Origin of the sequence: Cronobacter sp. EKM101R (assembly GCF_963888145.1) — a bacterium.
GTDB lineage: Bacteria > Pseudomonadota > Gammaproteobacteria > Enterobacterales > Enterobacteriaceae > Cronobacter > Cronobacter turicensis.
The window spans coordinates 113,442-226,009 of record NZ_CAWPHW010000033.1 but is presented as its reverse complement, the minus strand read 5'-3'; the positions used below and the strand labels follow the sequence as shown (position 1 = coordinate 226,009).

Genomic DNA, 112,568 nt, shown 5'->3' with positions numbered 1-112,568 from the left:
ACGCCGATGATAAATTCGTTACGGCGCACCGGTTCGCGCGAGAAGTTGATAATGTTGCCCGCGATGATTTTCCCGTTCGGCACCACGACAATACGGCCATCCGGCGTGCGCAGCGTGGTGGAGAAGATCTGGACATGTAGCACGGAACCGGCGACGCCGCCGAGATCAACATATTCGCCGGCGCGGAACGGACGGAAAGTGACCAGCAGTACGCCTGCCGCGAGGTTTGAGAGCGACCCCTGCAGAGCCAGACCGACGGCCAGACCGGCGGCACCGAGTACCGCGATGACGGACGCCGTCTGCACGCCGACGCGGCCCAGCGCGGCAATCAGCGTAAAGGCGATGATCCCGTAGCGCACCAGGGCTGAGAGGAAATCGGCCACGGTGGCGTCGATATGGCGGGCGATCATGACGCGGTTTAGCGCATTGGAGATGGCGCGCGCCACAATCATCCCGACGATAATGATGGCGATGGCCGCCACAATATTGACGGCATAGCTGATAAGCAGCGCCTGGTTACGCACCAGCCAGCCGCCGGCGTTATTGATGCTGTCTATTACGTGTAAATCATCCATTCGACATCCTTTCCCCTGGTCGGGTGATTAATAAACTGCCCGGTTTATGGCAGCGCCAGTTGTTAAAGGGTAAACAAAACCCCGCCGCTCTGCCAGTCGACCACCCGCGAATCAGATTCCGGTATGTTGCTATTCCCAAAAAGAAAAGCCCACCAAAAGGTGGGCTTTTTCAGGCGATACTGTAAAAAAGCTTACAGTACGTCTACCGCGTTCAGCTCTTTGAACGCCTGCTCCAGACGAGTCACCATGCTCGCCTGCGCAGCGCGCAGCCATACGCGCGGATCGTAGTATTTCTTGTTCGGCTGATCTTCGCCTTTCGGGTTGCCCAGCTGACCCTGCAGGTAAGCTTCGTTTTCTTTGTAGTACTTCAGGATACCTTCCCAGGTTGCCCACTGGGTGTCGGTATCGATGTTCATTTTGATAACGCCATAGCTGACGGAATCTTTGATTTCCTGAGCGGAAGAACCGGAACCGCCGTGGAACACGAAGTTCAGGCTGTTGTGCGGCAGGTTATGTTTCTTACAAACATATTCCTGAGAGTCGCGCAGGATGGTCGGGGTCAGTTTCACGTTACCCGGCTTGTAAACGCCGTGTACGTTACCGAAGGACGCCGCGATGGTGAAACGGTGGCTGATCGCGTTCAGTTTGGTGTACGCGTAGTCAACGTCTTCCGGCTGGGTGTAGAGTGCGGAAGCGTCCATATGGCTGTTGTCCACGCCATCCTCTTCACCGCCGGTGCAGCCCAGTTCGATTTCCAGAGTCATGCCCATTTTGGACATGCGCTCCAGGTATTTGGAGCAGATTTCGATGTTCTCTTCCAGAGACTCTTCAGACAGGTCGATCATGTGAGAAGAGAACAGCGGTTTGCCGGTAGCGGCAAAGTGTTTTTCACCGGCGTCCAGCAGACCGTCGATCCACGGCAGCAGTTTCTTCGCGCAGTGGTCGGTATGCAGAATAACCGGCACGCCGTAGTGTTCAGCCATCTGGTGAACGTGATGCGCGCCGGAGATAGCGCCCAGAATGGCTGCCTGCTGGCCTTCGCCTTTGAAGCCTTTGCCTGCGATAAACGCGGCGCCGCCGTTAGAGAACTGAACGATAACCGGCGCTTTTACTTTCGCAGCGGTTTCCAGAACGGCGTTAATGGAATCGGTACCCACGCAGTTAACTGCCGGCAGCGCAAAGTTGTTCTCTTTAGCTACCTGGAATACTTTCTGTACGTCGTCGCCAGTGATGACGCCCGGTTTTACGAAATCAAAAATTTTAGACATATTAACGTTGTCCTGTATGTGTATCTTCGACCGTTGGAAAGGGTAAGCGAGCTGTCAGGCGCGCTGAAAAACAGGCGGGATGCCCCGCCTGCTTACATTATTTCTTCGCGCGCTCTTCGAGCATCGCAACTGCCGGCAGAACTTTGCCTTCCACGAATTCGAGGAATGCGCCGCCGCCAGTGGAGATGTAGGAGATTTTGTCGGCGATGCCGAACATATCGATAGCCGCCAGGGTGTCGCCGCCGCCTGCGATGGAGAACGCGTCGCTTTCTGCGATTGCGCGAGCCACGATTTCGGTGCCTTTACGGAAGTTCGGGAACTCGAACACGCCCACCGGGCCGTTCCACAGAATCGTTTTGGCGTTTTTCAGGATTTCAGCCAGTTTCTCAGCGGAAACGTCGCCCATATCCAGAATCTGCTCTTCATCTTTGATGTCAGTAACAGATTTCAGGGTAGCCGGCGCGGTTTCAGAGAACTCGGTCGCTACGCGAACGTCAGTCGGGACCGGGATATCGCAAGTCGTCAGCAGACGTTTCGCTTCATCAACCAGATCGGCTTCGTACAGGGATTTACCAACGTTGTGGCCCTGGGCTGCAACGAAGGTGTTGGCGATGCCGCCGCCGACGATCAGCTGGTCAGCGATTTTAGACAGGGAATCCAGTACGGTCAGTTTGGTAGAGACTTTTGAACCACCGACGATAGCGACCATCGGGCGAGCCGGCTCTTTCAGCGCTTTACCCAGCGCGTCCAGTTCTTCTGCCAGCAGCGGGCCTGCGCACGCCACGTCAGCGAATTTCGCGACGCCATGGGTGGAAGCCTGCGCGCGGTGCGCGGTGCCAAACGCGTCCATGACAAACACGTCGCACAGAGAAGCGTATTTTTTCGCCAGCGTCTCGTCGTCTTTCTTTTCGCCTTTGTTAAAGCGAACGTTTTCCAGCACCACCAGCTCGCCTTCAGCCACTTCGACGCCGTCGAGGTAGTCTTTCGCCAAGCGAACCGGCGAGTTCAGTTTGTCTTTCAGGTAGTTAACTACCGGCAGCAGAGAGAATTCTTCGTTGTATTCGCCTTCGGTCGGGCGGCCCAGGTGGGACGTCACCATCACTTTAGCGCCCTGTTTCAGAGCCAGTTCGATGGTCGGCAGGGAGGCGCGGATACGCGCGTCAGAGGTGACTTTCCCCTCTTTTACCGGAACGTTGAGATCGGCGCGGATCAGAACGCGTTTACCTGCCAGATCCAGATCGGTCATCTTAATTACAGACATGGTGAATCCTCTCGTTGATTCTTAAAGTTTTGCAGACCCCATACACCGTGGCCTAAAAGCCGTAATGCATGAAATCTTACCTGAAACCAATAGCTGCCATCGCTAACGTGGTGTCGAGCATCCGGTTAGCGAAGCCCCATTCGTTATCGCACCAGACCAGTGTTTTAATCAGGTGCGCACCACTCACCCGTGTCTGGGTGCCGTCTACAATGGCGCTGTGCGGATCGTGGTTAAAATCTGTTGAGACCAACGGTAATTCCGTATAGTCAACTATACCATGAAATGCACCCTGTGCCGCTTTTTGCAGCAACAGGTTGACTTCATGGGCTTTTACCGGTTTCTGTACCGTCACGCTTAAATCAATGGCCGTCACGTTAATGGTAGGCACGCGTACTGCAATTGCCTCAAAGCGATCATGAAATTTAGGAAAAATACGCGTTATACCCGCGGCAAGCTTGGTATCGACCGGAATGATGGACTGACTGGCCGCGCGCGTGCGCCGCAGGTCCGGATGATAGGCGTCGATAACCTGTTGATCGTGCATGGCGGAATGGATAGTCGTCACGGTGCCGGATTCAATTCCGAACGCGTCGTCCATCAGCTTGATAATGGGGATAATGCAGTTGGTGGTGCAGGAGGCGTTAGACACAATGCGATGCTCAGCGCGCAGTGCCGCTTCATTGACGCCATACACAACGGTAGCGTCGAGATCGTTGCCGCCTGGATGTGAGAACAGGACTTTGCGCGCGCCCGCTTCCAGATGGGCGACGCCATCGGCGCGGCTGCCGTAAACGCCGGTGCAGTCGAGCACCATGTCTACATCCAGCGCTTTCCAGGGCAGTGCGACAATATCGCGCTCATGCAGCAGACGAATGACATCATTGCCAACCCAGAGCTGCTCGCCTTCCTGACGGACATCCCATGCGAAGCGGCCGTGGCTGGTGTCATATTTCAGCAAATGCGCCATGCCCGCGGCGTCGGCCAGCTCATTGATGGCGACCACACTGATTTCCGCGCGACGGCCGGACTCATACAACGCACGAACTACGTTGCGCCCGATGCGACCGAAGCCATTAATCGCTACGCGTAAGGTCATATATCTCCTGCCAGAATCCCGGATGTGAAGAGGCTGACAGAGTAATGCAGCCATCTTCGAAGGGGAATCCTCGCCCGTCACAAACTACAACCGTTTGATGAATTGTCGAACAATCAGCCGACTGAAACGCTTCAGCAAGAATAAGCGAATCATGGAATAAAAGGAATGATTCCGCGGCGAAATGACACTAACTTCTGACCTGCGTCACATTTTTTCTGGAATAAATTCCACCATTGCACGAGCTGTGATGAATAACGGCTGCATAAATCCCGTCAGGCAGGCCATTATCGACGTTACGCGCCTGCCGCCGCGCTCTACAATGGGGGCGACTCCACAGTAACAAAGGGACAGTGATGGCGTATCCAGAAGAGTACGAAAACGGTGCCGGCCTGGCTCCTTTGCGGGCGCGCTTTCGCGGCTGCCTGCTTGGCGGCGCGGTGGGCGACGCGCTCGGCGCCCCGGTGGAATTTTTAAGCCGGGCGGAAATCACCGCACGCTATGGTGCGCAGGGCATCACGGATTACGAGCGCGCCTGGGGCGGCGCCGGGAAAATCACGGACGATACGCAGATGACGCTCTTTACCGCCGAAGGCCTGCTGCGGGCCTGGATGCGTGCGGCGATGCGCGGCATCGGCCCGTCATTTACCTCCGTGACCGCGCATGCTTATCTGCGCTGGCTGCTGACGCAGGGCGAACGCAACCGCCACGGTCTGCTTGATACCACTGAGCTTTCCGGCTGGCTTATCCGGCATAAGGCGCTGTTCCATGCCCGCGCGCCGGGCAACACCTGCCTCACGGCGCTGCGCGAGATGCGCGCCTGCGGCGAACCGGCCCGAAATAACAGCAAGGGCTGCGGCGGCGTCATGCGCGTGGCCCCGGTGGGGCTTTTTTACGTGCAATACCCGGGCGGTGATGTATTAAAAGCGGCGTTCGACACGGGCTGCCAGCTCGCCGCGCTGACGCACGGTCACCCGACGGGCGCTCTTACCGGCGGCGTGCTGGCGGCGCTGGTCTTACAACTCGTTCAGGGGGCATCCCTTCACGCCGCGCTGGCGCGTTCTCTGGATTTACTGAAAAGCGCGCCCGATCGCGATGAAACAGAACGCGCGCTGGAGCATGCGCGCTTACTCGCCGCTTCGCCGCTTGCCCCGCAGGAGGCGATCCAGAAACTGGGTGAAGGCTGGGTCGCCGAAGAGGCGCTCGCCATCGCCCTTTATTGCGCGCTGCGCGCCCGCTCGTTTGAAGAAGGCGTGCTGATGGCGGTCAATCACGACGGCGATTCCGACTCCACCGGCGCGATCGCCGGTCACCTTCTCGGGGCGATACACGGGGTGGCGGCCATACCGCAAACGTGGCGGGCGCGGCTTGAGCTTAACGCCGTGATTCAGGAGATGGCGGACGACTTGCTGGACTACCGCGACTGGCCAATATCAGACTATGACAACTCACCGTTTGCCATCGCGATGCGTGAGAAATATCCGGGCGACTGAGCCCAAAAAAAACGGGAGGCGCATGGCCTCCCGTTCGTTTTATTACGCGTGATGTGCGGTTACAGCAGCGCTTTCGCCTTGCTGACCACGTTATCCACGGTAAAGCCGAACTCTTCAAACAGCTGCTCTGCCGGGGCGGATTCGCCGAACGTGGTCATGCCCACGATAGCGCCGTTCAGGCCAACATATTTGAACCAGTAGTCGGCGATGCCAGCTTCGATAGCCACGCGCGCGCTGACAGCTTTCGGCAGCACGGCTTCGCGGTAAGCGGCATCCTGTTTGTCAAAGACGTCGGTAGACGGCATGGAAACGACACGCGCTTTCACGCCTTCCGCAGCCAGTTTATCGGCGGCGGCGACAGCCAGTTCAACTTCAGAGCCGGTGGCGATGAAGATGATCTGCGGCTGACCGTCGCAGTCTTTCAGGATGTAGGCGCCGCGGGCGATATCCGCCAGCTGCTGCTCGCTACGTTCCTGCTGCGCCAGGTTCTGACGAGAGAAAATCAGCGCCGTCGGGCCATCATGGCGCTCGACCGCGTATTTCCACGCGACTGCTGATTCCACCTGGTCGCACGGACGCCATGTGCTCATGTTCGGGGTCACGCGCAGCGCCGCCAGCTGTTCAACCGGCTGGTGGGTCGGGCCGTCTTCGCCAAGACCGATAGAGTCGTGGGTATAAACCATCACCTGACGCTGTTTCATCAGCGCGGCCATACGCACCGCGTTGCGGGCATATTCCACAAACATCAGGAAGGTCGAGGTGTACGGCAGGAAACCGCCGTGCAGCGCGATGCCGTTCGCGATAGCGGTCATGCCGAACTCGCGCACGCCGTAGTGAATGTAGTTGCCTGCGGCATCTTCATTAATCGCTTTAGAGCCAGACCAGATGGTCAGGTTGCTCGGCGCGAGATCCGCAGAGCCGCCCAGGAATTCCGGCAGCAGTTTGCCGAAGGCTTCAATGGCGTTTTGAGACGCTTTGCGGCTGGCGATTTTCGCCGGGTTCGCCTGCAGGTTCGCGATGAATTCCTGCGCTTTCGCGGCGAAATCCGCTGGCATTTCGCCTTTCATACGGCGGGTAAATTCAGCGGCTTCCTGCGGGAATGCTTTCGAGTAGGCGGCGAATTTTTCGTTCCAGGCGCTTTCTTTCACCTGGCCCATCTCTTTGGCATCCCACTGCGCGTAGATTTCTTGCGGGATCACAAACGGCTCATATTTCCAGCCCAGCTGTTCGCGGGTGGCGGCCACTTCGGCTTCGCCCAGCGGCGCGCCGTGGGAATCATGGGTGCCTGCTTTGTTCGGCGAGCCAAAACCGATAACGGTTTTGCACATCAGCAGAGACGGTTTGTCGGTGACTGCGCGCGCTTCTTCAATCGCGCGTTTGATGGCGTCGGCGTCATGACCGTCCACGCCGCGCACCACGTGCCAGCCGTAAGCTTCAAAGCGTTTTGCGGTATCGTCAGTGAACCAGCCTTCAACGTGGCCGTCGATGGAGATGCCGTTGTCGTCGTAGAACGCCACCAGCTTGCCGAGGCCCAGCGTGCCTGCCAGCGAGCAAACTTCGTGGGAGATGCCTTCCATCATGCAGCCGTCACCCAGGAAGGTGTAGGTGTAGTGGTCGACAATGTCATGCCCTGGGCGGTTGAACTGCGCCGCCAGCGTGCGCTCTGCGATAGCCATACCCACAGCGTTCGCAATCCCCTGCCCCAGCGGACCGGTGGTAGTTTCCACGCCCGGCGTATAACCGACTTCCGGGTGACCCGGCGTTCTGGAATGCAGCTGACGGAAGTTTTTCAGTTCTTCTATCGGCAGATCGTAACCGGTGAGGTGCAGGAGGCTGTAAATCAGCATGGAGCCGTGACCATTGGACAGCACGAAGCGGTCGCGGTCGGCCCAGGACGGGTTCTGCGGGTTATGGTTCAGGAAATCACGCCACAGGACTTCGGCAATGTCAGCCATGCCCATCGGGGCACCCGGATGGCCGGATTTGGCTTTTTGTACTGCGTCCATGCTGAGCGCACGAATAGCATTGGCAAGCTCTTTACGAGAGGACATTTTGACTCCAGATCGGATAGTTGAAGGCCACGCCTTGTTAACGGCTTGACTACTACGCGTTATGGGCTACGCCCGAAAAATTGTCCCACAATGTAACCCAAGCGGCTGGGCATGTACATGGAGCATCCTTTTGTCCGCTAAGAAATCTCTGGAAGCCGCTCGCAGTTTGCGCAACCCGCTCGCCGGACGTGCGCAAACCTCTTTATACTTAGCCGCACGTCAACGAAGCCGCGTTGCGGCGACAACAATGAAAACCTCAATGGAGCGTGGAAGCATAACGATGAAAATGCGCGCGATAGTACTGAGCGTGACCGCGGCAGCCCTGCTGAGCGGTTGCCAAAACATGAATTCCAACGGCCTGCTGAGCTCAGGCGCCGAAGCATTCCAGGCCTACACCTTAAGCGACGCGCAGGTTAAAGCGCTGAGCGACGAAGCCTGTAAGTCGCAGGACAGCAAAGCGAAAATCGCCCCTGCGAACAGCCAGTATACGCAGCGCCTGAACAAAATCGCCGCGGCGCTCGGCGATAACATCAACGGCCAGCCGGTGAACTACAAGGTGTATGAAGAGAAGGACGTTAACGCCTTCGCGATGGCCAACGGCTGCATCCGCGTTTACAGCGGGCTGATGGATATGATGAGCGATAACGAAGTGGAAGCGGTGATTGGCCATGAAATGGGCCACGTCGCGCTGGGCCACGTGAAACGCGGAATGCAGGTGGCGCTTGGCACCAACGCCGTGCGTGGCGCGGCCGCTTCCGCTGGCGGTATCGTCGGCAGCCTGTCGCAGTCCGATTTAGGGGAGCTTGGCGAAAAACTGGTTAACGCGCAGTTCTCGCAGCGTCAGGAATCCGAAGCGGATGACTACTCCTACGATCTGCTGCGTAAACGCGGCATCAACCCATCTGGCCTTGCCACCAGCTTTGAGAAACTGGCGAAGCTTGAGAAAGGCCGTCAAAGCTCCATGTTTGACGATCACCCGGCCTCTGAAGCGCGCGCGCAGCATATTCGCGATCGCATGAAAGCCGATGGCATTAAATAAACGTAGCCAGTAATAAAAAATGCCGGACAGGGCTTCACCTTGTCCGGCATTTTGAGTTCCGCCGTCAGGCCCGGTAAGCATCGCACTACCGGGCCGCGCGCAAATTACTCGCCTTTTTTCGCGGCCTGGATGTAGAGCATTTCCAGCGCCAGCGTCGCCGCCGCCAGCGCGGTGATGTCCGACTGGTCGTAAGCCGGCGCCACTTCCACAATATCCATACCGACGATATTCAGGTCCTGAATGCCGCGCAGCAGCTTCAGCGCGCGATCGGAGGTCAGGCCGCCAATCACCGGCGTACCGGTGCCCGGTGCGAATGCCGGATCCAGGCAATCGATATCAAACGTCAGATACACCGGCATATCGCCGACAATCTGTTTCACCTGCGCGACCACGTCGTCAACGGTGCGGTCGTTCACCTGCGGCGCGTCCAGCACGGTAAAGCCGTTATCTTTGTCAAACTCGGTACGGATGCCTATCTGCACAGAGCGGGTCGGATCGATGAGGCCTTCGTTCGGCGCGGTGTAGAACATGGTGCCGTGGTCAAATTCACAGCCGTTCGCGTAGGTGTCGGTATGCGCGTCGAAATGCACCAGCGCCATTTTGCCGAAGTGCTTCGCGTGGGCGCGCAGCAGCGGCAGCGTCACGAAGTGGTCGCCGCCGAAAGAGAGCATACGCTTACCGGCCGCCAGCAGTCGTTCTGCGTGAGCCTGCAGCTTCTCGCTCATCTCGCGGGCATCGCCGAACGCGTAAACCAGATCGCCGCAGTCCACGACGTTCAGGCGTTTACGCATATCGAAGTTCCACGGGAAGCGGCTGCCTTCCCACGCGAGGTTGGTGGACACCTGGCGGATAGCGGCAGGTCCGAAGCGGCTGCCTGCGCGGCCGGAGGTCGCCATGTCGAACGGAATACCGGTGATCACCCACTCGGCGTCGCTGTCATACGGCATGAAATTCAACGGCAGGCGTAAAAAACCAAAGGCGTTGGAAACCAGGGAGTTGTCGTACTGATGGCCTAAGGTGTTCATGAATCTGACCTCTTATTGAAGGTTGAGATGTGAGATAAAAAAAATCCCCTCCGCGTCGTTAAACCCGACGAGGAAGGGATGGATTCGTGTACAGCTTGTTGGCGCGGATTATCGCCGTAATTCCACTCGTGTTCAATAGCATACCGAGCAGTATAGAACACGTTCGATTAGCCTTCCCGTTACAGGAACATAACGGGAAGCCGCATAAAGCGTGGAGCCGCTCGTTACAGGCCTTTCTCCTTTAGCCGTTCCAGATGTTCGGTATAGAGATCAACCGTATTCAGAGTGTTGGTTCTTATTCCCGCAAGCTGATTGATGGCATCCAGATGATCCATTGAGTAATCCGAGCGAATGACTTTACCCAGATGGGAACTGTACCGTCCGACCAGACCGTCATTTTGCCCGGCTTCCTTAACAAAAATTTTCGCACTGAGCTTCATAAACCTGTGCAGCGGATCGAGTTCATTCAGGCCTTGCTCCAGGAGACCATCTTTAATAATGCCACTCCAGGAATAGTAATAAATGCCGTTAACGATTTCAGCGCCCTCGCCTCCCCAGACTTCGGGCAATGCCTGCGGATATTTGGCGTTAAACGCCTGCACCCCCTCGGTGGTCAGCGCATCCAGCGCCGCTACCGCATCTTCGGGCTCGAAAGGATGCCCACTGACAAACGCAACGGCTTTCTCAAAGGCTTCAAAAGCCAGGGCGATCGCCCCCTCCGCGCAGCTTCCTGGTTCAAGCACTGCGCGTAAGGCGTCCGCCACTTCAGAGCCGTGATTGACGCCGTTGACCGACGTAACGGAGGCGATACTCTCAGGATAATGCGCGGCGACATACCGGCAATCCAGCGCGCCCTGGCTATGCCCGATAAGATTGACTTTATCTTTACGCGTCCTGCGTTTGACATCTTTAATAAAATCCCAAAGCTGACCACCTCTGACTTCATCAGAATTAAGCGCGGACAGTGACACCGTAAAGACATCAGCCCCTTTACGTTTCATTGCCTCTTTAACGCCGAAGAAATAGGGATAACCGAGAATATCATCAAAGCCCATTAAACCATGCACCAGCACGACGGGATATTTCACACACATATTATATTCCTTTACAGTATCGATAATAGATTGCCTTGTGCAATCCATGATGATGTTACCGATGAAATCAGCCGTGATTGCCTATAAAGGAACGCCACACTGGGCGTTTTATAAACTTTTCCTTCATCCACAATTAAAGTAAAAAAGCCTGTGACTGGCCCTTAGACATTGCCATTAACAGAGGGCGATTTTCTTATCTCGTCAGGATAAAGAAGGAGAAGTAATGAGTTTTTTATTATCAAGGAAAATGAAGTGCTTTATTATGGTCATGGAAGAGGGGTGCATAAACGCAGCCGCAGACAAACTCTTTATCACTCGCTCTCCGCTTAGCAAAACAATTAATGAGATAGAGGAACTGTTTCACACCAGACTGTTTGAAAGAAAATATAATGAATTAATACCCACCAGCACAGCCACTCAATTTTATAACGCGATTAAACCCCTCTATGACTCGCTTGAGTCTATTGAACAGCGGTTTCTGGCACGCGGCAACGCAAGGACGTTTGAAATTGTCTTCGATATCTCTGTCCCCTGTTGTTTTTATAAATATCTGGTGTACACCCTACAAACGGAAAACATTCACTTTACCCCTTCGCGTACGCTCGTGACGCAGGATATCCTGGAAAGGCTAAACCATAGCGAAAGAGTCATTATTTTCTCAATGAGAGATTTAAACGTCAGCAGCAATATTACCAAATACTGTCTTAAAGAGGATGTGCTGGAATTACTTATGGCGTCGTCAGTGACCCAGGAAAACTTAAACGATATCGACTTCATGCGAACATTGCCACTTTTCATCCGGCCGAACGATTATATAAAGGAGATCAAAACACGCATTACTGGCGCGCTAAACATGATGCTTCCCTATATTTTCTATCAGGAAGTTGATTTTGATCTGACCACAACCATTTACTCCGTCATTCATAAAAAAGGCATGCTACTGCTGCCTGCAAGAATTGCTGCGCTGTACGCATCGCCGGGATTATCCAGAGTGAGAGTCAAAGGAGTGACTTATAAAAACATTATGCTCTGTAATGCACATTTAAAAAATAGCAGCGAGATAACTAAAATCAGGAAAATGATCCGGGATGCTTACTGAGAAATCACATTCGCCGGGAACGTAATGCATTAAAAAGGCTACCTGTCTTTCGACAGGTAGCCTGAGGTAGCTTACAGAAATTATTCGTCTTCGAGATAGGTGTAGCCGTACAGGCCGCTCTCAAACTCTTCCAGGAATTGCTGTTGCAGCGCGGCATCCAGATCGGTCTGTTTGACCTGATCGCGGAAATGCGTCAGCAGCGTATCCGGGTCGAGCTGGACGTAGCGCAGCATATCCGCCACGGTATCGCCTTCATCGGAAAGCTCTACTTCCACGCTGCCATCCGGGAACACAAATACGTCTACCGCTTCGGTATCGCCGAAGAGGTTATGCATGTTGCCCAGGATCTCCTGGTACGCGCCGACCATAAAGAAGCCCAGCGGCGGCGGGTTTTCGGGATCGTATTCCGGCAGCGGCATGGTGGTCGCGATGCCGTCGCCATCGACGTAGTGATCGATAGTGCCATCGGAATCACAGGTGATGTCGAGCAGTACGCCACGGCGCGTCGGCGCGTGGTTCAGACCTTCCAGCGGCAGCACCGGGAAGAGCTGATCGATACCCCAGGCGTCCGGCATCGACTGGAACAGGGAGAAGTTGACGTAAATCTTATCCGCCATGCGCTCCTGCAGTTCGTCGATAATCGGACGATGCGCGCGGTTCTGCGGATCGAGCTGCTTCTGCACTTCCTGGCACAGGCTCAGGTAGAGCTGCTCAGCCCAGGCGCGGTCCTGCAGCGTGTAGGAGCCTGAGGAGTAGCCGATATGAATATCGTGCAGGTCCATCTGGCTGTCGTGCAGCCACTCGCGCAGCGAACGGCGCGTGCCCGGCTCATGCATCTCCTGCCAGGTTTCCCACATGCTCTGCAGCGGGCGCGGCGCGTCTTCAGACGGCGCGGTCGGCTCGGTGTATTCGTTACGCTCAACGCCGATGATATTGGAGACCAGTACGGTGTGGTGCGCGGTTACGGCGCGGCCCGATTCGGTGATCACCGTCGGATGCGGCAGACCGTTCTCTTCGCATGCGTCGCCGATAGCCCAGATAATGTTGTTCGCGTATTCATTCAGGCCATAGTTGACCGAGCAGTCAGACTGCGAACGCGTCCCTTCATAATCCACGCCGAGGCCGCCGCCCACGTCGAAGCACTCGATATTCACGCCAAGCTTGTGCAGCTCCACATAGAAGCGGGCGGATTCGCGCACGCCGGTGGCGATATCGCGGATGTTCGCCATCTGGGAGCCCAGGTGGAAGTGCAGCAGTTGCAGACTGTCGAGACGATCCGCCTCGCGCAGCATCTCAACCAGTTGCAGCACCTGCGTCGCCGCCAGGCCGAATTTGGATTTTTCACCGCCGGAAGACTGCCATTTGCCGGAGCCCTGCGAAGCGAGACGCGCACGCACGCCGAGGCGCGGGATCACGTTCAGGCGTTCCGCTTCTTCCAGCACAATTTTGATTTCCGACATCTTTTCGATGACCAGATAGACCTTGTGGCCCATCTTCTCGCCGATCAACGCCAGACGAATGTATTCACGGTCTTTATAACCGTTACAGACGATAACGCTACGGGTCATACCCGCGTGCGCCAGCACCGCCATCAGCTCCGCTTTGGAGCCCGCTTCCAGACCCAGCGGTTCGCCGGAGTGGATCAGCGATTCGATGACGCGACGATGCTGGTTCACCTTAATCGGGTAAACCAGGAAGTAGTCGCCGTTATAGCCGTAGGACTCGCGGGCGCGCTTAAACGCCGCGTTGATGGAACGCAGGCGATGTTGCAGGATCTGCGGGAAGCAGAACAATGCAGGCAGGCGCTGGCCCTGAGCTTCACGCTCCTTCACCAGCCTCGCGAGATCGACGCGCGCTTCGGGGACATCCGGATCGGGGCATACGCTGATATGGCCCAGTTCGTTGACGTCGTAGTAGTTATTGCCCCACCAGGCAATATTGTAAGTGCGCAGCATCTTGCTGGCTTCCTGGGAGCTCATTGCAACCTCCTGCATGGAACGTAGTACACCCTGTTCGCCCGCTGACGAAGGCGAAGATGAAAAGATGTCGTCAGACATAGCGAACCTCAAATTTTGTCGAAAGTGTAAAACAGTTAACTACTATCGCAGCGTTACACTGTGATAACAACCCATAAACAGCAGAGTTATCCAGCACATAGTGCTGACCACCCTGCCGTGCGACCGGTTTCTTATTCATATCATTGTAAAACACGTAACCGAACTCCGTGTGACGGGTCGGCGAAACCACGAGAAAACTCCTGACGTCAGGAGAGCCCTTGTTCAGTTATCGCAAGCCTTGACCGGCCCGGGAATCCTGAGAAGCGCCGAGATGGGTAGAACATCGGCAGGTTTGCAAAAAAGAGATGCAGGTTGCGGGGGAAAAGCGCACGCCAGAACGGCATGGCAGATTAAGCGAATAACGGCGGTTCATTATCTGGTATCACCTCCACGCCAGCCCTTGTAGACCGGCGATAAGCCAAAGCTAAAAATCACTCTCAGCCCGGCTGGAAGTGGCGACACGGAGATGGTTTCCGTGCGCTTTTTTGCAGGAGCCGCGCGCGCCGTTTTATACCGGGAACAGGGGTAAAAAGCAAAACAAAAAAGCGCCGTTTGCCGTCCTTGTCAGGAATTCTTGCCAGCGCTGCGTTAAACGCATTATTCGACGCCTCAAAAACTGCTGGAAATCGGCTTAAGATTTAACCTAGAATAGCCATCCAGATGTTAATCCATCTATACCGATTAACACTTAGCCTTCCTGTGTGTTTACCTGCATGGCCGCAGAATTTTCTTCTAAGATGGCACCAACACACGGTATGCTGAGCTAATTGATTTATCCAGGGTGATACAAAACATGGCAAAACACCTTTTTACTTCTGAATCTGTTTCAGAAGGACATCCCGATAAAATTGCGGACCAGATCTCCGATGCAGTGCTGGACGCCATTCTTGAGCAGGATCCGAAAGCACGCGTGGCCTGCGAAACTTACGTGAAAACCGGCATGGTGCTGGTCGGTGGTGAAATCACTACCAGCGCGTGGGTGGATATCGAAGAGATTACCCGCAACACCGTACGCGAAATTGGCTACGTTCATTCCGATATGGGCTTTGACGCCAACTCCTGCGCCGTACTGAGCGCTATCGGCAAACAGTCCCCGGATATCAACCAGGGCGTTGACCGCACCGATCCGCTTGAGCAAGGCGCGGGCGACCAGGGCCTGATGTTCGGCTACGCCACCAACGAAACCGACGTGCTGATGCCAGCCCCGGTGACCTACGCGCACCGTCTGGTGCAGCGTCAGGCTGAAGTGCGTAAAAACGGCACCCTGCCGTGGCTGCGCCCGGATGCGAAAAGCCAGGTCACGTTCCAGTATGACGCCGGCAAAATCGTGGGTATCGATGCCGTCGTGCTCTCCACGCAGCATGCGGAAGACATCGAGCAGAGCGTCCTGCACGACGCCGTGATGGAAGAGATAATCAAGCCGGTCCTGCCTGCGGAATGGCTGAATGAATCCACCAAATATTTCATCAACCCGACTGGCCGTTTCGTTATCGGCGGCCCGATGGGCGACTGCGGTCTGACGGGCCGTAAGATTATCGTCGACACCTACGGCGGCATGGCGCGTCACGGCGGCGGCGCGTTCTCGGGTAAGGACCCGTCTAAAGTTGACCGTTCCGCTGCCTACGCGGCGCGTTACGTGGCGAAAAACATCGTGGCCGCAGGCCTGGCCGACCGTTGTGAAATCCAGGTTTCTTACGCCATCGGCGTCGCAGAGCCAACCTCCATCATGGTTGAAACGTTCGGCACCGAGAAAATTGCGACCGAGCAGCTCACCCTGCTGGTGCGTGAGTTCTTCGATCTGCGTCCGTACGGCCTGATCCAGATGCTGGATCTGCTGCACCCGATCTACAAAGAAACCGCCGCTTACGGTCACTTTGGTCGTGAACACTTCCCGTGGGAAAAAACCGACAAAGCGCAGCTGCTGCGCGATGCTGCCGGTCTGAAATAATCCCCTGCGTAGTTATCCCTAAAGGCCAGCCTCGTGCTGGCCTTTTGCTTTTCAGGCGCGCAATGCGCCCTGCCCCTTTCTCTTTACTACCAGCAGCTATACTTTCTGCCAGCGCGACGGGCAAGATTCTACTGAAAGCGATTACATGAACAGGAAAGGCGGCATTTTTTCAGAATTGTCTTTACGCAAATCCCCCTTCTGCACTCTGTTACATTCCGTTTCGGTTTAGTCTGAATTCCTCTCCGCCGCTTCGTTTCTGGCTACACTAATTAGCTGATATAAAAAAGGATAAGCGCTTTACGCAAGCTGACACTAGTGTAACCGATTACACGCACGTGACTGATATCACATATTTTTACGTTACGCTAACTTACCCTTTACCACGATAAAACTAATAACCCAACTGGAGGGCAGTATGCCTGACAATAAAAAACAAGGGCGTTCGCACAAGGCCATGACGTTCTTCGTCTGTTTCCTTGCGGCCCTGGCAGGACTTCTTTTCGGCCTCGACATCGGCGTTATCGCGGGCGCGCTGCCCTTCATCGCCAAAGACTTTAATATCACCCCGCACCAGCAGGAGTGGGTGGTCAGCTCGATGATGTTCGGCGCCGCCGTCGGCGCTATCGGCAGCGGCTGGCTCTCTTCACGTCTCGGGCGTAAATACAGCCTGATGATTGGCTCTGTGCTGTTCGTCATCGGTTCGCTCTGCTCGGCGTTCGCGCCGAATGTAGAAGTGCTGATTATCTCCCGCGTGCTGTTGGGCCTTGCGGTCGGTATCGCCTCTTACACCGCGCCGCTCTATCTGTCTGAAATCGCGCCGGAGAAAATCCGCGGCAGTATGATTTCCATGTATCAGCTGATGATCACCATCGGTATTCTGGGCGCCTATCTCTCCGATACCGCGTTCAGCTACAGCGGCGCCTGGCGCTGGATGCTGGGCGTCATCACCATCCCGGCGATTCTTCTGCTGATTGGCGTCTTCTTCCTGCCGGACAGCCCGCGCTGGTTCGCCGCGAAACGTCGCTTCCACGACGCCGAGCGTGTTCTGCTGCGCCTGCGTGACTCCAGCGCCGAAGCAAAACGCGAGCTGGAAGAAATCCGCGAAAGCCTGAAGGTGAAACAGGGCGGCTGGTCGCTGTTTAAAGACAACAGCAACTTCCGCCGCGCGGTATTCCTCGGCATCCTGTTGCAGGTGATGCAGCAGTTCACCGGGATGAACGTCATCATGTATTACGCGCCGAAAATCTTTGAACTGGCGGGTTACTCCAATACCACCGAGCAGATGTGGGGCACCGTGATTGTCGGGCTGACCAACGTGCTGGCGACCTTTATCGCCATCGGTCTGGTCGACCGCTGGGGCCGTAAACCAACGCTGATCCTGGGCTTTATCGTCATGGCGGCTGGTATGGGCATTCTCGGCACCATGCTGCATATGGGCATCGACAGCCCGGCAGGTCAGTACTTTGCCGTCGCGATGCTGCTGATGTTCATCATTGGTTTCGCCATGAGCGCCGGTCCGCTGATTTGGGTGCTGTGCTCTGAGATCCAGCCGCTGAAAGGCCGCGATTTCGGCATCACGCTCTCCACGACCACCAACTGGATTGCGAACATGATAGTCGGGGCGACCTTCCTCACCATGCTCAACACGCTGGGCAACGCGCCGACCTTCTGGGTCTACGCCGGTCTCAACCTGTTCTTCATCGTGCTGACCATCTGGCTGGTGCCGGAAACCAAGCACGTGTCGCTGGAGCATATCGAACGTAACCTGATGCAGGGCCGTAAACTGCGCGATATCGGTTCGAACGACTAAGCCTTACCTTGCCGCCCGTTCACGCAGGTGGCGGGCGCAGGGGGCCGCCGCCTCTTGCGCCCATCCCGTCTTCGGCTCTATCCTCTCGCTATGAAAACCCCACGTCTTCCCATCGCCATTCAACAGGCCGTTATGCGCAGCCTGCGCGAGGCGCTCGCGCGCGCCAATCTCAAACTGGAGAGTCACTACCCGGAGCCGAAACTGGTCTATCAGCAGCGCGGCACCGCAGCGGGCACCGCCTGGCTCGAAAGCTATGAAATCCGCTTAAACCCGGTACTGCTGATGGAAAACCAGCAGGCATTCATTAATGAAGTGGTGCCGCACGAGCTGGCGCACCTGCTGGTGTGGAAACACTTCGGACGCGTGCCGCCGCACGGCAAAGAGTGGAAATGGATGATGGAAAGCGTGCTCGGCGTCCCGGCGCGCCGCACGCATCAGTTTGAGCTCGATTCAGTGCGCGCCAATACCTTCCCCTACCGCTGTCGCTGCCAGCAGCATCAGCTCACCGTCCGCCGTCATAACCGCGTCGTGCGCGGCGAAACCCAGTACCGCTGCGTGCGCTGCGGCGACACGCTGGTCGCGGAAAACTGACGCCTTCAGGAAATTTCTGGCAATAACCGATTGCTTCCGGCGCCCGCCTTCGTTACGTTGCGAACACCTTCGGACAAGGAGCTGGAAGATGTCTCGCAAAATTACACTGGCGGCGGCGCTGTGCGTCGCCTTTGCCGCGCCCGCCGCGCTGGCGTCCGGCATTCATAGTTTCAGCCAGGCCAAAGCGGCTGGCGTGAAAATCAACGCCGACGCGCCCGGCGATTTCTACTGCGGCTGCCCGATTACCTGGCAGGGCAAAAAAGGTATCCCCGATCTCAAAGCCTGCGGCTATCAGGTACGTAAAAACGAAAACCGCGCCTCGCGCATCGAATGGGAACATGTGGTGCCCGCATGGCAGTTCGGCCACCAGCGCCAGTGCTGGCAGGATGGCGGACGGAAAAACTGCGATAAAGACCCGGTCTATCGCGAAATGGAAACCGACCTTCATAATCTGCAACCCGCCGTTGGCGAGGTAAACGGCGATCGCGGCAATTTCCTCTACAGCCAGTGGCGCGGCGGCGAAGGCCAGTACGGCCAGTGCGAAATGAAAGTCGACTTCAAAAATAAACAGGCCGAGCCGCCTGCCCGCGCCCGCGGCGCTATCGCGCGTACCTATTTCTATATGCGCGATAAATATCAGCTCAACCTGTCGCGCGCCCAGACGCAGCTTTTCGAGGCCTGGAACAAGCTCTACCCGGTGAGCGCGTGGGAATGTACGCGCGATGAACGCATCGCGAAGGTGCAGGGCAACCATAACCCTTACGTACAGCAGGCTTGCCAGGGGCAAAACCGCTAACCTACACTACCGGGCAATTGTTAACGCAGGGCTTGCCGCGCGATGCCGCAAGCCCGTTTACCGGAAAATGCCCATGCGAATTCCCCGCATCTATCACCCCGAGCCGTTAGTCGTCGGGCGTGAAATCGCTCTTGATGAAGACGCCGCGAATCACGTAGGCCGGGTGCTGCGCATGAGCGCAGGCCAGGTGCTGCAACTGTTCGACGGCAGCAACCAGGTGTTTGCCGCTGAAATCACCCAGGCGAGTAAAAAAAGCGTGCTGGTCAATGTGGTGAGCGCCGAAGAGGCGAACCGTGAATCGCCGCTCTTTTTACATCTCGGCCAGGTGATGTCGCGCGGCGAAAAGATGGAGTTCACCATCCAGAAGTCGATTGAACTTGGCGTCAGCGTGATCACCCCGCTCTTCTCCGAGCGCTGCGGCGTTAAGCTTGATGAAGAACGTCTTAATAAAAAGCTGCAGCAGTGGCAGAAAATCGCGATCGCCGCCTGCGAGCAGTGCGGACGCAACGTGGTGCCGGAAATCCGCCCGGCGATGGATCTGGAAGCCTGGTGCGCCGAGCCGGATACCGGCCTGAAGCTCAATCTCCACCCGCGCGCCGCGCACAGCATCAACACGCTGCCGCAGCCCGTTGAGCGCGTGCGCCTGCTGATTGGCCCGGAAGGCGGCCTGTCGGCCGACGAAATTGCCATGACCGCACGTTATCAATTTACTGATATCCTGTTAGGACCACGCGTTTTGCGCACAGAGACCACTGCGCTCACCGCCATCACCGCACTGCAGGTGCGCTTTGGCGATCTGGGCTAAAGGAGAAAAATAATGATCAAGCTCGGCATCGTGATGGACCCCATCGCAAGCATCAATATTAAAAAAGATTCCAGCTTCGCCATGCTGCTGGAAGCCCAGCGCCGCGGCTATGAACTCCACTATATGGAGATGGCGGATCTGTACCTCAATAACGGCGAAGGCCGCGCCCGCACGCGTCTGGTAAGCGTCGAACAGAATTACGACAAATGGTATGAGTTCGGCACCGAGCAGGATATTGCGCTGGCCGATCTCGACGTCGTGCTGATGCGTAAAGATCCGCCGTTCGACACCGAATTCATCTACGCCACGTACATTCTTGAGCGCGCCGAAGAGAAAGGCACGCTTATCGTCAACAAGCCCCAGAGCTTGCGCGACTGCAACGAGAAGCTCTTCACCGCGTGGTTTGCCGATCTCACCCCGCATACGCTGGTGACGCGCAACAAAGCGCAGCTGAAAGCCTTCTGGGAAAAACATGGCGATATCATCTTAAAACCGCTGGACGGCATGGGCGGCGCGTCGATTTTCCGCGTGAAAGAGGGCGACCCGAACCTTTCCGTGATCGCGGAAACCCTGACCGTGCTTGGCAGCCGCTACTGCATGGCGCAGAACTACCTGCCGGCGATTAAAGACGGCGACAAGCGCGTACTGGTCGTGGACGGCGAGCCGGTGCCTTACTGCCTTGCGCGCATTCCGCAGGGCGGTGAAACCCGCGGCAACCTGGCGGCCGGCGGCCGTGGCGAACCGCGTCCACTGACGGACAGCGACTGGGAAATCGCCCGTCGCGTCGGGCCGACGCTGAAAGCGAAAGGCCTGATTTTTGTGGGTCTCGATATCATCGGCGACAAGCTGACGGAAATTAACGTCACCAGCCCTACCTGCGTGCGCGAAATCGAAGCGCAGTACCCGGTTTCCATTACCGGTATGCTGATGGACGCCATTGAAAAACGCCTCGCTAAGTAAGCCTTTCGGGCGGGGTCGCTCCCGCCCGCATCCCCACCGGGGGTGACAGCTCGCCACTTTCCCCGCATACTGAATCTGCCGATTTTCCAACCAGGACTACAGAACTTTTGACGATGAATTTACAGCATCATTTCCTCATTGCCATGCCGGCCCTTCAGGACCCGCTGTTCCGCCGTTCCGTGGTGTATATCTGCGAATACAATAATGAAGGCGCGATGGGCCTTATCATTAACAAACCTCTGGAAAATCTGCAGGTTGAAGGTGTTCTTCAGAAACTGAAAATCACGCCGGAGCCGCGCGACCCGGCGATCCGTCTCGACAAGCCGGTGTTTCTCGGCGGTCCGCTGGCCGAAGATCGCGGTTTTATTCTGCATACGCCGCCGGATGCGTTCTCCTCCAGCATCCGTATCTCCGATAATACGGTCATCACCACCTCGCGCGACGTGCTGGAAACGCTCGGCACCGCCGAACAGCCCGATGATGTGCTGGTGGCGCTCGGCTATTCTTCGTGGGAGAAAGGCCAGCTTGAAGAAGAGATCCTGGAAAACGCCTGGCTCACGGCACCGGCGGATCTCAATATCCTGTTCCGCACGCCCATCGCCGACCGCTGGCGCGAGGCTGCGAAGCTTATCGGCATCGACATCCACACCATGCCAGGCGAAGCGGGGCACGCGTAATGAGCGGCACCTTGCTGGCCTTCGATTTTGGCACGAAAAGTATCGGCGTGGCGATTGGACAGCGTGTGACCGCCACCGCCCGCCCGCTGAATGCGATTAAAGCGCAAAACGGCAATCCGGACTGGACCATCATTGAGCGGCTGCTGAAAGAGTGGCAGCCGGACGATGTCATCGTCGGCCTGCCGCTGAACATGGACGGCACCGAACAACCGCTGACGGCGCGCGCGCGTACATTCGCCAACCGGCTGCATGGTCGCTTCGGCATAAAAGTCACGCTGCACGACGAACGCCTCAGCACCGTTGAGGCCCGCGCCGGGCTTTTTGAGCACGGCGGTTTTCGCGCGCTGAACAAAGGTAGCGTGGACTCCGCCTCCGCGGTCGTCATTCTGGAAAGCTACTTCGAGCAACACGGCTAATACATGACTCGCAGCGTCGCCTGATGCTGCGTTTATTCTTCTCTTACCCGCCCGAATTCATTTATTTCCGCTTATGAATCCGCCCCGGATCACACTTCTCAGGCGCCGCCTTTGCTCGCCCCGCTAAACGTTTCTATAAAAGAAACATAACCAGTGAGCATCAGGCCGGTTTCATCAGCCGCGCGGCCAGATCGTTGAGCTGCTCAAGGCGAGAGTGGATTTCAGGATTGCTGATGTTCCACATGCCAGCCAGCGCCACGGCGGCGTTGTGCATGCCAAGCGGTTTCGCCATCGACACTTCGCCGTCGTCGTGGCGCCAGATAACCAGACCACGTTCGCGCTGTTGCGCCACGTGAGGCGCCAGTTGGGCCCACTGTTCAGGTGTAAAGCGCGCTTCCAGCGCCTCGTCGGTTTCCGCCGCCAGCAGCGACATGCCGATGACCGACTGCCAGGCGGGCAGCATACGGAAACCCGCCAGCGCCTGGCTCATCTGGCTGCCGGGCGTGGAGTGGTAGATGTAGATGATTTGATCTTCCCAGAGCACGCCCAGCGCCACTACCACGTCTTTTGGGGCGTGTCGCTCAAGCAGCGGCAGAGCATGGGAGAAGAGCGCGGAGCCGCGAATGGCCTGCGCCGCCAGAGCGTGAATACCAGGGCCGGGCAGATAACGCCGCTGCTCATCCTGCATGGTGAGGCCGATAGAGGCCATTGTCATCAGCAGGCGGTTGACGCGTGTGGTGTTGATGCCCATCAGTCGGGCCAGTTCACGACAACCGATGGCCCGATCGCTGGAGACCAGGTACTGCAGGCAGCGGATCCCATCAATCAGGCTCTGGTTGGGTTGTGAAGACATAGCGAAGTCCCGTTGCATGACAATGTCATGAGTGTAATGCCAGTTAAGAAGGATACAAGTTTATGAATGTCTTTCCCCGCAGCGTTGACCGGACCTTCCCTGAAGAACATCTCCACGCCGATCTGCTGGTGGCAGGCGGCGGGATCGCTGGCTTGTGTGCCGCGCTGGCGGCCGCCCGCGACGGATTGCAGGCTATCCTGGTACAGGACAGGCCGGTGCTGGGCGGCAACGCCTCCAGCGAAGTGCGGCTGTGGGCCAACGGCGCGACATCGCATATGGGTAACAACAACCGCTGGGCGCGTGAAGGCGGCATTATGGGCGAAATCCTGGAAGAAAACCTCTGGCGCAACAAAGAGGGCAACCCGGTGATGTTCGATCTGGTGCTGCTGGATCTCGCCCGCTCGCAGCCAGGACTGACGCTGTTGCTCAACACCGCGATCTTTGAGGTCGCCTGTCACGGTCAGCGGATTGCGCGCGTTCGCGGCTTTAACGCGATCAACGAAACCTTCTACACCCTTAGCGCCACACAGTTTTGCGACGCCACCGGCGACGGCGTACTGGGTTATCTTGCCGGCGCCGAGTTTCGCGTCGGCGCGGAAGAGGCGGACGAACTCGGCGAAAAAATGGCACCCGGCGACAGCTTCGGGCACAAGCTCGGGCACTCGATTTACTTCTACACCAAACAGACCCGCGAGCCGGTGCGCTTCGTCCCGCCGTCGTTTGCGCTGAAAGAGATAACCGATATTCCGCGCTACCAGCGCCTCACCTCCACACTTAACGGCTGCGATCTCTGGTGGCTCGAATGGGGCGGTCGCCTTGATACCGTCCACCAGAGCGAGGAGATTAAATGGGAGCTGTGGAAAATTGTCTGGGGCGTCTGGGACCATATTAAAAACTCCGGGCAGTTCCCGGATGCGGAAAACCTGACGATCGAGTGGGTCGGCACCATTCCCGGCAAGCGCGAAAGCCGCCGGTTTATGGGCGATCATCTGCTCTGTCAGCAGGATATTATCGAGCAGCGCGACCATTACGACGCCGTGGCTTACGGCGGCTGGTCTATCGACCTGCACCCGGCGGATGGCGTCTACAGCACTCACGACGGCTGCCGTCAGTTTCACAGTAAAGGCACCTATACCATCCCCTGGCGCAGCCTCTACAGCCGCTCGCTGGATAACCTGTTCCTGACCGGGCGGCTTATCTCGGCGTCGCACGTCGCCTTCGGCAGCGCCCGCGTGATGTGCACCTGCGGGCTGCTGGGTGAAGTGGTCGGCCGGGCGGCGGCGCTCTGCCATCAGCAAGCGCTTACTCCACGCCAGCTGGCGGCGCGTGAACGCATCGCTGAGCTGCAACAGCATTTGCAGGCGACAGGCTGTTACATTCCCCGCCAGCGTCTGGACGATCCGGCGTGCGGCGCGCGGCTTCGCGTCAGCAGTGAATATCAGCTTACCGAGCTTGCGCCGAACGGCGAATGGGAGTCGCTGTCGGCGCGCACTGCGCTGCTGCTGCCGCTGCGGGCCGGGCAGTCGCTGCCGACGCTGCACTTCACGTTGCGGACGGGCGCCCCACAGCGCCTGCGCGTTCAGCTTCTCACCAGCCACAAACCCGGCAACTATACGCCGGAGCGCTGGCTCGACGAGTGCGAGCTGGAGGTTCACGACGCCGCGCCGTACCGGGTGGCGCTGCGCCATACCGCCGAGCAGGACAGCTATGTATTTATTGTCTTCGATCGGTGCGAGGCCATCGAGATGGCGCTCAGCGCGCAGCCTCTGCCGGGCGTTATGATGGTCTTTAACAGCCTTAACGCGCGCGTCGCCAAACGCTCGCACCAGGTCGCAGAAGGCGATTTCGGCGTGGACGAGTTCGACTTCTGGCTGCCGCGACGTCGTCCGCATCAAATCATGCCTGCGCTGCGCCTCGACGCGCCGTTGCGCTGTTATCCGCCGGAAAACCTGCTTAACGGTCGTCTGCGGCCCGAACAGCAAGCCAACGCCTGGGTGCCCGCCGCGGACGACAGTCAACCCACCGTTGAGTGGCACTGGACGCAGCCGCACGCGTTCGGGGCATTGACGCTGATTTTCGATAACGATTTTGATAATGCGATGGAAACCGTCCAGATGGGGCACGACTGCGCCGTCACGCCCCACTGCGTCACGCATTACCGGCTCTGGGCCGATGAGACGCTGCTGGCGGAGGTGACGGAGAACCACCATGCCGTCTGCGAACACCGCCTCGACGCGCCCCGTAAGGCGAGCGTAATACGTCTTGAGATCGTCAGCACCGCAGGCGCCCTGCCCGCGCTTTACGCGCTCCATGTACGTTAACACCAGTGCCCGGCGCTGGCATCTTTTCGCAGCGCCAGTTTGCCTTCGTTCAGCCGCATCGCCACGCTTTGCGCGAAGGTTTGCATCCCCTGCTGCTGGCCGGTTTCCATCAGGCCCGGCAGCTGGTGCGTTTTCCCCTCGCGGATAAGATTCGCCACGGCGGGCGTATTGATGAGAAGTTCATGCAGCGCCGTTCTGCCGCCCTGAACGTCCGCCACCAGTTTTTGCGCCAGCACCGCTTTCAGGCTGCCCGCCAGCTGGCTGCGGACTTTATTCTGTTCATCGGCAGGAAAGACATCCACCAGCCGCTCGACGGCCTGCGCCGCGCCGCGCGTATGCAGCGTCGCCATTACCAGATGGCCGGTCTCCGCCGCCGTCAGCGCCAGCCGGATGGTTTCGCTGTCGCGCAGCTCTCCCAGCAAAATGACATCTGGATCTTCACGCAGCGCGCCGCGCAGGCCGTCGCTGAAGCTTTGGCAGTGCGTGCCGATTTCACGCTGCTGGATAAGACAGCGCGCCGGTTGATGACAAAACTCGACCGGATCTTCAAGCGTTAGAATATGGCCGTCGAGCGTCTCATTCAGGTAGCCGACCATCGCGGCGAGCGTCGTCGATTTGCCGCTGCCGGTCGCCCCTGTGACCAGCATCAGGCCATCCGGCATCGTTAATAATTCTGGCACCGCTGCGGGCACGCCGAGCGCTTCAAGCCTGGGGCAGCCGCGCGGCAGCAGGCGCAACACCAGCGACACCCCCTGCATCTGGCGAAACGCGTTGCCGCGCAGCCGCACGCCGCCTGCAAGACTGACCGCGAAATCGGTCTGCCCGCGTTCGGCAAGCTCGCGCTGATGGGCGTCGTCAAGCCAGCGCGCCAGCAGGTTTTCCGGCTTCGGGACGGCATCCGGCAGCGGCTCCAGCCGTCCCTGCCTGCGCCAGCGCGCCGGTAGCTCGCTACACAGGTGTAGATCCGAAACGTTATGCTTTACACTAAGCGCCACTAATTCATCCATTTCCATATAGCTTCCCTACCATGAGTGAGACAGAACGCAACTTAACGCAGGTTCGGCAAAAGATCTCAGCGGCTGCACAACGCTGCGGCCGGGCTCCAGAAGAAGTTACGCTGCTTGCAGTGAGTAAAACAAAATCTGCGAGCGCGATAGCAGAAGCGATCGCCGCCGGGCAGCGTGAATTCGGTGAAAACTATGTGCAGGAGGGTGTGGAAAAGATCCTCCATTTCCGCGACGCGGGCGTGGACGGACTGACGTGGCACTTTATCGGTCCGTTGCAGTCCAACAAAAGCCGTCTGGTGGCGGAGCATTTCGACTGGTGCCATACGGTCGACAGGCTGCGCATCGCCACTCGCCTGAATGAACAGCGCCCCGACGAAATGACGCCGCTTAACGTGCTGATTCAGGTTAATATCAGCGACGAACAGAGCAAATCCGGCATCGCCTTAAGCGAGCTGGATGCGCTGGCAGAGCAGATAGCGGCGCTGCCGCGTCTGCGGCTGCGCGGGCTGATGGCCATTCCGGCGCCGGAAAAAGAGTATGCGCGCCAGTTTGCCGTCGCGCGTGAGATGGCGGCGGCCTTCACGGCGCTTAAAGCGCGCTACCCGACGGTAGACACGCTTTCGCTCGGCATGAGCGATGATATGGAAGCCGCCATCGCCGCTGGCAGCACGATGGTGCGCATTGGTACCGCGATTTTCGGCGCGCGCGATTACGCCCGCGCCGCTCAACATTAACTTCTGAGGAATGCCATGCTGACGTTGACTTTCCTGGTCAAAACCCTGATCGAACTGTATGTGATGGTGCTGCTGCTGCGCATCTGGATGCAGTGGTCGCGCTGCGATTTTTATAACCCGCTCGCCCAGACGGTAGTGAAATTTACCCAGCCGGTGATAGGCCCGCTGCGTCGTGTCATTCCGTCAATAGGGCCGATCGACACCTCGTCGCTGCTGGTGGCGTTTATTCTCTCGACGCTGAAATTCCCGCTGCTGCTGCTGATTCAGTCGGGCGGACTGTCGCTTGATCCGTTTAACCTGGTGGTGGGCCTGCTGTCGCTGCTGAAATCCGCAGGTCTGCTGGTCTTCTGGGTGATTATTATCCGCTCGCTGATGAGCTGGGTAAGCCAGGGCCGCAGCCCGATTGAGTTTGTGCTGATTCAGCTCACCGAGCCGCTGATGGCGCCGATCCGCCGTATTCTTCCGGCCATGGGCGGCATCGATTTTTCCGCCATGGGCGTGATCATTCTGCTCTATCTGCTGAACTACCTCGGCATGGATCTCTTCCCGAGGCTGTGGTATTTGCTGTGAGTGCCGTAAGTAAAACCGTCGACGGGCTGGTGTTACGGCTCTATATCCAGCCGAAGGCCAGCCGCGACAGCATTATCGGTTTACATGGCGACGAGCTAAAAGTCGCCATCACCGCCCCGCCGGTTGACGGCCAGGCGAACGCCCACCTGGTGAAGTATCTCGCTAAACAATTCCGCGTGGCCAAAAGCCAGGTGGTGATTGAAAAAGGCGAACTCGGCCGTCATAAGCAAGTCAAAATCATCGAACCCCAACAGATCCCAACGGAAGTTGCGGCTGTCACCGACTAATACAGGATTACGCTATGCAGAAAGTTGTCCTCGCGACCGGCAACGCCGGTAAAGTGCGCGAACTCGCCTCATTGCTGCAGGAGTTTGGGCTGGATGTCGTGGCGCAGACCGAGCTTGGCGTCGAGTCTGCCGAAGAAACCGGCCTGACGTTTATCGAAAACGCGATCCTGAAAGCGCGTCATGCCGCTCAGGTCACCGGCTTTGCGGCAATCGCCGACGATTCCGGCCTCTCTGTGGATGCGCTTGGCGGCGCGCCGGGGATCTACTCCGCGCGTTACGCGGGCAGTGATGCCAGCGATCAGGAGAACCTGGAAAAGCTGCTGGTGGCGTTACACGACGTGCCGGACGAACAGCGTCAGGCGCAGTTCCACTGTGTGCTGGTCTATATGCGCCATGCCGAAGATCCGACGCCGCTGGTTTTCCACGGCGTCTGGTCTGGCGTTATCACCCGCGCGCCTGCAGGCCAGGGCGGTTTTGGCTACGACCCGATTTTCTTTGTCCCTTCTCTTGGCAAAACCGCCGCCGAGCTGACGCGTGAAGAGAAAAGCGCGATTTCCCACCGCGGGCAGGCGCTGCAATTATTACTGGAAGCAATGCGTAATGGCTGATTTGCCACCCTTAAGTCTTTATATCCATATCCCCTGGTGCGTGCAGAAGTGCCCTTATTGCGACTTCAACTCCCACGCGCTCAAGGGCGAAGTGCCGCACGACGATTATGTCCAGCATCTGTTAAGCGATCTGGATAACGACGCCCCCTGGGCGCAGGGCCGCGAGGTGAAGACGATTTTCATCGGCGGCGGCACGCCGAGCCTGCTGTCCGGCCCGGCGATGCAGACGTTGCTGGATGGCGTGCGGGCGCGGCTTGCGCTCGCGCCGGATGCCGAAATCACGATGGAAGCCAACCCCGGCACCGTGGAGGCTGACCGCTTTGTGGAGTATCAGCGCGCGGGCGTGAACCGCATCTCCATCGGCGTGCAGAGCTTCAGCGAGCCGAAACTCATGCGTCTTGGCCGTATTCACGGGCCGGAAGAGGCGAAGCGCGCGGCGCGTCTCGCCAGCGGTCTCGGGCTTCGCAGCTTTAACCTCGATCTAATGCACGGCTTGCCGGATCAGTCGCTGGAAGAGGCGCTTGATGATTTGCGCCAGGCGATCGCGCTGAACCCGCCGCATCTGTCCTGGTATCAGTTGACCATCGAACCGAATACGCTGTTTGGCTCACGCCCGCCGGTGCTGCCTGACGACGACGCGCTGTGGGATATTTTCGAGCAGGGTCATCAGTTGCTGACCGCCGCCGGGTATGAGCAGTATGAAACGTCGGCCTACGCGAAACCGGGTTATCAGTGCCAGCACAACCTGAATTACTGGCGCTTCGGGGATTATCTGGGGATCGGCTGCGGCGCGCACGGTAAAGTAACGCTGGCGGACGGGCGTATTTTGCGTACCGCGAAAACCCGTCACCCGCGCGGCTATATGACCGGTAATTACCTGGATAAACAGCATGAGGTTGAGCCGCAGGATAAGCCGTTCGAGTTTTTCATGAACCGTTTTCGCCTGCTGGAGCCAGCGCCGCGCGCCGAGTTTGCACGTTATACGGGGCTTAGTGAAGCCGCGATTCGCCCGCAGATTGACGAGGCGATTACGCTGAATTATCTGGCGGAAACGCCGGAGAGCTGGCAGATAACCGAGCACGGTAAGCTGTTTCTTAACTCGCTGCTGGAGTTGTTCCTGGCGGAATAGCGGGCTCTGGCGTGGCTGCATATGGCGGGTGCGCTGCGCTTACCCGCCCTACATGGTTACGATTGAACGTTGGCGCCCATGGCGGGTGCGCTGCGCTTACCCGCCCTACGTGGTTACGATTGAACGGTGGCGCCCATGGCGGGTGCGCTGCGCTTACCCGCCCTACAAGCCTGGAAAGGGTGTTGTAGGGTGGATAAGCGCAGCGCATCCACCGTTTACCACCCACTGGCGTCACGCCCCCGGACACAAAAAAGCCGCTTCGCAGCGGCTTTTTTACATCCATCGGACGGCTTACGGCGCCGGGTTCACAACCATCTGCCCCACCGAACCGCGATCGGCCATCTCCAGCGTCTGGCTCGAATAGAGGAACGGGAAATGCTCCCACGAGGGCTGGCTGAAATACACCAGCAGCTCCACCTGCCCATCCACCCACACCGTATCCTTCCATCCGCGATCTTCCGGGAACGGCGCGGCGCCATTCACGCTGCGGATAAGAAAACTCACGCCTTCCATATGGAACGACTGCGGCATATCGGAACGTACCGTCCAGCGCTCCCACGCGCCCTGCTGGGTCTGCACGTCGGTACGCTTCATATCCCACAGCTGACCGTTAATGCCCGGATCGTCGCTCAGCGTAATCTCGCGGCTACGCACCGGCGCGCCGTTGATAATCTCATCCGGCAGCAGACGCATCGGCAGCGTATCCGTCACCAGCGGCAACAGGCCGGTGGGCCGCAGCGTCAGCACCAGCGTGGAGATGAGAATGCTGGAGGGCTCGAAAATGCCGCGAATACGATCCATGATCGACGCCGCTTCGCCGCAGGTCATCGAGACCTCATCGCCGTTGGTCATATCAATGAGCACTTCGCGGCGCTCGCCGGGCGCCAGCGCCAGCTGTTGGACTGAAACCGGCGCGGGCAGAAACCCCTGATCGCCTGCGATCACATGCAGCGGGCGGCCATCGCTCATCTGCAGCAGATAGCGGCGCGCGTTAGAGGCGTTCAGCAACCGCAGACGCACCCAGCCGCGCGAGACTTCCACATACGGGCTCTGCGCGCCGTTCACCAGCAGCGTATCGCCGACAAAACCGCCGCTGCCCGGCTCGCTGTATTCCGGCGTGCCGAAATTGTCGAGGCGCTTGTCCTGAATAATGACCGGGAAATCGTCCACGCCGTAATGGTTCGGCACCGGCAGCGCTTTGCTCACGGCGTCTTCCACCAGCCACATGCCCGCAAGGCCGTTATAGACCTGCTGACCGGTGCGGTTGGGCGTATTGGCGTGATACCAGAGCGTCGCGGAGGCCTGGCGTACCGGCAGCACCGGCGCCCAGTCGGCGCCTGGCGACATCATGCGCGCCGCGCCGCCCATCAGCGGCCCCGGCACTTGCAGCCCGCTCACCGTCATGGCGACATTTTCCTGCAGACGATTGCTGTAGATAAGCTTGACGTCGTCGCCGCTCCAGACGCGGATAGTCGGGCCCATGTAGCGGCCGTTGAAACCCCAGACCTGCGCGCGGGTGCCCGGCACGAAAGACCAGTGGGCGCGAGAGAGCGTCAGAAACAGCGGCTGGCCGCGGCGCGACTCCAGCAGCGGCGGCACCGGCAGCGCCTGTTGCTGGCCTGCGGCATGCGCCCTCAGCGGCACCGCGCCCGCGCAAAGCGCAGCGCCCGATGCCTGAATAAACTGACGCCGACTGAGTGACATAGTTGCTCCATGAAAACGGGTAATGAATGACGGTCTGCCCGTCAGTCTCAGATCTTGCCAGCGGCTTCGCGCTCGGCCACTTCTTTATCCAGCTGGGCGATTTTCTCTTCCATCAGCTGGCGGCAGTGGGCGGCAAGTTCCCGTACCTGTTCTTTTCCCCAACCCTGGGTGTCAACAGGCGGTAACATTTCGACGATGACCAGACCGTTGTTCCAACGGTTGAGCTTGATTTTACCATGGGTATTGGAAACACAGACCGGAATAATCGGCACGCCAGCGGCAATCGCGGCATGAAACGCGCCGGTTTTAAACGGCATCAGGCCGCGCCCGCGGCTACGGGTGCCTTCCGGAAACATCCAGATGGAGATATCGCGCTTGCGGAACTGCTCCACCACTTCGGCGATGGTGCTGTGCGCCTTGCTGCGGTTATTACGGTCGATAAGCAGGTTGCCGGTCAGCCAGTAGAGCTGGCCGAAGAACGGGATCCAGACCAGGCTTTTTTTGCCGACGGTCACGGTCGGCGGCTGAACGATTTTCGACGCCGTCACCATGTCGTAGTTGTTCTGGTGGTTGCCGATGTAAATCGCGTTGCCGTAGTTTTCGGCGCCCTGCGGCTTACGCAGCTCCACCTTCAGGCCGAACACGGTGGAAAGACGGCCGAACAGATGGCCGAACGTCGCCACATGGCGCGGATTACGCGGGCTGAAGAGACACCAGATACAGCCCAGAACAGAGACCACAATACTGTAGAGAACCACAATAATCATTCGAACGATCGATAACATAACTACCTCTGAAGCCGCAGCCGCGGACCAGTATAACGGCTTTAACGGAAAACACACCGCTCACGGTCAGGCATCCCTGGCGGCTCATGATGTTGAGCAGACTCAAACACTTATTTTTATGCGTCACGCGCAAACAAACAATGGCGTGGGCGGGAAAATTACGCAAGCGAGGCCGCCGCGCTTCCTGCAGATAATCACAGAAAGCGCGGCGGCGATGCGTATGCCGGTATCCGGGGGATTACGCCTCGCCGTCGTCGGCTTTCGGGCGCGACGGGGCGTCCACTTCGACGCTGTCGATGCGTTGCAGGCCGCGCATCAGCGTACCGCGACGCCCGCGTTCGCCATGCACTTTTTGCAGCTCTTCCGGGCGCAGTTTGATCTTGCGCTTGCCGACATGCAGCGTCACGGTGCTCTGCGGCGGCAGGATGGTGAGATAGGCAAGCTTATCGTCGCCCTTCGCCGCATCGGCGGAAGGAATCGAGATAATTTTGTTGCCTTTGCCTTTAGAGAGCTGCGGGAGATCGGCCACCGGGAACATCAGCATACGCCCCGCCGCCGTAATGGCGAGCAGCATATCGTCGTCATGTTCAATTTCCAGCGGCTTGAGCACATGCGCGTTTTCCGGCAGCGTAATCAGCGCTTTACCGGCGCGGTTGCGCGCCACCAGATCGTTGAAGGTGCAGACAAAACCGTAACCCGCGTCAGACGCCATCAGGAGCTTCTGGTCTTCGCCGGTCATCAGCATATGTTCCACTACCGCGCCTGGCGGCAGCGTCAGTTTGCCGGTAAGCGGTTCGCCCTGACCGCGCGCCGACGGCAGCGATACCGGATCCAGCGCGTAGCTGCGGCCCGTGGAGTCGATAAATACCACCGGCTGGTTGGTTTTGCCTTTCGCGGACGAGAGCCAGTTGTCGCCGGCTTTATAACTCAGCGCTTTGGCGTCGATGTCGTGGCCTTTGGCGCTGCGCACCCAGCCCATCTGGGAGAGTACGATAGTGACCGGCTCGGACGGCAGCATGTCATGCTCGCTCATCGCTTTCGCTTCTTCACGCTCATGCAGCGGCGAGCGGCGATCGTCGCCGTACGCGTCGGCATCCGCCTGGATCTCTTTTTTCAGCAGGGTATTCATTTTGCGCTCGGAGGCGAGAATGCCCTGGAGCTGATCGCGCTCTTTTTCCAGATCGCTCTGCTCGCCGCGGATCTTCATCTCTTCAAGCTTCGCGAGATGGCGCAGTTTAAGTTCGAGAATCGCTTCCGCCTGCGTTTCGCTGATGCCGAAACGGCTCATCAGCACCGGCTTCGGCTCATCTTCGCCGCGGATAATCTCAATCACTTCGTCGATGTTGAGGAACGCGACCAGCAAACCTTCCAGGATATGCAGGCGACGCATGACTTTATCGAGGCGATAGTTCAGACGGCGGCGCACCGTATCGCGGCGGAACGCCAGCCATTCGGTGAGGATCTCCAGCAGGTTTTTCACCGCCGGGCGGCCATCAAGCCCAATCATGTTGAGGTTAATGCGGTAGCTTTTTTCCAGATCGGTGGTGGCGAACAGGTGGTTCATCACCTGATCCATATCCACGCGGTTAGAGCGCGGCACGATAACCAGACGCGTCGGGTTCTCGTGATCGGACTCATCGCGCAGGTCATCGACCATCGGCAGCTTTTTGGCGCGCATCTGGTTTGCAATCTGCTCCAGCACGCGCGCGCCGGACACCTGATGCGGCAGCGCGGAAATGACTACCGCGCCGTCTTCTTTCTTCCACACGGCGCGCATACGCACCGAGCCGCGGCCGCTCTGGTAGATTTTGCGGATTTCAGCGCGGGAAGTGATGATTTCCGCTTCGGTCGGGTAATCCGGGCCCTGCACGATATCCAGCAGTTCATCGAGCGTGGTTTTGGGGCTGTCGATAAGGCTGACGGCCGCTTTGGCCACTTCACGCAGGTTGTGCGGCGGAATATCCGTCGCCATACCCACCGCGATGCCCGTGGTGCCGTTCAGCAGAATGTTCGGCAGGCGCGCCGGCAGCATTTTCGGCTCGTTCAGCGTCCCGTCGAAGTTCGGGACATAATCCACAGTGCCCTGGCCCAGCTCGCCCAGCAGTACTTCGGCATATTTAGAGAGACGCGATTCGGTGTAACGCATCGCCGCGAAGGATTTCGGATCGTCCGGCGCGCCCCAGTTCCCCTGCCCGTCCACCAGCGGGTAACGGTACGAGAACGGCTGCGCCATCAGCACCATCGCTTCATAGCAGGCGCTGTCGCCGTGCGGATGATATTTACCCAGCACGTCACCCACGGTACGGGCGGATTTTTTGAATTTGGCGCTGGCATTCAACCCCAGTTCCGACATGGCATAGACGATGCGGCGTTGAACAGGCTTAAGCCCGTCGCCGATAAACGGCAGCGCACGATCCATGATGACGTACATGGAGTAGTTCAGATAGGCGTTTTCCGTGAATTCATGCAGCGCAAGGCGCTCTGCACCATCGTGAGTTAAGTCACTCATTACTCGTTATTCCTCAGAAATGCTGGCCGTACGCGGGGAAACGGCAATATTGCCGCCGATAGTACCCTATCTGCGTCGCCGAGTCACAGCAGGGTTGATTGTTGCTTATAGTGCAAAAGTCTTTGCGCTTTTTGCCAATATTACCGCATCGCCCGATGCGGTAATATTCATGACAAACGCGATAATTAGAGGACAAATAATGAGCAACGTACTTATCATCAACGGCGCGAAAGAATTCGCCCACTCCAAAGGCCAGCTTAACGACACCCTGACTGAAGTCGCGGAGAGCTACCTGCGCGACGTTGGGCATGATGTTAAGGTCACCCGCGCAGACGGCGAGTATGACGCTAAAGAAGAAGTGCAGAAATACCTCTGGGCCGACGTCATTATTTATCAGATGCCGGGCTGGTGGATGGGCGCGCCCTGGACCGTGAAAAAGTATATCGATGACGTCTTTACCGAAGGCCACGGCGCGCTGTACGCCAGCGATGGCCGCACCCGCTCCGACGCCTCGAAAAAGTATGGCTCCGGCGGCCTGATTCAGGGCAAAAAATATATGCTGTCACTCACCTGGAACGCGCCGCTGGAAGCGTTCACCGAGAAAGATCAGTTCTTCCACGGCGTGGGCGTGGATGGCGTTTACCTGCCGTTCCACAAGGCGAACGAGTTTCTGGGCCTGACCGCGCTGCCGACGTATATCGCCAACGACGTGATTAAAATGCCGGACGTGGCGCGCCACATTGCGGAATATCGCGAGCATCTGGCGAAAATTTTTGCTTAACTGTCAGACGGTTTTACAAAAGGAGTTAACCATGCTGACAGTTATAGCAGAAATTCGTACCCGTCCTGGCGCGCACCACCGTCAGGCGGTGCTGGAAGAGTTCAAAAAGATCATTCCGGTTGTGCTCGCGGAAGCGGGCTGCCACGGCTACGCGCCGATGGTGGACAGCGCCACAGGCCTTGATTTTCAGACCAGCGCGCCGGATTCCATCGTGATGGTGGAACAGTGGGTCAGCGCCGCGCACTTAAAAGCGCACCTGGAAACGCCGCATATGCTGGGCTTTCGTGATGCGGTAAAAGGCGATGTGCTGGATACCACCATTCGCATTCTGGAAAGCGGCGTCTGACGCTAAAGATGCGCATAAAAAAAGGCGATGAATCTTCATCGCCTTTTTTGTTAACCGCTTACGCTTACTGAAGATCGAAGCGGTCCAGGTTCATCACTTTGGTCCAGGCCGCCACGAAATCCTTCACGAATTTCTCGCGGGCATCGTCACTGGCATAGACTTCCGCGACAGCGCGCAGAATCGCGTTAGAGCCAAACACCAGATCCGCGCGGGTCGCCGTGAATTTCACGTCGCCGCTCTCGCGATCGCGTCCTTCAAACACTTCAGCCGTTGCATCGGTCGCTTTCCACTCGTAACGCATATCCAGCAGATTCACGAAGAAATCGGTGCTGAGCACGCCCACGCGGTCCGTGAACACGCCGTGCGCGCTGGCGTCGTAGTTCGCGCCAAGCGCACGCATCCCGCCCACCAGTACGGTGAGTTCCGGCGCGGTCAGCGTCAGCTGCTGCGCTTTGTCGATAAGCAACGACTCGGTCGGAGTGCTGCTGTGCACGCCGCGATAGTTACGGAAACCATCGGCTTTCGGTTTCAGGAATTCGAACAGCGCCACATCGGTCTGATCCTGACGCGCATCGACGCGGCCCGGCGCGAACGGCACGGTAATCTCAACGCCTGCGGCTTTCGCAGCCTGCTCAACGCCCACCACGCCTGCCAGCACGATGATATCCGCGAGCGACGCTTTGTTCGCGGCGCGCTGGATAGCTTCAAGCGTCGCCAGCGCACGAGCGGCAGAGGCGTTCACTTCCCAGTCGCGCTGCGGGGCGAGCGCCAGACGCGCGCCGTTGGCACCGCCGCGTTTATCGCCGCCGCGGAAAGTCGAGGCCGACGCCCAGGCGACGGACACCAGCTCGCTTACCGTTAAACCGGCGCTGGCGATCTCCGCTTTCAGGCTGTCGATATCTGCCTGCGTCGGCTGATAAACCGCCGCCGGTAACGGGTCCTGCCAGATCAGATCTTCTTTCGGCACTTCCGGGCCGATATAGCGCGCTTTCGGCCCCATATCGCGGTGCGTCAGCTTATACCAGGCGCGGGCGAAGGCTTCATTGAACGCCTGCGGATCGTTAAGGAAACGACGCGAAATTTTCTCGAATTCCGGGTCGAAACGCAGCGTCAGGTCGGTCACCAGCATCGTCGGCTTACGTTTTTTCGACGGATCGAACGGGTCGGGAATGATCTCCGGCGCGTCCACCGCTTCAAACTGAATGGCGCCTGCCGGGCTGCGGGTCTGCACCCATTCATATTTGAACAGGTTTTCGAAGAAGTAGTTGCTCCACTGGGTCGGCGTCTGCGTCCAGGTCACTTCCAGACCGGAAGTGATGGCATCCGCCCCTGCGCCGCTGCCAAAGCTGCTGTGCCAGCCGAGGCCCTGCGCTTCAATAGGCGCGGCTTCCGGATCGACGCCGACGTGGTCCGCCGCCGCTGCCCCGTGGGTTTTGCCAAGCGTATGGCCGCCTGCGATCAGCGCCACGGTCTCTTCATCGTTCATGCCCATGTTGCCGAACGTTGCGCGAATGGCGGGCGCGGCGGAGGCCGGGTCGCCACTGTGGTTCGGCCCTTCCGGGTTGACGTAGATAAGGCCCATTTCAGTCGCGCCAAGCGGCGCCTGCGCCAGCGATTCCGGGTGGCGATGCTCAAGCCAGTTCTTCTCATCGCCCCAGTTGACGTCCATATCCGGCTCCCAGACGTCTTCACGCCCGGCGCCAAAACCAAAAGTGCGGAACCCAGAATTTTCCAGCGCCACGTTGCCGGCGAGGATAAACAGGTCGGCCCAGGAGATTTTCTGGCCATACTTCTGTTTCACCGGCCACAGCAGGCGACGCGCTTTATCGAGGCTTACGTTATCCGGCCAGGAGTTTAACGGCGCGAAACGCTGCTGCCCGCGACCGGCGCCGCCGCGCCCGTCAGCAGAGCGGTAGGTGCCCGCGCTGTGCCACGCCATGCGGATGAAAAGCCCGGTGTAGCTGCCCCAGTCGGCAGGCCACCACGGCTGAGAATCGGTTAACAGCGCTTTCAGATCGCCTTTCAGCGCCGCATAATCCAGCTCGCTGAACGCCTTACGGTAGTTAAAATCTTCGCCCAGCGGATTGGTGCGATTTGAGTGTTGGTTCAACAGCTCCACGCGCAGTTGATTCGGCCACCAGTCGCGGCTGGCGGTGCCGCCGCCCGCGCTTTGGTTGCTGTTGCCCTGATGGAACGGGCATTTGCCCGCAGATAACGTATTGTGTTGGTCAGATGGCGTGCTCATGTTTCGCTCCGTGTTCCGTGTTACCGTTACGATAGCCTCGCCGATTGATAAGTCCTACCTGTATTAATCTACGGATTCGATAGCCTGTGCCTTGCTTAAAAATGCGCCGCGCCCGATGGAGGTTTACCCCGCCGCCCCCAGCCGTTAAGCTCCCTGATCCCGTTCCTCAAGACCGTGCCCGCATGAAATTAGCCATCGACGACGACATCACGTTTCGCAAGCTCTCTATCTTTATGGCGTTTATGGAGAAGGGAAACATCGCCCGTACCGCCGAGGCGCTGGGCGTCAGCGCCGTCAGCGTGCACCGCGCGCTGCACAGTCTGGAAGAAGGTCTGCGTTGCCCGTTATTCGTCCATAAGGGCCGCAGCCTGGTGGCGCTGCCTGCCGCCGAAACGCTGCTGGAGTATTGCCAGGAGGCGATCGGTCTGATGGTGCGCGGCATTGAAGAGACGCGACGCACAGCGGGCGTGGGTCTTGGACGGCTGCGGGTCGGCACGCTCTATTCGCTCACGCTGGAAACGGTGCCGCGCCTGCTGATGGGCATGAAGCTGCGCCGCCCGGAACTGGAACTCGACCTGACGATGGGATCCAACCAGGTGCTGCTGAATATGCTGGAGGACAACGGACTGGATGCGATCCTGATTTCCGTTTCGGAAGCGCAGATTGACCGCAAAACGCTGGAAGTGACGTCGCTGTTTCACGACGATATTTATCTGGCGGCCCCGGCGTCAGAAGCGCTCGACACCCGTCGCGAGGCTGATTTGCGCCACTATAAAGACCGTAAGTTCGTCTCGCTGGCGGAAGGATTCGCCACCTACGCCGGTTTTCAGGAGGCGTTCCACGTGGCAGGATTCGAGCCGGATATCGTCACGCGGGTGAATGATATTTTCTCCATGCTGAGCCTGGTGCAGGCGGGCGTGGGCTTCTCGCTGGTGCCAGGGCGCATGAAAAAGCTCTATGAAAACGACCTGCAACTGCTGAAGCTGGCTGAGCCTTACCAGATGCGCCAGCAGATTGCGCTGGTCTTCGCCCGCAGCCGCGAACGCGACCCTAACCTGCTGGCGCTGGCGGCGGAGTGCCGCATGTACGCCTTAAGCCTTAGCAAAAACTAATCGCGGGGCAGCCGCGCGGCCAGATGCTGCGCCACCGCCATGCCGCTGCGCTCCAGCGAAATACTCTCGCCTTCAAAGCCCGCCTGGCGCGTCAGGCAGGTCAGCACGCCGCCGGGCGGCATCTCAATGGCAAGCCGGGCATCACGCTCGCGAGCGGCGATCATCGCCTCCTGCCAGCGCACCGTGCGCGCCATATTAAACGCGAGATCGTCAGCGATACGCTCAGGCTGCCACAGCACGCGGGCGCTGCTGCCGCTGAGGTAAGCGCGCTGCGGGCGTTGCAACGTGACGCGCGCAAACGCCTGCGCCAGCTGTTGCGCGGGCGCATCCAAAAGCGCGCAGTGCGACGGCACGCTGACCGCCAGCCGGTTCACTTTCGTGGCGCCGAGCGCGAGCGCCGCCTCGCCTGCCGCCGCCATCTGCTCATCGCGCCCGGCGATCACAATCTGCGTCTCGGCGTTTAAATTGGCGATGTAAACGTCGTGCGCCGCCGCCAGTTTCTCCACCTGCTCCAGGCGCAGCCCAAGTATCGCCGTCAGCCCGTAGCCTTCAGGGTACGCCTGCTCCATTAAATCGCCGCGCAGCGCCACCAGACGCAGGGCGTCGCGAAAATCGAGCGCCCCGGCAATCACCGCCGCCGGATACGCGCCGATGGATAATCCGCTGACTATATCCGGCATCACGCCCTGCGCCATCAGCGCGCGGGCGGAAGAGACGCCCGCAATCAGCAGCGCGAGCTGTACGGCACGGGTGTGACGCAGCGCGTCCGGCGTATCGAGCGTCGCCAGTTCGTCGCCCAGCACCTCGCGCGCTTCCCGCCGGGTGTCATCTTCCGGCAGATGCTGCAACATGCCGGGCCGTTGGGTGCCCTGTCCGGGAAAAGTGAAAATAATCTTCATGCATCCTCCCTGCGCCAGGGGTCGCGCACGAGCCGCGCGCCCTGGTTGGTTTTTAACAGCGCGCGCCCGTCGCGCAGCCATTCGGTCAGCGAAAACGCGCCGAGCGGCGTTTCGACCTGCGTATCGGCGCGGCACGGCAGTTGTGTGACGAGACGCTGCCAGGCGGCGAACGCGTCAGGCTCAACGGGCGCGGGCGCGCGAATCGTAAGATCCAGATCGCTTGCCGCGTGCAGCACCGGCATTTCTGTCGCGAGCGCATAGCCGGTAGAGCCGGTAATGCCCCACGCCCACGGCCATTGCCGCTGGGCCAGCTGGATGGCCGCCTGCACCGGCTGCTGTGAAACAAACGGCGAGCGCAACAGCGTATTGAGACAGGCGAGCGATTCGGGCGTCGCCACGCGGGCGATATCCTGCGCGCTTACCCAGCCGGCGGCGCGCTGTTCACGCTTCATACCGCGCACGCCGACGGGGATAAGCCCGTTATCGTTCACATCACGCCGCACCACCACAGGCAGATGGCTGCGCCACTGCTCGCTCACCCAGGGCGCGTCGATGCCCTGAAGCGCGTCGCGACGGTTAAGCCAGAGGAGATCGTGAGGGCGCGGCGTGTCGGTCATGGGTCAGAGTCCTTGCGTCAGGGAAATAAACAGCGGCAGCGAGAGAATGCTGAGTACGGAGCTTAGCAGCAGCACCGCCTCGGCGTCCGGCGACTGTACGCCGAAACGGTTGCCGAAGACCACGCCGAAGAAACCCGCCGCCAGCGCAATCATCAGGATCGCCGTGACCGCCACCGGGCCGGTCAGACCAAGCGCCAGCACAATGCCCCAGGCGATAAACGGCTGGATCAGCAGTTTGGTGATCGTCGCGGTGATAACCATCGAATTGATTTTGAGCTTACGCGCCGAGAGGATAACGCCGGTCAGGAACAGCGCCGCGGCCGTCGCGGCAAGGCCCAGCGGTTTGATCGCGGCCAGCACCAGCTCCGGCATTTTGATGCCGATGGCGGAGAGCACGACCCCAAGCAGCGGCCCCCAGACAATCGGTTTTTTCACCGACCGCCACATCAGCACTGGCAGCATGGCGAGCGTCGAGCCGCTGTTTTCACCGCTGGCGCGCGCTTTTTCACGTTCAAGAATCAGCAGGCAGAATGGCGTCATCAGCACCGAACCGCAGGCAATGGAGACGGCGACGGAAAGCGAAGTGGATGGCCCCTCGCCCAGCACGCTGCCAAGGATCGGCAGGCCAAGCGCGGCATAGTTCGGCAGCGCCACGGTGAGCGTCAGCACGGCGGCATCCTGCGGCGATTTCTTAAACGGCCCGACGGCCAGGAAATAGATGGCGGCGTAGGTGACCCACATCGCCAGCACTAACACCACAATCAGCGGCATTTGCGCGACGATGCCCGCCCACGGCGTCTGTACGGTAGCGCTAAACAGCGCGGCCGGGAGCGCGAAATCCATCACAAAGATATTGAGTAGAGCCACATTCTGGTTATCGACCATCCTGGTTTTGCCCGCCATAAAGCCGAGCAGCATAATCACGAAGATGGGTGCAAGCGCATGAATAATCACGTAAGTCATAAGTCACCTGTAATGAAAGTAAAATCAACACTGGTGCGATGGTGGCCCTTACACCCAGGTGGGTGATGAGCTTTATTTTTTACGGATGCGGGGAGCCATGGGCGTATCGCTACGCCCAGGGAAGCCGCTATCCGGCAGGTTTTTTTTAGGTATTACTTACCAGCTGGCGCGCAGGCGTTCGCGAACAAGCTGAGAGCTACGGCGGTTGTCTGCGCCGAGGCGGGTTTTCAGGCTTGGATCCTGGCGCGCATCCGCGATGGCGCGTTGCAGCGTGGCGTTAACCTGCGCCAGATCCTGCGCCGTCGGCGCATCCGGGTTGCTGATATCGAGCAGATCGGAGAGCAGCCCCAGCGTCGCATAGTTGGCGACGTCATAGGCCATTGGCGGGATGGTCGCCGCCAGTTTCTCCAGCGCGTCTACGGTGCGCAGCGTAATGCGCGCGGCGGATTCTTTGCCCATCGCGTGCACCATGACGCCCTGGTCGTTGAAAGCGATAAGGCGGTTGGCCTGGTAACCGTGGGCGAGAAACGCCCCGGACATCGCTTTGCCGACAATCAGCCCGATAACCGGGTGTCCGGCGAGACGCGCGTTCGCATAAGCGCCCGCCGCGCCCGCCAGCGCCTGATGAATGCCGAATGCCTCTTCACGACGGCCATAGGCCTGGCTTGGTACGTCAATCACCGCGACGATCGGGCGCTTCACGGGTTTATCCGCATCTTCTTTAATCGTTTCGCTGACCACTTTCGCGAGCGTCCAGCCCTCCAGCAGCCCGACTTCGCCACGCGCGGCGCGCGGGTAGTGGTTGTGGGCATCCGGCACGACCGCGATAAACCGCGCAGGCTCGCCGTTAAATGCGGCATCGGCCACCTGTACGGACGGGCAAAGCCCTGGCAGACGTTGCGCGTCGGGCGCGAGTTTTTCAAGCCATAAGGCGCCCCGGCTTACTGTGTTCGTCATTATTTTTCCTCCCGGGCAAAGAGCTGTTTGATCTGGTCGCGGTCCGCCTGTTTCGCGGTATCGAAACGGCTCAGGCGGTCGAGATACCAGGCGTAGTTATCGCTGCGGTGCTGCTGCGGTACGCCGCGGGCAATCGCCTCGTTCATGGCGGTTTTCACGGCGTTAACGCCATCGCCCACCAGCGCGTCGACAAAGCCGCTTTCATAACGAACTTCACCGCCGGTCATGCTCCAGATAAACGGACGGTCGCGGGAGTCGTACTCCTCCACACCCGCTTCCTGCTCGATAACCTGCGGGCCGTTAAGCCCTAAACGCGCTTCGCGGGTGACGATGAGATAGCTGCATAACGCGGCGGCGATGGACATCCCGCCGAAGCAACCGACGGTGCCGGCGATAATCCCGACCACCGGGGTATAGCGGCGCAGATCAACAATCGCCGCGTGAATATCGGCAATCGCCGCGAGGCCCAGATTCGCCTCCTGCAGACGCACGCCGCCGGTTTCAAGGCACAGCACCGCCTGCGTGGGAATGCCGTTGCGGTTATCTTCAGCGGCAAGCTCCAGCGCGGCGGCCATTTTCGCGCCGGAAACCTCGCCCATACTGCCGCCCTGGAACGTGCCTTCGATGGCGATCACGACGGCAGGCTGGCCGTTAATCGTGCCTTTCGCCACGACCATACCGTCGTCGGCCTGCGGCACGATGCCCTGCTTGCCAAGCCACGGCGACATGACCTGCTCAAACGGATCGAGCAATTCGCGATAGCTGCCGTCATCCAGCAGCGCCTTTGCGCGGTCCCGCGCCCGGAGTTCGATAAAGCTGCGATCGTTACGCATGGCTGACCTCCTCAAAAACCTGTTCGATGCGGATGCGCGCCACGCCGGGCGTCGCGCCGAAATCGTGGATAATCAGCGTGCCGGACGGCAGGCCGTTTTGCATGTTGAGGCGGTCAAACAGCGCGTTCCAGCGCGCGATGCTGTTGTCCACGGATGTGGTGATGGTGACGTTGAGCGCCTGCTGCTGGTCGGCGGTGAACAGGACTTCCATATCACCGGACCCGACCACTCCCGCCAGCGCTCTGCCGCTCAGCGTGCGGCTCGCGGGGAATGACAATGTAATCTGTTCCATAACACCCTCTTAATCAGTTATTCGGGATGACGCGCCCACGCGGTCGAGATAGAGCGTGGCGGCCAGCAAGTCGGCGGCCCCGCCCGGCGAGGCGTTGAGCGCCAGCATCTCGCTATCAAGCGTTGCCAGTTCGCGACGCCCGTGGGCGGTTGCCGTACCGCCCGCCGCCAGTACGGCGCGCGCGCCGCGCTGCATGGCGAACTGCCCGGTCAGGCCTGCGCGGTTGAGTACGCAGGTATCGCTGAGCGAGGTCATGATCGCCATTAGCGCGTCCAGCCGGGCTTCGGTCTCGTTCGCGCCGCGACGGCGGCTCTCATGAAGCTGCGGCAGCGCGAGACGCGTGACGTGCGGAAAGCCCTGCTGCGCCTCTTCGCGCGCGCCTGGCATCTGATAACGGCGCGTGGCGCGCAGCCCCTTGCTGAAGCCCTTCGGCGCAGCCGCGTCCGGCAGGCTCGCAAGCCGCGCGGCGGTGGCGGCGATGGCATCGGCTGAGGCGTCAGCCCCGCACATGGCGGTGGCGCTTACCAGCAGCCCCAACGCCCAGATAGCGCCCCGGTGCGTATTGACGCCGCCGGTCGCCGCCATCATCTGCGCCTCGCCTTCGCGGCCCAGGCGGCCGACGGTTTCACGCAGCGCGATATCCGCCGGACGCTGCCAGCTCTGCTGGGCCAGCGCGTGAAACGTCGGCGTCAGGCTGTGGGCCGAGCGCTCCATCAGCGCGAGCGTTAAATCGTGATGCGCGCCGCTGCCCCGACAATCCACCAGACCCGGCTTCGGGGTGAGTCTCGCTTCATCAATCAGGCAGGCGGTGGCGATGCGCGCCAGCGCGTCTGCGGTGCCGTCGGCGTGAGTCAGTGGCTGTCGGTTCATTACCAGCTCCGGAATTTAGCAGGTGGGTTGTAGAGACCGCCTGACCATTCCACCAGGTCGGCGACGCTGCTCGCGGCAAGCAGCGAGCGGGTAGCGTCGGCGCGGCGAATGCCGATATCTTCCGGGTAAACGACTTTGCCGCACTTACGCAGCTCGGCGACGCGCGCGGCGTCCACGCCAAGTCCAATGTCGGTGATACCGGCGACGGCGGCGACCATCGCGCGACGCTCTTCCAGACTTTCGGCGCGGTAGAGGTACGCGATGCCCTCTTCCGTCAGCACGTGGGTCACGTCATCGCCGTAAATCATGACCGGCGCGAGCGGCATGCCGGAGGCTTTCGCTACGTCGACCGCATCGAGTTTTTCCACGAAGGTTGGCTTCACGCCTGCCTGGAAGGTTTCGACCATTTGCACCACCAGCTTTTTACCGCGCTGCATCGGATCCGGCTCGGTTATCATGTTGAGCCAGGCTGGCGTGGCGTGACGGCGGCCGTGCGGGTCATGGCCCATGTTCGGCGCGCCGCCGAAGCCGGAAAGACGACCGCGGGTGACGGTGGAGGAGTTGGCGAGGCCGTCCACCTGTAAGGTCGAGCCGATAAACATATCCACCGCGTACTGGCCTGCCAGCTGGCAGAAAGCGCGGTTGGAGCGCATCGAGCCATCAGCGCCGGTAAAGAAGACGTCCGGACGGGCGCGGATGTACTCTTCCATCCCCAGTTCACCGCCGAAGCAGTGCACGCTCTCCACCCAGCCGCTTTCAATCGCCGGGATCAGCGTCGGATGCGGGTTGAGCGTCCAGTGTTTACAGATTTTGCCTTTCAGGCCGAGCTGTTCGCCATACGTCGGCAGCAGCAGCTCGATGGCGGCGGTGTTAAAGCCGATACCGTGGTTAAGCGACTGCACCTGGTGTTCGGCGTAGATGCCTTTAATCGCCATCATCGCCATCAGGATGTGTTCCTGTTTGATGAGGCGCGGGTCGCGTGTGAACAGCGGCTCGATAAAGAAGGGTTTATCCGCCACCACGACATAATCGATCCACGAGCCGGGAATATCGACGCGCGGCAAATCGCATTCGTCGTCCACCAGTTCGTTCACCTGGGCGATGACGATGCCGTCGTGGAACGCGGCGGCTTCCACCAGCGCGGGCGTATCTTCGGTGCTCGGCCCGGTGTAGAGGTTACCTTTGCGGTCGGCTTTGTAACCGGCGATCAGCGCCACGTTCGGGGCGAGATCGACATAGAGACGGGAGTAAAGTTCGATGTAGGTATGGATGGCGCCGATCTCCAGCTGACCATCTTCCAGCAGTTGCGAAATGCGCAGGCTCTGGGTGCCGGAGAACGAGAAGTCGAGCTTACGCGCGATGCCTTTCTCAAAGATATCGAGATGTTCGCTGCGCCCAACGCTTGGCATGATCATGTGCAGGTCATGCACAACGTGCGGGTTTACCTCAGCAAGGCTGCGGGAGAGAAAATCCGCCTGCTTCTGGTTATTGCCTTCCAGTACCACCCGGTCGCCGGGCGCGATGAGTTTTTCGAGCATGGATGAGAGATCTGCGGTGGGCAGCACTTTGCCCTGCACGGGAACCGAGGCGAGACGCCGCTGTTTCTCCGTGCGGCGCGTGTTCCAGACACGCCCCGGCGTTTGGTAAGCCGTCATAATTAACCTCCTGATTCAGCGAATCTTTTTGATTTGCTTAACGCTAAAACCAGTGTGCGCTCAGGAGAAAAATGCATCAATTAAGGGCGGGGGCGAATCATTACTCCAGGAGTAATGATTAACGCCGCAGAATTTGATCTCAGTCGCAAACATAATGACGGACTGTGCTACGCGATGAAACGAAAGGAGCGACAAGCGGAAACAGCAGCGGCGCCCGAAGGCGCCGCTGAAAGAGGCATGGTATGGCGCTATCAGACTTCGATATCCGCCATATCGCCTTTCTCCTGCAGCCAGTTACGTCTGTCTTCAGAGCGTTTTTTGGCGAGCAGCATATCCATCACCGCCAGCGTGCGCGCGTCGTCGTCGTCGCTGATGGTGAGCTGCACCAGGCGGCGGGTGTTCGGATCCAGCGTCGTTTCGCGCAGCTGCATCGGGTTCATTTCGCCGAGGCCTTTAAAGCGCTGTACGTTCGGCTTGCCCTTTTTACGCTTAAGCTGTTCCAGCACGCCCGCTTTCTCTTCTTCGTCCAGCGCGTAGTAGACCTCTTTGCCGAGATCGATACGGTAGAGCGGCGGCATGGCAACGTAAACGTGACCGCCTTTCACCAGCGAGCGGAAGTGTTTCACAAACAGCGCGCACAGCAGCGTGGCGATGTGCAGACCGTCGGAGTCCGCATCCGCGAGGATACAGACTTTGCCGTAACGCAGCTGGCTGAGATCGTCGCTGTCCGGATCGATGCCGATCGCAACAGAGATGTCATGCACCTCCTGCGAGGCCAGCACTTCATCGGACGACACTTCCCAGGTATTCAGGATTTTGCCCTTAAGCGGCATGATCGCCTGATATTCGCGATCGCGCGCCTGTTTGGCGGAGCCGCCTGCGGAGTCCCCTTCCACCAGGAAAAGCTCTGTGCGGTTGAGATCCTGCGCGGTGCAGTCGGCGAGCTTGCCGGGCAGCGCCGGGCCGCTGGTGAGCTTTTTACGCACCACTTTTTTGGCGGCGCGCAGACGGCGCTGGGCGCTGGCGATGGCGAGCTCCGCAAGCTGTTCCGCCGCCTGGACGTTCTGGTTCAGCCACAGGCTGAAGGCGTCTTTCACCACGCCGGAGACAAACGCCGCGCACTGGCGCGACGACAGGCGCTCTTTGGTCTGGCCCGCGAATTGCGGATCCTGCATTTTCACCGACAGGACATAGGCGCAGCGCTCCCAGATATCTTCCGCCGAGAGCTTCACCCCGCGCGGCAGAATATTGCGGTATTCGCAGAACTCACGCATGGCGTCCAGCAGGCCCTGGCGCAGGCCGTTGACGTGGGTGCCGCCCTGCATGGTCGGGATCAGGTTAACGTAGCTTTCGGTCAGCAGCTCGCCGCCTTCCGGCAGCCACAGCAGCGCCCAGTCCACCGCTTCCGTCTCGCCGGAAAAGTTACCGATAAACGGTTTTTCCGGCAGGGTAATCAGCCCGTTTATCGCTTCACACAGGTAGTCGTTGAGACCATCCTGATAGCACCAGCGCTGCTCGGTGTTGTTCACCTGATCTTTAAAGTTGATCTCAACGCCCGGGCAAAGCACCGCTTTCGCTTTCAGCAGGTGCGTCAGCCGGGAGACGGAAAAGCGCGGGCTGTCGAAGAATTTTTCATCCGGCCAGAAATGGACGCTGGTGCCGGTCTGGCGCTTCGGACAGGTGCCGACCACGCTCAGCTCTTTCACCTTTTCGCCATTTTCAAAGGCGATGTTGTAGATCTGCCCGTCGCGTTTCACGTTGACTTCCACGCGTTTTGACAGGGCGTTAACCACGGAGATCCCCACGCCATGCAGGCCGCCGGAGAACTGGTAGTTTTTGTTCGAGAATTTACCGCCCGCGTGCAGACGGCAGAGGATGAGTTCCACGGCGGGAACGCCCTCTTCCGGATGGATATCCACCGGCATGCCGCGCCCGTCGTCGATAACTTCCAGCGACTGGTCGGCGTGAAGGATCACGTCGACGCGTCTGGCATGCCCGGCCAGCGCTTCATCGACGCTGTTATCAATAACTTCCTGGCCCAGATGGTTGGGACGGGAGGTGTCGGTATACATCCCCGGACGGCGGCGCACCGGCTCAAGCCCGGTGAGCACCTCAATGGCATCGGCATTATAGGATTGGGTCATGATTTTATCGTCAGGTCACAAAACGGGATCGTTGCCTTAGCGTTAACGCAGGCTAAGGAAATCGACAATCTGCGTGAAATAATCTTCAAAGCCTGCAAAAGCGTGGTTGCCGCCGGTTTCCACCGTCTGACGGCATGGCGCGTAGTACGCGACTGCCTGGCGGTAATCCAGCACCTCGTCGCCGGTCTGCTGCAACAGCCAGATGAGATCCGGGGCCTCGAGCGGCTCAATTTGCATCACTTTCAGATCGTAAATATGGCGAGACTCTAGCACATATTGCTGCCCGGTGTAGGGGTTCTCGTTAGCGCCGAGAAAATCGGTCAGCAGCTCAAAGGGGCGCACCGCCGGGTTCACCACCACCGCAGGCAGCAGAAAACATTGCGAAAGCCAGGTCGCGTAATAGCCGCCAAGCGACGAGCCCACGACGCCGAGCGGTTCGCCGCCGTGCTCAAGCACTAAAGATTCCAGCAGCTCCGCCGCATCAGATGGATACGGCGGCAGTTGAGGAACAACCATGTTGATATCAGGGTGATGCTGCGCCAGCCAGCGTTGCAGGCTGGTGGCCTTCGCCGAGCGAGGAGAACTGTTAAAGCCGTGGAGGTAGAGGAGCGTAGACATCAGTATCCTTCTGATGCGGTATCAGGGCGGAACTGCGCGCCTTCAAGGCGGCACACTTCAGTGGTGAGTGAACCGTCAGGGTGCAGATTCAGCCAGCGCCAGCCGGGCGCGACCGTATCGAGCGTAAAGCCGGCGCAGTGGGGTTTAAACTGAACGCAGGTGGACGGCGTCGCCATCAGGCGGCGCCCGTTCCAGTCGAGATCCAGTTCCTGATGGATATGGCCGCAAAGCAGATGCTTCACTTGCGGGTAGCGGTTCAGCACATCATCCAGCGCCTGGGCGTTGCGCAGGCTGTGTTGATCGAGCCAGCCGCAGCCGGACGGCAATGGATGATGGTGTAAGAGGAGTAACGTATGGCGCTCCGGCGCCTGCTGAAGCATGCGCTCAAGCCACTCAAGCTGGTAGTCGCTCAGCTCGCCGTGCGGCACGCCAAAGACCTGGCTGTCGAGCAGCAGCACCTGCCAGCGATCGCCCGCGAACACGCGTTTAGCGGGCGAAATACCGGAGTCGTGCAATGTACTGAACATGGCGGGCTGGAAATCGTGGTTGCCCGGCAGCCAGACGCAGGGCGCAGGCAATGTGGCAATCCCCGCCGCGAAGTGCTCATAAGCCTCAGGCGTATGATCCTGCGCCAGATCGCCTGTCGCGACAATCAGATCGCACTCGCGCTGCTCGGCGTGAAGCACTGACAGCACCGCCTGGTAGCTCTCCCAGGTGTTGATGCCAAGCAACGTCTCGTTCTTTCCGGCAAACAGGTGAGTATCTGTAATTTGTAAGATCCTGACGCTGGCCCCACCAGCAACAGGAAGGTTTAACAGGCTTTCCAAATGGTGTCCTTAGGTTTCACGACGCTAACAAACCGGAACCGCCATTGCTCCATGCGCTAAACAGTAGCGTAGCCAGTCAGCAAGAAACTGGTTAATTTGATGTTTTTCGTCGCGCTGATGCAACTTTTTATTTGGGTAATCATAACGCGCTTTGAAGCGAAAGATCTGCTGGCTTGAACACACTTCCGCGACCATGGCGTCATGGTAAAGCCTTACGCTCATTGACGGCAAACTCCAGTAGCTCACTTTCGGCGCGGTTTGCTCTATCTGCACAAGCGTGGTGTATCGGGTTGATTCGAGGATAGTTAAACGGTATTGCGCGCCCGCCACCTGATAACTAATGGTTTCGCCCGGCGCGTCGTTGCGCGGCAGCAGGCGGCGCAGCTGCGCGAAGTTGGTTTCGCACAGGCGCATCATTTCTGGAAAATCAGGTGTATAACGCTTCATATTCAGGTGTTCCACTCGTTTCTCAATGCTTGATAATGTAACTGCAGCCATTGCAGTGCGATGACGGAGGCTGCGTTGTCGATTCTCCCCTCTTCTACCCACTGGTATGCCTGTTCCCGGCTTACCACATGAACCCGAATATCTTCGTTTTCATCAGCCAGACCGTGTATGCCTTGCGCGGTCGTGGCGTCCACTTCGCCAACCAGTAATGACAGGCGCTCGCTGGTGCCGCCAGGGCTTGCCAGATAGCTCATGAAGGTTTTCACCCGCCCGACGGAAAGCCCCGCTTCTTCTTCCGCCTCGCGGCGTGCGACCTCTTCCACCGTTTCGCCAGGCTCAATCATGCCGGCGACCAGCTCCAGCAGCCACGGGGTGTCGCTGGTGTCAAAAGCGGCGATGCGAATCTGCTCGATAAGGACCACCTCATCGCGCACAGGGTCAAAGGGTAGCAGGACTGCAGCATGGCCGCGCTCAAAAATTTCACGCCGAACTTCACCGCTCATTTCACCGTTAAAAAGACGGTGCCGAAAGCGGTAAAGATCGAGCGAAAAAAAGCCGCGATATAGCTTTTCCCGTGCAATAATTTCTACATCGTTTTTGGTGAAAGTAACGGGGCTTCGGGTTGATTTGCTCATGATGGTTTCCGGTTCGAGATGGTGCCGAATCTGGGCATTTCAAGCCAGTTTACCTGCCGTTTCATTGCCCATGTGATAGATTGTGGAAATTTAGCGGCAGAAGGCACGTTACGCCAAGCCTCACGGCGGGTTGACTCTGGTAGAATCGGCGATCAATTTTTCGGCTTCTGACAGCGCTAATAAATTCTTTATGCTTCACAACAAGGAATGCAAATGAAGAAACTGCTCCCCATCCTTATCGGCCTGAGCCTGACGGGCTTCAGCGCCATGAGCCAGGCAGAAAACCTGTTGCAGGTTTACCAGCAGGCACGTTTAAGCAACCCGGACCTGCGCAGCTCCGCTGCTGACCGCGACGCCGCATTCGAAAAAATTAACGAAGCCCGCAGTCCTTTACTTCCGCAGCTCGGCCTGGGTGCAGATTACACCTATAATAGCGGTTTTCGCGATAACGACGGCATCGACAGCACCGCCAAGAGCGCTTCGCTGCAGTTAACGCAGACCATCTTCGATATGTCCAAATGGCGCGCCCTGACGCTGCAGGAAAAAACCGCAGGCATTCAGGATGTGACCTATCAGACCGATCAGCAGACGCTGATGCTGAACACCGCGACGGCCTATTTCCAGGTGCTGAGCGCCATTGACGCGCTCTCCTACACCGAAGCGCAGAAACAGGCGATCTACCGCCAGCTCGATCAAACCACCCAGCGCTTTAACGTAGGCCTGGTGGCGATTACCGACGTCCAGAACGCCCGCGCGCAGTACGATAACGTGCTGGCGAACGAAGTGACCGCGCGTAATAACCTCGACAACGCGCTGGAACAGCTGCGTCAGGTAACCGGCAACTACTATCCGCAGCTTGCGTCGCTGAATGTCGATAGCTTTAAAACCACCAAACCGGCCGCCGTCAACGCGCTGCTGAAAGAAGCAGAACAGCGCAACCTGACGCTGTTGCAGGCCCGTCTGAGCCAGGATCTGGCGCGTGAGCAGATTCGCTACGCCGAAACCGGCCATATGCCGACCCTCGGCTTAACGGCGTCCAGCAGCGTCTCGGATACCGATTACAGCGGCAGCAATACCAGCGGCGCGGCGGCAAGCCGTTACGCTGACAGCAAAATCGGCCAGAACTCCGTCGGCCTGAGCTTCAATCTGCCGCTCTACAGCGGCGGCTCGGTCACCTCTCAGGTTAAACAGGCGCAATACAGCTTCGTGGGTGCCAGCGAGAAACTGGAAAGCGCGCACCGCAACGTGGTACAGACCGTGCGTTCTTCGTATAACAACGTGAACGCCTCCATCAGCAGCATCAAAGCGTATGAGCAGGCGGTCGTTTCCGCGCAAAGCTCTCTTGATGCGATGGAAGCGGGTTACTCGGTCGGTACGCGTACCATCGTCGATGTGCTGGACGCGACCACCACCCTGTACAACGCCAAGCAGCAGCTCTCCAGCGCGCGTTATAACTACCTGATCAACCAGCTCAATATTAAATCTGCGCTGGGTACGCTCAACGAGCAGGATCTGGTCGCGCTGAACAACTCGTTGGGCAAACCAGTTTCCACCGCGCCTGAAAATGTCGCGCCGGAAAACCCGCAGCAGGATGCCGCCGTGAATAACATGACTAACAGCGGCGGTTCAGCCTCCGCTATGCAGCCTGCCGCGGCAACGCGCAGCGGCAATAGCAACAGCAGCAATCCGTTCCGTCAGTAACGTCTGCGCGGGAGGCCTGTACGCCTCCCGCCTGAACGTAAGTCAACGTAAAGATCCCCGCGCCATCCGGCTCCCCGCTTTAATTTCAACCACTCATCCACTATCCTGAGCACCATAACTGTGCAATACCACTGGGTCAGGATGCAGGCATGAAACGGACAAAACAGATTAACCGCGCGATGTTTCGCAAAAGCTGGAACGCGCGCCATTTAACGCCGGTGGCCTTCGCGGTCACGGCGGCGTTTATGCTCGCCGGTTGTGAAAAGAACGACGAAACCGTGCAGCTTTATCAGAATGCGGACGATTGCTCGACCGCTAACCCCGGCAAAAGCGCTGAATGCACCACCGCGTACAACAACGCCCTGAAAGAGGCGGAGCGCACCGCGCCGAAATACGCCACGCGTGAAGACTGCGTCGCAGAATTTGGCGAAGATCAGTGCAAGCAGGTCAATAACACCAATACCAGCCAGGCCACGCAGCAGACCGGCAGCATGTGGATGCCGCTCATGGCGGGTTACATGATGGGCCGTCTGATGGGCGGCGGCGGCATGGGGTTCGCCCAGCAGCCGTTGTTCAGCTCGCGCAACCCGGCAAGCCCGGCTTACGGTAAATACACCGACGCCAGCGGCCGCAACTACGGCGCCGCGCAGCCGGGCCGCACCATGAACGTACCGAAAACCGCGCTGGCGCCGAAACCGGCCACCACCTCAACCATCACCCGCGGCGGTTTCGGCGATTCCGTCGCGAAACAGGCCACGATGCAGCGCAGTGCCGCAGGTTCCTCCTCTTCTCGTTCAATGGGCGGCTGACACATGGAAAGAATCGCTATCAGCGAGCGCCCGGACTGGCGCGAAAAGGCAACGGAATACGGCTTTAACTTTCACACGATGTACGGCGAGCCGTACTGGTGCGAAGACGCTTACTACCGGCTGACGCTGGCGCAGGTAGAAAAGCTCGAAGACGTGACCGCCGAGCTGCACCAGATGTGCTTACAGGTCGTCGAGAAAGTGGTTGCGAGCGACGCGCTGATGACCAAATTCCGCATTCCTAAGCACACGTGGGAGTTTGTGCGTCAGTCCTGGCGCAGCGGCCAGCCGTCGCTCTATTCGCGTCTCGATCTCGCCTGGGACGGACGCGGCGAACCGAAGCTTCTTGAAAATAACGCCGATACGCCGACCTCTTTGTATGAAGCGGCGTTCTTTCAGTGGATCTGGCTTGAAGATCAGCTGCGCGCCGGGAACCTCCCGCAGGGCAGCGATCAGTTCAACAGCCTCCAGGAGAAGATCATCGAGCGTTTCGGCGAGCTTAAAGCGCAATATGGCTTTAACCGCCTGCATCTCGCCTGCTGTCGCGATACGGTAGAGGATCGCGGCACGGTGCAGTATTTACAGGATTGCGCCAGCGAAGCCGGGATCGAGAACGATTTTCTGTTTATCGAAGATATCGGCCTTGGCGAAAAAGGACAGTTTACCGATCTGCAGGATCAAGTCATCAGCAACCTGTTTAAGCTTTATCCGTGGGAGTACATGCTGCGCGAGACGTTCTCCACCAAGCTGGAGGACGCGGGCGTGCGCTGGCTGGAACCTGCATGGAAGAGCATCATCTCCAACAAAGCGTTGCTGCCGCTGCTCTGGGAGCTCTACCCGAACCACCCTAACCTGCTGCCAGCTTACTTCAGCGAAGATAATCCACCGTCGATGGAAAAATATGTGGTGAAGCCCCTCTTTTCCCGCGAAGGCGCTAACGTCTCGATTATCGAAAACGGCCAGACCATCGAGCAGGTGGAAGGCCCGTATGGCGAAGAAGGCACTATCGTGCAGCAGTTCTGCCCGCTGCCGAAATTTGGTGACAGCTATACGCTTATCGGCAGCTGGCTTATCAACGACCAGCCCGCCGGGATCGGTATTCGTGAAGATAAGGCGCTGATAACCCAGGATCTGTCGCGCTTCTACCCGCATCTGTTTGTGGAATAAAAGCGATGGTGCCCCAGGGGCGCCATGGTTAACCCACCTGCACCGACAGCATGCTTAATGACGCCATTTCCAGACCATCCACCGGAACGCTCACTGTTTCGGTGCCGTCCCACGTGCCGAGCGCGTACAGCAGCGGCAGGAAATGATCCGCCGTCGGGTTCGACAGACTGCCGCCGGGGTGATCCAGATAGTTGACCAGCGGGTGATCTGCCGCCTCGCCGCGCCACGTCAGGTTTTCTTTGACAAAGTTATTGAACGACTCCGCCCACGGGTACGGCTCACCTTCCCCATGCCACCGTGCGGTACGCAGGTTATGGACGACGTTGCCGCTCGTCACCAGCATGACGCCTTCGTCACGCAGTGCGGCAAGGCGGCGGCCCATCTGATAGTGCCAGACCGGAGGTTTGGTGCTATCTATACTCAGCTGCACCAGCGGAATATCCGCCTGCGGATACATTTTTATCAGTACGCCCCAGGCGCCGTGGTCAAAGCCCCAGGCGTCTTTATCGAGCGTAACCGGCAGCGGCGCGAGAAGATCCACGACGCGCTGCGCCAGCGCTGGCGAGCCGGGGGCCGGATAATGGGTATCGTACAGCGCCTGCGGGAACCCGCCGAAATCGTGAATGGTTTGCGGCTGTTCCATCGCGGTCACGCCGGTGCCGCGCGTAAACCAGTGGGCCGAAACCATCACAATGGCTTTCGGACGCGGCAACGTTTCGCCAAGCTCGCGCCAGGCGCGGGTATAACGGTTATCTTCCAGCACGTTCATCGGGCTGCCGTGGCCCAGAAACAGTGCAGGCATACGGGATGACGGAGTCATTTTTTTATCCTGAAACGGTAATATCAATGGACTTACCTTACGCCGATTACGCGCTGAAAGAACGGAGATAACCATGATGAAGACCGTCAGAAAATTTGAATGTAAGTAATCTGTAAAAGCCACGGACGGGCCTCGACTTTTCCGTTCCGCTCGATACATTAATGATAATCATTATCAAAAAGGAGTGTTCGATGTCTGTGCCTCTGATCCTGACCTTACTGGCGGGCGGCGCCACGTTTATCGGCGCGCTACTCGGCGTGCTCGGCCAGAAGCCCTCTAACCGGCTGCTGGCTTTCTCTCTGGGTTTTGCCGCAGGCATTATGCTGCTGATTTCACTTATGGAAATGCTGCCCGCCGCGCTCGGCGAAGAAGGCATGTCGCCGGTGCTGGGCTATGGCATGTTTATCGTCGGCCTGCTGGGCTATTTCGCGCTCGATCGTCTGCTACCGCACGCGCATCCGCAGGATCTTATCGATCCGCCGCCAGCTCATGCGTCGCGTAACCTGCGACGCACCGCGCTCCTGTTGACGCTTGGCATCAGCCTGCATAACTTTCCGGAAGGTATCGCCACCTACGTGACGGCCAGTACTAATCTGGAGCTGGGCTTTGGGATTGCGCTCGCGGTCGCGCTGCACAACATCCCGGAAGGGCTGGCGGTAGCGGGCCCGGTTTATGCGGCCACAGGCTCGCGCCGTAAAGCCGTTATCTGGGCGGGGCTCTCCGGGATGGCTGAAATTCTGGGCGGGGTACTGGCGTGGCTTATTCTTGGCACGATGGTGTCGCCGGTGGTCATGGCGGCGATTATGGCGGCGGTCGCCGGGATCATGGTGGCGTTGTCGGTAGATGAGCTGATGCCGCTTGCCAAAGAGATCGATCCGCATAACAACCCGAGCTACGGCGTGCTGTGCGGCATGTCGGTGATGGGATTAAGCCTGACGCTGCTGCAAACCAGCGGCCTTAGCGGCTAATAAAAAAAGCCCGGTCAGACCGGGCTTTTCAGAAGCATTCAGGCCCGGCGCTCGCCGGGCTTTTTGTCAGCTCGCTTTGCGCTCCTGCGCCTGGCGATAGCTCACTAAATCTTCGATGGTGACGACCGGCATATTGTGTTCGCGGGCAAACGCGATGCACTCTGGCGCACGCGCCATAGTACCGTCGTCATTGGTCAGCTCGCACAACACGCCCGCTGGTTTAAAGCCTGCCAGCGAGACTAAATCGATGGTCGCTTCGGTGTGGCCGCCGCGGGTCAATACGCCGCCCGGCTGCGCGCGCAGCGGGAAAACGTGCCCAGGACGGTGCAGATCGGACGGTTTCGCGTCATCGGCAATCGCCGCGCGAATGGTCGTGATGCGGTCGGCGGCGGAAACGCCGGTCGTCACGCCGTGCGCCGCTTCGATAGTCACGGTAAAGCCGGTGCCGAACGCGCTGGTGTTGTTTTCCACCATCATCGGCAGGTCGAGCTGTTTACGGCGTTCTTCGGTCAGGCACAGGCAGACGATGCCGCTGCCGTGACGGATGGTTAATGCCATCTGTTCAACAGTCATGGTTTCGGCGGCGAAAATCATGTCGCCTTCGTTTTCACGGTTCTCGTCATCGAGCACCATCACGCCGCGCCCTTCGCGCAGTGCGGCGATCGCGTTTTCCACGCGTTCAAAAGCGGTGCCAAAAGCAGAAAGAAGCGTCTGATTCATGGTAAAGAAACCTCATTAATTATATGGATTACCAGAATCAGGGCGGTCTTAGGAGTGCCGGCAAGCGGCAAGCAAAATAACGTGAGTGGGCATAAGCCCAGGCAGATCGTTACTCTCTCCCATCCGGACTTTAACCGTCGGCCCCGGAATTACACCGGATCTGCTGACCTTCAGAAACAACCTGAAGCGCTCGCGGGCTTTCAGTTTACCTTTCGTCTGACGCTTTCGCGCAGAAGCAGGATCAGCCTGATTTACCGCCGGTGGGGAATTTCACCCCGCCCTGAGAATAAGCGGAATAACTATAACGCCATTGATAATCGTCGGCAATGCATGAGATTCAAACATTTCCGGTTTATACCCTTCCGATCAGCGATTACAATTACTCTTCAGACCATACCAGATCAGGGAAACCGCTATGATTGACCCGAAAAAAATTGAACAGATCGCCCGTCAGGTCCATGAATCGATGCCAAAAGGGATCCGTGAGATCGGGGAAGATGTTGAGAAGAAAATCCGCCAGGTACTGCAGGCCCAGCTGTCTCGCCTGGATCTGGTGAGTCGTGAGGAGTTTGACGTGCAGACGCAGGTACTGCTGCGCACGCGTGAGAAACTGACGGCGCTGGAGCAGCGTCTGACCGCGCTGGAATCCCGCGGCGCAACCACAACCTCCGCACCGGCAGAGACTTCAGCGACCGCAGGCAGCGCCAGCGCGCCCGTCACCGCCGTGACGCCGCCGCCTGCCATCCCGCCGGTTGACAGCCTCGACAAGCAAGACTGACAGAAACAACAACGCCCCCTGCCAGGCAAGGGGCGTTCGCACCAGACGGCTTTAACTGTTCTTCTGGATCTTCTTAATGATGTTGGTAGTCGAGCAGCCATCTTCGAAGTTCAGCACCATGACCTCCCCGCCGTTGGCCCACACCTCTTTACTGCCAGCGATATCTTCAGGCTTATAGTCGCCGCCTTTGACCAGCAGATCCGGCAGAATTTCGCTGATAAGCCGCTGCGGCGTGTCTTCTTCAAACGGCACCACCCAGTCGACCGCTTCCAGCGCGGCCAGCACGATCATGCGCTGCTCCTGCGGGTTTACCGGACGGGTATCGCCTTTCAGACGTCGGGTAGAGGCATCGCTGTTGACCGCCACAATCAGACGGTCGCCAAGCTTGCGGGCATTCGCCAGATATGAGACGTGGCCTGCGTGAAGAATGTCGAACACGCCGTTGGTCATCACCACTTTCTCGCCGCGCTTGCGCGCCGCCAGCACGGCTTCTTTCAGCGCCGCTTCGCTCATCACGCCAAAGCCGGTTTCCGAGCGCCCGCGCACGGCGTTTTCCAGTTCCACCGGCGACACGGTTGACGTACCGAGCTTGCCGACCACCACGCCCGCCGCCGCGTTGGCGAAGAAGCAGGCTTCTTCCAGCGAATTGCCGGACGCCAGCGTCGCCGCCAGCACGCCAATCACGGTATCGCCCGCGCCGGTCACGTCATAGACTTCCTGCGCCTGCGTCGGCAGGTGGAACGGCGCTTTGCCCGGTTGCAGCAGCGTCATACCCTGTTCCGAGCGGGTCACCAGCAGCGCGCTGAGATCGAAATCGGCGATGATTTTCATGCCGCGCTCGACAATCTCCTGCTCGTTTTTGCATTTTCCTGCCACGGCTTCGAATTCAGACAGGTTCGGGGTCAGGAGCGTGGCGCCGCGATAGCGCTCAAAATCGGTGCCTTTCGGATCGATAAGTACCGGAACGCCCGCGTTACGCGCCAGCTGAATCATCTGCTGGACACTTGCGAGCGCGCCTTTGGCGTAGTCAGAAAGCACCAGCGCGCCGATCTGCCCCAGCGCCTGGTTGATGCGCTCGTGCAGCGGCTCGGGATCCACGCCGTCGAAGCCCTCTTCGAAATCAAGGCGGATCAGTTGCTGGTTGCGCGACAGCACGCGTAGCTTGGTGATGGTCGGATGCGTCGGCACTGACACGAAATCACACTTCACGTTCACCTGTGAGAGTGACTGGCTGAGCGCGCGCGCCGCATCGTCAATACCGGTCAGGCCGACCAGGCGCGAACTGGCGCCGAGAGACGCGATGTTCATCGCCACGTTCGCCGCGCCGCCCGGGCGCTCTTCGATGGTTTCCACTTTCACGACCGGCACCGGCGCTTCCGGCGAAATGCGGCTCGTCGGGCCATACCAGTAGCGGTCCAGCATCACATCACCTACTACCATGACGCCTGCGCGTTCAAAATCGGGCAGCGTTACTTTCATTCCTGACTCTCCTGAGAGACACCAAAATTTGCGCGCGATGATAGCACAGTTACGCGCAATCGCACGGTTACGCCGGGGCCAGCCAGCGCCGCCAGCTGTCGCGCACCTGTTCGCGCTCGGGCCCGAACGCCGTCTGCGCCACATGCCCTGGCTGTTCCTGCAAGGCCAGATGGTGCAGTTCATCGCGAAGGGTGACATAGGCGTGCGTGAGCGCTTTCGCTTCGTCCTCGCGCATAATGTCGTGCTGCGCCAGTAGTTCAAGAATACGCACATTATCGGACCAGCGCGTCAGCTTCGGCTGCTCCGGCGCGTAGCGCAGCACCAGATACTGCGTAATAAATTCGATATCCGTAATGCCGCCTTCATCGGCTTTGATATCAAACCGATCGCGGTGTTTATGGCCCAGGTGCGCGCGCATTTTCTCGCGCATCTCGCGCACGTCGGTTTGCAGCTTGTCGTTGTCGCGGGGGGTGGCGAGCACCTCACGGCGAATGGCGTCAAACTGCGCCTGCAATGGCCTGTCGCCGTAGACGACACGGGCGCGCACTAACGCCTGATGCTCCCACGTCCAGGCCTCGTTTTTCTGGTAATCGGCGAACGCTTGCGCGGTGGTCACCAGCATGCCGGCCGCGCCGGACGGGCGCAGACGGGCGTCCACTTCATAGAGAATGCCGGACGACGTGCGGGTGCTGAAGAGATGCATAATGCGTTGCGCCAGGCGCAGATAGAACTGGCGCCCGTCGATCTCGCGCTCGCCGTCGGTCATCACCTCCGCCGGACAGTCGTGCAGGAAGACTAAATCGAGATCGGAGCTGTAGCCGAGCTCCCAGCCGCCGAGTTTGCCATAGCCCACCACCGCGAAACCGCGGCCGTCGCGTTCGCGCAGATGCGTCGGCTGGCCGTAGCGCGCCACCATATGGTCCCACGCCTGCTGTACCACCGCGTCGATGATTGCCTCGGCAAGCCAGGTTAAGTGATCGCTCACTTTCATCACCGGCAGCGTACCGGCGATATCCGCCGCGGCCACACGTAGCAGTTGCGCCTGTTTAAACTGCCGCAACGCCTCAAGCTGTTGCTCTTCGTCGTCATCCGGCACGCGCAGCAGATACTGGCGCAGTTCATCGCGGTAGGCATCCATCGCCGTCGGCTGATAGAGCGTATTCGGGTCGAGCAGTTCATCAAGCAGCAGCGGGTAGCGCGCCAGCTGGCTTGCGACCATCGGCGAGGCGGCGCACAGGCGGATTAAGTGCTTCAGCGCGCCGGGATATTCGCTTAACAGCTCGAGATAGGTGGTGCGGGTGACAATGCCGGTGAGCAGCGGCGTCACGCGGGAGAGCGCCAGCGCCGCGTCGTCAGGGCTTGCGCAGACGGCGCTCAGCAGGGGCGGCATCAGGTTATCGAGCACCTGACGCCCGCGCGGGCCAATGGTGCGCTTTTCGGTCTCTTTGCGAAAATCCGCGAGCGTCGCGAGGAACCGCATCCGGCCTTCCGCCCCTAACGCGCTCAGCACCGGCGCGTCGTCGTCGGCATCCAGCGCGTCATGCCACAGCTCGCGCCAGCCTTCGTTCAGCGCCTCTTCGCCCGTGCCCGGCTCTTCATCGCCGATAAGCTCGTTAAAGACGCGGCGCACGCCCGCCATATGGCGATCCAGCCGCGCGCTGAGCGCCTCCCAGCGCGCTTCGTCCATCGCCCACGCCAGACGCGCGCGGTTAAGCGCGTCGCCCGGCAGCGTCTGGGTTTGTTCATCGTTAATGCTTTGCAGCAGGTTTTCGAGACGCCGCAGGAAGAGATAGGCGTCCCGCAGGCAGGCGGCGTCGTCAGAGGAAAGCAGATGCAGATGTTCAATCGCCTCAAGCGTCGGCAGCAGCGAGCGTTGCTGTAAGGACGGCTCACGCCCGCCGCGGATCAGCTGGAACACCTGGGCGATAAATTCGGTTTCGCGGATGCCGCCCGCGCCGAGCTTGATGTTATCGGTCAGCCCCCGGCGGCGCACCTCGCGGGCAATCATGCCCTTCATATTACGCAGCGACTGAATCACGCTGAAATCGATATAGCGGCGGAAGATGAACGGCCGCAGCATGGCGCGCAGCTCCTGGCTCCAGGCGTCGTCGGTGTCGCCCATGATGCGCGCTTTCACCATCGCGTAGCGCTCCCAGTCGCGCCCCTGCTCCTGGTAGTAATCCTCAAGCGCGGCGAAGCTCAGCACCAGCGGGCCGCTGTCGCCGAAGGGGCGCAGGCGCATGTCCACGCGGTAGACAAAACCGTCCTGCGTGGGCTGGTCGAGCGCTTTAATGAGCCGCTGGCCAAGACGCGTGAAAAACTGGGCGTTATCCAGCTCGCGCCGACCGCCCTGCGTCGAGCCGCCTTCCGGCCAGGCGAAGATAAGATCGATATCCGAAGAAAAGTTGAGCTCGCCGCCGCCGAGTTTCCCCATACCAAGGATCATCAGCGGCTGTGGGACGCCCTGCGCGTTGCATGGCGTGCCCCATTCGCGACAGCAGGCGGCGTAAAGCCAGTCGCGCGCGGCGACGATAAGGGTTTCCGCAAGCTGACTAAGCTGCGTGAGCGTCTGCTGCGTGGTGGCCTGTTTCAGCGTCTGCGACCAGGCGATCCGCGTCATCATCCGGCGGCGGAACTGGCGCAGCGCGCGCATCAGCGCCGCCTCGTCGTTAACGTCCGCAAGCACGCTCTGAAGCCAGGCGGGATAGTGACGCCATTCGTCAGGCGCGGGCGGCGCGGCTTCCAGTTCACTCAGCCATTCCGGGTGCGCGCTGAGCGCCTCGCGCACGAAATCGCTGAAGGTCAGCACCGCGCGCGCCTCATCGCTGAGTGCGGCGGTATCAAAAGGCAGCCGCTCCACCACGGCTTGCCAGTGCTGTTGCAAAGGGAGGGAGAGCGGCGTCATGCGGGTTTCCTGTGGTTATTTACACTTTCCCGCTGTGCCGCCAGAACGGCGCCTGCGAGATAGCCTCATTACGGAAGTGTTCAATTTCAATACGCTGGCCGGTTTCGATGGCGTGACGCAGCCCCTGCCAGTTATCGAGCCAGAACAGCGCGACGGTTTCGTCATAGACGCCCGCCAGCAGACGCAGCGCGTCCAGTTCGCGCGCAAGACGCGGCAGCTGATCAACGTAGCGGTCGCCGAGCGGCTGGCCAAACGCGGCTTTCAGCTCGGCGGCGTGGCGCGAGAGGTTAATATCGGCAAAGCGTTTCCAGGAATCCGCCATCTTCTGACGGCCCTTTTCATCAAGGAAAGGCTGCCAGCCGCGGAAGATCAGCCATTCGGTGAGCGCCAGGCGCGCAGAGGCCTGAATAGCGCTGAAAGCGACCGTCTGGGCCGACGCGTCGGTCGCAAGCGTCGCCTCGCACTGGGTCAGCAGGTCACGTAAGCGAGTACTCGCTTTTCGCGGAACGATGCCGCCGAACAGCGCCAGCGTATGGCGCACCAGCGCAATCGCCTCTCGCACCTGCTGCTTCGCTTTGTCGTTGCCGCGCAGCCACAGCTCTTCGTGGTACAGCCAGTGATCGAGCGCCCACTCCAGCGACGCCTCAAGCCCCTGCTCGACAGTCATTTTCGCAGGCGCTTTAAGAAGCGTTAGCGGACGCAGCGGGCGTTCAGGATTCCCTTGCGCCAGGTGATAGCCGCGCGCCGCTTTGCTGAGGCTCCCCTGACGCAGGCCCGGTTTCGCGACCAGCTGACGGGCGAACTTCAGTACGTCGGCCGCCTCGCCCTGAAGCAGTTCCAGCTCCAGCTCGCAGATAGGCTCCGCCAGCTCGCCGGCTTTCACTTCGCCGCGATCAAGCGCCAGCTCAATGCGGCTTTCACCGTAAGTAACCATCCACTTTTCACGCGCGAAATCGGTGCTGAACAGCGGCTGCACCGCCGTCTGCAACGTCTCGGGCGACAGCCCTTCGGGCCAGACGTCCGCCGGGAAGCGCGTGAGCGCAAGCTCCGGGGATTCCAGCGCGACATTATATTCCGGACGCTGATGCAGCCCGCCGGTCGTGCGGCCAGCCACTTTCATGGTCATCTCATAACGGCCATTATCGCCGCGAACGCGCAGCCCCATATCGTGACGGCGCAACTGGTTGTCCGCGGTTTCGTAATAGATGTTGAGCAGCTGGCGCGGGTCGCTGTGTTCGGCCTCAAGGGCGTTCAGCGCGGCGCGCAGCGCGTCAATCTGTTCGGGGTCGACGATAAATTTGAGTTCGATTTCCTGAGCCATGTCTCTGCTTTACTCGTTGAGTCACACTGAAGAAAACTCCAGCGAACTTAATAGCCTGGTATCTGTCAGTAGATAGTATTTTGCGAAAAAATGCCATGTTTGAGGCTTTTTGACGCCATCAAAATACGAAATTTGCCGCGGTGGCAGGCGACAGGCTGACCAGGAAGATTCCCATTCAGGTTTACGCTTTGCATCGTCAGACTGATGCCACTACTATCGTTCCACTTTCAACGACAATAACGACCAACTGATGCACAAATTACGTCTGATTTGCCTTTCCCTGCTTGCGCTTAGCGTCACTTTCCAGGCCGTTGCCGAAGAAAAACGCTATGTCTCGGATGAACTCAACACTTGGGTGCGTAGCGGCCCCGGTGACAATTACCGCCTGGTCGGCACGGTCAATGCCGGCGAAGAAGTCGCACTGCTCGAAAGTAACGGCAAATATGGACAGATTCGTGATACCAGTGGCCGCACATCGTGGATCCCGCTGGAGCAGCTGAAAAGCGAGCCCAGCCTGCGCACCCGCGTGCCGGAGCTGGAAAATCAGGTCAAAACCCTGACCGATAAACTGACGAATATCGACACCACGTGGAATCAGCGCACGGCGGAGATGCAAAAGAAAGTCGCCGCCAGCGACGGCATCATCAACGGCCTGAAAGATGAAAATCAAAAGCTCAGAAACGAGCTTATCGTGGCGCAGAAGAAAGTGAACGCCGCCAATATTCAGATCGATGATAAACAGCGCACCATCATCATGCAGTGGTTTATGTATGGCGGCGGCGTGCTGGGCGTCGGCCTGCTGCTCGGTTTACTGCTGCCGCACATGATCCCAAGCCGCAAGCGCAAAGACCGCTGGATGAACTAAACCTCTCAGGGCAGCGCCCGCTGCCCTTTTCGCTCACCATCTCCTCTACACTTAACGTATTATCTGTCGGCTGAATCGATGTCGGAGTGGAATGCGTGAAGAGTTATCTGGTTGGTGGTGCGGTGCGTGATGCCCTGTTAGGGCTGCCGGTAAAGGACAGAGACTGGGTGGTCGTGGGCGCCACGCCCGCCCAGATGCTGGAGCTTGGGTATCAGCAGGTCGGCAAAGATTTTCCGGTGTTTCTGCACCCGCAAACCCATGAAGAGTACGCGCTGGCGCGCACCGAACGGAAATCTGGCCAGGGTTATACCGGCTTTACCTGCTATGCCGCGCCGGACGTGACGCTGGAGCAGGATTTACAGCGCCGCGATCTCACCATTAACGCCATCGCTCAGGACGATTGCGGCGAATTTATCGACCCTTACCACGGCTGCGACGATCTAAAAGCGCGCCTGCTGCGTCATGTCTCCCCCGCCTTTAACGAAGATCCGCTGCGCGTGCTGCGCGTGGCCCGCTTCGCCGCGCGTTACGCTCACCTCGGGTTTCGCATCGCGCCGGAAACGCTGGCGCTGATGCGCGAGATGGCGGAGAAGGGCGAACTGGAGCACCTGACGCCGGAGCGCGTCTGGAAAGAAACGGAAAGCGCGCTGACCACCCGTAACCCGCAAATCTACTTCCTGATGCTGCGCGAGTGCGACGCGCTGAAAGTACTGTTCCCGGAAGTCGATAAGCTGTTCGGCGTCCCGGCTCCGGCCAAATGGCACCCGGAAATCGACACCGGCATTCATACGCTGATGACGCTCTCCATGGCCGCGATGTTAAGCCCGGCGGTGGACGTGCGTTTTGCCGCGCTGTGCCACGATCTCGGTAAAGGCCTGACGCCGCCGCACCTCTGGCCGCGCCATCACGGTCACGGCCCGGCGGGCGTACACCTTGTGGGGCAAGTCTGCCAGCGGCTGCGCGTGCCGAACGACATTCGCGATCTCGCGAAGCTGGTGGCCGAATTCCACGACCTGATTCATACCTTTCCGGTATTGAAGCCGCGTACGATTGTGGGCCTGTTTGATTCAATAGACGCCTGGCGCAAGCCGCAACGCGTTGAACAGATTGCCATCACCAGCGAAGCGGACGTGCGCGGACGCACCGGCTTTGAAGCGAAAGATTATCCGCAGGCGCGGCTGCTGCGCGAAGCGTGGGAAGTGGCGCGCGCGGTATCGCCAAAAGAGGTGGTAGAAGCTGGCTTTACCGGCCCCGCGATTCGGGAAGAGCTGACAAAACGGCGTATTCGCGCGGTGGCGGCCTGGAAGGAAGCGCGATGCCCCCAGCCTGCGGCTGAGGGCTAAGACGTTTACATGAAGACCGCGTAAACCGCAGCGGCAACGATGAAACGGTAGATCGCGAAAGGAATAAAAGAGATACGTTTGATGATGTGCAGGAAGGTTTTGATCGCTACCAGCGCCACGACGAAGGCAGTGACAAAACCGACCGCGAACATCGGCAGGTCCGCCATCGTCAGGAAGCCCATGCTTTTATAGAGATCCAGCGCGGTGGCGCCCATCATCATCGGCACGGCGAGCAGGAACGAAAACTCAGAGGCCGCGTAGCGGCTGACGCCCACCAGCATACCGCCGGAGATAGTCGCGCCGGAGCGCGAGAAGCCCGGCCACAGCGCGAGGCACTGGAAGCAGCCGATGAAAAACGCCTGGCGATAGGTCATATCATCAAGCCCCGGCGCTTTGGGTTCTTTCGGTTTGAACACTTCAGCGATAATCAGCAGCACGCCGCCGGCCACCAGCGCATAGGTCACATTGATCGGGTTAAACAGCGATTTGATGAAATCGTGGAACGCCAGGCCAAGCACCACCGCCGGCACCATACCGAGCAGAATGTGAATGAGCGAGAGGCGGCCCTTGCCAAGCCCTTCATGCGGCGGATTCCCGAAGTGAATGCCGATGAGCCCGAACAGGCGACGCCAGAACATCACGACGACCGCCAGAATGGAACCCAACTGGATAACCACCTCAAAGGTTTTCGCGGTGTCGCCTTCAAACCCCAGCAGGTGGCCCACGATAATCATATGACCGGTACTGGAAACCGGCAGGAATTCGGTGAGCCCTTCAACAATGCCCAGGATCGCCGCCACCAGCAGCGAGTGCATATCAGTCATTCAGTAAACCCTCGTACCCCAAAAAATAAGCGCTAAAAAACGCGGCAGTCAGCGCGACGGCCGCGTAAGTTCCTGCATTATGACCGGTATACCCGCGTTTGGTTTACTCATTATGAATTTAAATGTTTTAATTCGGATTATTGCTACGCTCAATCATAACGCCGACGTTCGCGGCCTGCGCCACCGCGCCTGGCTTGCTTAATTTGATGCGTACCCAGGGAGCGTTAAAGCGCGTCAGAATGATCTCCGCCACCTCTTCCGCCACCCGTTCCACCAGCGCGAAACGGCCGTTACCGACATGCTCCAGCACCGCCTGCGTGACGTCAGCGTAGCTCAGACAGTCGCGCACGTCATCGCTCGCCGCCGCCGCCCGGTTGTCCCAGCCGATTTCGATATCGAACACCAGTTTCTGCTCGATGGTCTGTTCCCAGTCGTAAACGCCAATAGTGGTGATTACCGAAAGTTGCTCTATAAATACTATGTCCATCACGGCCCTGCCTGTTTTTAGCCCCGCCGGATACCACTTCCGGCAAAATATGCGTATTATCCACAGATGCAGAGAATACAACGACATTTTCACAACGGAACAGCGTTATGAGTGCAATCGCGCCTGGAATGATCCTCCTCGCGTACCTTTGCGGCTCGATCTCCAGCGCCATTCTGGTCTGCCGCATCGCAGGTCTCCCCGACCCTCGTGACAGCGGTTCCGGCAACCCCGGAGCGACCAACGTCCTGCGGATTGGCGGCAAGGGAGCAGCCGTAGCGGTACTGATATTCGACGTGCTGAAAGGCATGCTGCCCGTCTGGGGCGCGTATGCGCTGGGCGTGACGCCGTTCTGGCTGGGGCTTATCGCCATCGCCGCCTGTCTGGGCCATATCTGGCCGGTCTTTTTCCATTTTCGCGGCGGTAAAGGTGTGGCGACGGCGTTTGGCGCGATTGCGCCTATCGGCTGGGATCTTACCGGCGTGATGGCCGGCACCTGGTTTCTGACGGTGTTGTTGAGCGGTTACTCGTCGCTGGGCGCGATTATCAGCGCGCTGGTGGCGCCGTTTTATGTCTGGTGGTTTAAACCGCAGTTTACGTTCCCGGTGGCGATGCTCTCCTGTCTTATCCTGCTGCGTCATCACGATAATATTCAGCGCCTGTGGCGCGGCCAGGAAAGTAAAATCTGGAGCCGGTTTCGCAAAAAGCGGCCACAAAAAAAGGAGTGATGATTCACTCCTTTTTCTTTATGCCTGTGTGCTGACGCCTTACGCGGCGGGCAGCTCCGCCAGCGGCCAGCGCGGACGCACGGTCACGCCAAGCCCCGCTTCGCCTTTCGCTTTCAGACGCACCATGCCCGCATAAGCGATCATCGCGCCGTTATCGGTGCAGAATTCCGGGCGCGCATAGAACACTTCGCCGCCGCGTTTTTGCATCATTTCCGCAAGGCGCGCGCGCAGCGTGCGGTTAGCGCTCACACCACCCGCCATCACCAGGCGTTTAAAGCCGGTCTGATCCAGCGCACGGCGGCATTTGATCATCAGGGTATCGACGACCGCATCTTCAAACGCGCGCGCAATGTCGGCGCGGGTCTGATCGTCGGTGCCGTTATCGCGGATCGTATTCGCCGCGAAGGTTTTCAGCCCGGAGAAGCTGAAATCAAGGCCCGGACGGTCGGTCATCGGACGCGGGAAGGTAAAGCGCCCTGCGGTGCCCTGCGCCGCCATTTTCGACAGCATCGGGCCGCCCGGGTAATCGAGCCCCAGCAGCTTGGCCGTTTTGTCGAAGGCTTCGCCCGCGGCGTCGTCAATAGATTCGCCCAGCAGTTCATACTGGCCGATACCGGTGACGCTGATAAGCTGCGTATGGCCGCCGGAGACCAGCAGCGCCACGAAAGGAAACGCGGGCGGATTGTCTTCTAACATCGGCGCCAGCAGATGGCCTTCCATATGGTGCACCGGCACCGCCGGCACATCCCAGGCGAACGCCAGCGCGCGGCCGACCGTCGCGCCGACTAACAGCGCGCCCACAAGGCCTGGCCCTGCGGTATACGCCACCGCGTCGATATCCTTCGCCGTCAGACCCGCTTCTTTTATCGCGGCCTGGATCAGGGGCACGGTTTTACGCACGTGATCGCGCGAGGCCAGTTCAGGCACGACGCCGCCGTAATCGGCATGCAGTTTTACCTGACTATACAATTGGTTGGCTAATAACCCGTTTTCATCGTCATAAATCGCGATGCCGGTTTCATCACAGGATGTCTCAATTCCCAGTACACGCATGGTTTTTCTTACCTCTCTCGCCTGCCGCGCAGTGTAGGGCCAACGGCTGCCGATGTAAAACTTTGCTCAACCCAGGCGACCAGATAGTGTATAATGCGTGCCCCTGGAATAGACCGCACAAAAACCGCGTTTCTGGTCCTGGCGGTGCTTTACAAAGCAGCAGCAGTTGCAGTAAAATTCCGCACCATTTTGAAATAAGCTGGCTATCTGATGCCAGCAGAACCGAATTAATCAAAGGTGAGAGGCACATGCCGGTAATTAAAGTACGTGAAAACGAGCCGTTCGACGTAGCACTGCGTCGCTTCAAACGTTCCTGCGAGAAAGCGGGTGTTCTGGCGGAAGTTCGTCGTCGTGAATTCTATGAAAAACCGACTACCGAACGTAAACGCGCCAAAGCTTCCGCAGTGAAACGTCACGCGAAGAAACTGGCTCGCGAAAACGCACGCCGTACTCGTCTGTACTAATTCCTCAGGGGATATCCTCCCCTGAAACAGACAGAGTAGTAGTTGTAGAGGCCGTGCTTCCGAAAGGAATGCGCGGCTTATTCTCGTTTATGGGCTGATAAAAACGGGGCTTATGGCTGGACGAATCCCACGTGTCTTTATCAATGATCTGCTGGCTCGCACCGATATCGTCGACCTGATAGACGCACGGGTAAAGCTCAAGAAGCAGGGCAAGAACTACCACGCGTGCTGTCCCTTCCATAATGAAAAAACCCCCTCTTTCACCGTAAACGGCGAAAAACAGTTTTATCACTGCTTCGGTTGCGGCGCGCACGGCAACGCTATCGACTTCCTGATGAATTACGACAAGCTCGAATTCGTCGAGACCGTCGAAGAGCTGGCGGCGATGCATAATCTGGAAGTGCCGTTCGAAGCGGGTAGCGGGCCGACGCAAATTGAGCGTCATCAGCGGCAAACGCTCTATGAGTTGCTGGACGGGCTGAACGGTTTTTATCGTCAGGCGTTACAAGCGCAGAGCGGCGAACCGGCGCGGCACTATCTCGCAAAACGCGGGCTGAGCGACTCGGTCATTGAACGTTTCGCGATTGGCTATGCGCCGCCGGGTTGGGACAACGCGCTCAAGCGTTTTGGCAACAACAGCGAAAACCGCAAGTCGCTTATCGACGCCGGCATGCTGGTGACCAACGATAACGGCCGCAGTTACGACCGCTTTCGCGAGCGGGTGATGTTCCCCATCCGCGACAAGCGCGGGCGAGTGATAGGCTTTGGCGGCCGCGTGTTAGGCGATGCGCTGCCGAAATACTTAAACTCCCCGGAAACCGATATTTTCCATAAGGGCCGCCAGCTGTATGGCCTTTATGAAGTGCAGCAAAGCGACCCGAATCCGCCGCGCCTTCTGGTAGTGGAAGGCTATATGGACGTCGTGGCGCTGTCGCAGTACGACATAAACTATGCGGTCGCCTCGCTCGGCACCGCGACCACGGCAGAGCATATTCAGATGCTCTTTCGCGCCACGAACACCGTGATTTGCTGTTACGACGGCGACAGAGCAGGCAGAAGCGCCGCGTGGCGCGCGCTGGAAACCGCATTGCCTTACATGACGGACGGACGTCAGCTACGCTTTATGTTTCTGCCCGATGGCGAAGACCCGGATACGCTGGTTCGCCAGGAAGGCAAAGCGGCGTTCGAGGCGCGTATGGAGCAGGCTCAGCCGCTCTCCACGTTTCTGTTCAATAGCCTGCTGCCGCAGGTGGATTTGAGCACGCCGGACGGGCGCGCGCAGCTCAGCACGCTGGCGCTGCCGTTAATCAGTCAGGTGCCTGGCGAAACGCTGCGCATTTATCTGCGGCAGGAGTTAGGTAACAAGCTCGGTATTCTGGATGACAGCCAGCTTGAGCGGTTGATGACGCGTCAGGCAGATAATTCGCAAACGCGGCCTGCGCCGACGCTAAAGCGTACAACCATGCGTATACTGATAGGATTATTAGTCCAGAATCCTGAGCTGGCGCCATTAGTGCCCTCTCTGGCGGCGTTAGACGAAACAAAGCTGCCAGGACTGGAGCTCTTTACCGAGCTGGTTAATACTTGTCTTTCGCAGCCTGGTCTGACCACCGGGCAGTTGCTCGAACATTATCGCGGTACAAAAGAAGCCGCTACCCTTGAAAAACTCTCAACGTGGGACGATATAGCAGATAAGGATATCGCAGAGAAAACGTTCACCGACGCGCTGGACCATATGTTTGATTCGGTGCTGGAGTTGAGACTAACAGAACTAATCGCCCGCTCGCGCACTCAGGGACTTAGCGCGGCGGAGCGCGAAGAAGTGCGCATCATAACCGAAGCGCGCGCAAAGAAATAAATTCCGCGGCTTAATTGCCGATTGACGATCGGGTGCACCCGAGAGCCGCACTGCCGGGCAGCGGCAATAATAAAACAGCCCGCACCGCCCTGTGGATTGATATCGCTGTCGAAGCGTTCAGGCACTCAAGAGACGCCGTCGCTTGCAACATGTTGTGATATGAAACCCGGGGCATACGTTATTGTTGGCGGCAACGCCTACCGACACCAACCTCATGAAATAAGTGTGGATACCGTCTTATGGAGCAAAACCCGCAGTCACAGCTTAAGCTTCTTGTCACCCGTGGTAAGGAGCAGGGCTATCTGACCTATGCCGAGGTCAATGACCATCTGCCGGAAGATATCGTCGACTCCGATCAGATCGAAGACATCATCCAAATGATTAACGACATGGGCATCCAGGTGATGGAAGAAGCGCCGGACGCCGACGATCTGTTGCTTGCTGAAAATTCCAACAGCACCGACGAAGACGCGGAAGAAGCTGCGGCCCAGGTGCTCTCAAGCGTTGAATCTGAAATCGGGCGCACCACTGACCCGGTTCGTATGTACATGCGTGAAATGGGTACCGTTGAACTGTTGACCCGCGAAGGCGAAATTGACATCGCTAAACGCATCGAAGACGGTATCAACCAGGTTCAGTGTTCCGTCGCCGAATACCCGGAAGCGATCACCTATCTGCTGGAGCAGTACGATCGCGTTGAAGCGGGCGAAGCGCGTCTTTCCGATCTGATCACGGGCTTTGTCGATCCGAACGCCGAAGAAGATCTGGCGCCTACCGCAACGCACGTCGGCTCTGAACTCTCTCAGGAAGAGATGGATGATGACGAAGATGAAGACGAAGAGTCTGACGACGACAGCAGCGACGACGACAACAGCATCGATCCGGAACTGGCCCGCGAGAAATTCGGCGAACTGCGTACCCAGTACGAAGTGACCCGCGACACCATCAAAGCGAAAGGCCGCAGCAACGCGGCGTCTCAGGAAGAGATCCTGAAGCTTTCTGAAGTGTTTAAACAGTTCCGCCTGGTGCCGAAACAGTTCGATTACCTGGTGAACAGTATGCGTACCATGATGGACCGCGTGCGTACCCAGGAACGTATCATCATGAAGATGTGCGTTGAACAGTGCAAAATGCCGAAGAAGAACTTCATCACCCTCTTCACCGGCAACGAAACCAGCGAAACCTGGTTTAACGCGGCTATCGCCATGAACAAACCGTGGTCTGAAAAGCTCCACGACGTGGCGGATGATGTTCACCGCAGCCTGCAAAAACTGCAGCAGATCGAAGAAGAAACCGGCCTGACTATCGAGCAGGTTAAAGATATCAACCGTCGCATGTCTATCGGCGAAGCGAAAGCCCGTCGTGCGAAGAAAGAGATGGTTGAAGCAAACTTGCGTCTGGTTATTTCTATCGCCAAGAAATACACCAACCGCGGTCTGCAGTTCCTCGATCTGATTCAGGAAGGCAACATCGGCCTGATGAAAGCGGTAGATAAGTTCGAATACCGCCGCGGCTATAAATTCTCCACCTACGCCACCTGGTGGATCCGTCAGGCTATCACCCGCTCTATCGCGGATCAGGCGCGCACCATTCGTATTCCGGTGCATATGATTGAGACCATCAACAAGCTCAATCGTATCTCCCGCCAGATGCTGCAAGAGATGGGCCGCGAGCCGACGCCGGAAGAGCTGGCCGAGCGCATGCTGATGCCGGAAGACAAAATCCGTAAGGTGCTGAAAATCGCCAAAGAGCCTATCTCCATGGAAACGCCGATCGGCGACGATGAAGATTCGCATCTGGGCGATTTCATCGAGGATACCACCCTCGAGCTGCCACTGGACTCCGCGACCACCGAAAGCCTGCGTGCGGCGACGCACGACGTGCTGGCCGGCCTCACCGCGCGTGAAGCGAAAGTGCTGCGTATGCGTTTCGGTATCGACATGAATACCGACCACACGCTGGAAGAAGTGGGCAAACAGTTCGACGTTACCCGCGAACGTATCCGTCAGATCGAAGCGAAGGCGCTGCGTAAGCTGCGTCACCCAAGCCGTTCTGAAGTGCTGCGCAGCTTCCTGGACGATTAATCGTCTGGCAGCGCGTTTAAAAAGCCCTCTCCGGAGGGCTTTTTTATTGGCGGCAGAAATAGCTGTGGCGGTGTTTTCGCCGTTCTTTTCAACAAACTGGCGTGCGGCGATAAATTGCCGTGATGTGCGTGGATTAATCAGAAAAAACAATTTGTCACAGATATGAATTCTGCGTAATTTGCTGGGAGATTTTGCGTATAAAAATGAACCGTCGCGTTGATAACTTTGCAAGGACCCGGGATGAACAAGTCGCTGTTATTCATGACATGCGTTTTACTGGCCGGATGCGCCAGTCAGCCGCCAAAAAGCCAGGTAACGCCACTCGCGCCAGCGCCCGCTCCGGTCGCCGCCTCGCAGCCTGCGCAACAGGCGCCTGAAAGCAAACCTTTCGCCGCTGCCTCTGAAAGCACCAACAGCATGGCGACCTGCCGTAAAGAGCTCGACGCGCTCAAACATTACGGCCCGAAAACCTACAGCCGTTACGCCGCCGAAATGGATGCGTTATCCGCGAGATCGGGTAAATATCTGGCGCTTAAAGACGGGATGACGCCGGAGCTGAACGACATCGTCATCACGATGTATCAGTCGCAAATCAAGACGCTCTGCTTCCGCATCCAGTCGTCGCTCGGTAAGTTGATTATTGAACAGGCCGGCGGCTGAGCCACCTGCCCTCTTGAGACGATAACGGCGCGGCGCAGGCTGCGCCGTTATGCTATCTGCCGCGCGCCACCAGCGCCTCATCCAGCTCCCGGTAGGCTTCCACCAGTTTATCCAGCGAGGCGCGATTCAGCCCGCTCGGGTTAGGCAGCACCCAAATCTCTGTTTTGCCGATTTTCAGATTCTGTTTACCCCATTTAACGCCGCGCTGGCTGAACGCCTGCTCGTACGCTTTTTTGCCCAGCACCGCGAGCGCGTCCGGCTGGAAATCTTCGATTTTTTTAACCAGATTACGCCCGCCTTCGTGCAGCTCTTTTACGTCCACTTCGTTCGCCTGCACCGTGGGGCGCTCCACCAGCTTCGTAATGCCGCAGCGCGTATCCAGCAGATGCCGCTCTTCCTCAGGCTTCAACTGGCGATCCGTGAACCCCGCCAGATGGATAACTTTCCAGAAGCGATTGCCAGGATGCGCGAAGTGAAAACCCGTATGTGCGGACGACTTTCCCGGATTGATCCCACAAAAGACCACGCGCAAGCCCGGCTCAAGAATATCGTTGATCATGTCCTCTCCCGTTAACTCTCGGATCTGTAAAGTATAAAGCCTTACGCCGCGCTTGCTTACAAATTCAGCAGCCGCGACACCGAGACTGGATTGGCATCGCCAGTTACTTTATAATCCAGCGCCACGGCCCCTTAGCTCAGTGGTTAGAGCAGGCGACTCATAATCGCTTGGTCGTTGGTTCAAACCCAACAGGGGCCACCAAATTTTAGCTTTAAAATCAAATAATTAAGCCACCAATCAAGGGTGGCTTTTTCTTTGTAACGTGCTGGATGTCGCAAAAGTGTCTCACAAGCTTGTACGCCTAGTGAACTCTGCTATCCATGAAGCTATAATCAGGATACTTGTTGTATTGATTTTGAGATGGCATTTTAAAGTGTGTAGTGTACGAGTTGTCACGCTCGAAGGTAAGAAAGATTCGAGCTTTCAAGTTTGCATCGCAATTCATACTAATGGCTCTCACAATTTGTAAATTTCTTTTTTATTTATTTTTTCTAAAAATGGAATTGAAATGAAATTAAAATTTCCCGGATTTTATAGTGTTCCTGAAGATACATTAAAAGAGATATGGCTTTCCGAGGCGACAATTTTCATTTTTGACACCAATTGTTTACTTAACCTCTATCGCTGTGAGGATTCTACTCGCGAACAAATACTCGATGTCATGAGGGCCATTTCATCGAATATCTGGCTTCCTTTTCAAGTTGCATTAGAATATCAAAGAAACAGAAGAATCGCGATTGAAGACAGCATAGCCAGCCTAAAAAAAATAAAAACAGAATTAGAAAAAACTCATACAAAAGATATTTTGGGTAGCGTTAAAAAACACTTGAATAAATCTCTTAACGATGACATTCAATTACTTCAAAAAAGTTTAAAAACTACAATAGATGAATTTATCAATGACAAGATTTTGTTAAGGATAGAAAATAAAGAAAAAATCTCTCAGCATGACTTTATTCGCGCGAGTATTGATGAAATCATAAAAGATAATATTGGAAATGTTCCTGACCAACAAACAATTGATGAAATAGATAAAGAAGGAGAAATTCGATACGCAAATAAGATCCCACCCGGATTTAGTGATAGTGTAAAAAGTGATACTACACATTTTTGCAGTGTTAGATTTCAAAATAAGTTTGGTGACCTTTATCTTTGGAAAGAAATCATTAATAAAGCGAAAACAGAAAACATAAAAAATGTCATTTTTATTACTGATGACAATAAAGAAGACTGGTGGTTTAAACACTCTGGAAAAACACATGGTCCTTTAGAGTCACTCAAAACTGAGATATGCACCATTTCTAATATAGATAACTTTAAGCTAATGAACCAACTTACTTTTCTTAAAGAGGCTCAATCTTACCTTAATGATATAAAAGTTAGTGATGAGTCACTACAAGATGTTAAAGAGTTAACAAATGTAGCAATGGAAGGTTATCATTTCCACTCATCCTCTGAAAAAGAAAATGCATATTATTTAAATGGTTTTAATGATGGAATGAACCAACCAAAATTTATAACAATAACTCGAAACCCTGTTGATGATATAGATTTTGATCTCTTAAAAAAATCTGATGTTCTTTTCAGCCAAATTGCGGCCTATCTTTCAGTTTTTACAACCTTAAATAATTCAGTTCTAAGTAGCGCTGCCCATTTAAAAAACTTAATCAAAGACATGCCAAATCATCCCTTCATAAATGAGTTCCATGACTGTTTAAATGACCTTAGAAAGGATAGAGTTCAAGCATTGTTGCCATACAAAAAACTTAATGCCGTATATCAAAAAGCACTACCAAGTGACTTTAAAGATAACTCTGATCTCATCGCTACGCTTGAAGAATTAAAAAATGCTTGTGTTTCCTTGGAAAAATCAAACGCTTATGCTGAAGCTTTGTTAAGCTATGAGTTCAAACCAGGCATTTAAAATATTTAGCGCATAGTATAAATTTTTTTACAAAGAGCAATCAAAGGCTATAGATACGAATGCAGAATTTTTTGAGTTCGTATCTTTGCGCCAATCACCTCCATTTTTTCGCAATATGTGATGATAAACTGCTCTCTAACTTGCTAACTCAACAGTGAAAACCGTATCGGTGATGTACATTTATCCACCATCCTTGGTTTTTGTACTAAATAACTAATCTCCTACCATCCAGCTCGTGGTCAAAATGCAAAACGATGATCAGGCCCGCTGTTACAGGTTTCAGATTCCCACGGCTCCACTTTCTCCCCTCACTTTTTAAAAATAAAAAGCGCCCCGCTTATTGCCAGCCGCCCCATATAACCCCCTGCTGAATATTTAACTGCATATAAACACAGTATATGCCATGCGCATTTTTTCAGTCACGCGGTAACAGCCTTTTCATCGCCGGGCCGCGCCAGCTCTGGGTTTGATGGTTTCTCGCGCCCCGTTATAACCTGACATCGCAGATCCTTTCTTTTCGCATAAAATCAAAAAATTCTTTTAATTTCTGTAGGTTATGAACCTCATCTGAAACATCAGAGATCCTTTTTACTGAAAAAAAGTGAAATTCTTTTCAATCTTTTCAGTTTCGCTTTCATCGCAGAGCCCCAGCGCTGGCGCGGTCTGGCCATATCATTTGTAAAAAAACAAAACTGAAAAATTTTTGCGATCCAAAACCCGCAGGCGGGTGCGGTGTAGTGCCGTTTTTGTCTGCGAACGTTTTATTTTGTGGGGCTGTGGCTGCGTCAGCGCAACGAGGCGGGCGGGATCTGTTTCAAGGGTGGGACGTGGGTAGTTTGCGCGCTGCGGGCGCTGTGGTGCGTTCTGGGTGGGTTAATGACGGATATAAAAAAGCTCGCGCATGGCGGGCATATTGTCGGGTCAGGCAATGATGCTTTCGTACCGGCTGCGGGTCTGTGTCGACTGCGCTGCCGTCTGGCTGAATGCGGCGGCAGTGGTGGGCCCGCCGGTGCCGGGGTGTGAATGGCTGGCGCACTGGCTGGCCAGCTGTGCCAGCAGGTCGATGGTATCCAGCATCATTTGCAGCGTGTTAACGCCATGCCGCATCGTTTCCACAAGTTCATTTATCCATAACAAAGCAATCTGCCACTCTCTGGCGCTACTTTCTTCAACACAAAAATATTTGGCTATTAGCTCAATACGCTCCAGATTCTCAAACTGCCCTAACGAATCCATTCGCCAAAAAAATACTGTACATATAAACATAACGCTAGCTTAAAACCGTTTCTTAACAAAGGTTTCATCAAGTTATTATTGCGAACGCCGTTGGTATGCATCCGGCAACATTGCGCCACAAACTTAACCCGGCACAGCCTCATCAATTAACGCTTTCTGAACTCATAGCGATCACTGATTACACCGAGGCTCTCATTGTGCGTCTTGCTTATGTAATCACCGAGAAGGGCAACGAATACGGCGAAGATGTGCAGCGTGTTCAGAGTATCTACACCCCCGCATGCTCACGGTTCGGAAGCCGCCACGCGCCTGGTGAAATGGGCGAAGGAGCCGAAGTTGGCCGAAGCGTCAGCGGAGGCTGGTTTTTCTGGCGGCGAAGCCGCCCCTTGAAGTTCTGTCAATAACTGTACGGGGGGAATCCGCCGACGATTAACGATAGAGCTGCAAAAACGTGGTTTTGATGGCAGCGATCTGGAAATTGATGCCCTGCAAAGAGGTAGCAGTCTGGCGCTGGGTTCTGGGACATTGCTTATCTACCGAAAAGGACGGTTGCAGGAACGTATGTTGCAGCCCCAAAATGAAACCTGGCCTGGATGGTCATAATCTGTTTTGTCAGTGGCAAGCTTTCAAGATGCATCTGCCGCTGGATATCATCTGGTTTAGTGCCGCCTCGAAAGGAGAGGGTTAAGGATGAGTAAGCGTGAAGATATAGTGGATGGTAGGCTCAGCGCCAGTCTGAAATACGGGCTGATCTATACAGAAGTTCTGGGCTGGATTGATTTAGGACATGCTCAGGGTAATGACATACGGAAACTATTGGCGCAGTTAGAGGCAGGTGAAGCCTCAGGGCAAAAAGAATATGACGTAACCTATTCCCAATCGATGGTTGATCCCACCAGAACCATGAAAATGGGGAAATTTCTTAAGTGGACTATAAAAAGTGGTCGGACGTATAACGAGCGGTTGAGTATTGCCCTTGCAATGATGATGGCTTTAGCAAAGAGGTTTGAAGGGCTTCAGGATTCCTTCATGATCAGTCTCTTTACTGATAGTGGTTTCAGCGGCGAGGATTTGGTTTCTGATTTGTTGGGTTTCTACCGGGTAGTATCGATACAGAATCCTTTTGATTTGCTGCGTCCTGTCAGCAAAGAGGCTGCATTAATGCGCTGGGATTACTATGGAAAAGTAGGTGACTGGAAAAATAAAGGCTTCACTCCTTGGCTTTTCCCGGATCCGGAGCGTTTTCGTAATGCTAAGCCTCATAAAGGGTATCTCCCCAGCTTCATGCGTACCATCATGCCCTGGAATGATTTCCGCTCAGGTATTGTTAAAATCAACACTATGAATGGCAATTACATGGATAAAGCAAAAGGGGGCAACCTGCCTTATGCATAAAAAGACTAAAATCCTTATAAGCCTGATAGTGTTGTTATGCGGCTTGATCATTTACGCAATTCCCTTCATAAAAATGGAGTTTGCAGAGAGTGCCTATTACACCGAAAAGGACTCTCGCGAATACAGCTTCTATACGCCCGCCATTTTGCAGGAAATGCCAAGGATTTCTGAAAAATATGAATTTAGTTTCATTAACGTAAGCGGGCCCGCCTCACATGTAAACGTTATTAAATTTTATGGCACTATGGATACCACGAAGGTTGATGAGTACCTTTTAAAAAAAGGACTTAAGAAACAAGAAAAATGTGATATCGAAGCGACTTGCTGGCGTGGCAGCGATCCTCAAGAGACCGTGTATGTTAACACTCCTCCAGGAGAGAACATGGTCATCGTTCAGGTAGTAAACGATTTTTCGTAACAGACAAGCCATTCAAGGCGTAAATATATAGCCGCTGAAAGCGGCTTTTTTATGCCCAAAGCGCTTCATTCCATCTAACGCATGCTCAGGAGTGAACCTCATCACTATTGCAAACTACAGTGATGTTATTTGCCTGCACGAAGACACGACATGCCTCGTCAATAATCAAGAACTCAGCTGGTAATACCGGAGCCACCTGCTGGTGGCTTTTATTTATGATGGCCTTTTAAAAATGCCTGCAAGCCTAAATAAAACCTGGAATAAAAAAATATAACCTCACTACTCGCACGCAGCATTTAGCCCTGTCCCTTCACCTTTAACATCGACACGCGCCTCAACAGGTTCATTCAGCCGAGCCCAGAGCCTCCCTCATCAGAAAAAAGTGGTGTCACGCTCCGCCCCCCTTTCCAACCCAACCGGGCAATCTCCACTACACTTTTCCCAACTTCCCTATGCTGAGGATTTCCCATGCTGCGTCCGTTACTGCTCATCTGCACTCTGCTGCCCTTTTTCGCCTGCGCGCATAATCTGGCGCAAGGAGAACGGGTGGCGCCGGTCGGCGTGGATGAGCGCGGCGAACTGACGCTTAATCAGGGCGAGATAGATTATCGCGACTGGAACAGCGCGCGGCTCAGCGGCAAGGTGGGGCTTGTGCTGCATGTGGCGGGCAGGCTCTCGGCGAAAGATCTGAATAAAGGCATCAGCGACGCCATCGCGTCGGCCCGTCTGCCGGCAGATAAATTTCTGGCCACCACGATAATCAACACTGACGATGCCATTCCAGGCAGCGCCATCTTTGTGCGCCGCAGTCTGGAAAGCACCAAAAAAGAGTACCCTTCCTCTATCTTCGTGCTCGACGGCACAGGCGCGGTGCAGCGCGCCTGGCGGCTTCAGCCGGGCGGTTCAGCCGTGGTGGTACTGGATAAAGACGGCCGCATTCGCTTCGCCAAAGATGGCGCGCTCACGGCGGATGAAGTGCGCCAGGTCATGACGCTGCTGCGCTCGCTGCTCACATAAACCTGTACAACGCGGCACAGAAATGTAAAGTTTTGTGCCACGTTGGGGTTAGCCGAAGAAATTTTTCGGGATTACGCTACGCTTTTTAAGAAAGCACCCGGAAAGTTGACCGTGAAGATAATCAGTTGTTCAGACACAAAAAATCCCACATTTCGCCTGACGCGACGTCTGTTGCACGCCTGAGGGCGGCACGCGCGCGCAGTTGCGCTTTCAATTTCTCCCATTCCACAGCGATAACGGACACCACCAGAGGCCTTAACATGAACGCTAACGCCGTGACATCTTCAGGGCAGGAAATCGAATTGCAGGCGCTGCACGATGCGCTGCAAACCCGCCTTGACGAGCTTCTGCCGCCGGGCCAGGAGCGCGATCTGGTCTGCGCCGCGATGCGCGAAGGCGCGCTGACGCCCGGTAAGCGGGTGCGCCCGCTGCTGCTTATCCTCACGGCGTGCGATCTCGGCTGCGATGCCAGCCAGCCTGCGCTGATGGATCTCGCCTGCGCCGTGGAGATGGTGCACGCCGCCTCGCTGATGCTGGACGACATTCCGTGTATGGATAATGCGCTACTGCGCCGCGGTAAACCGACCATCCACCGCCAGTATGGCGAAAGCGTGGCGATCCTCGCGGCGGTCGCGTTGCTCAGCCGCGCATTCGGCGTCATCGCGCAGGCAAGCCCGTTATCCGATAGCTGCAAAACCCAGGCGGTCAGCGAGCTTTCCAGCGCCGTCGGGTTGCAGGGGCTGGTGCAGGGGCAATTTCGCGATCTCAGCGAAGGCAATCAGGCCCGCAGCGCCGAGGCGATACTCGCGACCAACGATCTCAAAACCAGCGTGCTCTTTGACGCCACGCTGCAAATCGCCGCCATCGCCGCAGGCGCTTCCGCTTCAGTACGCCACAAGCTGCGCGAGTTTTCGCGCCATCTCGGCCAGGCGTTCCAGTTGCTTGACGATCTGGCGGACGGCCTGAGCAATACCGGCAAAGACATCAACAAAGACGCAGGAAAATCGACGCTGGTGGCGATGCTCGGCCCGGAGGCGGTGCATCAGCGCCTGCGCGATCACCTGCTGCGCGCCGACGAACATCTCGCCGGCGCCTGTTCACGCGGCGCGTCCACCCGCCGTTTTATGTACGCCTGGTTTGATAAACAGCTGGCCATGTTTGGCTGAACGCGCGCCATGCCGCCGACAGCGACTGTTACTGGAGTATGAATGAAGGACATGGAACTGAGCCAACGCAAGAACGATCATCTGGATATCGTGCTGCACCCGGAGCGGGCTAAACAGACTGTTCGCACCGGCTTTGAACAGTGGCGCTTCGAGCACTGCGCGCTGCCGGAGCTCTCGCTCGACGACATCGATCTCAGCACCCGCCTGTTTGGCCGCGCGATGAAAGCGCCGCTCCTGATTAGCTCCATGACCGGCGGCGCGCGGCGCGCGAGCGATATTAACCGGCATCTCGCCGAAGCGGCGCAGACGCTGGGGCTGGCGATGGGCGTCGGCTCGCAACGCGTGGCGCTGGAGAGCGAAGATAACTGGGGGCTGACGGGAGAGCTGCGCCAGTACGCGCCGGATATCCCGCTGCTGGCGAATCTCGGGGCCGCGCAGATAGGCAGCCTTCAGGGGCTCGATTACGCCCGGCGCGCCGTCGATATGGTGGAGGCGGATGCGCTCATTATTCATCTCAATCCATTGCAGGAGGCGCTCCAGACCGGCGGCGATCGCGACTGGCGCGGCGTGCTGGCGGCGATTGAGCGCGTCGTAAACGCCCTGCCCGTGCCGGTGGTGGTGAAAGAAGTCGGCGCCGGGCTCTCGGTGCCGGTGGCGCGCCAGCTTAAAGAGGTGGGCGTCGCGATGCTGGATGTGGCAGGCGCAGGCGGCACCAGCTGGGCCGCGGTCGAAGGCGAACGCGCCGCCAGTACGCATGCGCGCAACGTGGCGATGGCCTTCGCCGACTGGGGCATTCCCACGGCCCAGGCGCTGCGCCAGATACATCAGGCGTTTCCGTCAATGCCGCTTATCGCCTCCGGCGGTATTCGCGATGGCATCGACGCCGCCAAAGCGCTCGCCATGGGCGCGACCCTGGTCGGCCAGGCCGCGGCGGTGCTCGGCAGCGCGACGACGTCCACCAGCGCCGTACTGGATCATTTCGCGGTGGTGATTGAGCAGTTGCGGGTCGCCTGTTTCTGTACCGGCAGCGCCAGCCTCAGCGCGCTGCGGGAAGCACGGCTGGTGCGCGCCGGGGATGAGGAATGAGCCACTACGCCGTCATCACGCCGCCGCTATACAGCCACGTTCATGCCATGCAGGCGCTCGCGCAGGCGCTTATCGCGCGCGGGCACCGCATCACCTTTATTCAGCAGGCCGAGGCCCGCACGCTGCTTGACGATCCGCGCATCGGTTTTTATCCGGTGGGCGAAGCGAGCCATCCGCCCGGCAGTCTCGCCCGCACCTTACGCCTGACCGCCCATCCCGGCGGCCCGGCCATCTTAAGCCTGATTAACGATCTGGCGCGCACCACCGATATGCTGTGCCGGGAACTGCCCGACGCGCTGACGCGCCTTGGCGTGGATGGGCTAATCGTCGATCAGATGGAAGCGGCAGGCGGTATCGTCGCCGACGCGCTGGGGCTGCCGTTCGTCTCGGTCGCCTGCGCCCTGCCGGTCAACCGCGAGGCGGGCCTGCCGTTGCCGGTGATGCCGTTTCGTTATGCGCAAACGCCGCGCGCCCGCAAAATTTACCAGACCAGCCAGCAGGTGCACGACTGGCTGATGGGGCGTCAGGGGAAAGTGATTGCCCACCACGCGCAGCGCTTTGGGCTGTCGCCCCGCCGCGGCCTGCATGACTGCCTCTCGCCGCTGGCGCAAATCAGCCAGACGCTCAGCGCGCTCGATTTCCCGCGTCACGCGCCGCCGCCCTGCTTTCATGCGGTCGGCCCGCTGCGCCCCCCGTTGCCGCCGGTCGCGGAAACGGCGCAGGATACGGCGCGCCCGCGCGTCTTCGCCTCGCTCGGCACGTTACAGGGGCATCGCTACGGGCTGTTCCGCACCATCGCCCGCGCCTGCCGCGACGCAGATGTCGAGCTGCTGGTGGCGCACTGCGGCGGTCTGAATGACGCCCAGGCGAAAGCGCTGACGGCCAGCGGCGCCACGCAGGTGACCGGATTTACCGATCAGCCGCTGGCGCTCAGCCAGTCGCAGGCGGTTATTACTCACGGCGGGCTGAATACGGTGATGGACGCCATCGCCAGCGCCACGCCGCTGTTAGTGGTGCCGCTGGCGTTCGATCAGCCCGGCGTGGCGGCGCGGGTAGAGCACTGCGGCATCGGGCAGCGCGTCTCGCGCTTCGCCGGACGCCATACTTTCGCCCGCAAGCTGAAAACGCTGCTTGGCGACACCAACGCCCGCACGCGTCTTGCCGCCATGCAGCGCGCGCTGGCGCAGGCGGGCGGCGCTGTCCGTGCGGCGCAGATTACCGAACAGGCGCTGGACGAGCGCCGCCCTGTTTTCGCTCAGGCCCCCTCATGACGACGCAATGGGATCTGATTCTGGCGGGCGGCGGTCTGGCAAACGGGCTTATCGCCCTGCGCCTGCGCGCGCTGCAACCGGCGCTCAATGTGCTGATGCTGGAGGCGGGCGACGCGCCCGGCGGCAATCACACCTGGTCATTTCACGGGGCGGATCTCACGGCCGAACAGCACGCCTGGCTCACGCCGCTGGTGGCGCACCGCTGGGATGGCTACGAGGTGCGCTTCCCGGCGCTGACGCGCACGCTTGATGGCGGCTACTACAGCATTACGTCTGAGCGTTTCGCTCAGGTATTGCAGGAGACGCTGGGCGAGCGCCTCTGGCGCAACGCGCCGGTGGCAAGCCTGACGCCGCAACGCGTGACGCTTAGCGACGGGCGCACGCTGCACGCCCGCGCGGTTATCGATGGCCGCGGCTGGCAGGCAAGCCCGCATCTCACCGTCGGCCAGCAGGCGTTTCTCGGCCAGCAGTGGCAGCTTGCCGCGCCCCACGGCCTGACGCGCCCTGTCCTGATGGACGCCACCGTGGCGCAGCAGGGCGGCTACCGGTTTGTATACACGCTGCCGCTCACGCCCGATGCCTTACTGATAGAAGATACCCACTACATCGACAGCGCCACGCTCGATCCCGACCGCGCGCGGGAGAATATCGCCAGTTATGCCCGCGCGCAGGGCTGGCGGCTTGCGACGCTTGAGCGTGAGGAGCGCGGCAACCTGCCGATTACGCTCACCGGCGCGCCGCAGGCGTTATGGCGCGAAGCGCAGGGTGTGCCACGCGCTGGCCTGCGCGCCGGGCTGTTTCACGCGACGACCGGCTATTCGCTGCCGCACGCGGCAACGCTTGCCGACCTTATCGCCGCACAGCCGCCTGCGTCGTCAGCGGCACTGTATGGGCTTACGGCAGATTACGCGCAGCGCCAGTGGCGGCGTCAGCGCTTTTTCCGTCTGCTGAACCGGATGCTGTTTCTGGCCGGAAAACCGGACCGACGCTGGCAGGTGATGCAGCGCTTTTATGGACTGAATGCGGGGCTTATCGCCCGGTTTTACGCCGGACGACTGACCCCAATGGATATGGCGCGACTGCTGACAGGCAAACCCCCGGTACCGGTGGGCGAAGCCATGCAGGCCGTGCTAAAGCAAACTCCCCGGCTGCGAGCTTTTCATCATGACTAAAACTGTTGTTATCGGGTCCGGCTTTGGCGGCCTGGCCCTGGCTATCCGCTTACAGGCGGCGGGCGTGCCCACCTTATTGCTTGAGCAGCGCGATAAACCCGGCGGCCGAGCGTATGTCTATGAGGATCAGGGGTTTACTTTTGACGCCGGTCCGACGGTTATCACCGATCCCTCGGCTATTGAAGAGCTGTTCACGCTTGCCGGTAAAAACATCGCCGATTATGTTGATCTTTTACCCGTCACGCCGTTCTACCGCCTGTGCTGGGAGAACGGCCAGGTGTTTAACTACGACAACGATCAGGCGAGCCTTGAGGCGCAAATCGCCCGCTTTAACCCGCGCGACGTCGAAGGCTATCGTCAGTTCCTGGCATATTCACAGGCGGTGTTTAAAGAAGGCTATCTGAAGCTTGGCGCAGTGCCATTCCTCTCGTTTCGCGATATGTTGCGCGCGGGGCCGCAGCTGGCGCGCCTTCAGGCCTGGCGCAGCGTCTACGGCATGGTGTCGAAGTTTATCCAGGACGATCATCTGCGCCAGGCGTTCTCTTTCCACTCGCTGCTGGTGGGCGGCAACCCGTTCGCGACGTCCTCTATCTATACGCTTATCCACGCGCTGGAGCGCCAGTGGGGCGTCTGGTTCGCCCGCGGCGGCACCGGCGCGCTGGTGCAGGGACTGGTGAAGCTGTTCACCGATCTGGGCGGCGAAATCGAACTTAACGCCAAAGTCACGCGCCTCGACACTCAGGGCGACAAAATCAGCGGCGTGACGCTCGCCGACGGGCGACGCATTCCCGCGCGCGCCGTGGCGTCGAATGCCGATGTGGTGCACACCTATAGCCATCTGCTGGGCCATCATCCGCGCGGCGTCTCGCAGGCGGCCTCGCTGCGCCGCAAGCGCATGAGCAACTCGCTGTTTGTGCTCTATTTCGGGCTTAATCACCACCATAGCCAGCTGGCGCATCACACCGTCTGCTTCGGGCCGCGCTATAAAGGGCTGATTGAAGACATTTTTAAACGCGACTCGCTCGCGGACGACTTTTCGCTCTATCTGCACGCGCCGTGCGTCACCGATCCGTCGCTGGCCCCGCCAGGCTGCGGTAGCTATTACGTGCTGGCGCCGGTGCCGCACCTCGGCACCGCGAACCTGAACTGGGATGTCGAAGGCCCGCGCCTGCGCGATCGGATTTTCGACTACCTGGAGCAGCACTACATGCCGGGCCTTCGCGATCAACTGGTGACGCACCGCATGTTCACGCCGTTCGATTTCCGCGACCAGCTCGGCGCTTATCATGGCTCGGCGTTTTCGGTGGAGCCTATCCTCACCCAGAGCGCCTGGTTCCGCCCGCATAACCGCGACAGCCGCATCGATAACCTCTATTTAGTCGGCGCGGGCACCCACCCCGGCGCGGGTATTCCGGGGGTTATCGGCTCGGCGAAGGCCACCGCCGGGCTGATGCTGGAGGGGCATGCATGAGTGACAAACCGCTGCTGACGCACGCGACTGAAACCATCGAGGCAGGCTCGAAAAGCTTTGCCACCGCCTCGAAACTGTTCGATGCGAAAACCCGGCGCAGCGCGCTGATGCTCTACGCCTGGTGCCGCCACTGCGATGACGTCACCGACGGCCAGACGCTCGGTTTTACAGCGACGGATGCGCCCACCGACACCCCACAGGCGCGCATCGCCCTGCTGCGCGCGCTGACGCTTGAAGCTTACGCAGGCAAACCGATGCGCGAGCCGAATTTCGCCGCATTTCAGGAGGTCGCGCTGGAACATCAGATCCCGCCCGCGCTGGCGCTCGATCATCTGGAAGGTTTCGTGATGGACGTGCGCGACGAGCGCTATCACACCTTTGATGACACGCTGCGCTACTGCTATCACGTGGCGGGCGTAGTGGGGCTGATGATGGCGCGCGTGATGGGCGTGCGCGATGAGGCCGTGCTGGATCGCGCCTGCGATCTGGGCCTCGCGTTTCAGCTCACTAACATTGCGCGGGATATTGTCGAGGATGCCGCCATCGGGCGCTGTTATCTGCCTGAAGCGTGGCTTAAAGAAGAAGGACTGCGCGCTGACACGCTGGCAGACCGCGCGCACCGCCCGGCGCTGGCGCGTCTCGCCGCGCGGCTGGTGGAAGAAGCGGAGCCGTATTACGCCTCGGCGCGTGCCGGGCTTGCCGGACTGCCGCTGCGCAGCGCCTGGGCTATCGCCACCGCGCATGGGGTCTACCGGGAGATTGGCGTGAAGGTGAAACGCGCGGGCGTCAACGCGTGGGATAAGCGTCAGGGCACCAGCAAGGCCGAGAAACTGGCCCTGCTGGCGAAAGGCGCCGCAATGGCCGTCAGCTCTCGCGGCGCGGCGTCGTCGCCTCGTCCTTCGGCGCTCTGGCAGCGGCCGCACGCGCAGGACGACCGTTACGCTCACGCAACACCGCCTGCAGCTTAGCCACCGGCGGCGCGTAGAGAAAACCAAAGGAGACGCAGCCTTCGCGACCGCGCACCGCGTGATGCAGCCGGTGCGCCAGATAGAGCCGCTTCAGGTAACCCCGGCGCGGCACGTAGCGAAACGGCCAGCGCTGGTGAACCAGCCCGTCATGCACAATAAAGTAAAGCGCGCCGTAAAGCGTCATCCCGGCGCCAATCCACTGTAGCGGCCAGCGCCCGCCTGCGCCGAGCGCGATAAGCAAAATCGCCACGCCCGCAAACACCACCGCATAGAGATCGTTGACTTCAAACCACCCTTTGCGCGGCGAATGGTGGGAAAGGTGCCAGCCCCAACCCCAGCCATGCATCACATATTTGTGCGTCAGCGCCGCCACGACTTCCATCGCCGCGACCGTCAGCAACACGATCGCCACGTTATACAGCACAATCATAATCTCTCCTGGGCCCGGTTGAAGGGAACGTCCTGTTGCCGGGAAATGTAAGCGCTATTCGCGCCGCAACCCAGAGAGTATAGCAACCCAGGCGGCGATGTCGGGGTTTCGCCGCCCTGGCCCGGAGAATAAAAAACCCCGGCTTGCCGGGGTTAATGTGTGCCTGGGTGACGCTTAAAAGTGTTCCCAGTCGCCCTGGCCGCCTGCTACGGCGAGCGCTTTGGGCGCAGGCGCAGTGATGGCGACAGGGGCGGCGGCGAGCGCCGAACGGCGCGGCGCGCTGGTGCCGACATCAAAGATGGCGACCATCTGCTCCAGTTCACGCGCCTGCTCTTCGAGCGACGAGGCTGCCGCGGACGACTCCTCTACCAGCGCGGCGTTCTGCTGGGTCGTGGTGTCCATTTCCGACATCGCCTGGCCAATCTGGGCGATGCCGCGGCTCTGTTCCGTACAGGCGCGGGCAATCTCATCCATAATCTCACGCACCTGGGCGACGGAGCCGACGATATCTTCCATCGCCTCGCCTGCGCTCGCCACCAGCAGTGCGCCGTTTTCAACGCGCTGGTTCGCTTCAGTGATAAGCGCGCCAATCTCTTTGGCGGCCGTGGCGCTGCGGCTTGCCAGCGTGCGGACTTCACCCGCCACCACGGCAAACCCGCGGCCCTGCTCGCCAGCGCGCGCGGCTTCCACGGCGGCGTTCAGCGCCAGGATGTTGGTCTGGAAAGCGATACCGTTAATGACGCTGATGATATCGGCGATTTTCCCGGAGCTTGCCTGGATGTTGCGCATCGTCTCGACCACTTCGTTCACGACTTTCCCGCCGCGATCGGCGTTGGAGGAAGCCTGCGCCGCCAGCTGGCTCGCCTGCTGGGCGTTACCGGCGGTTTCTTTCACGGTCGAGGTCAGCTCTTCCATGCTCGCGGCGGTCTGTACCACAGCGGCGGACTGTTCTTCGGTGCGCGATGAGAGATCGATATTCCCGGCGGCGATTTCCGACGACGCGCGCGAAACGTTATCCACGCCGTGACGCACGCGGGTAATGATGCTTTTCAGGCTGTCGTTCATGGTGCCGACCGCCTGCATCAGCAGGCCCGGTTCGTCGCGGCGCAAAGAAGAGACGGTAACGGTCAGATCGCCCTGCGCGATGCGGTTCGCCACATCTAACGTTTCACGCAGCGGGCGCGTGATATTGCGGGTGATAAATGCCGCAACCAGCAGCCCAAACAGGACGCCTGCCAGCGTGCCGCCGAGCATCAGCGTTTCAACATGGGTAATGGATTTCGCCATGCGCATTTTGCGAAATTCATGGAATTCGGCCACCGTTTCATTGAGCGTGGTAGCAGCCGTGCTAAGCGCGGTCGACTGCGCCTGCTGTTCGCCTGACGCCGAAACAAACAGCGCGGCGCTGCTGTGCAGCGTACGGGTATGATCGGTCAATGCGGAGAGCCACGGAAGCGGCGTATCGCGGGTGCTGGTGCCAAGCAGCGAGGCGGTCGTGTCGATACTGCTCAGCAGCTCGTTCAGTTTATTCAGCGTTTCACGATCGCCGCGGATAACCAGCGCGTCAACGACGCTCTGCACCTGCTGCGCCTTTGTAGCGAGACGCGCGGACAGCGCCGCCGCCTGCGGGCTGGCGTCAGCCTGTTCGCTGTACATCGATGCCTGGTCGATAAACTGCGACGGCCACTGTTCATGCAGATCGGCGGCCAGCGTATTGCGCTGGCGCAGCGTCTGGATGTATGTATCGCGTACCTTCAGATAGCTTTGCAGATTGGTTTCCATGGCGGCAAACCGGGTACGCCCTTCGGTATCCATATTAAACTGCGACAGCGAAGCGAGTTCTGTCTCTACCTGATGCAGCGCATTCGCATTCAGCCCGGCATATTTTTCATCGCCGGTGAGCTGAAACAGCGTGCGGTTAATACGCGCTTCGTTCAGGGAGGTGACGATACTGACGGTGAGCGTTTCTTTACGGGCGTTTTCATCCACCTGGCGGAAGCCATAAATCCCGGCGCCGGCAATTAACAACATAATGCACAACACGATAATAAAACCCGACGTCAGCTTTTTGCCGACGCTGAGGTTATTCACTTTCTCGCCAAACGACGTCACTAAAGCCATTGCATTCACCATCACATTAAAATGATAAAAATTGTTTAACTGTTTATCGTCAGTGAAAGAATGATCCTTTAGCGAGCGCGGCGCGGGAACAACGTCAAAAAAATTCAATAAGTTTGAAATGATCTGAATATAGCGGACGGGTAAAACACATAATATATGTTAAAAAAATATTATCACATGTGTAATTAAGCGCAAAAGTAGAGACTTAAACGCAATTCATTGTTCATAAATCAGTCAAAATGGATTTTCTTTTTAACGCAAATTTTTGTCGCAGATTACTCTTCATTTTCAGGTAGCTTTTTAATCCATTGATTATTAGCGTGTTTTATTTTTATAAATTTTTTAGCACACCCGCCTTTTAATTAACTCATACTTAAAACGTATTTAGCAGCAGTTAATAATGACGCCTGTTTTTACGTATGTGCGCCGCACACAGGGTGGGTTCACCAGAATTGACCGTGATACCGGTATCACAGACAAAAGGTGATCGCCGTCAAAATATATCATGTATCATTAATCAACCAGGCAATATATTAACGACAGGAAACCATTTCATTATTCCGCATGGTATCCCTGCGGACAGATTAATTATTCGCGGGAAGCACAATGTCGCTTTGCGCCAGCGTGCCCATGTGCTGGTAAATCGCGCAGGCCGCATCCATGAGCGGCATTGCCAGCGCCGCGCCGCTGCCCTCACCGAGGCGCATCTCCATATGTAAAAACGGCTCCAGTCCCAGCGCCTGCAACGCCGCCTGCGCGCCCTTTTCGGCAGAGACGTGCGAGGCGATAAGGTAGTCATGCAGCGCGGGCGCAATACGGCACGCCGCCAGCGCCGAGGCGTAAGAGAGAAACCCATCCAGCACAACCGGCAGCCCGCACGAGGCAGCGCCAAGCATCACGCCCGCCATCCCCACCAGATCGTAGCCGCCCACTTTCGCGAGCACATCCAGCCCGTCGTCTGCCACAGGCTGGTTGACCGCCAGCGCGCGGCGCACAACATCGACTTTGTGCGGCAGCGACGCCTGCGGAAAGTTCGCGCCGATACCGACGACCTCTTCCGGGTCGCGCCCCGTCAGCACGCTGACCATCGCGCTCGCCGCCGTGGTATTGCCCATGCCAAGCTCCCCCACCCCAAAGAGCCGCACGCCGCGTTCGGCGAGCGCTTGCGTAAACCGCGCGCTCTCCAGCAGCAGATGCAGCGCCTGCTCGCGGGGCATCGCCGGGCCGCGCGCGATATTCCCGCTGCCGCGCGCCAGCTTCATCACGGTCAGGCCCGGCAGCGGATCGCTGTTAATGCCGATATCCACCACATGAACCTGCGCGCCCGCGCTCGCCGCCAGCACGCAGACGCCGGTGTTGCGCCGCAGCATGTTCTGCGCCTGCAGCGCCGTTACTACCTGCGGCGCTACCGTAATGCCCTCTTCATGCACGCCGTGATCGGCGCACATCACCACGATGGCTTTCTCTTTTACCTCCACGCGCCCGCCAAGCCCCGGCATAGCGGCGAGCTGTACCGCCAGCCGCTCAAGACGCCCGAGGCTGCCGACGGGCTTCACCAGGCCGTCAAGGTGATGCTGCGCCGCCTGCGCCAGCGCGCGATCGGGAGCAGGAATGGCGGCGATAAGGGAAGCCAGTTCGTTCATGGGAATATCTCGCGTCAGGACGCTACAGCAGCGCCAGCAGGAAAATCAGTTCGCCAAGCTCAATCGCGGCGCCAAGCGTATCGCCGGTCTGGCCGCCGAGCGTGCGCTTTATCGCCTGCGCCAGCGCAAAAACCGCAACGAGCGTCACCAGATACGCCCACACGCCGCCATCAGGGATCAGCAGCAGGCAGAGCAGCGCGCCGAGGCACAGTGTGACCGCGCTCTGGCGGCCCGTGACTTTGCCGATAAAAAGATTGCCGAGCCCGTCCTCGCGTGCGTAACGCTGGCGATACATCAGCAGCGTGACGGCGGCGCGCCCGGCCACACAGGCGGCGGCCAGGGCTGGCAGCATCGCGTGGCCGCGTACCGCAAGCTCGTTTATCACCAGCACTTTACCGAGCAGCACGAAAAACAGGCCCAGCCCGCCGTGTGTGCCAAGGCGGCTGTCGCGCATAATTTCCAGCTTGCGCTCGCGCGTTCTGGCGGAAAACACGCCGTCACAGGTGTCCGCCAGGCCGTCGAGATGAAACCCGCCGGTGAGCAGCGCCAGCAGCAGCACGGCGGCGAAAGCGGCAAGCGGCGTGCCGCACCAGGGCGCGAGCGCCAGAAACCCAAGCCCGGCGATAGCGCCGAGCAGCAGTCCCACCAGTGGAAACGTGACGATACCGCGCACGTAGTTCTCCACCGCCAGACCGCGCGACCAGCGCTCGGGCACCGGCAGACGGCTCATGAACGCAAGCGTCGCGCAAAAAAGACGTATCATTTTATTTTGACTCCTGTCCCTGAAATAACCAGCCAGAGCTCGCTGGCAGCCTGCGCCAGTTGCTGATTCACGCGCCCGGCGATATCACGAAAATGCCGCGCCAGACGATTCTCCGGCACGATGCCCATCCCCACTTCATTAGTGACGATAATGACCTGCGCGTGGCTTCGCGCGCAGGCGTCAGTCAGCGCTGTAACGTGCTGCACGATGTAAGCTTCGAGCGCCGCGTAATCCCATGTCTCCTCCGGCGTCTCGCCCGCCTTCGCAAACAGCAGGTTAGTTATCCAGGTGGTGACGCACTCGATAAGCACAACCGGCTCCGGCGCGTCGTCTATCGCCTGCGGCAGGTCGCGCCAGGTCTCCAGCGTGCGCCAGTGCGCCGGGCGCGACGCCTGATGATGCGCCACCCGCTGCGCCATTTCATCATCCATTACCTGCGACGTGGCGATGTAGAGCACGCGCGCGCCTGCTTGTTCGGCGAGCTGCTGCGCGTGACGACTCTTGCCGCAACGCGCCCCGCCGGTAATCAGTATCATTGCCGCCTCTCCTGAAAATGTTTCTGAGCGTAGGTATCGCTTTGATAATCCTCGTCAGCACTCTATCACTGCGTGCCGCGAGCGCCAGCCCGACCTCTTCTGCCGCGCGGCTTGCCGCCCGTGACTGGCGTCACAAAACCTGCGCCGCTCATGGCGCTGGCGAACCGCTCGCTGCGCTATATGACCGTTCGCCCCGCTATGTTACCGCTCGTTGAAGCCCTTTCCAGGCCGCCTGCGCGTTTTGTCATCATTAAGCGCGTTTTAGATCTTTTGGTTATCCGCCGTCTGCGCCGCCAGGGATGTTCGTCACAGCCGGTTTTATCTCTGTCTGACAAGCAGGTTTTCTATGGACAAAAAAACAGTAATGAAACATCTGCCCTGGGCGCTTCTTGGCGTTCTCGGGGCCTTTTGCCTTGCCGTGGTGGCGCTACGCCGCGGCGAGAGTATCAGCGCCTTGTGGATTGTGGTGGCCTCGGTCTCCGTCTACCTGGTGGCTTATCGCTACTACAGCCTGTATATCGCCAGCCGCGTGATGAAGCTCGACCCTACGCGCGCGACCCCGGCGGTGATTAATAACGACGGGCTGAACTATGTGCCCACCAACCGCTACGTGCTGTTCGGCCACCATTTCGCCGCTATCGCGGGCGCGGGGCCGCTGGTCGGCCCGGTGCTGGCCGCGCAGATGGGTTATCTGCCCGGCACGCTGTGGCTGCTCGCAGGCGTGGTGCTGGCGGGCGCGGTGCAGGATTTCATGGTACTGTTTATCTCCTCGCGTCGTAACGGCGCCTCGCTTGGCGAGATGATCAAAGAGGAGATGGGGCCGGTGCCAGGCACCATCGCGCTGTTTGGCTGCTTCTTGATCATGATTATCATCCTGGCGGTGCTGGCGCTGATTGTCGTCAAAGCGCTGGCGGAGAGCCCGTGGGGCGTCTTTACCGTCTGCTCGACGGTGCCGATCGCGCTGTTTATGGGCATTTACATGCGCTTTCTGCGCCCGGGCCGGGTGGGTGAAGTGTCGGTCATTGGCGTGGTGCTGCTGGTAGCGTCTATCTGGTTTGGCGGCGTGATCGCAGCCGACCCGTACTGGGGCCCGGCGCTGACCTTTAAAGACACCACTATCACCTACGCGCTGGTGGGTTACGCGTTTGTCTCCGCCCTGCTGCCGGTGTGGCTGATTCTGGCGCCGCGCGACTACCTGGCGACGTTCCTGAAAATCGGCGTCATTGTCGGCCTGGCGGTGGGCATTCTGATCCTCAACCCGGAACTGAAAATGCCAGCCGTGACGCAGTACATCGACGGCACCGGGCCGCTGTGGAAAGGCGCGCTGTTCCCGTTCCTGTTTATTACGATTGCCTGCGGCGCGGTCTCCGGCTTCCATGCGCTGATCGCCTCCGGCACTACGCCGAAACTGCTGGCGAACGAAACCGACGCGCGCTTTATCGGCTATGGCGCGATGCTGATGGAATCCTTCGTCGCCGTAATGGCGCTGGTGGCGGCCTCTATCATCGAACCGGGTCTCTATTTCGCGATGAATACCCCGCCCGCCGGGCTTGGCATTACGATGCCGAACCTGCATGAGCTGGGCACCGATAACGCGCCGCTGATCCTGGCGCAGCTGAAAGATGTGTCTACCCATGCGGCAGCGACCGTGAGCGCCTGGGGCTTTGTGATAACACCTGAGCAGATCATGCAGACCGCCAAAGATATCGGCGAACCGTCTGTACTGAACCGCGCGGGCGGCGCGCCGACGCTGGCGGTCGGTATCGCGCACGTGTTCCACAAAATCATCCCGGCCGCGGATATGGGCTTCTGGTATCACTTCGGGATCCTGTTCGAGGCGCTGTTTATCCTGACCGCGCTCGACGCCGGCACCCGTTCAGGCCGCTTTATGTTCCAGGATCTGGTGGGTAACTTTGTGCCGTTCCTGAAGAAAACCGATTCGCTGGTGGCGGGTATCGTCGGCACCGCGGGCTGCGTCGGCCTGTGGGGGTATCTGCTCTACCAGGGCGTGGTCGACCCGCTTGGCGGCGTGAAGAGCCTGTGGCCGCTGTTCGGCATCTCTAACCAGATGCTGGCCGCCGTGGCGCTGGTGCTGGCGACCGTGGTGCTGGTGAAGATGAAGCGCACCCGTTATGTGTGGGTGACCGTGGTGCCTGCGGTGTGGCTGCTTATCTGCACCACCTGGGCGCTCGGGATGAAGCTCTTTAGCGATAACCCGCAGATGGAAGGCTTCTTCTACATGGCGAACGAGTACAAAACGCGTATCGCCGCAGGCGGCGCGGAGCTGACCGAGCAGCAGGTAGCCAACATGCACCATATCGTTATTAACAACTACACCAACGCGGGCCTGAGCATTCTGTTCCTGGTGGTGGTGTACAGCATCATTTTCTACGGCGTTCGCACCGTGATGAAGGCGCGTCGTTCAGCGCAGCCCTGCGCGAAAGAAACGCCTTATGTACCAGTGCCGGAAGGCGGCGTGAAAACGTCGTCACACCATTGAGTTGACGGCGGGTTCGGCCTGTAAACGGCGGGTGCGCAATGCTTACCCGCCCTACATTTAACAGATTCATTTGTTGTGTAGGGTGGTTACGCGGAGCGCACCCGCCGCACAGGCGCGGATTCGGTTCGTAGGGTGGGTAAGCGAAGCGCACCCACCGCACAGGCGCGGATTCGGTTCGTAGGGTGGGTAAGCGAAGCGCACCCACCACACAGGCGCGGATTCGGTTCGTAGGGTGGATAAGCGAAGCGCACCCACCGGACAGATGCGGATTCGGTTCGTAGGGTGGGTAAGCGGAGCGCACCCACCTTAAATCACGTCAACGCACATAATCTGAAGCCCCGGCCCGCATCACGCCGCCGGGCTTTTTCTGTCTGGGGAACATAATGTTTGGTAACTTAGGGCAAGCGAAAAAATACCTGGGTCAGGCGGCAAAAATGCTGATTGGGATCCCGGACTATGACAACTACGTTGAGCATATGAAGACCAATCACCCTGATAAACCGTACATGACCTATGACGAATTCTTCCGCGAGCGCCAGGAAGCGCGCTACGGTGGAAGCGGCGAAGGCGGCATGCGCTGCTGCTGATAATTACCGGAGGTAAAAATGCAACCTGTTGCGGTCACGCTGTTAACCGGCTTTCTCGGCGCCGGAAAAACCACGCTGCTGCGTCATATCCTTGAGGCCGATCACGGCTACAAAATCGCGGTGATTGAAAACGAATTCGGCGAAACGCCCATCGACAGCGAGATCCTCGGCAGCCGCGCCACACAAATGAAAACGCTCAGCAATGGCTGCATCTGCTGCACCCGTTCGCAGGAGCTGGAATCAGCGCTGCTCGATTTACTGGAGCTGCTGGACAGCGGCGTCAGCCCATTTGATCGCGTCATTATCGAATGCACCGGCATGGCGGACCCCGGCCCCATTATCCAGACGTTTTTCTCCCACGACACCCTGTGTGAACGCTACCTGCTGGATGGCGTCATCACACTGGTGGACGCAGTGCACGCCGGGCAGCAGATGGACCGCTACGCGCTGGCGCAGTCGCAAATCGGCTACGCGGATCGCATTCTGCTCACCAAAACCGACGTGGCGGGCGAAGACGAGGCCTTGCTGGCTCGCCTGTGCCGCATTAACGCGCGCGCGCCGGTGCATCCGGTGGTGCATGGCGAGGTGGATCTGAGCCTGATTTTCGACACCCAGGGCTTTATGCTGGAAGAGCGTATCGTACAGCCCGCGCCGCGCTTTCACTTCGCGGCACCGACGCAGACTGATATCACATCCATTGTGGTGAATTTTGATTATCCGGTGGCGCTGGATGCGATTTCCCGCGTGATGGAAGGGCTGCTGTTGCAGTTCGCCGACAATCTCATGCGATACAAAGGGATGCTGTTTATTAAAGAAGAGCCGCGCCGCCTGCTGTTCCAGGGCGTCCAGCGACTTTACAGCGCCGACTGGGACCGCGAATGGTCGGACGACGAAACGCCGCAAAGCACGCTGGTGTTTATCGGCGCGCACCTGCCGGAAGACGAGATCCGCGCCGCTTTCGCCGCACTGGCGCCGGGGGCATAAACAGGCGCTTCCTGATGCCAGAGGAATACGCCTTTGGCGAATAGCGCGTTACTCGTCCTGCAGCTCATGGCGCGCCGCCTGCGCCAGAAAGTGGCTGCGGTCACGGTATCGCCCGTCGCTCGCCTTCACCCGATTATCGATGCGCTGGATAAGCGTATCCGGCAGCATAATATTAATGCGCTGCTGGCGCCCTTCCAGCCCGCTAAGATCCACTTCAATCACAAACCAGCTATCATACGCGCGATAATCCGGGTGCGCGGCATAGGTGAGATGACCGGCATCGTTAAGCGATTCCGCGCGATATTTACCGCTGCGGATCATCTCTTCAAGCATCAGCAAAATCGCCTCTCTCGCCGCGGGCGCGATGCCAGCCTTATCATCGGCGGCGGAATAACAGCCAAATTCTTCATTACATAGCGCAGGCACCACGATGCCCCACGCCATGTCATCGCTGGCGGGCGTTTCAACGCCTACAGAAAAAAACATGTTTGCCTCCGCGAGTTACGGTTTAAGACCGGCCATTTTCAGGATGGCGTTTAGCGTACCCGGCGGCAGATCCTTTTTCGGGTGCGGCACCGGAAACGTTTTGCCGGTAAGCGGCGACCACCAGATTTGATGACTGCCGCCGTTATGCCTGACGCATTCGCACCCTGCCGTCTGCAGCCGCCTGATAAGCTCGCTGGATCTCATCCGCCCTCCTGGCACCATCAATATACACACGAATACACACGAAATAAACGGGCCATACAGGCCGCTGGCAAACATACAGAGGATAACTATGCGGGTTTATAAAAGTGGGTAAAGAGTGGACATTCAACGCTGCGAGACGGCTTCAGAAATGCCAGGCATCAGGCGTAGAAACAAGGAATCGTGTTAACAACCGATCTGTCGGGTTACCACGGATCGCCGGATTCCTCCTCCAGCCAGAAGTCGTCTTCAGGGAGGTCATCCAGAAAATAAACATCGTCGTCGCGGTAGAGCGCGAGTTGTGCGGGGGAAAACAGCGGGCTGACAGGAGGCAACACGTCGTCGGTCACATGTAATGGCGGTTCGCCGGGGAGCGGCCCTGCGGGCGGCGCATCTTCTTCACAACGCCCCGGCGCAGCGTCAAAACCGGAAGCCGCGCAACGTTCGGCTGATGCGCTAACGGTTCCGCTTCCGGCCTGGTAATTTTGCGTCCAGAGCACGGCGACGTTCAGCATGATGATAGCGAGCAAGAAGAAAGAAATAAGGCTCCCTGCTGAAATATCCCGTTTCATCCGCGTCCTCGCGTCTTATGAAGTTACCCGTAGAGAGTAGTGCTAAAAAGTAAGACAAAGAGGAAGCGATTGTGATTCTCTGTAACTGAATGTATCTGACGGGGTAACGCGAAGCAGGAAAAAACGGGAGCAGGCGCTCCCGTTACGGTTATTTTAAGCTGCCCACCAGCGCCTGGCGCTGTTCTTCGAGCTGAATGGTGCGGGTACAGACTTCACGGCCAAACTGCTGGAAATCCGCCTCCTGGTTTTTCCATTCATTCTGGATGGCGGTTTGCAGGCCGCCCAGGCTCCCGAGCACGCCTTGCAGCGGGTTGCCGCCGCCTTTCAGCACCGCTTTGGCGCCCATTTCGTTAATGCTGTCCTGCAGAATGCCGCCCATCGCCTGATTCACCAGCTGCTGGCCGTCGGCGCGCACCTGATCGATGGCTTTATAGTGGAATGTCAGCCCGTCGTCGCGATGCTCAATGATTCGGTTCATCTGCGTTTTCAGCTGGGCGTCGAGCTTCGTAAGACGCCCGCGCATGCTGCTGTTTTCACCCACTTCTTTGGCGATGATTTTATCCAGCGCGACGCGGCCTTTCTCAACGCGCGACAGCGCGCCCTGATCGACCCACGGCAGCGTGGCGCGCAGCGCTTTCTGGTAGTCGAGCGCCTGCTGGCGCTGGGCTGCGGAAAGCGTTACCGGCTTGCCGTTAAACTGCACCGCGCCGTCAGGGCCGATGACCAGGTCGCCGTTTTCACCCACCACCTGCACATGCTGAGGCTTAAGCACCACGTCGTCGCGCGGCGTGACGCTGCATTTGTATTCCGCCTGGGCCTGCATCGCCGTCACCAGCAATACGCCCAGCAGCGCTTTACGCATCATACTCGCTCCTGAAAAGCTAACGGGTCGGCAGAACCGACCCGTTTTTTAACTTAATCCCACCAGATGTCGACCAGTTCGCTGACCTGGACATCCGTCATGCCGCGCGCTTCCAGCCATTTACGCACGACTTCGCGATCTTCCTCGGTGCATTTGCCGATCTGCTGGCGGAACACCAGCCCTTCCCAGGCCTGGTTGCCGCTCCCGCCGAAGGCGAGACCGTTTGGCTCGATTGCCTCGTTGATAAGCTCGTCGACCGTGGTGTTGATCTGCTCATCCGTGGCGCCCTGCGGGAAACGCCAGGTTACCGTAAAGCCCAGTTCCTGAAATTCGTCGATGTGCATCTTCTTACGCAGACGACGGCTACGGTTCTTCGCCATTATTTTACTCTCCCGAACATTAAGTCCCATACGCCGTGGCCAAGACGATGGCCACGCTGTTCAAATTTGGTCACCGGGCGCGAAGCCGGGCGCGGTACATAATCCTGAGTCGGGGACAGGTTCTCATATCCTTCCACCGAAGACATTACTTCGAGCATATGTTCGGCATAAGGTTCCCAGTCGGTCGCCATATGGAAGACGCCGCCGGGCTGTAATTTGCTCAGAACCAGCTGCGCGAACGACGCCTGTACGATGCGGCGCTTATTATGACGCGCTTTGTGCCACGGATCCGGAAAAAAGAGCTGCACCATATGCAGCGAGCCGTCCGGGATCATTTTCTCCAGCACTTCCACCGCGTCATGACACATCACCCGCAGGTTTTCGACGCCCTCTTCATGGGCGGCGCTCAGGCACGCGCCCACGCCCGGCGAGTGCACTTCAATGCCTAAAAAATTCTGCTGCGGATTGGTTTTCGCCATCTCCACCAGCGACGAGCCCATGCCGAAGCCGATTTCCAGCGTGACCGGCGCGTCGCGGCCAAACAGCGCGACGAGATCGAGCGGCTCTGCGCTATATTCAACGCCCATCACCGGCCAGTAGTGGTCCAGCGCGTGCTGCTGCCCTTTGGTCAGGCGCCCCTGGCGGCGGACGAAGCTGCGAATACGGCGCAGCGGGCGACCGTTTTCATCAAATTCCGGTGAAATGACGTCGTTATTCATGGCGATTAGTCTGTTTGAGTAGTGGTTCGGGAAACGGGCATTATCCAAAGATAGTTGCCCGATGCAAGCACAGGAAAGTTCCTGTTTACAGCCTGCAGGGCGTGTGCTGGAATCACAGCCCCTGATTTCTTCAAGCCGGAAGCCACGCGTTAATGATGCAGGCACAGCAGTTCTCCCGCCAGGTGCTCGACTGGTACGACAAATATGGGCGCAAAACCCTTCCCTGGCAGCAGGAGAAAACCCCTTACAAAGTATGGCTCTCGGAAGTCATGCTGCAACAAACGCAGGTTACCACCGTTATCCCCTATTTTGAGCGGTTTATGGCGCGCTTTCCTGACGTGACGGCGCTGGCTAACGCGCCGCTCGACGATGTGCTGCACCTGTGGACCGGGCTTGGCTACTACGCTCGCGCCCGCAATTTACATAAGGCGGCGCAGCAGGTGGCGACGCTGCACGGCGGCATCTTCCCCGAAACGTTCGAAGAGATCGCCGCGCTGCCGGGCGTCGGGCGCTCTACCGCAGGCGCGGTGCTGTCGTTGTCGCTTGGCAAACATTTCCCTATCCTCGACGGCAACGTGAAACGCGTGCTGGCGCGATGTTACGCGGTCGAAGGGTGGCCGGGTAAAAAGGAAGTGGAAAACCGCCTGTGGCAGATAAGCGAAAGGGTAACGCCTGCAGAAGGCGTGGCGCGCTTTAACCAGGCGATGATGGATCTCGGCGCGATGGTCTGCACCCGCTCGAAACCCAAATGCGAGATCTGCCCGCTCAATAATGGTTGCGAGGCGTTCGCCCACCAGAGCTATGCGAAATACCCCGGCAAGAAGCCCAAACAAATCCTGCCGGAGAAAACCGGCTATTTTCTGCTGCTGCAGCATGAAGGCTCGCTCTTTTTACAGCAGCGCCCGCCGGTGGGCTTATGGGGCGGTCTGTACTGTTTCCCGCAGTTTGAGAGCGAAGCCGCGCTACGGGAATGGCTGGGCTCGCGCGGCATTGCCGCAGACGGCCTGACGCAACTGACCGCCTTTCGCCACACCTTCAGCCATTTCCATCTGGATATCGTGCCGATGTGGCTTGGCGTGCAGCAGACCGCCGCCTGCATGGATGAAGCGTCGGGTCTCTGGTATAACTTAGCGCAGCCGCCAGCGGTGGGCCTTGCCGCCCCCGTAGAGCGCCTGTTACAGCAAGTGCGCGCAGAGCCGGTGGCGTCCCGCCCCGTTCGCGCCATTCATGAGGATTGATGATGAGCAGAACTATTTTTTGTACTTTTCTTCAGCGCGACGCCGAAGGCCAGGATTTCCAGCTCTATCCGGGCGAACTGGGTAAGCGTATCTATAACGAAATCTCGAAAGAAGCCTGGGCGCAATGGCAGAAGACGCAGACCATGCTTATCAACGAGAAAAAACTCAATATGATGAACCCGGAGCATCGCAAGCTGCTGGAGCAGGAGATGGTGAATTTCCTGTTTGAAGGCAAAAATGTGCACATTGAAGGCTACACGCCGCCGGAACAACAGTAAGGGCCTCTGGCCCTTTCATTTAACCCAACAGCACGCCCGGAATGATGAAAAAAATATTTGCGCTCGCTTTGATTGCGCCGTTGCTCATCTCCTGCTCCAGCAAAAAAAACGCCGAAAACGCCTATAACGAGGCCTGGATTAAGGACACCAACGGGTTTGACATTCTGATGGGCCAGTTTGCCCATAACATTGAAAACATCTGGGGATTTAACGAAGTTTTAATCGCGGGTCCGAAGGACTACGTGAAATATACCGATCAATACCAGACGCGCAGCCATATTAACTTCGACGACGGCACCATTACGGTTGAGACGATCGCCGGTACCGAGCCCGCGGCGCGCCTGCGTCAGGCGATTATCACCACACTGCTGATGGGCGACGATCCGGGCTCAATCGATCTCTACTCCGACGTTAACGATATTCAGATCTCCCGCGAGCCGTTCCTCTACGGCCAGGTGGTGGACAACACCGGGCAGCCGATCCGCTGGGAAGGCCGCGCGTCGAAATTCGCCGACTACCTCCTGCAAACGCGCCTGAAGAGCCGCAGCAACGGCCTGCGTATTATCTACAGCGTGACCATTAACCTGGTGCCGAACCACCTCGACAAGCGTGCCCATAAATACATCGGTATGGTGCGTCAGGCCTCGCGCAAATATGGCGTGGATGAATCGCTGATCCTGGCGATTATGCAGACCGAATCGTCATTTAACCCCTATGCGGTCAGCCATGCCGACGCGCTCGGGCTGATGCAGGTGGTGCAGCACAGCGCCGGTAAGGATGTTTTCCGCTCCCAGGGCAAATGGGGCACGCCGAGCCGCAGCTATCTGTTCGATCCGCAAAGCAACATCGATACCGGCACCGCGTATCTGGCGATGCTCGACAATGTGTATCTGGGCGGCATCGCCAACCCGACCTCGCGTCGTTACGCCGTGATCACCGCCTATAACGGCGGCGCGGGCAGCGTGTTGCGCGTGTTCTCAAGCGACAAAGATCGGGCGGTGAATATCATCAACCAGCTGTCGCCGGGCGATGTTTACGAGACGCTCACCAGCCGTCACCCGTCGGCGGAATCGCGGCGTTATCTCTACAAGGTGAATACCGCGCAGAAGATGTACCGCCGTAAATAAGCGTGTCGATGGTTTGGGCGCGTAGCGCTGGTTTTGTGGGTGATGGCAGTTCGGTGGGTGCGCTTCGCTTACCCACCCTACAGAAGGCGAGTAATCTTTTATCCGGTGGGTGCGCTGCGCTTAGCCGCTCTATAATAGCGTTTGGCTGAATCGTAGGGCGGGTAAGCGCAGCGCACCCGCCTTTTTTAATGCCGCATCACCAAGGCAGCGCCGCGAGCAGCCAGCTCACCGCCAGCAAATCCGCGCTGCCGCCGGGGCTTAAGTTGCGCGCGATAAGCGCCCTGTCCATCTCCCGCAACGCCTCGTCGTCCCAGCCGCGCGCCAGCAGACTGCTCGCGTATTCCTGCACGTAACGCAGCCCCGCCAGCCCCCCGCGTGACGCCAGATTGGTATCCGGGTTAACCGCCATCAGCCGCAGCAGCGCCTGCTGCAACCCCCTCTCGCCCGGCGCGTGCTGCCAGAACGGCAAAACGTGGCGGCGCACCGTCGCAAAGCCGCTCTCCACCTCGCCGCGCGCGCCGGTCAGGCCAAACTGGCGATACAACCGCTCCCCCGCCGTCGCCGCCCGCCGCCCGTGCGCCAGCTCGCGCGCCACCAGGCCGCGTGTCAGCGCGCTCACCGTCATACAGAGCGTGGTTTGCGTCAGCGGTTCCCCCTGCGCCGTCAGCCTGCCCGCGGCGGCGCACAGCAGGCCGAGCGAGAAAATACCGCCTTTATGCGTATTCACGCCGCCGGTGGCGCTGAACATCGCCTGCTCACACGCGAGCCCCGCCGGACGCAGCCGCCGCAGGATCTCGCTTTCGCCAAGCCCCGCGTCCTGCGCGCCCTGCTGATAAAACACCCGCAGCCACGGCGCAATCGCCCCGATGCTGGCGACAAACAGCGCGTGATCCATATCCCGGTGCGCGCCGCTATTGGCGCGGTCCACCAGCCCCGGTTTTGGCGTCAGGTTCAGTTCGGCGTAGAGCGCCGCCACAGCGAGCGACGGCACATCAGGCAGGCGCGCCGGGCGCGGATCAGTCGCGGGCAAACCAGTCATCGATCATATTCTCCACGCGTCCGACCACCTCTTCCAGCGGATGACGGCGCGAACGCGCGCAGGCATGCGCTGGTTCATCGCACAACAGACAGCGCCGCCCCGGACGGTCGAGCGACGCGCGTCCCACCTGGCCCGCCTGCGGACAGTGAATGTCAAAATCCCACAGCCTGCCGAGCGGATGCGTCTGCTCAAGCGCCACGCACAGCGCTTTGATTTCGCTCGCCGGGTGCGCCACGCTCCAGAGCGCCGTCGGCCCCGTATGCGCGTGAAACACCTCGCGCGCAAGCCACGGCCAGCGATGCTGCCAGAGCAGTTGATCGCAGGCCTGCACCGCCACCGCGAACGCGTTGCGATAACGCACACTGTCTTTCACAGGGCCTGGGGTGACCAGCGAGAGCGAAATGACCGGCTGGCCGTAGCGGGCAAGCCACGCCTGCTGGCGACGGGCGCGCGTCTCTTTCGCCGCCAGCAGCTCATCAAGCGTGACGCCCGGATTCACGGGCGTATCAATTTCCATACGTTACTCCTTAACCTGACGCACCACGTCGATGACGCTGCCGTCGCGGTAGCGCACCACGCCGACAATGCGGTCGGTGAATTCAATGGGTTTCGGCTCGCCGGCGATCGCCACGGCGCGTTCGCACAGCGCATGAATATCGACAACGTTAAGCCCCGCGGCGACCAGTCGCTCACGCACCTCGGGCCGCGCCGGGTTAACCGCAATGCCGTGATCGGTAACCAGCACGTCAATGCTCTCCCCCGGGGTCAGGCGAGTGGTGACGCGTTTGACGACCGTTGGAATACGGCTGCGCAGCAGCGGCGCCACCACAATCGTGAGATTCGCCGCCGCGGCCACGTCGCAATGCCCGCCGGACGCGCCGCGCATCACGCCGTCAGAGCCGGTTATCACGTTGACGTTAAACCCGACGTCGATTTCCAGCGCGCTCAGGATGACCACATCAAGCTTGTCGCAGCAGGCCGCTTTGCTGGCGGGGCTCGCGTAAACATTGGTGGAGATTTCGATGTGCTTCGGGTTGCGGGCGAGTGACGCCGCCGCCTGGCTGTCAAAGCACTGGGTGTCGAGCAGCACCTCAATCAGCCCTTTTTCATGCAGATCCACCAGGCTGCCGGTAATGCCGCCGAGCGCGAAGCGCGCTTTTATGCCGTGGCGCGCCATTTTCTCGCCCATAAAGCGCGTGCAGGCGGTGGACGCCGCGCCGGAGCCGGTCTGCATCGAGAAGCCGTCTTTGAAATAGCCGGAGTGTTCGATAACGTCAGCGGCGTAGCGCGCAATCATCAGCTCGCGCGGATTGCTGGTGACGCGCGCCGCGCCGACGCTGATTTTTGCCGGGTCGCCCACGCTCTCCACCGGCACCACGAAATCCACGCGATCCTGCGACAGGCTCGCGGGCATATTCGGGTATGGCGCCAGGGTTTCGGTCAGCAGCACCACGTTGCGGGCGAACTGCGCATCCACCATCGCGTAGCCGAGCGAGCCGCAGCAGGACTTGCCGTGGCTGCCGTTGGCGTTGCCGAATTCGTCGCTGCACGGCACGCCGAGAAACGCCACGTCAATCTTCAGCTCGCCATCCTGCAACAGTTTGACGCGCCCGCCGTGGGAGTGGATCTGCACCGGCTCCGCCATCAGCCCGTGGGAGACCGCCTCGGCGAGTTTGCCGCGCATGCCGGAGGTGTAAATCCGCGTAATAACGCCGCTTTGGATATGCTCAATCAGCGGATCGTTGCAGGTCATCAGCGAGCTTGACGCCAGCGTCAGGTTTTTAAAGTCCATCTGCGCGAGCGTCGCCACCACCTGGTTGATCACCCGGTCGCCTTCACGAAACGCGTGGTGGAAGGAAATCGTCATGCCGTCGCGCAGGCCGCTTTTGCGCACCGCCTCTTCCAGCGACGCGCACAGTTTGCGGGTGTGTTTCTGCTCGTCATCCGCCAGCCATGGCGTGGCGGTGTGGGCGGTGTCGAAGGGCGTGAGGTCGCGCAGGTGCGGAAACTGCACATGCAGAAGTTCTGTCTGGTTCATGATTCTCTCCTTAACGGCGCACGCCGGAGGCGGCGGCGCGTTCCAGCACCACCTGCGCATGGTTGATAATCGGCGCGTCAATCATCTTGCCGTTGAGCGACACCACGCCGAGCCCGTTGCGCTCGCCCTCTTCGGCGGCGGCAATCACGCGGCGGGCGTAAACCACTTCCTCCTGCGTTGGCGCATAGGCGTTGTGCAGGAGATCTATCTGACGCGGGTTGATAAGCGATTTGCCGTTAAAGCCCATCTTGCGAATAAGATCGACCTCTTTTAAAAAGCCCGCTTCGTCATTGACGTCAGACCACACCACGTCGAACGCGTCGATCCCGGCGGCGCGCGCCGCATGCAGCACCGCGCAGCGGGCGTAGAAGAGTTCCGTGCCGTCGCCGCGCTCGGTCTGCATATCCATCACATAATCGAACGCCGCGAGCGCAATACCGATAAGGCGCGGGGAGCTGCGGGCGATCGCCACGGCATTAATGACGCCTACCGCCGACTCAATGGCCGCCATGACGCGCGTCGAGCCAGGCTCGCGCCCGCATTCGCGCTCAATGCGCGCCAGGTGGCCTTCCAGCTCGTCGATATCCTCCGGCGAGTCGGTTTTCGGCAGCCGGATCACGTCGACGCCTGCGCGCACCGCCGCTTCGAGATCGGGCAGCCCGAACGGCGTGCTGAGCGGGTTGATGCGCACCACGGTTTCGATATCCCGGTACATCGGGTGTTGCAGGGCATGGAAGACCAGCAGGCGCGCGGTGTCTTTCTCGCGCAGCGCCACGGCGTCTTCGAGATCGAACATGATGGAATCAGGCCGGTAGATAAACGCGGTGGAGAGCATGGCGGCGTTCGCGCCGGGCAGAAACAACATACTGCGGCGAAGTTTGCTCATTTGAGCGCCTCCCAGCGCAGCGGCTGCGCCTCGCAGGCGCGCAGTACCGCGCTTTGCAGCCGGGCGCGGATCACGCAATCCAGCGCGCCTTTATCCTCGATAATCACCAGCCCTTCGTACACGTCCATGGCCGCGAGCGTCTCTTTCACCACGCGGCGGATCTGGTCGCCGAACTGCTTTATCACATCGCTGTAGATTTCAATCTCCAGCTCGCCCGCCGCCGGGGCGATTTTCACCATCAGGTCGCTGGACTCGGCGGTCCCCGCCAGCGCCTCCTTGACTATCTTCATTACGGTTGTCCTGTCAGATAAGAATTCAGGCCACTTCAGCGCGATAACGTTGCGTAAGAAGGGCGTAAGTGCTGTCCGGCACCCGTTCGCGAATCGAAGAAAAATGCTGCGCCCTGAGCAGGCGGCGCACTTCGGATGCGGAAATCGCCTCGCCCGCAGCGTGGCTAAGTCGTGGAATTTCGATAACGTCTACCGGCGGCGCGCTCACCGGCGCGCGCTCAAGCCACGTGCGCATCGCCTGGTTGTAGGCGCGCGTCACCGGGCAGAACGGTTCGCTGCCGACGAAGCGTCGGTTAATGCCGAGCGCAGGCGCGATATAGCGGCGGAAAATCTGCAAATCCAGCCCGCTCCAGGCCTGCTCCACCAGCCCGCGCTCCTTGAGGAAGTAGCCCGGAAAGGTGGCGCGCGAAATGAGATACGCCGAGCCTTCGTGCACCGTGACGTTCGGCAGATGCGCGACGCCTGCCCGCACCATCGCGAGCCGTTCGCGGTAAGGGAAAAACGACGCCTCTTCGCGCACCACAAAAAGATGCAGCCAGTCGCTCGCACTCGCCGCCTGTTCGGCCAGAAAACGGTGGCCGAGCGTAAACGGATTGGCGTTCATCACCACTGCGCCGATACGCGCGCCGGGCTGTTTCAGCCTGCCGAGCTGTTGGCAGTAACGGCGGATGCCGGAGGGCGTGTTTTCAAGGAGCGCCGCGATGTCGTCGCACTGCGCGAGCGGCCAGAAGCCGCAGCGGCGAAAGCGCTCCAGGTTGTACGGACGCGTGCAGAGAAACAGATGAAAGTGGCCGAGGCTCATCGCCAGGTTTTCCACCTCCACCAGCAGACGGGCGCTGAGGTTTTCGCCGCGCCAGCGCTCATCCACCGCCACGCCTTTAATCACGTTGCCCGCAAGCCCCGCGCAGCCCGCGATATCGCCCTGCGCCACGGCAACTACGACATGCGTGACGTCCTCATCCATCCCCAGTTGATGGCTGGCGAGAAACGCCGCGACGCGCGTTTTCTCCTGCGGCTGGCGGGCGAGCGCCACGGTGACCAGTTCCAGATTGCTCATACGTCCGTCCGGCTTCGCTTAGTGGGCAGGCGCCGGATGCGCGACGGGCGCTTCGGCGATCACATTGCACAGATGACCGATCCGCTCGATCTCCACCTCGATTTTGTCGCCCGGTTTCATAAAGAGCGGCGGCGTGCGTTTTTTACCGACGCCGCCAGGCGATCCGGTGATGATCACATCGCCCGCGCTTAAGCGGGTGAAGGTGCTGATGTATTCGATAAGCTCCGCCACGCCGTGGATCATGCTGCGGGTGTTGTCATCCTGCACCATGCGTCCGTTAAGCCAGGTGCGGATGGCGAGCTGGTGCGGATCGGGGATCTCATCGGCGGTCGTCATCCACGGGCCGAACGCGCCGGTCTGCCGCCAGTTTTTGCCCGCCGTAAACCAGGTGTGCTGCCAGTCGCGCGCCGAGCCGTCCATGTAGCAGCTGTAGCCCGCCACGTGCGAGAGCGCCGCCTCGCGCGCGATGTTTTCGCCGCCGCGCCCGATGATCACCGCAAGTTCCCCTTCGTAATCAAACTCGCTGGAGTGCCGCGGTTTGAGCACCGGCGCGTTATGGCCGGTCTGCGAATCCGGGAAGCGAACAAACAGCGTCGGCGCCGGGTTGTGCTGGTCAAACTCTTTGCGTTTCTCGGCGTAATTCATGCCCACACAGAGGATCTTCTCCGGCTGTTCGATAACCGGCAAAAACATCACGTCGCTGATCGCCACATCGGCGGGCGCATCGGCGTAGCCACGCGCCTTGTCCAGCGCATCCTGCGCCAGCAGCGTTTTGAGATCCGCATAATGCGCCCCGAGACGGGAGCCGAGATCCACCACGCCTTTATCCGTGACAATGCCGTAGCTGCGGCGGCCCTGATGGAGATAACTCGCAAGTTTCATAACAACGTATCCTGAGGATTAAATAAGGAAATTGCTCAGCACCAGCAGGGAGAGCGAGACGTTAATCGCGCCGCCGATGCGGGTGGCAATCTGAGCGAAAGGCATTAAGGTCATGCGGTTGCCCGCGGTAAGAATGGCGACGTCGCCGGTGCCGCCCTGCCCGCTCTGGCAGCAGGAGACGATGGCCACATCAATCGGGTGCATCCCGATTTTCTTGCCGACGAAAAAGCCCGTCGCCACCAGCGCCGACACGGTGCTGACAATCACCAGCAGGTTGTTGAGCGTAAAGGCGTGCATCAGCTCTTCCCACGGGGTGATCGCCACGCCGACAGCGAAGAGGATCGGGTAGGTCACAGAGGTCTGGAAGAATTTGTAGACCACCTGCGAGCCTTCCAGCAGGCGCGGAGAGACGCCATGCGCCAGCTTGATAAAGACCGCGATAAACAGCATGCCAACGGGCGCAGGCAGGCCAATTAGCTTATGGCCAAGCATGCCGAGCATATAGAGCAGCACCGCCAGCAGCGCGCCGGAGGCAATAGTGGTGACGTCAGCCTTGCCGCTGAACGCGGTGGTCAGCGTCTGGGTTTGCGGTTTGTCGCCGCGATCCGGCATCAGTTCGCCTTCGCCGGTCAGGTGCGGGTAGCGTTTGCCAAGCTGGTTAAGGCAACCGGCGATGATAATCGCGGTAAGGCTGCCGAGCATGACGATAGGCAGCACGCGGCCCAGCGCCACGCCCTGATCCATATGCAGCAGCGTCGCGTAACCGATGGAGAGCGGGATAGCGCCTTCGCCCACGCCGCCCGCCATAATAGGCAGGATCAGGAAGAAGAAGATCTGGAACGGATCCATGCCCAGCGCGATGCCCACGCCCATCCCCACCACCATGCCGACGATTTCGCCACACAGCATCGGGAAGAAAATGCGCAGAAAGCCCTGGATCAGCGTGGTGCGGTTCATGCTCATGATGCTGCCGACGATAATGCAGCAGATGTAGAGATAGAGAATGTTGGTAGATTTATAGAATTTGGTGGTGGATTCCACGACCACATCCGGCAGCCAGCCGTAATAGACCAGTGCGGAAGGGATGAAGGTGGCGCAAATCGCCGCCGCGCCCATTTTGCCGACCACCGGCAGACGTTTGCCGAACTCGCCGCAGGCGAAGCCGAAGAACGCGAGCGTGGCGACCATCACCACGATATCGCTCGGCAGTTTGCCGCCCAGGCAGTCAATGGCGATAAGCGCGCCGGAGAGAACAAACAGCGGCAGTGGAATAATCCCGATTTTCCAGGAATCCATGATATGCCACCACTTTTCTTTCAGTGATATTGGCTTCGTATCAGACGGGGTGTGGGGTACAACGTAAGAATCATCGGTTGTGCTCATTGTTATTAAGCTCCGTAGTTATATTTCCCGATAAGCCTAAAAGAGGTTACCCTTACAATTTGTGAGGAAGGCCGAATCAATACCGGTAATTTAATGGCACCTATGGCGTTTATGGTTTTAATTAACGTGATGTGATCCGCGCTTAATTTACGCGCGTGGTTTTTATGGCGTTTATTCAGCGCGGCCTTTTTTCGGCCTAAAAACGTAACGCGGGTAAACAGTTACCGTTGCGCGCCATGCCATGTGCAGGGGATCACAAGTTTCAGGCGCCGTTCCGGTAAGCGCCTGAAAAAATGGTACAGTTCTCTACTGTTTGCATTCCGGCGCGCCAATGAATGATGAAGTTTTCCTTTCGTATTAAGTTATTTATTCATCTCATCATATTCTTCTCCGTATTGTTTACGGCGCTCGGCGTTTATTATTATCTCGACGTTAGCCGTCAGCTTTATCAGGAGATGAGCAGCCGCGCGAGAATACAGGCGGAAGAGATTTCTCTCATTCCGTCATTACGCGAAGCCGTCAGGCAACGTAATATTCCGGCGATTAATACCTTTATGACGGGCATGGCGCGTCACAGCGACGCCAGCTTTATGGTTATTGGCGATGAGAAAGGTCTGCACCTGTTTCATTCTGTCTTTCATGACCGCATCGGCACGCCACTTATCGGCGGCGATAATCAGGAAGTCCTGGAAGGCAAAACCATTACCAGCATTCGCCGGGGCGGGCTTGGGGTGTCGCTGCGCAGCAAAGCGCCGATTTTTGACGAGCAAGGTAACGTCATCGGCGTTGTCTCGGTCGGCTATCTGACCAGCTATCTCGACACCATTACGCTTGGCAAAGTGGTGAATATCCTGATTGGCGCGCTGCTACTGCTGCTGGCGCTGTTTATCTTTTCGTGGTTCTTCACCCGCAGCATCAAAAAACAGATGTTTTTTCTGGAGCCGCGGGAAATCGGGCTGCTGGTGCGCCAGCAAAAGGCGCTGATGGAATCCATCTACGAAGGCGTTATCGCCATCGACGAACATTCGCGCATCGCGGTGATTAACCGCGCCGCCAAGCGGCTGCTGGGGCTGAACGTGTCATCGCGTTCGCTGCGCGGGCAGCCGCTGGAGGCGGTACTGAACCCGGTCTCTTTTTTCTCGCCGCAGGTGATGCTGGAAAACGACACGCATGATGAGATTTGCGTGTTCAACCATCTGACGGTGATCGCAAGCCGGGTGCGCATTCTGCTGGAAGGCGAGCTGCAGGGCTGGGTGATTACCTTTCGCGACCGCAAGGATATCGACAGCCTGAGCGTGCAGCTAAGCCAGGTGAAACGCTACGCGGATAACCTGCGCATTCTGCGCCACGAACAGTTGAACCGGATGTCGACGCTCGCGGGGCTGCTGCATCTGGGCCATTACGACCAGGCGCTGGGCTATATTCAGGCCCAGACCGAACATACCCAGGAGCTGCTCGATTTTATCTCCGGGCGGTTTCGTTCGCCTACCTTATGCGGCCTGCTGATTGGCAAATGCGCCAGAGCGCGGGAGAAAGGCGTGACGCTGACGTTCGATCCGGCCTGCGAAATGGCGCGCGCGTTCCGCGGGCTTGGCGAGGCGGAGCTGATTTCGGTTATCGGCAATCTGCTCGATAACGCCATCGAAGCTACTCAGCGCGCCGAAGCGCCGCACGATCCGGTCGAGGTGTTGATCCGCCTGAATGAGCGGGAGCTGATCATCGAAGTGGCGGATCGCGGTGTGGGGATCTCGCCCGCGCTTCGCGACAGGATCTTCGAGCCGGGTTTCACCACCAAACGCCGCGGCGATCACGGTATCGGCCTGCATCTTATCGCCAGCTATGTGAAGCTCGCGGGTGGGACGCTGGAAGTGTCAGCGAATACGCCGCGCGGCACGATTTTCTCACTTTTTATTCCTGACGCGCCCGACGTTCGTCCGGCCCAACCGCAGGGAGAACCTGACTATGCCACCTGAGATGACCGACGTACTGATTGTGGAAGATGAAAACCAGCTGGCGGCGCTGCACGCCGAAATGGTGAAGCAGCACCCG

General features: G+C 58.7%; 108 protein-coding genes, 1 tRNA gene, 1 pseudogene and 1 riboswitch (2 of these 111 cut by a window edge). Of the genes and pseudogenes, 52 read left to right on the top strand and 58 right to left on the bottom strand.

The window, feature by feature from the left end; all coding sequences use genetic code 11:
* The 4 genes from AACV31_RS16215 to epd all read right to left on the bottom strand — a co-directional run.
* Positions 1-575 carry the 5' portion of a small-conductance mechanosensitive channel MscS gene (locus tag AACV31_RS16215; protein ID WP_165155408.1) on the bottom strand. Its footprint begins 364 nt before the window's first position, so only the first 575 of its 939 coding nucleotides appear in the window; it begins with the start codon at positions 573-575; its stop codon lies off the left edge, out of view.
* Positions 576-766: 191 nt separating this feature from the next.
* Positions 767-1,843 (bottom strand): class II fructose-bisphosphate aldolase, encoded by a 1,077-nt coding sequence (gene fbaA / locus AACV31_RS16210; protein ID WP_007763951.1) that lies wholly within the window; start codon positions 1,841-1,843, stop codon positions 767-769.
* Positions 1,844-1,940: 97 nt separating this feature from the next.
* Complete coding sequence (gene pgk / locus AACV31_RS16205; protein ID WP_075197999.1) at positions 1,941-3,104, bottom strand: phosphoglycerate kinase; 1,164 nt, start codon at positions 3,102-3,104, stop codon at positions 1,941-1,943.
* A gap of 76 nt (positions 3,105-3,180) precedes the next feature.
* On the bottom strand, positions 3,181-4,200 hold the full coding sequence (gene epd / locus AACV31_RS16200) for an erythrose-4-phosphate dehydrogenase (RefSeq protein ID WP_165155410.1): 1,020 nt from the start codon (positions 4,198-4,200) through the stop codon (positions 3,181-3,183).
* A gap of 353 nt (positions 4,201-4,553) precedes the next feature.
* Between epd and AACV31_RS16195 the strand changes: the two genes are divergently transcribed.
* Entirely contained in the window at positions 4,554-5,690 is a 1,137-nt protein-coding gene (locus AACV31_RS16195) for an ADP-ribosylglycohydrolase family protein (protein ID WP_165155411.1), read from the top strand.
* A 59-nt stretch (positions 5,691-5,749) separates the two neighbouring features.
* On the opposite strand, the gene tkt is transcribed toward AACV31_RS16195, so the two are convergent.
* Positions 5,750-7,741: a transketolase gene (tkt, locus tag AACV31_RS16190; protein ID WP_165155413.1), complete on the bottom strand. Its 1,992-nt coding sequence runs from the start codon at positions 7,739-7,741 to the stop codon at positions 5,750-5,752.
* A 280-nt stretch (positions 7,742-8,021) separates the two neighbouring features.
* On the opposite strand from tkt, the gene AACV31_RS16185 reads away from it, so the two are divergent.
* Positions 8,022-8,780: a M48 family metallopeptidase gene (locus AACV31_RS16185; protein ID WP_105582404.1), complete on the top strand. Its 759-nt coding sequence runs from the start codon at positions 8,022-8,024 to the stop codon at positions 8,778-8,780.
* Positions 8,781-8,884: 104 nt separating this feature from the next.
* On the opposite strand, the gene speB is transcribed toward AACV31_RS16185, so the two are convergent.
* The gene (speB, locus tag AACV31_RS16180) at positions 8,885-9,805 is read right to left on the bottom strand and encodes an agmatinase (RefSeq protein ID WP_165155414.1); all 921 of its coding nucleotides are present in this window, start codon (positions 9,803-9,805) and stop codon (positions 8,885-8,887) included.
* Positions 9,806-10,029: 224 nt separating this feature from the next.
* Entirely contained in the window at positions 10,030-10,899 is an 870-nt protein-coding gene (locus AACV31_RS16175; protein ID WP_165155416.1) for an esterase/lipase family protein, read from the bottom strand.
* 223 nt (positions 10,900-11,122) lie between these two features.
* On the opposite strand from AACV31_RS16175, the gene AACV31_RS16170 reads away from it, so the two are divergent.
* Positions 11,123-11,998: a LysR family transcriptional regulator gene (locus AACV31_RS16170; protein WP_165155417.1), complete on the top strand. Its 876-nt coding sequence runs from the start codon at positions 11,123-11,125 to the stop codon at positions 11,996-11,998.
* 80 nt (positions 11,999-12,078) lie between these two features.
* On the opposite strand, the gene speA is transcribed toward AACV31_RS16170, so the two are convergent.
* The 3 genes from speA to AACV31_RS23220 form a co-directional block, all read right to left on the bottom strand.
* Entirely contained in the window at positions 12,079-14,055 is a 1,977-nt protein-coding gene (speA, locus tag AACV31_RS16165; protein ID WP_041923905.1) for a biosynthetic arginine decarboxylase, read from the bottom strand.
* A complete protein-coding gene (gene yqgB / locus AACV31_RS16160) occupies positions 14,048-14,194 on the bottom strand; it encodes an acid stress response protein YqgB (protein WP_004385639.1) in 147 nt (48 codons plus the stop codon). Before yqgB ends, speA begins: the two co-directional genes overlap by 8 nt.
* Before the next feature lie 87 nt (positions 14,195-14,281).
* On the bottom strand, positions 14,282-14,428 hold the full coding sequence (locus AACV31_RS23220) for a hypothetical protein (RefSeq protein ID WP_420025943.1): 147 nt from the start codon (positions 14,426-14,428) through the stop codon (positions 14,282-14,284).
* A gap of 420 nt (positions 14,429-14,848) precedes the next feature.
* On the opposite strand from AACV31_RS23220, the gene metK reads away from it, so the two are divergent.
* The 8 genes from metK (at position 14,849) to ruvX (ending at position 22,058) form a co-directional block, all read left to right on the top strand.
* Positions 14,849-16,003: a methionine adenosyltransferase gene (gene metK, locus AACV31_RS16155; protein ID WP_007701516.1), complete on the top strand. Its 1,155-nt coding sequence runs from the start codon at positions 14,849-14,851 to the stop codon at positions 16,001-16,003.
* 415 nt (positions 16,004-16,418) lie between these two features.
* Positions 16,419-17,813, top strand: a complete 1,395-nt coding sequence (locus AACV31_RS16150) for a sugar porter family MFS transporter (RefSeq protein ID WP_007763977.1) — start codon at positions 16,419-16,421, stop codon at positions 17,811-17,813.
* 90 nt (positions 17,814-17,903) lie between these two features.
* Positions 17,904-18,404 carry a SprT family zinc-dependent metalloprotease gene (locus AACV31_RS16145; protein ID WP_165155419.1) on the top strand — a complete coding sequence of 167 codons (501 nt, stop codon included), beginning with the start codon at positions 17,904-17,906 and terminating at the stop codon, positions 18,402-18,404.
* Between the two features lie 88 nt (positions 18,405-18,492).
* Positions 18,493-19,200 (top strand): deoxyribonuclease I, encoded by a 708-nt coding sequence (gene endA, locus AACV31_RS16140; protein ID WP_075198007.1) that lies wholly within the window; start codon positions 18,493-18,495, stop codon positions 19,198-19,200.
* A gap of 73 nt (positions 19,201-19,273) precedes the next feature.
* Complete coding sequence (rsmE, locus tag AACV31_RS16135) at positions 19,274-20,005, top strand: 16S rRNA (uracil(1498)-N(3))-methyltransferase (RefSeq protein ID WP_165155420.1); 732 nt, start codon at positions 19,274-19,276, stop codon at positions 20,003-20,005.
* Between the two features lie 12 nt (positions 20,006-20,017).
* Complete coding sequence (gene gshB / locus AACV31_RS16130) at positions 20,018-20,965, top strand: glutathione synthase (RefSeq protein ID WP_105538726.1); 948 nt, start codon at positions 20,018-20,020, stop codon at positions 20,963-20,965.
* Between the two features lie 113 nt (positions 20,966-21,078).
* Positions 21,079-21,642: a YqgE/AlgH family protein gene (locus AACV31_RS16125; RefSeq protein WP_004385631.1), complete on the top strand. Its 564-nt coding sequence runs from the start codon at positions 21,079-21,081 to the stop codon at positions 21,640-21,642.
* Complete coding sequence (ruvX, locus tag AACV31_RS16120) at positions 21,642-22,058, top strand: Holliday junction resolvase RuvX (RefSeq protein WP_165155422.1); 417 nt, start codon at positions 21,642-21,644, stop codon at positions 22,056-22,058. The genes AACV31_RS16125 and ruvX overlap by 1 nt, the downstream gene beginning before the upstream one ends.
* 160 nt (positions 22,059-22,218) lie before the next feature.
* Here the strand turns inward: ruvX and AACV31_RS16115 are convergent, their stop codons facing one another.
* A complete protein-coding gene (locus AACV31_RS16115) occupies positions 22,219-22,911 on the bottom strand; it encodes an IclR family transcriptional regulator (RefSeq protein ID WP_075198011.1) in 693 nt (230 codons plus the stop codon).
* Between the two features lie 62 nt (positions 22,912-22,973).
* Between AACV31_RS16115 and AACV31_RS16110 the strand changes: the two genes are divergently transcribed.
* Positions 22,974-25,232 carry an FAD-dependent oxidoreductase gene (locus AACV31_RS16110; protein ID WP_165155423.1) on the top strand — a complete coding sequence of 753 codons (2,259 nt, stop codon included), beginning with the start codon at positions 22,974-22,976 and terminating at the stop codon, positions 25,230-25,232.
* Here the strand turns inward: AACV31_RS16110 and AACV31_RS16105 are convergent.
* Positions 25,229-26,245 (bottom strand): type IV pilus twitching motility protein PilT, encoded by a 1,017-nt coding sequence (locus AACV31_RS16105; RefSeq protein ID WP_007763983.1) that lies wholly within the window; start codon positions 26,243-26,245, stop codon positions 25,229-25,231. The two genes, AACV31_RS16110 and AACV31_RS16105, sit on opposite strands and share 4 nt — an antisense overlap.
* A gap of 14 nt (positions 26,246-26,259) precedes the next feature.
* Between AACV31_RS16105 and AACV31_RS16100 the strand changes: the two genes are divergently transcribed.
* From AACV31_RS16100 to hemW, 5 genes are read left to right on the top strand one after another with little or no spacing between them, the layout of a single operon-like run.
* Positions 26,260-26,973 (top strand): YggS family pyridoxal phosphate-dependent enzyme, encoded by a 714-nt coding sequence (locus AACV31_RS16100; protein WP_165155424.1) that lies wholly within the window; start codon positions 26,260-26,262, stop codon positions 26,971-26,973.
* A gap of 15 nt (positions 26,974-26,988) precedes the next feature.
* Positions 26,989-27,543, top strand: coding sequence for a YggT family protein (locus AACV31_RS16095; protein WP_105538722.1), 555 nt, complete (start codon positions 26,989-26,991; stop codon positions 27,541-27,543).
* Positions 27,540-27,830, top strand: coding sequence for a DUF167 family protein YggU (gene yggU / locus AACV31_RS16090; RefSeq protein ID WP_004385624.1), 291 nt, complete (start codon positions 27,540-27,542; stop codon positions 27,828-27,830). The genes AACV31_RS16095 and yggU overlap by 4 nt, the downstream gene beginning before the upstream one ends.
* A gap of 14 nt (positions 27,831-27,844) precedes the next feature.
* On the top strand, positions 27,845-28,438 hold the full coding sequence (locus AACV31_RS16085; RefSeq protein ID WP_165155426.1) for an XTP/dITP diphosphatase: 594 nt from the start codon (positions 27,845-27,847) through the stop codon (positions 28,436-28,438).
* Positions 28,431-29,567 carry a radical SAM family heme chaperone HemW gene (gene hemW, locus AACV31_RS16080; RefSeq protein ID WP_165155427.1) on the top strand — a complete coding sequence of 379 codons (1,137 nt, stop codon included), beginning with the start codon at positions 28,431-28,433 and terminating at the stop codon, positions 29,565-29,567. The genes AACV31_RS16085 and hemW overlap by 8 nt, the downstream gene beginning before the upstream one ends.
* Positions 29,568-29,858: 291 nt before the next feature.
* Here hemW and ftsP read toward each other — a convergent pair whose 3' ends face one another.
* The 3 genes from ftsP to parC form a co-directional block, all read right to left on the bottom strand.
* A complete protein-coding gene (ftsP, locus tag AACV31_RS16075) occupies positions 29,859-31,271 on the bottom strand; it encodes a cell division protein FtsP (RefSeq protein ID WP_165155429.1) in 1,413 nt (470 codons plus the stop codon).
* Positions 31,272-31,318: 47 nt separating this feature from the next.
* Positions 31,319-32,056: a 1-acylglycerol-3-phosphate O-acyltransferase gene (locus tag AACV31_RS16070; RefSeq protein ID WP_075198016.1), complete on the bottom strand. Its 738-nt coding sequence runs from the start codon at positions 32,054-32,056 to the stop codon at positions 31,319-31,321.
* A gap of 238 nt (positions 32,057-32,294) precedes the next feature.
* A complete protein-coding gene (parC, locus tag AACV31_RS16065; protein WP_007763990.1) occupies positions 32,295-34,565 on the bottom strand; it encodes a DNA topoisomerase IV subunit A in 2,271 nt (756 codons plus the stop codon).
* Between the two features lie 199 nt (positions 34,566-34,764).
* On the opposite strand from parC, the gene AACV31_RS16060 reads away from it, so the two are divergent.
* The gene (locus AACV31_RS16060) at positions 34,765-35,346 is read left to right on the top strand and encodes an NAD(P)H-dependent oxidoreductase (protein ID WP_015742437.1); all 582 of its coding nucleotides are present in this window, start codon (positions 34,765-34,767) and stop codon (positions 35,344-35,346) included.
* 31 nt (positions 35,347-35,377) lie between these two features.
* The gene (locus AACV31_RS16055; RefSeq protein ID WP_165155431.1) at positions 35,378-35,692 is read left to right on the top strand and encodes a putative quinol monooxygenase; all 315 of its coding nucleotides are present in this window, start codon (positions 35,378-35,380) and stop codon (positions 35,690-35,692) included.
* Positions 35,693-35,756: 64 nt separating this feature from the next.
* Here the strand turns inward: AACV31_RS16055 and katG are convergent, their stop codons facing one another.
* Positions 35,757-37,937, bottom strand: a complete 2,181-nt coding sequence (gene katG, locus AACV31_RS16050) for a catalase/peroxidase HPI (protein WP_165155433.1) — start codon at positions 37,935-37,937, stop codon at positions 35,757-35,759.
* Between the two features lie 182 nt (positions 37,938-38,119).
* On the opposite strand from katG, the gene AACV31_RS16045 reads away from it, so the two are divergent.
* Complete coding sequence (locus AACV31_RS16045) at positions 38,120-39,049, top strand: LysR family transcriptional regulator (RefSeq protein ID WP_165155435.1); 930 nt, start codon at positions 38,120-38,122, stop codon at positions 39,047-39,049.
* Here AACV31_RS16045 and mdcH read toward each other — a convergent pair.
* The 13 genes from mdcH to nudF form a co-directional block, all read right to left on the bottom strand.
* Positions 39,046-39,948: a malonate decarboxylase subunit epsilon gene (gene mdcH / locus AACV31_RS16040; protein WP_165155437.1), complete on the bottom strand. Its 903-nt coding sequence runs from the start codon at positions 39,946-39,948 to the stop codon at positions 39,046-39,048. The two genes, AACV31_RS16045 and mdcH, sit on opposite strands and share 4 nt — an antisense overlap.
* On the bottom strand, positions 39,945-40,565 hold the full coding sequence (locus AACV31_RS16035) for a malonate decarboxylase holo-ACP synthase (protein WP_161589450.1): 621 nt from the start codon (positions 40,563-40,565) through the stop codon (positions 39,945-39,947). Before AACV31_RS16035 ends, mdcH begins: the two co-directional genes overlap by 4 nt.
* A 3-nt stretch (positions 40,566-40,568) precedes the next feature.
* The gene (locus tag AACV31_RS16030) at positions 40,569-41,528 is read right to left on the bottom strand and encodes an AEC family transporter (protein WP_007763997.1); all 960 of its coding nucleotides are present in this window, start codon (positions 41,526-41,528) and stop codon (positions 40,569-40,571) included.
* Positions 41,529-41,684: 156 nt separating this feature from the next.
* On the bottom strand, positions 41,685-42,485 hold the full coding sequence (gene mdcE, locus AACV31_RS16025; protein ID WP_075198021.1) for a biotin-independent malonate decarboxylase subunit gamma: 801 nt from the start codon (positions 42,483-42,485) through the stop codon (positions 41,685-41,687).
* A complete protein-coding gene (locus AACV31_RS16020) occupies positions 42,485-43,318 on the bottom strand; it encodes a biotin-independent malonate decarboxylase subunit beta (RefSeq protein WP_007763999.1) in 834 nt (277 codons plus the stop codon). The genes mdcE and AACV31_RS16020 overlap by 1 nt, the downstream gene beginning before the upstream one ends.
* The gene (gene mdcC, locus AACV31_RS16015) at positions 43,311-43,610 is read right to left on the bottom strand and encodes a malonate decarboxylase acyl carrier protein (RefSeq protein WP_161589451.1); all 300 of its coding nucleotides are present in this window, start codon (positions 43,608-43,610) and stop codon (positions 43,311-43,313) included. The genes AACV31_RS16020 and mdcC overlap by 8 nt, the downstream gene beginning before the upstream one ends.
* A 9-nt stretch (positions 43,611-43,619) precedes the next feature.
* The gene (locus AACV31_RS16010) at positions 43,620-44,480 is read right to left on the bottom strand and encodes a triphosphoribosyl-dephospho-CoA synthase (RefSeq protein ID WP_165155439.1); all 861 of its coding nucleotides are present in this window, start codon (positions 44,478-44,480) and stop codon (positions 43,620-43,622) included.
* Positions 44,480-46,135 carry a malonate decarboxylase subunit alpha gene (gene mdcA / locus AACV31_RS16005; protein WP_161589453.1) on the bottom strand — a complete coding sequence of 552 codons (1,656 nt, stop codon included), beginning with the start codon at positions 46,133-46,135 and terminating at the stop codon, positions 44,480-44,482. The genes AACV31_RS16010 and mdcA overlap by 1 nt, the downstream gene beginning before the upstream one ends.
* A 251-nt stretch (positions 46,136-46,386) precedes the next feature.
* Complete coding sequence (gene parE / locus AACV31_RS16000) at positions 46,387-48,279, bottom strand: DNA topoisomerase IV subunit B (protein WP_105538501.1); 1,893 nt, start codon at positions 48,277-48,279, stop codon at positions 46,387-46,389.
* A 42-nt stretch (positions 48,280-48,321) separates the two neighbouring features.
* Positions 48,322-48,897, bottom strand: a complete 576-nt coding sequence (gene yqiA / locus AACV31_RS15995) for an esterase YqiA (RefSeq protein WP_007764013.1) — start codon at positions 48,895-48,897, stop codon at positions 48,322-48,324.
* On the bottom strand, positions 48,897-49,724 hold the full coding sequence (cpdA, locus tag AACV31_RS15990; protein ID WP_007764014.1) for a 3',5'-cyclic-AMP phosphodiesterase: 828 nt from the start codon (positions 49,722-49,724) through the stop codon (positions 48,897-48,899). The genes yqiA and cpdA overlap by 1 nt, the downstream gene beginning before the upstream one ends.
* 24 nt (positions 49,725-49,748) lie before the next feature.
* A complete protein-coding gene (locus AACV31_RS15985) occupies positions 49,749-50,171 on the bottom strand; it encodes a DUF1249 family protein (RefSeq protein ID WP_007764016.1) in 423 nt (140 codons plus the stop codon).
* Positions 50,172-50,173: 2 nt separating this feature from the next.
* On the bottom strand, positions 50,174-50,806 hold the full coding sequence (gene nudF / locus AACV31_RS15980) for an ADP-ribose diphosphatase (protein ID WP_007764019.1): 633 nt from the start codon (positions 50,804-50,806) through the stop codon (positions 50,174-50,176).
* Positions 50,807-51,019: 213 nt separating this feature from the next.
* On the opposite strand from nudF, the gene tolC reads away from it, so the two are divergent.
* The 3 genes from tolC to AACV31_RS15965 all read left to right on the top strand — a co-directional run bounded on the left by tolC (position 51,020) and on the right by AACV31_RS15965 (position 54,480).
* Positions 51,020-52,507, top strand: a complete 1,488-nt coding sequence (gene tolC / locus AACV31_RS15975; protein WP_075198024.1) for an outer membrane channel protein TolC — start codon at positions 51,020-51,022, stop codon at positions 52,505-52,507.
* A 149-nt stretch (positions 52,508-52,656) separates the two neighbouring features.
* Positions 52,657-53,316, top strand: coding sequence for a DUF1190 family protein (locus AACV31_RS15970; RefSeq protein ID WP_015742454.1), 660 nt, complete (start codon positions 52,657-52,659; stop codon positions 53,314-53,316).
* A 3-nt stretch (positions 53,317-53,319) separates the two neighbouring features.
* On the top strand, positions 53,320-54,480 hold the full coding sequence (locus AACV31_RS15965) for a glutathionylspermidine synthase family protein (RefSeq protein WP_007764023.1): 1,161 nt from the start codon (positions 53,320-53,322) through the stop codon (positions 54,478-54,480).
* Positions 54,481-54,508: 28 nt separating this feature from the next.
* Here the strand turns inward: AACV31_RS15965 and ygiD are convergent, their stop codons facing one another.
* Positions 54,509-55,300, bottom strand: a complete 792-nt coding sequence (ygiD, locus tag AACV31_RS15960; RefSeq protein ID WP_075198025.1) for a 4,5-DOPA dioxygenase extradiol — start codon at positions 55,298-55,300, stop codon at positions 54,509-54,511.
* 191 nt (positions 55,301-55,491) lie between these two features.
* Here ygiD and zupT point away from each other — a divergent pair, with 191 nt between their 5' ends.
* Complete coding sequence (zupT, locus tag AACV31_RS15955; RefSeq protein WP_007701639.1) at positions 55,492-56,268, top strand: zinc transporter ZupT; 777 nt, start codon at positions 55,492-55,494, stop codon at positions 56,266-56,268.
* Positions 56,269-56,334: 66 nt separating this feature from the next.
* Here zupT and ribB read toward each other — a convergent pair whose 3' ends face one another.
* Positions 56,335-56,988: a 3,4-dihydroxy-2-butanone-4-phosphate synthase gene (ribB, locus tag AACV31_RS15950; RefSeq protein WP_012123813.1), complete on the bottom strand. Its 654-nt coding sequence runs from the start codon at positions 56,986-56,988 to the stop codon at positions 56,335-56,337.
* Between the two features lie 107 nt (positions 56,989-57,095).
* A riboswitch (FMN riboswitch) is annotated at positions 57,096-57,280 on the bottom strand.
* 123 nt (positions 57,281-57,403) lie between these two features.
* On the opposite strand from ribB, the gene ubiK reads away from it, so the two are divergent.
* A complete protein-coding gene (gene ubiK / locus AACV31_RS15945) occupies positions 57,404-57,766 on the top strand; it encodes a ubiquinone biosynthesis accessory factor UbiK (RefSeq protein WP_165155441.1) in 363 nt (120 codons plus the stop codon).
* 51 nt (positions 57,767-57,817) lie between these two features.
* On the opposite strand, the gene hldE is transcribed toward ubiK, so the two are convergent.
* The 3 genes from hldE to AACV31_RS15930 all read right to left on the bottom strand — a co-directional run bounded on the left by hldE (position 57,818) and on the right by AACV31_RS15930 (position 63,471).
* The gene (gene hldE, locus AACV31_RS15940) at positions 57,818-59,245 is read right to left on the bottom strand and encodes a bifunctional D-glycero-beta-D-manno-heptose-7-phosphate kinase/D-glycero-beta-D-manno-heptose 1-phosphate adenylyltransferase HldE (RefSeq protein ID WP_007764038.1); all 1,428 of its coding nucleotides are present in this window, start codon (positions 59,243-59,245) and stop codon (positions 57,818-57,820) included.
* Between the two features lie 67 nt (positions 59,246-59,312).
* Positions 59,313-62,150 (bottom strand): bifunctional [glutamate--ammonia ligase]-adenylyl-L-tyrosine phosphorylase/[glutamate--ammonia-ligase] adenylyltransferase, encoded by a 2,838-nt coding sequence (gene glnE, locus AACV31_RS15935; protein WP_165155443.1) that lies wholly within the window; start codon positions 62,148-62,150, stop codon positions 59,313-59,315.
* Positions 62,151-62,169: 19 nt separating this feature from the next.
* Entirely contained in the window at positions 62,170-63,471 is a 1,302-nt protein-coding gene (locus AACV31_RS15930) for a CYTH domain-containing protein (RefSeq protein ID WP_165155445.1), read from the bottom strand.
* A gap of 250 nt (positions 63,472-63,721) precedes the next feature.
* Between AACV31_RS15930 and AACV31_RS15925 the strand changes: the two genes are divergently transcribed.
* Together AACV31_RS15925 and AACV31_RS15920 are read left to right on the top strand one after the other, a co-directional pair.
* Positions 63,722-64,336: a TIGR04211 family SH3 domain-containing protein gene (locus AACV31_RS15925; protein ID WP_007764052.1), complete on the top strand. Its 615-nt coding sequence runs from the start codon at positions 63,722-63,724 to the stop codon at positions 64,334-64,336.
* A gap of 95 nt (positions 64,337-64,431) precedes the next feature.
* A complete protein-coding gene (locus AACV31_RS15920; protein ID WP_165155447.1) occupies positions 64,432-65,679 on the top strand; it encodes a multifunctional CCA addition/repair protein in 1,248 nt (415 codons plus the stop codon).
* A 5-nt stretch (positions 65,680-65,684) separates the two neighbouring features.
* Here AACV31_RS15920 and bacA read toward each other — a convergent pair whose 3' ends face one another.
* Both bacA and folB read right to left on the bottom strand, forming a co-directional pair.
* Positions 65,685-66,503: an undecaprenyl-diphosphate phosphatase gene (gene bacA / locus AACV31_RS15915; RefSeq protein WP_165155449.1), complete on the bottom strand. Its 819-nt coding sequence runs from the start codon at positions 66,501-66,503 to the stop codon at positions 65,685-65,687.
* Positions 66,504-66,630: 127 nt separating this feature from the next.
* Positions 66,631-66,990 carry a bifunctional dihydroneopterin aldolase/7,8-dihydroneopterin epimerase gene (gene folB, locus AACV31_RS15910; protein WP_007707315.1) on the bottom strand — a complete coding sequence of 120 codons (360 nt, stop codon included), beginning with the start codon at positions 66,988-66,990 and terminating at the stop codon, positions 66,631-66,633.
* Between the two features lie 107 nt (positions 66,991-67,097).
* On the opposite strand from folB, the gene plsY reads away from it, so the two are divergent.
* Positions 67,098-67,715, top strand: a complete 618-nt coding sequence (plsY, locus tag AACV31_RS15905) for a glycerol-3-phosphate 1-O-acyltransferase PlsY (RefSeq protein ID WP_015742467.1) — start codon at positions 67,098-67,100, stop codon at positions 67,713-67,715.
* Between the two features lie 39 nt (positions 67,716-67,754).
* Here the strand turns inward: plsY and tsaD are convergent, their stop codons facing one another.
* Positions 67,755-68,768 carry a tRNA (adenosine(37)-N6)-threonylcarbamoyltransferase complex transferase subunit TsaD gene (tsaD, locus tag AACV31_RS15900; RefSeq protein WP_075198031.1) on the bottom strand — a complete coding sequence of 338 codons (1,014 nt, stop codon included), beginning with the start codon at positions 68,766-68,768 and terminating at the stop codon, positions 67,755-67,757.
* Between the two features lie 248 nt (positions 68,769-69,016).
* Between tsaD and rpsU the strand changes: the two genes are divergently transcribed.
* The 4 genes from rpsU (at position 69,017) to AACV31_RS15880 (ending at position 73,834) form a co-directional block, all read left to right on the top strand.
* Complete coding sequence (rpsU, locus tag AACV31_RS15895) at positions 69,017-69,232, top strand: 30S ribosomal protein S21 (protein WP_001144069.1); 216 nt, start codon at positions 69,017-69,019, stop codon at positions 69,230-69,232.
* A 112-nt stretch (positions 69,233-69,344) separates the two neighbouring features.
* Positions 69,345-71,090 (top strand): DNA primase, encoded by a 1,746-nt coding sequence (dnaG, locus tag AACV31_RS15890; protein ID WP_165155451.1) that lies wholly within the window; start codon positions 69,345-69,347, stop codon positions 71,088-71,090.
* Between the two features lie 239 nt (positions 71,091-71,329).
* Positions 71,330-73,174, top strand: a complete 1,845-nt coding sequence (gene rpoD, locus AACV31_RS15885) for an RNA polymerase sigma factor RpoD (protein ID WP_007764076.1) — start codon at positions 71,330-71,332, stop codon at positions 73,172-73,174.
* A 240-nt stretch (positions 73,175-73,414) separates the two neighbouring features.
* Positions 73,415-73,834 carry a hypothetical protein gene (locus AACV31_RS15880; protein ID WP_007764079.1) on the top strand — a complete coding sequence of 140 codons (420 nt, stop codon included), beginning with the start codon at positions 73,415-73,417 and terminating at the stop codon, positions 73,832-73,834.
* A gap of 52 nt (positions 73,835-73,886) precedes the next feature.
* Here the strand turns inward: AACV31_RS15880 and mug are convergent, their stop codons facing one another.
* Positions 73,887-74,393, bottom strand: coding sequence for a G/U mismatch-specific DNA glycosylase (mug, locus tag AACV31_RS15875; RefSeq protein WP_007764082.1), 507 nt, complete (start codon positions 74,391-74,393; stop codon positions 73,887-73,889).
* A gap of 125 nt (positions 74,394-74,518) precedes the next feature.
* Between mug and AACV31_RS15870 the strand changes: the two genes are divergently transcribed.
* Positions 74,519-74,594: transfer RNA gene (locus AACV31_RS15870), tRNA-Ile, on the top strand.
* Between the two features lie 307 nt (positions 74,595-74,901).
* Entirely contained in the window at positions 74,902-76,317 is a 1,416-nt protein-coding gene (locus AACV31_RS15865; RefSeq protein WP_165155453.1) for a PIN-like domain-containing protein, read from the top strand.
* Between the two features lie 921 nt (positions 76,318-77,238).
* Here the strand turns inward: AACV31_RS15865 and AACV31_RS15860 are convergent.
* Positions 77,239-77,553 carry a hypothetical protein gene (locus tag AACV31_RS15860; RefSeq protein ID WP_165155291.1) on the bottom strand — a complete coding sequence of 105 codons (315 nt, stop codon included), beginning with the start codon at positions 77,551-77,553 and terminating at the stop codon, positions 77,239-77,241.
* A gap of 89 nt (positions 77,554-77,642) precedes the next feature.
* On the opposite strand from AACV31_RS15860, the pseudogene AACV31_RS15850 reads away from it, so the two are divergent.
* The 10 genes and pseudogenes from AACV31_RS15850 to crtB all read left to right on the top strand — a co-directional run.
* A pseudogene (locus AACV31_RS15850) lies at positions 77,643-78,156 on the top strand (phage regulatory CII family protein); the annotation flags it as partial.
* An 87-nt stretch (positions 78,157-78,243) separates the two neighbouring features.
* A complete protein-coding gene (locus AACV31_RS15845; protein ID WP_165155455.1) occupies positions 78,244-78,948 on the top strand; it encodes a hypothetical protein in 705 nt (234 codons plus the stop codon).
* The gene (locus AACV31_RS15840) at positions 78,941-79,366 is read left to right on the top strand and encodes a hypothetical protein (RefSeq protein ID WP_165155457.1); all 426 of its coding nucleotides are present in this window, start codon (positions 78,941-78,943) and stop codon (positions 79,364-79,366) included. Before AACV31_RS15845 ends, AACV31_RS15840 begins: the two co-directional genes overlap by 8 nt.
* A 468-nt stretch (positions 79,367-79,834) precedes the next feature.
* Positions 79,835-80,383 carry a YtfJ family protein gene (locus AACV31_RS15835; protein WP_165155459.1) on the top strand — a complete coding sequence of 183 codons (549 nt, stop codon included), beginning with the start codon at positions 79,835-79,837 and terminating at the stop codon, positions 80,381-80,383.
* 260 nt (positions 80,384-80,643) lie between these two features.
* Positions 80,644-81,549, top strand: a complete 906-nt coding sequence (locus AACV31_RS15830; protein ID WP_007764088.1) for a polyprenyl synthetase family protein — start codon at positions 80,644-80,646, stop codon at positions 81,547-81,549.
* A 42-nt stretch (positions 81,550-81,591) separates the two neighbouring features.
* Positions 81,592-82,635: a type 2 isopentenyl-diphosphate Delta-isomerase gene (gene fni, locus AACV31_RS15825; protein ID WP_165155461.1), complete on the top strand. Its 1,044-nt coding sequence runs from the start codon at positions 81,592-81,594 to the stop codon at positions 82,633-82,635.
* On the top strand, positions 82,632-83,906 hold the full coding sequence (locus AACV31_RS15820) for a glycosyltransferase (RefSeq protein ID WP_165155463.1): 1,275 nt from the start codon (positions 82,632-82,634) through the stop codon (positions 83,904-83,906). Before fni ends, AACV31_RS15820 begins: the two co-directional genes overlap by 4 nt.
* A complete protein-coding gene (gene crtY / locus AACV31_RS15815; RefSeq protein WP_165155465.1) occupies positions 83,903-85,078 on the top strand; it encodes a lycopene beta-cyclase CrtY in 1,176 nt (391 codons plus the stop codon). Before AACV31_RS15820 ends, crtY begins: the two co-directional genes overlap by 4 nt.
* Positions 85,071-86,549 carry a phytoene desaturase gene (locus AACV31_RS15810; RefSeq protein WP_165155467.1) on the top strand — a complete coding sequence of 493 codons (1,479 nt, stop codon included), beginning with the start codon at positions 85,071-85,073 and terminating at the stop codon, positions 86,547-86,549. Before crtY ends, AACV31_RS15810 begins: the two co-directional genes overlap by 8 nt.
* Entirely contained in the window at positions 86,546-87,517 is a 972-nt protein-coding gene (crtB, locus tag AACV31_RS15805) for a 15-cis-phytoene synthase CrtB (RefSeq protein WP_165155469.1), read from the top strand. The genes AACV31_RS15810 and crtB overlap by 4 nt, the downstream gene beginning before the upstream one ends.
* On the opposite strand, the gene AACV31_RS15800 is transcribed toward crtB, so the two are convergent.
* From AACV31_RS15800 to cobU, 5 genes are all read right to left on the bottom strand, one after another.
* Positions 87,414-87,947, bottom strand: coding sequence for a sterol desaturase family protein (locus tag AACV31_RS15800; RefSeq protein ID WP_007764092.1), 534 nt, complete (start codon positions 87,945-87,947; stop codon positions 87,414-87,416). The genes crtB and AACV31_RS15800 overlap by 104 nt on opposite strands.
* A gap of 174 nt (positions 87,948-88,121) precedes the next feature.
* Positions 88,122-90,068: a methyl-accepting chemotaxis protein gene (locus AACV31_RS15795; protein WP_304505125.1), complete on the bottom strand. Its 1,947-nt coding sequence runs from the start codon at positions 90,066-90,068 to the stop codon at positions 88,122-88,124.
* A 584-nt stretch (positions 90,069-90,652) separates the two neighbouring features.
* Positions 90,653-91,711 carry a nicotinate-nucleotide--dimethylbenzimidazole phosphoribosyltransferase gene (gene cobT, locus AACV31_RS15790; protein ID WP_075198053.1) on the bottom strand — a complete coding sequence of 353 codons (1,059 nt, stop codon included), beginning with the start codon at positions 91,709-91,711 and terminating at the stop codon, positions 90,653-90,655.
* A gap of 22 nt (positions 91,712-91,733) precedes the next feature.
* Positions 91,734-92,474 carry an adenosylcobinamide-GDP ribazoletransferase gene (gene cobS, locus AACV31_RS15785; RefSeq protein WP_165155473.1) on the bottom strand — a complete coding sequence of 247 codons (741 nt, stop codon included), beginning with the start codon at positions 92,472-92,474 and terminating at the stop codon, positions 91,734-91,736.
* Positions 92,471-93,010 (bottom strand): bifunctional adenosylcobinamide kinase/adenosylcobinamide-phosphate guanylyltransferase, encoded by a 540-nt coding sequence (gene cobU / locus AACV31_RS15780; RefSeq protein WP_007764102.1) that lies wholly within the window; start codon positions 93,008-93,010, stop codon positions 92,471-92,473. Before cobU ends, cobS begins: the two co-directional genes overlap by 4 nt.
* 346 nt (positions 93,011-93,356) lie before the next feature.
* On the opposite strand from cobU, the gene AACV31_RS15775 reads away from it, so the two are divergent.
* From AACV31_RS15775 to yjiA, 3 genes are all read left to right on the top strand, one after another.
* On the top strand, positions 93,357-95,510 hold the full coding sequence (locus AACV31_RS15775; RefSeq protein ID WP_161589474.1) for a carbon starvation CstA family protein: 2,154 nt from the start codon (positions 93,357-93,359) through the stop codon (positions 95,508-95,510).
* A 383-nt stretch (positions 95,511-95,893) separates the two neighbouring features.
* Positions 95,894-96,097: a YbdD/YjiX family protein gene (locus tag AACV31_RS15770; protein ID WP_007764106.1), complete on the top strand. Its 204-nt coding sequence runs from the start codon at positions 95,894-95,896 to the stop codon at positions 96,095-96,097.
* An 18-nt stretch (positions 96,098-96,115) separates the two neighbouring features.
* Positions 96,116-97,081, top strand: a complete 966-nt coding sequence (gene yjiA, locus AACV31_RS15765; RefSeq protein WP_165155475.1) for a GTPase — start codon at positions 96,116-96,118, stop codon at positions 97,079-97,081.
* 48 nt (positions 97,082-97,129) lie between these two features.
* Here yjiA and AACV31_RS15760 read toward each other — a convergent pair whose 3' ends face one another.
* The 6 genes from AACV31_RS15760 to trmB all read right to left on the bottom strand — a co-directional run bounded on the left by AACV31_RS15760 (position 97,130) and on the right by trmB (position 100,301).
* Positions 97,130-97,567, bottom strand: coding sequence for a type II toxin-antitoxin system HicB family antitoxin (locus tag AACV31_RS15760; protein WP_165155477.1), 438 nt, complete (start codon positions 97,565-97,567; stop codon positions 97,130-97,132).
* Positions 97,568-97,582: 15 nt separating this feature from the next.
* Positions 97,583-97,771: a type II toxin-antitoxin system HicA family toxin gene (locus AACV31_RS15755; RefSeq protein ID WP_007764109.1), complete on the bottom strand. Its 189-nt coding sequence runs from the start codon at positions 97,769-97,771 to the stop codon at positions 97,583-97,585.
* Positions 97,772-97,974: 203 nt separating this feature from the next.
* Positions 97,975-98,340 carry a hypothetical protein gene (locus AACV31_RS15750; protein ID WP_165155479.1) on the bottom strand — a complete coding sequence of 122 codons (366 nt, stop codon included), beginning with the start codon at positions 98,338-98,340 and terminating at the stop codon, positions 97,975-97,977.
* 148 nt (positions 98,341-98,488) lie between these two features.
* A complete protein-coding gene (locus tag AACV31_RS15745) occupies positions 98,489-99,205 on the bottom strand; it encodes a YggN family protein (protein WP_007764111.1) in 717 nt (238 codons plus the stop codon).
* 50 nt (positions 99,206-99,255) lie between these two features.
* Positions 99,256-99,582, bottom strand: coding sequence for a YggL family protein (locus tag AACV31_RS15740; protein ID WP_007764112.1), 327 nt, complete (start codon positions 99,580-99,582; stop codon positions 99,256-99,258).
* On the bottom strand, positions 99,582-100,301 hold the full coding sequence (trmB, locus tag AACV31_RS15735) for a tRNA (guanosine(46)-N7)-methyltransferase TrmB (protein ID WP_165155489.1): 720 nt from the start codon (positions 100,299-100,301) through the stop codon (positions 99,582-99,584). The genes AACV31_RS15740 and trmB overlap by 1 nt, the downstream gene beginning before the upstream one ends.
* Before the next feature lie 155 nt (positions 100,302-100,456).
* On the opposite strand from trmB, the gene mutY reads away from it, so the two are divergent.
* From mutY to mltC, 3 genes are read left to right on the top strand one after another with little or no spacing between them, the layout of a single operon-like run.
* Positions 100,457-101,539 (top strand): A/G-specific adenine glycosylase, encoded by a 1,083-nt coding sequence (gene mutY, locus AACV31_RS15730; protein ID WP_185155288.1) that lies wholly within the window; start codon positions 100,457-100,459, stop codon positions 101,537-101,539.
* A gap of 2 nt (positions 101,540-101,541) precedes the next feature.
* The gene (locus AACV31_RS15725; RefSeq protein WP_007674938.1) at positions 101,542-101,817 is read left to right on the top strand and encodes an oxidative damage protection protein; all 276 of its coding nucleotides are present in this window, start codon (positions 101,542-101,544) and stop codon (positions 101,815-101,817) included.
* Between the two features lie 44 nt (positions 101,818-101,861).
* Positions 101,862-102,944, top strand: a complete 1,083-nt coding sequence (gene mltC, locus AACV31_RS15720) for a membrane-bound lytic murein transglycosylase MltC (RefSeq protein ID WP_032806788.1) — start codon at positions 101,862-101,864, stop codon at positions 102,942-102,944.
* A 196-nt stretch (positions 102,945-103,140) separates the two neighbouring features.
* Here the strand turns inward: mltC and citG are convergent, their stop codons facing one another.
* Genes citG through AACV31_RS15680 form a run of 8 tightly spaced genes read right to left on the bottom strand, consistent with a single transcriptional unit; the run spans position 103,141 to position 110,519 of the window.
* Positions 103,141-103,983: a triphosphoribosyl-dephospho-CoA synthase CitG gene (gene citG, locus AACV31_RS15715; RefSeq protein WP_165155493.1), complete on the bottom strand. Its 843-nt coding sequence runs from the start codon at positions 103,981-103,983 to the stop codon at positions 103,141-103,143.
* Entirely contained in the window at positions 103,961-104,500 is a 540-nt protein-coding gene (citX, locus tag AACV31_RS15710) for a citrate lyase holo-[acyl-carrier protein] synthase (RefSeq protein WP_165155495.1), read from the bottom strand. The genes citG and citX overlap by 23 nt, the downstream gene beginning before the upstream one ends.
* Positions 104,501-104,503: 3 nt before the next feature.
* Positions 104,504-106,021, bottom strand: coding sequence for a citrate lyase subunit alpha (gene citF, locus AACV31_RS15705; protein ID WP_165155497.1), 1,518 nt, complete (start codon positions 106,019-106,021; stop codon positions 104,504-104,506).
* Between the two features lie 10 nt (positions 106,022-106,031).
* Positions 106,032-106,907: a citrate (pro-3S)-lyase subunit beta gene (citE, locus tag AACV31_RS15700; RefSeq protein WP_165155499.1), complete on the bottom strand. Its 876-nt coding sequence runs from the start codon at positions 106,905-106,907 to the stop codon at positions 106,032-106,034.
* On the bottom strand, positions 106,904-107,197 hold the full coding sequence (gene citD / locus AACV31_RS15695) for a citrate lyase acyl carrier protein (RefSeq protein ID WP_075198065.1): 294 nt from the start codon (positions 107,195-107,197) through the stop codon (positions 106,904-106,906). Before citD ends, citE begins: the two co-directional genes overlap by 4 nt.
* Positions 107,198-107,222: 25 nt before the next feature.
* A complete protein-coding gene (citC, locus tag AACV31_RS15690) occupies positions 107,223-108,254 on the bottom strand; it encodes a [citrate (pro-3S)-lyase] ligase (protein WP_105537669.1) in 1,032 nt (343 codons plus the stop codon).
* An 18-nt stretch (positions 108,255-108,272) separates the two neighbouring features.
* Positions 108,273-109,136, bottom strand: a complete 864-nt coding sequence (locus tag AACV31_RS15685) for a fumarylacetoacetate hydrolase family protein (protein ID WP_165155501.1) — start codon at positions 109,134-109,136, stop codon at positions 108,273-108,275.
* Positions 109,137-109,154: 18 nt separating this feature from the next.
* Positions 109,155-110,519, bottom strand: coding sequence for a 2-hydroxycarboxylate transporter family protein (locus AACV31_RS15680; protein WP_165155502.1), 1,365 nt, complete (start codon positions 110,517-110,519; stop codon positions 109,155-109,157).
* Positions 110,520-110,857: 338 nt separating this feature from the next.
* Between AACV31_RS15680 and AACV31_RS15675 the strand changes: the two genes are divergently transcribed.
* Positions 110,858-112,492, top strand: coding sequence for an ATP-binding protein (locus AACV31_RS15675; protein WP_165155574.1), 1,635 nt, complete (start codon positions 110,858-110,860; stop codon positions 112,490-112,492).
* On the top strand, positions 112,482-112,568 hold the 5' portion of the coding sequence (locus tag AACV31_RS15670) for a response regulator (RefSeq protein WP_041923930.1). It continues 612 nt past the right edge of the window; 87 of the gene's 699 nt are visible here — the first part of the coding sequence; its start codon is at positions 112,482-112,484; its stop codon lies beyond the right edge, outside the window. Before AACV31_RS15675 ends, AACV31_RS15670 begins: the two co-directional genes overlap by 11 nt.

Bases quoted from the DNA above. Each gene is read 5' to 3' on its own strand.
- fbaA (WP_007763951.1), bottom strand. From the start codon at position 1,843: ATGTCTAAAATTTTTGATTTCGTAAAACCGGGCGTCATCACTGGCGAC.
- pgk (WP_075197999.1), bottom strand. From the start codon at position 3,104: ATGTCTGTAATTAAGATGACCGATCTGGATCTGGCAGGTAAACGCGTT.
- epd (WP_165155410.1), bottom strand. From the start codon at position 4,200: ATGACCTTACGCGTAGCGATTAATGGCTTCGGTCGCATCGGGCGCAAC.
- AACV31_RS16195 (WP_165155411.1), top strand. From the start codon at position 4,554: ATGGCGTATCCAGAAGAGTACGAAAACGGTGCCGGCCTGGCTCCTTTG.
- tkt (WP_165155413.1), bottom strand. From the start codon at position 7,741: ATGTCCTCTCGTAAAGAGCTTGCCAATGCTATTCGTGCGCTCAGCATG.
- AACV31_RS16185 (WP_105582404.1), top strand. From the start codon at position 8,022: ATGAAAATGCGCGCGATAGTACTGAGCGTGACCGCGGCAGCCCTGCTG.
- speB (WP_165155414.1), bottom strand. From the start codon at position 9,805: ATGAACACCTTAGGCCATCAGTACGACAACTCCCTGGTTTCCAACGCC.
- AACV31_RS16175 (WP_165155416.1), bottom strand. From the start codon at position 10,899: ATGTGTGTGAAATATCCCGTCGTGCTGGTGCATGGTTTAATGGGCTTT.
- AACV31_RS16170 (WP_165155417.1), top strand. From the start codon at position 11,123: ATGAGTTTTTTATTATCAAGGAAAATGAAGTGCTTTATTATGGTCATG.
- speA (WP_041923905.1), bottom strand. From the start codon at position 14,055: ATGTCTGACGACATCTTTTCATCTTCGCCTTCGTCAGCGGGCGAACAG.
- yqgB (WP_004385639.1), bottom strand. From the start codon at position 14,194: ATGAATAAGAAACCGGTCGCACGGCAGGGTGGTCAGCACTATGTGCTG.
- AACV31_RS23220 (WP_420025943.1), bottom strand. From the start codon at position 14,428: ATGAACCGCCGTTATTCGCTTAATCTGCCATGCCGTTCTGGCGTGCGC.
- metK (WP_007701516.1), top strand. From the start codon at position 14,849: ATGGCAAAACACCTTTTTACTTCTGAATCTGTTTCAGAAGGACATCCC.
- AACV31_RS16150 (WP_007763977.1), top strand. From the start codon at position 16,419: ATGCCTGACAATAAAAAACAAGGGCGTTCGCACAAGGCCATGACGTTC.
- AACV31_RS16145 (WP_165155419.1), top strand. From the start codon at position 17,904: ATGAAAACCCCACGTCTTCCCATCGCCATTCAACAGGCCGTTATGCGC.
- endA (WP_075198007.1), top strand. From the start codon at position 18,493: ATGTCTCGCAAAATTACACTGGCGGCGGCGCTGTGCGTCGCCTTTGCC.
- rsmE (WP_165155420.1), top strand. From the start codon at position 19,274: ATGCGAATTCCCCGCATCTATCACCCCGAGCCGTTAGTCGTCGGGCGT.
- gshB (WP_105538726.1), top strand. From the start codon at position 20,018: ATGATCAAGCTCGGCATCGTGATGGACCCCATCGCAAGCATCAATATT.
- AACV31_RS16125 (WP_004385631.1), top strand. From the start codon at position 21,079: ATGAATTTACAGCATCATTTCCTCATTGCCATGCCGGCCCTTCAGGAC.
- ruvX (WP_165155422.1), top strand. From the start codon at position 21,642: ATGAGCGGCACCTTGCTGGCCTTCGATTTTGGCACGAAAAGTATCGGC.
- AACV31_RS16115 (WP_075198011.1), bottom strand. From the start codon at position 22,911: ATGTCTTCACAACCCAACCAGAGCCTGATTGATGGGATCCGCTGCCTG.
- AACV31_RS16110 (WP_165155423.1), top strand. From the start codon at position 22,974: ATGAATGTCTTTCCCCGCAGCGTTGACCGGACCTTCCCTGAAGAACAT.
- AACV31_RS16105 (WP_007763983.1), bottom strand. From the start codon at position 26,245: ATGGAAATGGATGAATTAGTGGCGCTTAGTGTAAAGCATAACGTTTCG.
- AACV31_RS16100 (WP_165155424.1), top strand. From the start codon at position 26,260: ATGAGTGAGACAGAACGCAACTTAACGCAGGTTCGGCAAAAGATCTCA.
- AACV31_RS16095 (WP_105538722.1), top strand. From the start codon at position 26,989: ATGCTGACGTTGACTTTCCTGGTCAAAACCCTGATCGAACTGTATGTG.
- AACV31_RS16085 (WP_165155426.1), top strand. From the start codon at position 27,845: ATGCAGAAAGTTGTCCTCGCGACCGGCAACGCCGGTAAAGTGCGCGAA.
- hemW (WP_165155427.1), top strand. From the start codon at position 28,431: ATGGCTGATTTGCCACCCTTAAGTCTTTATATCCATATCCCCTGGTGC.
- ftsP (WP_165155429.1), bottom strand. From the start codon at position 31,271: ATGTCACTCAGTCGGCGTCAGTTTATTCAGGCATCGGGCGCTGCGCTT.
- AACV31_RS16070 (WP_075198016.1), bottom strand. From the start codon at position 32,056: ATGTTATCGATCGTTCGAATGATTATTGTGGTTCTCTACAGTATTGTG.
- parC (WP_007763990.1), bottom strand. From the start codon at position 34,565: ATGAGTGACTTAACTCACGATGGTGCAGAGCGCCTTGCGCTGCATGAA.
- AACV31_RS16060 (WP_015742437.1), top strand. From the start codon at position 34,765: ATGAGCAACGTACTTATCATCAACGGCGCGAAAGAATTCGCCCACTCC.
- AACV31_RS16055 (WP_165155431.1), top strand. From the start codon at position 35,378: ATGCTGACAGTTATAGCAGAAATTCGTACCCGTCCTGGCGCGCACCAC.
- katG (WP_165155433.1), bottom strand. From the start codon at position 37,937: ATGAGCACGCCATCTGACCAACACAATACGTTATCTGCGGGCAAATGC.
- AACV31_RS16045 (WP_165155435.1), top strand. From the start codon at position 38,120: ATGAAATTAGCCATCGACGACGACATCACGTTTCGCAAGCTCTCTATC.
- mdcH (WP_165155437.1), bottom strand. From the start codon at position 39,948: ATGAAGATTATTTTCACTTTTCCCGGACAGGGCACCCAACGGCCCGGC.
- AACV31_RS16035 (WP_161589450.1), bottom strand. From the start codon at position 40,565: ATGACCGACACGCCGCGCCCTCACGATCTCCTCTGGCTTAACCGTCGC.
- AACV31_RS16030 (WP_007763997.1), bottom strand. From the start codon at position 41,528: ATGACTTACGTGATTATTCATGCGCTTGCACCCATCTTCGTGATTATG.
- mdcE (WP_075198021.1), bottom strand. From the start codon at position 42,485: ATGACGAACACAGTAAGCCGGGGCGCCTTATGGCTTGAAAAACTCGCG.
- AACV31_RS16020 (WP_007763999.1), bottom strand. From the start codon at position 43,318: ATGCGTAACGATCGCAGCTTTATCGAACTCCGGGCGCGGGACCGCGCA.
- mdcC (WP_161589451.1), bottom strand. From the start codon at position 43,610: ATGGAACAGATTACATTGTCATTCCCCGCGAGCCGCACGCTGAGCGGC.
- AACV31_RS16010 (WP_165155439.1), bottom strand. From the start codon at position 44,480: ATGAACCGACAGCCACTGACTCACGCCGACGGCACCGCAGACGCGCTG.
- mdcA (WP_161589453.1), bottom strand. From the start codon at position 46,135: ATGACGGCTTACCAAACGCCGGGGCGTGTCTGGAACACGCGCCGCACG.
- parE (WP_105538501.1), bottom strand. From the start codon at position 48,279: ATGACCCAATCCTATAATGCCGATGCCATTGAGGTGCTCACCGGGCTT.
- yqiA (WP_007764013.1), bottom strand. From the start codon at position 48,897: ATGTCTACGCTCCTCTACCTCCACGGCTTTAACAGTTCTCCTCGCTCG.
- AACV31_RS15985 (WP_007764016.1), bottom strand. From the start codon at position 50,171: ATGAAGCGTTATACACCTGATTTTCCAGAAATGATGCGCCTGTGCGAA.
- nudF (WP_007764019.1), bottom strand. From the start codon at position 50,806: ATGAGCAAATCAACCCGAAGCCCCGTTACTTTCACCAAAAACGATGTA.
- tolC (WP_075198024.1), top strand. From the start codon at position 51,020: ATGAAGAAACTGCTCCCCATCCTTATCGGCCTGAGCCTGACGGGCTTC.
- AACV31_RS15970 (WP_015742454.1), top strand. From the start codon at position 52,657: ATGAAACGGACAAAACAGATTAACCGCGCGATGTTTCGCAAAAGCTGG.
- AACV31_RS15965 (WP_007764023.1), top strand. From the start codon at position 53,320: ATGGAAAGAATCGCTATCAGCGAGCGCCCGGACTGGCGCGAAAAGGCA.
- ygiD (WP_075198025.1), bottom strand. From the start codon at position 55,300: ATGACTCCGTCATCCCGTATGCCTGCACTGTTTCTGGGCCACGGCAGC.
- zupT (WP_007701639.1), top strand. From the start codon at position 55,492: ATGTCTGTGCCTCTGATCCTGACCTTACTGGCGGGCGGCGCCACGTTT.
- ribB (WP_012123813.1), bottom strand. From the start codon at position 56,988: ATGAATCAGACGCTTCTTTCTGCTTTTGGCACCGCTTTTGAACGCGTG.
- ubiK (WP_165155441.1), top strand. From the start codon at position 57,404: ATGATTGACCCGAAAAAAATTGAACAGATCGCCCGTCAGGTCCATGAA.
- hldE (WP_007764038.1), bottom strand. From the start codon at position 59,245: ATGAAAGTAACGCTGCCCGATTTTGAACGCGCAGGCGTCATGGTAGTA.
- glnE (WP_165155443.1), bottom strand. From the start codon at position 62,150: ATGACGCCGCTCTCCCTCCCTTTGCAACAGCACTGGCAAGCCGTGGTG.
- AACV31_RS15930 (WP_165155445.1), bottom strand. From the start codon at position 63,471: ATGGCTCAGGAAATCGAACTCAAATTTATCGTCGACCCCGAACAGATT.
- AACV31_RS15925 (WP_007764052.1), top strand. From the start codon at position 63,722: ATGCACAAATTACGTCTGATTTGCCTTTCCCTGCTTGCGCTTAGCGTC.
- bacA (WP_165155449.1), bottom strand. From the start codon at position 66,503: ATGACTGATATGCACTCGCTGCTGGTGGCGGCGATCCTGGGCATTGTT.
- folB (WP_007707315.1), bottom strand. From the start codon at position 66,990: ATGGACATAGTATTTATAGAGCAACTTTCGGTAATCACCACTATTGGC.
- plsY (WP_015742467.1), top strand. From the start codon at position 67,098: ATGAGTGCAATCGCGCCTGGAATGATCCTCCTCGCGTACCTTTGCGGC.
- tsaD (WP_075198031.1), bottom strand. From the start codon at position 68,768: ATGCGTGTACTGGGAATTGAGACATCCTGTGATGAAACCGGCATCGCG.
- rpsU (WP_001144069.1), top strand. From the start codon at position 69,017: ATGCCGGTAATTAAAGTACGTGAAAACGAGCCGTTCGACGTAGCACTG.
- dnaG (WP_165155451.1), top strand. From the start codon at position 69,345: ATGGCTGGACGAATCCCACGTGTCTTTATCAATGATCTGCTGGCTCGC.
- rpoD (WP_007764076.1), top strand. From the start codon at position 71,330: ATGGAGCAAAACCCGCAGTCACAGCTTAAGCTTCTTGTCACCCGTGGT.
- AACV31_RS15880 (WP_007764079.1), top strand. From the start codon at position 73,415: ATGAACAAGTCGCTGTTATTCATGACATGCGTTTTACTGGCCGGATGC.
- mug (WP_007764082.1), bottom strand. From the start codon at position 74,393: ATGATCAACGATATTCTTGAGCCGGGCTTGCGCGTGGTCTTTTGTGGG.
- AACV31_RS15865 (WP_165155453.1), top strand. From the start codon at position 74,902: ATGAAATTAAAATTTCCCGGATTTTATAGTGTTCCTGAAGATACATTA.
- AACV31_RS15860 (WP_165155291.1), bottom strand. From the start codon at position 77,553: ATGGATTCGTTAGGGCAGTTTGAGAATCTGGAGCGTATTGAGCTAATA.
- AACV31_RS15845 (WP_165155455.1), top strand. From the start codon at position 78,244: ATGAGTAAGCGTGAAGATATAGTGGATGGTAGGCTCAGCGCCAGTCTG.
- AACV31_RS15840 (WP_165155457.1), top strand. From the start codon at position 78,941: ATGCATAAAAAGACTAAAATCCTTATAAGCCTGATAGTGTTGTTATGC.
- AACV31_RS15835 (WP_165155459.1), top strand. From the start codon at position 79,835: ATGCTGCGTCCGTTACTGCTCATCTGCACTCTGCTGCCCTTTTTCGCC.
- AACV31_RS15830 (WP_007764088.1), top strand. From the start codon at position 80,644: ATGAACGCTAACGCCGTGACATCTTCAGGGCAGGAAATCGAATTGCAG.
- fni (WP_165155461.1), top strand. From the start codon at position 81,592: ATGAAGGACATGGAACTGAGCCAACGCAAGAACGATCATCTGGATATC.
- AACV31_RS15820 (WP_165155463.1), top strand. From the start codon at position 82,632: ATGAGCCACTACGCCGTCATCACGCCGCCGCTATACAGCCACGTTCAT.
- crtY (WP_165155465.1), top strand. From the start codon at position 83,903: ATGACGACGCAATGGGATCTGATTCTGGCGGGCGGCGGTCTGGCAAAC.
- AACV31_RS15810 (WP_165155467.1), top strand. From the start codon at position 85,071: ATGACTAAAACTGTTGTTATCGGGTCCGGCTTTGGCGGCCTGGCCCTG.
- crtB (WP_165155469.1), top strand. From the start codon at position 86,546: ATGAGTGACAAACCGCTGCTGACGCACGCGACTGAAACCATCGAGGCA.
- AACV31_RS15800 (WP_007764092.1), bottom strand. From the start codon at position 87,947: ATGATTGTGCTGTATAACGTGGCGATCGTGTTGCTGACGGTCGCGGCG.
- AACV31_RS15795 (WP_304505125.1), bottom strand. From the start codon at position 90,068: ATGGCTTTAGTGACGTCGTTTGGCGAGAAAGTGAATAACCTCAGCGTC.
- cobT (WP_075198053.1), bottom strand. From the start codon at position 91,711: ATGAACGAACTGGCTTCCCTTATCGCCGCCATTCCTGCTCCCGATCGC.
- cobS (WP_165155473.1), bottom strand. From the start codon at position 92,474: ATGATACGTCTTTTTTGCGCGACGCTTGCGTTCATGAGCCGTCTGCCG.
- cobU (WP_007764102.1), bottom strand. From the start codon at position 93,010: ATGATACTGATTACCGGCGGGGCGCGTTGCGGCAAGAGTCGTCACGCG.
- AACV31_RS15775 (WP_161589474.1), top strand. From the start codon at position 93,357: ATGGACAAAAAAACAGTAATGAAACATCTGCCCTGGGCGCTTCTTGGC.
- AACV31_RS15770 (WP_007764106.1), top strand. From the start codon at position 95,894: ATGTTTGGTAACTTAGGGCAAGCGAAAAAATACCTGGGTCAGGCGGCA.
- yjiA (WP_165155475.1), top strand. From the start codon at position 96,116: ATGCAACCTGTTGCGGTCACGCTGTTAACCGGCTTTCTCGGCGCCGGA.
- AACV31_RS15760 (WP_165155477.1), bottom strand. From the start codon at position 97,567: ATGTTTTTTTCTGTAGGCGTTGAAACGCCCGCCAGCGATGACATGGCG.
- AACV31_RS15755 (WP_007764109.1), bottom strand. From the start codon at position 97,771: ATGAGATCCAGCGAGCTTATCAGGCGGCTGCAGACGGCAGGGTGCGAA.
- AACV31_RS15750 (WP_165155479.1), bottom strand. From the start codon at position 98,340: ATGAAACGGGATATTTCAGCAGGGAGCCTTATTTCTTTCTTCTTGCTC.
- AACV31_RS15745 (WP_007764111.1), bottom strand. From the start codon at position 99,205: ATGATGCGTAAAGCGCTGCTGGGCGTATTGCTGGTGACGGCGATGCAG.
- AACV31_RS15740 (WP_007764112.1), bottom strand. From the start codon at position 99,582: ATGGCGAAGAACCGTAGCCGTCGTCTGCGTAAGAAGATGCACATCGAC.
- trmB (WP_165155489.1), bottom strand. From the start codon at position 100,301: ATGAATAACGACGTCATTTCACCGGAATTTGATGAAAACGGTCGCCCG.
- mutY (WP_185155288.1), top strand. From the start codon at position 100,457: ATGCAGGCACAGCAGTTCTCCCGCCAGGTGCTCGACTGGTACGACAAA.
- AACV31_RS15725 (WP_007674938.1), top strand. From the start codon at position 101,542: ATGAGCAGAACTATTTTTTGTACTTTTCTTCAGCGCGACGCCGAAGGC.
- mltC (WP_032806788.1), top strand. From the start codon at position 101,862: ATGAAAAAAATATTTGCGCTCGCTTTGATTGCGCCGTTGCTCATCTCC.
- citG (WP_165155493.1), bottom strand. From the start codon at position 103,983: ATGACTGGTTTGCCCGCGACTGATCCGCGCCCGGCGCGCCTGCCTGAT.
- citX (WP_165155495.1), bottom strand. From the start codon at position 104,500: ATGGAAATTGATACGCCCGTGAATCCGGGCGTCACGCTTGATGAGCTG.
- citF (WP_165155497.1), bottom strand. From the start codon at position 106,021: ATGAACCAGACAGAACTTCTGCATGTGCAGTTTCCGCACCTGCGCGAC.
- citE (WP_165155499.1), bottom strand. From the start codon at position 106,907: ATGAGCAAACTTCGCCGCAGTATGTTGTTTCTGCCCGGCGCGAACGCC.
- citD (WP_075198065.1), bottom strand. From the start codon at position 107,197: ATGAAGATAGTCAAGGAGGCGCTGGCGGGGACCGCCGAGTCCAGCGAC.
- citC (WP_105537669.1), bottom strand. From the start codon at position 108,254: ATGAGCAATCTGGAACTGGTCACCGTGGCGCTCGCCCGCCAGCCGCAG.
- AACV31_RS15685 (WP_165155501.1), bottom strand. From the start codon at position 109,136: ATGAAACTTGCGAGTTATCTCCATCAGGGCCGCCGCAGCTACGGCATT.
- AACV31_RS15680 (WP_165155502.1), bottom strand. From the start codon at position 110,519: ATGAGCACAACCGATGATTCTTACGTTGTACCCCACACCCCGTCTGAT.
- AACV31_RS15675 (WP_165155574.1), top strand. From the start codon at position 110,858: ATGAAGTTTTCCTTTCGTATTAAGTTATTTATTCATCTCATCATATTC.